Source organism: Amycolatopsis sp. NPDC051903 (genome assembly GCF_044452505.1).
In the GTDB taxonomy this organism is placed as follows: domain Bacteria; phylum Actinomycetota; class Actinomycetes; order Mycobacteriales; family Pseudonocardiaceae; genus Amycolatopsis.
Genome location: NZ_JBITBT010000001.1, coordinates 294,763 through 408,181, shown reverse-complemented (window position 1 = coordinate 408,181; position 113,419 = coordinate 294,763). Strand labels below are relative to the sequence as shown.

Sequence of the window (113,419 nt, the reverse complement as noted above, 5' to 3'; positions counted from 1 at the left end):
ACGACAGTGGCCGAGCTGTTGCGGAAACTCTCCGCGATCTCGGCGACGGCCGCCACCTTGTCGGGCTTCGCCATGGTCGCCTCCTCTCTTGGCTAGTGTTTCCACTGGTCCTTCGAGAGCCCCCTGAGACGGAAAAACGCCCACGCGCAGCAGCACGGGGCGTTCGATGCGGCACAAGCGTGCCGAGCCTCGTTCCTCCTGCGCGGGCCGCCCGCCGTTTCGCGGGACCTTCGTTCCGGGCACTCAGCGAGCACTCGGAAAACCAGCGGTCTTCGGTAGAACCGTCAGCCAGTCTACGTGACGGTTCCGGCGGTCGCGCCGGGGCCCCTCCCTGACCAGCGACAAGCCGCCCGGACTCGGGGATCGGCTCGCGAGCGGGCATCATTGGTGACGTGGCGGAGCAGCGTGATCACGGACAGCCCGACAAGCCGACCGATCCTGCCGAAAGCACGCAACCGGTTTCGGACTGGCTGCCGCAGCCGACCGGGCAGCCGCCGGCCACGAACGGCACGCAGCCACCCGCCGACGCCGCACCGGGGGCGAACCTGCCCGCACTACCGCAGTCCGGCGCGCAACCGCCCGCCCCGCAGCAAGCCGGCACCGCGGCCCAGCCACCGATCGACCCGGCCGAACTCGAGCAGTTCCGCCAGTTCCAGCAGTTCCAGGACTACCTCCGCTTCACCCAGGCCCAGCAGGGCACCCACCCCGCCCCACCCCCCGACGCCGGCCTCGTCCCCGCGGGCCCGCGCCACCCCCAGACCCAGCAGGGCGGCTGGCAGCCCCCCGCACCCCCGAACCACCCCGGCGCGCTCGCCCCGTACGACGAGCCGCCCCGCCGGCGCCGTCCGGTGCCGCGCTGGCTGAAGCGGCTCGGCGGGAAGGTCCTGGGGTGGATCATCGTGCTCGTGATCCTCGGGATCGCCGCCACGTGGGCGTACCGCCACTTCTTCCCCAGTGACGAAGGGAAGTCCTCCGCGCAGATCGCGGCCGAAGGCGGCGGGACCTACCACACGAACCACATCTTCTCGACGAACCCGTACGAGGCCGTGCGGTTCGTCTACCACAACGTCGCGCAGGGCCGGGTCCAGGACGCGTGCGGGCGCTTCCGCGAGGACGTCCAGACCAAGTTCGCCCAAGACGTCGGCCAGCCTGATTGCCAGGTGGCCGTGCAAAAGCTCCACGCGCAGGTCACCAACCAGAACGACTACGCCGAATCGCTCCCCTCGTACGTCTCCGGCCCGCCGCCCGAGGGGGTGGTCACCATCGACTCGTGCACCTTCACCGTCCAAGGTGGACCGGCGCTCGGCGTGTTCACGGTGACCCAAGTGGACAAAGGCCAGTGGCTGATCACCGGTCACGCACCGGGTCCGGAGAAGTGCGGGCCGCCGAGCGCGTCGAACTCCACTCCCCCAACGACTTGACGAGGTCCGGCAGCCGCGCCGCGACCACTTCGGACGGTGCCGCCGGCGCCACCGCCGCACGACCCGGCCCGACTCGTCAACCGGGACGGCCGCGGCCATCGTCTCCATGACGTGGCCGGAGTCGACGACCGCGTAGCCCCGGGTGCGGATCTCCGCGGTCTCCGCGAGCAGCTCGACCGCGGCCCGCGTGTCCGAGCCGAACTCGTGCGCCACGACCACTCGCCGATCCGCTTCGGGCAGCGACGCGAGCAACACGCGACCCGCCGCCGTGCGCGGGAGGGCGGAGCGCAGTGAGCGCGTAGTCGAAGGGCTCGTCGGTGCCGGCCCAGTCGACGTACACGGCGCTGTCGCCCACCTGCACCGCGAGCAACGCCGCGCAGCCCGCGGCCTCGCTCAGCGAAACCAGCGACGCGTGCGACACGGACCGCACCGGCACGCGCCCCGACCGCACCGTGAGCACGCGCGGCGCCGGGCCCAGCACGAACCGCCGGTCCTGCTCGTCGAGGTAACCGACGGCGGCGAGCCCGTTCACCAGCTTCTGCACCGACGACACCGGCGCGTCGAGCCGCGCCGCGAGCTGCGTGAGCGTGAGGCCCGCCGCGCTGTTCGCGACCCCTTCCAGGATCGCCGCCACGCGGTCGACGGTCGGGTGGTGACTGCAACGCGCAGGGCTTCCGCACCGATTCGGACCGCGCCGGCCTCGCCGCGTACGACGAGATCGTGCAGGCGTCGTCGGGCATGGCCGATCTGATGCGCCGCGCGACCGGCACCCCCACGTACGCGCCGACGATCCTCGCCGACAAGCTGTGCGCGCTCACCATCGTCTACTCGGTGCTCGCCGCCGTGGTCCACCAGCGCACGACCGGCCGCGGCCAGCGCGTGGAGGTCCCGATGGCCGACACGGTGCTGGCGTTCAACCTCGTCGAGCACCTCGCGGGCCACACGTTCGAACCGCCGGTGGGGCCGATGGGCTTCAACCGTTCGACGACCGCAGGCCACCAGGCGGTGCGGACGGCCGACGGCTGGGCCTGCATCCTGCCCTACACCGAGAAGAACATCGCCGACTTCTTCCGCGCCGCCGGCCGCGACGACCTCGCCGCCGACCCGCGCTTCGGCGACCCCGCCAGCCGCGCGAAGCACTACAGCGAGCTGTACGACGAGATCGGGAAGATCGCCCTGGAGAAGTCCACGGACCAGTGGCAGAAGATCTGCGCGGAGCTGTCCATCCCGTTCGCGCCGGTGCTCGAGCTGGAGGACGCCGAAACCGACCCGTACTACACGGGCAGCGGGCTCGTCTCGCTCGCCGAACACCCCACGGAGGGCACGTACCGGCAGGTCGGGCCGCCGATGATCCTCTCGGCCACCCCGGCGGCGGTCCGCCGGCACCCGCCCGCCCGCGGTGAGCACACGAGCGAGCTGATCGGTTACGCGGGTGAGGAGATCGCGAACCTCGTCTCCCCCGTGTCGGAGTAGGCGAAGAAGTCCGCGAGGGCCCGGGCGAACGCCGGGTCCGCGACGGCGGTCATGTGGTCGCCCGGGACGCGGACGAGGCGGGCGCCCATGATGGCCACCGCGAGGCGCTCGGGCTGGGTGGCGAGGTGGTCGCGTTCGCCGGCGAGGACGAGGGTGGGCGCGGTGATCGCGGTGAGGGCGATGGGGGCGTGGTGCGAGGCGCGCAGCACGGCGGCCAGCGCGGCCACGTCGGCGCCCGTGCGGCGGGCCAAGCGGCGGAAGGGGCGGACCTCGGCCGGCACGTCGGCGTGGTTCTCGGCCAGCAGGCCGTCCGCGAGCTGCTCCGGGTTGACCACGCGCGTGTCCACGCCGCCGAAGTCGATGACGCCCGCGCCGACGCCGCCGACCGCCAGGCAGCGCACGCGCTTGTCCGTGGTGGCGACGATCAACGCGACGATCGCGCCCATCGAGTAACCCGCCAGCGACACCTCGTCGAGGCCGAGCTCGTCGAGCAAGGCGGAGACGTCGCGGGCCATCGCGTCGTGGCCGTAGCAGGTGGCGTCGTGCGGTTTGTCCGAAGCGCCGTGGCCGCGGGCGTCGAGGCCGATCACCGTGAAACCGGCCTCGACCAGGGTGCGGACGACGCCGGTGCCGACCCAGTTGACCTGGGCGTCCGCGGCGAACCCGTGGTGGAGCACCACAGGACGGGAATGCCGGCCGTCGCCCTCCCACACCGTGTAGCTCAGGCGGAGCCCGTCGGGGGCGGTGAACTTCGTCGTCGGCATAGGTCCATGAGACACGAAAAAAGGGCGGCCACGCGTAATGCGTGACCGCCCTTTCGCGTGATGTGCGACTCAGACAGCCGCTTCCTCGCTCAGGAGGTTGCGGGTCCGCAGCGGGTCGACCGGGATGCCCGGGCCCATCGTCGTGGTGAAGGTGACCTTCTTGACGTAGCGGCCCTTCGCCGACGACGGCTTGGCGCGCAGGATCTCGTCGAGCGCGGCGGCGTAGTTCTCCACCAGCTTCTCGGTGTCGAACGAGGCCTTGCCGATGACCAGGTGCAGGTTGGCCTGCTTGTCGACGCGGAAGTTGATCTTACCGCCCTTGATGTCCTTCACGGCCTTCTCGACCGCGGGGGTCACCGTGCCGGTCTTCGGGTTCGGCATGAGGCCGCGCGGGCCGAGGATGCGGGCGATGCGGCCCACCTTCGCCATCTGGTCCGGCGTCGCGATCGCGGCGTCGAAGTCGAGCCAGCCACCCTGGATGCGCTCGATCAGCTCGTCGGTGCCGACCGCGTCGGCGCCGGCGGCTTCGGCCTCGGCGGCCTTGTCGCCGACGGCGAAGACGATGACGCGGGCGGTCTTACCGGTACCGTGCGGCAGGTTCACGGTGCCGCGGACCATCTGGTCGGCCTTGCGCGGGTCCACGCCGAGACGCATCGCGACCTCGACGGTCGCGTCCATCTTGGTCTTGGACGTCTCCTTCGCCAGCTTCGCGGCCTCGAGGGGCGCGTACAGGCGCTCCTTGTCGATCAGCTCCACGGCCTGGCGGTAGGCCTTGCTGTGCTTGGTCATGCTTCTGTCCTTAAGTCAGTGGATCAGTGTGGTGGCGAGCCAGCACTGGCTCTCCCACGGTGGTGCTACGAACTCAGCCCTCGACCGTGATGCCCATGGAGCGGGCGGTGCCGGCGATGATCTTCGCGGCCTGGTCGATGTCGTGCGCGTTGAGGTCGGTCTCCTTGGTCTTGGCGATCTCGCGGACCTGGTCCCAGGTGACCTTGGCGACCTTGGTCTTGTGCGGCTCGCCGGAGCCCTTCTCCACGCCCGCGGCCTTGAGCAGCAGCTTGGCGGCCGGCGGCGTCTTCAGCTTGAAGTCGAACGACCGGTCTTCGTACACGGAGATCTCGACCGGGACGACGTCCCCGCGCTGCGACTCGGTCGCGGCGTTGTAGGCCTTGCAGAACTCCATGATGTTGACGCCGTGCTGGCCCAGCGCCGGGCCGACCGGCGGGGCCGGGTTGGCCTGGCCCGCCTTGATCTGCAGCTTGATGATCGCCGCAAGCTTCTTCTTCTTGGGTGGCATTACCTTGTGTCCTTCTTGCTGACGTGAGTCCCCCGCACACCTGCCAGTACGCGGGGACTGCCGGTGGGTATTCCCCGACCGGTCAGATCTTGGAGACCTGGTTGAACGAGAGCTCGACCGGAGTTTCCCGGCCGAAGATCGACACCAGGACCTTCAGCTTCTGTCCGTCGACGTTGACCTCGGAGATCGTCGCGGGCAGCGTGGCGAACGGGCCGTCCATGACGGTGACCGACTCGCCGACCTCGAAGTCGACCTCGACCGCGGCGGCACCCGACGGCGCCGACGCCGCGGCGGCCTCGCCCTTGCCGGCCTTCGCCGGGGCTTCCTTCTCGACCTGCGGCGCGAGGAACTTCAGCACCTCGTCCACGGTGAGCGGCGACGGGCGCGAGGTCGCGCCGACGAACCCGGTGACGCCCGGCGTGTTGCGCACCGCGCTCCACGACGCGTCGTTCAGGTCCATCCGCACCAGGATGTAGCCGGGCAGCACCTTGCGCTGCACCTGCTTGCGCTGGCCGTTCTTGATCTCGGTGACCTCTTCGGTCGGCACCTCGATCTGGAAGATGTAGTCCTCGACGTCCAGCGTCTGGGTGCGGGTCTCGAGGTTGGTCTTGACCTTGTTCTCATACCCGGCGTACGAGTGCACGACGTACCACTCGCCCGGCGCGGCCATCAGGTCGGCGCGCAGCGCGGCGACGGGGTCGTCGGACTCGGCGGCGGGTTCGGCCTCGGCGAGTTCGGCCTCGGCGGGTTCGGCCTCGGCGAGTTCGGACTCGACGGGCGCGGCTTCCTCGGCCGCTTCGGGCTCGTCGCTGCCGGTTTCACCGCTGTCTTCGGCGGCTGCGTCGACCTCTTCGCCGGCGTCGGGCACCTCGACGGGCTCGAGGTGGGCGGAGTCCTCGTCGCCGAGTGCCTCGTGCACCTGCTCGTCGGAAAGCTCGGTCAGGTCGCGACCGGCTTCTGTGCCGTTGTCGGAGGTCACGTTCCGTCCTCTCAGTTGATCACTTGCCGGGCTCGGGCAGGCCGGCCCGCGCGGCGCACGGTGGCGCGCCTCTTCGGCGTCAGCCGAAGACCAGCCCGATGACCTGCTTGAAGGCCAGGTCGAGGCCGCTCACGAGGGCCACCATGAACACCACGAACACCAGCACGACCGCGGTGTAGGTGACCATCTGCTTGCGGTTGGGCCAGATGACCTTGCGCAGTTCCGCCCAGACCTCGCGGATGAACCGCATGATCCGCGCGAAGACCGACGCCTTCTTCGGCTTCTGGTCCCGCTTCGGGGTCGGCGCACCCTTGGCGTCGGCGGGCTTCGCGACCTTGTCGCCCGCCTTGCCGGACGGCCGCGTGCCGCCCGAACGCGCTTCGGACTTGCCGGACGGGCGGGCGGAAGCGCGGCGCTCGCGCCGAGCCGCGGCGGTCACCGGGCGGGACTCGACCCCGGGCTGCTTGCCCGACTCGTCCTGCCCGTGCTCGCCGCTGGCGTCGCTGTCGCTCACGACCACTCCTCCGCTCCACCAGTTCCCGTACGCAGGGGTGACAGGACTTGAACCTGCAACCTGCGGTTTTGGAGACCGCTGCTCTGCCAATTGAGCTACACCCCTGTGGAACCCGGTTGCCCGGGCTCCGGAGGACGCATTCCATCGTCCCCACCATCCAGCGGGGACGACCGTAGTGCGTTCCGAGTTCCGAAGTCTACGGCAAGCCGGATCGAGCCCCGCAACCGCGCCCCCCTCGATGGTCGGGCGCCGCCGCGGGCACCCCCTCGACGGGCCGGCGGAGCCCACCCGGGACGCGCGCGGCACCAGTGGCCCGGCCGTGCCAGGATGGCCCCGTGCGCCCCTTCGCGATTAATCGGGAAACCGGTTCCGGCTGCGTGCTCGACGCCGATTCCGCCCGGTCCGCGGCCGGTGCGCGGGCACTGGGGAACGCCTTGCCGCACCGGGGAAATCCCCGCGCGTTCCCGCGGATCCCCCTGAGCCACCGCGAGGTCCGGCCCGGCGCACGCGATCTTCGTTGTCACGCAAGGAAAACCGTCTTCGAGGAGGCCCCGTGACCGCGTTGCGACTCGGACTCGCCCTGCCGCAGTACGGCAAGCTCGCCGACCCCACCGCCGTCGCCGGCTTCGCGGCCGCCGCCGAGGAGCTCGGTTACGCGTCGCTGTGGGTCGGCGATCGCGTGCTCACGCCGCTCGAGCCCTCCGACCTGTACCCGGGAGGCGGCACCCCGGAGCAGCCCTACCCGCCGGAGTTCGTCCACTTCGTCGACCCGTTCGTCGCACTGACGGCCGCGGCGAGCGCCACCCGGACCACCCGGCTCGGCACGAGCACGCTGTCCGCACCCGTGTACGCGCCCGTGCTGCTCGCGCGCACGCTCACGTCGCTCGACCTGCTCTCGGGCGGCCGCGTGGACGCCGGGTTCGGCCTCGGCTGGCTGCGGGACGAGTACACCGCCGCCGGCGTGCCGTGGGCCGGCCGCGGTGCGCGCCTCGGCGAGCTGATCGAGGTCTTGCGCACGCTCTGGACCGCCGACCCGGCCGGCCACGACGGCGAGCGCTGGCGGATCCCCGACTCGCACGTCGGCCTGCGGCCGGTGCAGGACCCGCACCCACCCGTGCTGCTGGGCGGGATGTCGGAGCGCGCGCTGCGCCGCGTGGGCGCGGTCGCCGACGGCTGGCTCCCGGCGCTGCTGCCGAGGGAGTACCTGCGCCGGATGTGGTCCGTGATCACCGCGGCCGCGACGGACGCCGGCCGCGACCCGGCTTCGCTGCGGCGCGTGCTGCGGATCAACCCGCGCGAGGGCACGCCCGTCGTGACCGTGACCGATCTCGCGGCGAGCCTCAAGACGGTCGCGGACGAGGGCTACACCGAGGCGTTCGTGGACCTGCACTACGTCGCGAACGACGTGGCGCACGCACTGGACCTGGCCGCGGAACTGCGCACGGCCGTCGACGCTGTCGTCGCCTAGGGCCGCGGGAATTCGTGATCACCCGGATACCCGTCGTCGTGCCGGGTGCGGACCGGTAGAAACGATCAGGTGGCGGGGAAGAAGCGCGGCGGCTGCGGGCTGCTGGTCCTGGTGGTCGTGGTCGCGCTGCTGGGCGTGGGCTACTACAAGGCGAAGCACGGGTCGTCGACCGAGCCGCCGTCGGGCGCGGACACCGGCGGTGGCAGCGGGCGCTACGTCGCGCTCGCGGACTCGTACACGTCCGCGCCGCGGACCGGGCACGCGGCCGGCTCCCCGGCGGGCTGCGACCGCTCGGACAACAACTACCCGCACCTGGTCGCCGCGAAGCTCAAGCCCGCGCAGTTCGCGGACGTCAGCTGCAGCGGCGCCACGACGGCGGATCTCACGGGCTCCCAGTCGACCCACAACGGCACGAACCCGCCGCAGCTGGACGCCGTCGCAGCGGCCACCACGCTGGTGACCCTGGGCATCGGCGGCAACGACGTCGGGTTCATCGCACTGGCGCCCAGCTGCGTCACCTCGCACCGCGACGCCGCGCCGTGCCACGACCGCCTCACCACCGGCGGCCACGACCAGCTCGCCGACCGCATCGACGCCGTGGCGGGCAAGGTCGGCGCCGTCCTCGACCGGATCCACGCGAAGGCGCCCAAGGCCCGCGTCGTGGTCGTGGGCTACCCGACGGTGCTCCCCGACGGCGACGGCTGCTGGCCCGCGCTGCCCGTCGGCTCCGGCGACGTCGCGTACCTGCGCGACGCGCTGAAGCACCTCGACGACGTGCTCCAGGAAAAGGCCAAATCACACAGCGCGGGCTACGCCGACACCGCCGGCCCCAGCAAGGGCCACGACGTCTGCACGGGGTCGGACACGCGCTGGATCGAGGGCCTGGTGCCGACGTCGGCGGCCGCCCCGCTGCACCCCAACGCGCGGGGCGAAGCGGGGATGGCGACCGCCGTCGAGTCGGTCGTGAGCTAGGCCCGCACCAGCGCCTGCGGCTTGCCGAGCACGGTCTTGCCGTCGAACTTGACGACGAGGTCCACGCGGGCGACGCCGTCGTCCGAGATGGCGCCGACCTTGCCGGTCATCGCCACGAGGGCGCCCTCGGCGTCGTCGGGGACGACCACGGGGCGCGTGAAGCGGGCGCTGAAGTCCACCAGGCGGGTGGGGTCGCCGAGCCAGTCGCTGACGATGCGGCCGGCGAGCGCCATGGTGAGCATGCCGTGGGCGATCACGTCGGGCAGGCCGACTTCCTTGGCGAAGCGCTCGTTCCAGTGGATCGGGTTGAAGTCCAGCGCGGCGCCCGCGTAGCGGACCAGCTGCTCGCGCGTGACGCGGACCTCCAGCGGGGGCAGTTCGTCGCCGACGTTCACGCGTCCTCCCCTCGCACCACGAGCTGCGCCCGGGTGGTGCAGACCAGCCTGCCCTCGGCGTCGGTGATCGCCGCGCTGACGTTGATGAAGTCGTTGCCGGCCCGCGCCATGATGTTCTCGATGGTCGCCGAGATCTCCAGCGTGTCGCCCGCGTGCACCGGGCGCTCGTAGCTGAAGCCCTGGTCGCCGTGGACCATGCGCGAGTAGTCGAGCCCGAGTTCCGGGTCGGCGACGATCCGGTTGACCTTGGGCAGGTTCAGGATCGTGAGGAACGTCGGCGGCGCGACGACGTCCGGGTGGCCGGCCGCGCGGGCCGCCTCGGGGTCGCGGTAGATCGGGTTGGGGTCACCGATCGCGTCGGCGAACTCCCGGATCTTCTCCCGGCTCACTTCGTACAAGCTGTCAGGCGGATAGCTCCGCCCGATGAACGACTGGTCCAAAGGCACCCGCAGAGGCTAGCCGACCAGCGCCGCGCCGCCGTCCGCCAGTCGGCCGCTTGCGACACCGGTCACGGACGTCCCGAACCGGCCCTGGACAGCGAAAAGCCGCCCCGGCACAGTGCCGGAGCGGCTTCTCGAAGCTGGGAGAACCGCCTACGTCAGCGGGTCTCTTTGTGAGTCCGGTGCGTACCGCAGTTCGGGCAGAACTTCTTCATCTCCAAGCGGTCCGGGTCGTTGCGCCGGTTCTTCTTGGTGATGTAGTTGCGGTGCTTGCACTCTTCGCACGCCAGCGTGATCTTGGGTCGCACGTCGGTGGCAGCCACAGCGTTTCCTTCTCTCTCAGATCCGGGGGCCAGCCCCGTCGTTACCGCGTAGCGGTGGCCGGACTTGAACCGGCGACACAGCGATTATGAGCCGCTTGCTCTGCCAACTGAGCTACACCGCCATAACCAACGCCCACCCTGCCAGCGCAACCCCGCGTGGGGTCCAGGGGGCGAAGCCCCTTGGCGGGGGTCTGGGGGTTCGACCCCCAGATGGACGCCGCGAAGCGAGCTAGACTTGCGCTTTCCGCAAGCATAGCTCGCCCACTCGCGAGCCCCTTTACGGAATCGAACCGTAGACCTTCTCCTTACCATGGAGACGCTCTGCCGACTGAGCTAAAGGGGCTTGCCTCTCGCGAGGACTTGGAAAGATTAGCAAGTGCCTTCACCCGTGTGTGCAACCGGGGTCGGATTGCTGCAAAACCTCAGGTCAGCAAGGTCAGCACCGTCTCCGAGTGCCGGCCCGGCGAGCGCGCCGTACGGGCCTGCAGCCAGGCCTCCAGGCGGTCCTCGGGCAGGGGCCGCGAGATCAGGTACCCCTGGGCGACGTCACAGCCCATCGCCTCGAGCTGGTCGCGGGCGACGTCCTCCTCGACGCCCTCCGCGACGACCGTGAGGCCCAGCGAGTGCCCCAGCTCGACGATCGAGCGCACCACCGCGAGGTCGCCGAGGTCGGTGCCCATGCCGAGCACGAAGCTCTTGTCGATCTTGACCTGGTCCACCGGCAGCTGGCGCAGGTACGCGAGCGACGAGTAACCCGTGCCGAAGTCGTCGACCGCGAGCACGATGCCGAGCGAGTGCAGTTCCCGCAGGATCGGCAGGGCCTTCTGCGGGTCGGACATCACGCCGGACTCCGTGAGCTCGAACGTCAGCAGTTCGGGCGGCACGTCGTAGCGCTCCAGCTCGCGCTGCACCTTCGCCGGGAAGTCCTCGTCCGCCAGGTTGCGCACGGACAGGTTCACGGCCGCGGAGATGCGCAGGCCCTCGTCGAGCCACTTGCGCACGCGCTTGAGCGAGGCCTCCAGCACGAAGGACGTCAGCACGCCGATCAGGCCGGCCGCCTCGATGGCGGGCACGAACTCGTCGGGGCCGAGGCGGCCGAACTCCGGGTGCACCCAGCGCACGAGCGCCTCGACGCCCTGCACCTGGCGGTTGGGCAGCGTGATCTTCGGCTGGTAGTGGACGGTGACGTGCCCGTCCTCGAGCGACTGGCGGAACTGCGTCACCATCTGGAACCGGCGCAGGAAGATCTGGCCCATGCTCGGCACGTAGCCGCGCACCTCTTCGCCGCCGCGGGTGGCGCGGACGGCGACGTCGGCGCGCTGCAGCAGGCCGTCGACGTCGACCGCGTCGCCGTCTTCGGCCGAGGTGGTGGCGTAGCCGATCATCGCGTTGGCCTCGACCGAGAGCCGGTCGACGGGGTAGGGCGCCGAGAGCTGCGTGCGCAGGTGCTCGGCCGCGGCGTGGGCGTTCTCGGGCGTGCAGCCCACGAGCAGGGCGGCGAAGGACGCGCCCTCCAGCCGGGCGAGCGGCACGTCGGGACCCAGCGCGTCGCGGATGCGGCGGCCGGCGGCGATCACCATCCGGTCGGCCCAGGAGTAGCCCAGTGCGTCGCTGACGGTCGAGAAGACGTCGAGGTCGATGCGCAGCACCACCGCGTTGGCGAAGTCGCGCAGCGGTTCCTTGGCGACCTGCTGGAACCCCGGCCGGTTGAGGTGGCCGGTGAGCGGGTCGTGGTACGCGTCGTGGCGCAGGGTCGCGAGCAGGCGCCGGTTGTCCAGCGACGTCGCGAGGTGGCTGGCCATGGTGCCGAGCAGCTGCACGTCGTACTTGCCGAACCCGCGCCAGCGCGAGAGCCGGTCGTGGGCCTCGACGACCCCCAGCAGCTGGTTCGCGCTGCGCAGCGGCACCACGAGCGCTTCCTGCGCGCCGCGGTTGAGCAGCGCCGCGCGGACGTCGGGATTGGCCTCGGTGATGCGGAAGTGGCGCACGTGCGCGCCGGGCAGGCGCTGCAACGGGTCGTCGGCGCCGGGGTCGACGGGCGGCAGCTCGTCGCCGGCCACCACGACGCGCATGGTGTCCTTCGCCTCCAGGCGCAGCCGCAGCACGACGCGCCCGGCCGCCAGCTGGTCCTTGATCCGCTCGGCGATGGTGGCCCACTCGCGCACGTCGACGCCGCCCACGAGCTCGTCGGCGCGGCTCGCCGGGCGCGCGGCGGCCTGCTGGCCCGAGCGCGCCACCATGAGGCTCACGTCCGACAGCGCCTCCATGTCCCGTTGCTCGCGCAGCAGGTCGGAGTAGGCCCAGTACAGCGCGGTCAGGCCGAGGAACACGGCCAGCACCAACGGCCACGCCTGCGGGGTGTTCGCGATCACGAGGTAGCCCGACAGGCCGACCGACGCGTTCACGAACCCGACCACGAGGATGCGGCCGGTGAGCCGGATCGCGGTGCTCACGCGCATGCGGCGGCGCAGCACGCGCACGGCGGCCAGCGCCAGCAGCGTGCTGACCAGCGGCGCGGTGAGCGTGCCCGCCAGCGCGGCGACCCACGGCATGGTTTCGCCGCCGCCGACGGCCTGCTTCACCAGCCCCGCGACGGCGAACGCGCCGGTGATCTCGAGCAGGAACGCGCCCGCGTTGTAGAGGACGCGCCCGGCCACCTTGCGGGCCAGCAGCGTGCCGATGCCCGCGACCAGGTGCGCGGCCAGCACGACCTCGAAGGGCGCGACGAAGAAACCGATTACCAGCGGAATTTCTGTGAACGAGATCGTCCACGAAATGCCGCTGCGGACGTCGACGTTGATGCCCAGCTGTTCGGCGAGCAGAAACGCGAGCGCAAGCACTGGTCCGATCCACCAGAGCTTCGCCGAACCGTGGAAGGGCAACCACGAACCGACCGCGAAGGCGGTGATCAGGCCGAGACCGAGGACTGCGAAGGTGTAGACCCGAAACCTGCGTTCGTCCGTGCGGGCCTCGGTGAAGGTCCCGGAAACGGCGGCGCCCCCCTTGCCCTGTTTCGCCCCTGGGGCGGCATCAGGCCTGCCGTTGCTGTCCGGCATCCGACCTTCCTTCCCGGCTGCCCACCGGTCGCGCTCGTCCGTGACGTCAGGTGTGGACAAGGGCCATACCGTACCCCGGAGGGCGTACCCGTGTCCCTTTCGAGACAGTAGGAGATCACCCCAGGGTTAACAATGGGCTTGTGGCGCTGACCTGCGTGGACCAAGGAGTGAAACTCCCCGTTCGTGCCTGATCCGGCGCTGTGGGGTGTGTCCAGGGGTTCGGCTGGGTAATGCGGGGCGACAATGAAGTACATGCACAACGACGTGACAGCCACCGGGCACGCGGCGCGGATCGCCACGGTGGACGCGCTGCTTCCCGCGCCACTCCCCTTCGAGGTCCACGGGGACACCGTCCTCCTGTCGGCGCAGGTCGGGGACACGACGGCCGCCGGACTGGCCACCAGCACCGAGCTGGGCCCGGACAGCCCCCAGTCGATCTGGCGAGCGCTGGCCGAGCACAGGCTGGAAGTCCAGCTCGCCGGCCCCGACCCCGCCGCCGGCCTGGGCGCGTTGCTCACTCGATGGGATGAACACCTGGCGACCATCGCCCGGCCGGGGGATCTCGAGTGCGCCGCGGTGCTCTCGCGCCCGAGCCGCGACACCGCCGGCACCACCGAACTGCTCCGCCACGGCTTCGCGCCCGTCGGCGTGATCGCCGTCCGCCCGGCCCAGCGCATGGCCGCACCCGGCCCTGCGACGACCCCGGGCGTCTGCATCCGCCACGCGACGCCGGACGACCTCGGCACCGCCATGCGCCTCATGCTGGAACTGCAGCGCTACGACTCGCAGTTCGGCAAGGTGACCGTGCGCCCGGGCATCGAGGAGCTCGTGAGCAAGGAGCTGCAGCGCCAGCTCGAACGCCCGGAGTCCCAGGTGTGGATCGCGGAGCTGTACGGCAAGGCGCTCGGCATGGTCGTGCTGCAGATGCCCGACGAAACGACGTGGATCAAGCACCGCGTGGCCGCCGAGCGCATCGGCTACCTGTCGTCGCTGGCCGTCGCCGAGGCCGCCCGCTCGGCCGGTGTCGGCACTGCCCTGGCCGCCCACGCGCACCAGGTCTTCGACGAGGCCGGCGCCGACGTCGTGCTGCTGCACACCGCGGTGCCCAACCCGCGGTCGACGCCGTTCTGGTACGCGCAGGGCTACCGGCCACTGTGGACCGGCTGGCAGCGACGGCCTGCGGTGCGGTGAGGTTTCCGCTCGGCGGGGCGCTGAGTTTCCGGCTGGCCTGGGGTTGAGTTTCCGGCTGGCCCGGGGTTGAGTCCGGCTGGCCCGGGGTTGATTTTCCCGCCTGGCTGGGCGCCGAGTTTCCCGGCGGCGATGCGCTGAGCTCTGCCCGGTGGTGCGCTGAGCTTCGGCCGGCGATGCGCTGAGATTTCCGCCCGGCCGGGGGCTGAGTTCTGCCCAGCGATGCGCTGAGACTCCCCGGCCGGCGGTGCCCCGAGTTCTCCGCCCGGCCTGGCACTGAGTTTCCGGCCGGCGCTGCGCCGAGATTCCCGCCCGGCCAAACGCTGAGTTCCGCCGGGATCGGTCGGCGTGTGTGCCGGCGGGTGCGCCGCGAGGTGGAGTAGTCCACAACACAGCCCAGTTGTGGATAACCAGCCCATGACCAGCGCATTTCGGCGGTTTTGTCGGTGGTGGCCGATAGAATGGACATGGGGACGCCCCCCTCGGGAGGGCGGGGGCTGTCCTCGGGAGGGCGGGGGCTGTCCTCAGGAGGGCCGGGCTGTGTCCCGCCCGTCTGCCCCACCAGTCTGCCCCGCCCGTCTACCCCGAGCGCAGCCTCGGTGTTCCTCCAAGGCGCCCGCCAGGCGTCCCAGCCGCGTTCGTTTGCGGCCGGCACTGAGTTCTCCGTCTCCGCGGATCGCGCCGGCGGGTGTGCTCGCTAGGCTGGGCCACCGACGACGAGGGGAGACCCGACGTGAGCGATCAGCCGGCGTCCGCGCCGAAGGCGCCCGAAGGCGTCGACACCGAGAAACCCTCGGCGGCGCGGATCTACGACTGGTACCTCGGCGGCACCCAGAACTGGGCCGTCGACCGCGAATTCGGCCGGCGCGTCGAGCAGCAGTGGCCCCTGGTGCGGCCGGGCGCGAAGCAGAACCGCGAGTTCATGAACCGCGCGGTGCGCGGCGCGCTGGCCGCGGGAATCCGGCAGTTCGTGGACCTCGGCTCGGGCGTGCCGACGGCGGGCAACGTCCACGAGGTCATCGAGGCCGAGCTCGATGACGAAGACCGCGCGACCGTCCTGTACGTGGACTACGAGCCCGTGGCCGTGGCCCACGCGACGCTGATCCTCGAAGAGGGCGCGGCCACCGACTGGGCCGGCATCCTGCAGGCGGACCTGCGGGACCCGAGGTCCGTGCTGCGCGCGCCGACCACGCGCGAGTACATCGACTTCAGCCGCCCCGTGTGCCTGCTGATGATGGCCGTGCTGCACTTCGTCGGCCCGGACGACGATCCGGAAGGTCTGGTCAAGGCGTACCGCGACTCGCTCGCGCCCGGCAGCTGGCTCGCGATCTCGCAGATGAGCGAGGGCGACGGCAGCGGCCCCGCGCTCGAGGGCCTGCGCTGGTTCGTGGAGCAGTACCGCAAGACGAGCAACCCCGTCTGGATGCGCGACCGCGACGAGATCGTGCCGTTCTTCGGTGGCTGGCCGCTGCTCGAACCCGGCATCGTGCACCTGCCCGACTGGCGGCCCCAGCGCGAGCTCAACGCCGTTGAGGCCGAGGCCCGGCCGTTCGCGTGGTGCGGCGTCGCTCAGAAGCCGTCCGAGTGAGCGCGCCGGAAGCGCCCGCGGGCGTGGACGTCGAGAAGCCGTCCGCGGCGCGCGTCTACGACTGGTACTTGGGCGGCGATCAGAACTGGGCCGTCGACCGCGAATTCGGCCGGCGCGTGGAGAAGGTGTGGCCGCTGATCCGGCCGATCTCGCGACAGAACCGCGCGTTCATGAACCGCGTGGTGCACGCGGCGCTCGACGCGGGAATTCGGCAGTTCGTGGACCTCGGCTCGGGCGTGCCGACGGCGGGCAACGTGCACGAGATCGTGCGCGAGCGGCTGCCGGAGGACGAACGCGCGACCGTCGTGTACGTGGACTACGAGCCGGTGGCGGCCGCGCATTCGCGCCTGATCCTCGAACGCGAAGGCGCCGACGAGTGGGCGGGCCTGGTGCAGCGCGACATCCGGGACCCGAAGGCGCTCTTCGCCGACGAGACGACGCAGCGGCTCGTCGACTGGTCCGAACCCGTGTGCCTGCTGATGATCACCGTGCTGCACTTCATCGGGCCGGACGACGACCCCGACGGGCTCATGGCGACCTACCGCTCGAAACTCGCTCCGGGTTCGTGGCTCGCCGTGACGCACGGCACGTGCCGCGACGACGCGCCGCCGGAACGCGCGGCCGAGGTGAAGGCGTTCATCGAGGCGTACAAGGACACGAGCAACCCCGCGTACCTGCGCTCGGACGCGGAGATCCTGCCGTGGTTCGGCGGCTGGCCCCTGCTGGAACCGGGGATGTCGGCGCTGCCGGACTGGCGGCCGGAGCAGCCGGTGTCGGTGCTGGAGGCCGAGACGCGGCCGTTCGCGTGGTGCGCGGTGGCCGAGCGGCCCTGACGTGGCGCGCGCCTCAGCGCGGAGCCCGTTTCCCAGGTCGGCGGCACGTCCGCTGCCAGCGAACACTCCCCGGGAAACAAACCCGCCCCGGAGATAGTTGAGCACAGCAGACTCAACTATCCGAGGAGTGCACATGTCTGATCCCCGCCTCCTGCCCGTGCTCCCGCTCGATGACGACGTCGTGCTGCCGGGCATGGTGGTCCCGCTCGACTTCACCGATGTCGAGATCCGGGGCGCGGTGGAGTCCGCCCAGGCCAAGACGCCCGCGACGGCGTCGTTCCCCGGCATCCGCTCCGGCGCGGCCACCAAGGCCGAAGTGCTGATCGTCCCCCGGGTCCACGGCGAGTACGCCGAACTCGGCACGGTAGCGACCGTCGAGCGCATCGGCCGGGTTCCCGGCGGCAAGGCCGCCGTGCTCCTGCGCGGCACCGGCCGCGCCGTGGTGGGCCGCATCGCGGACGGTCCCGGCGCCGCGCGCTGGGTCCACGCCGACGAGGCAACCGAATTCACCGACGACCGCTCCGCGCAGCTCGCGACGGAGTACAAAGCCGTGGTCATCTCGCTGCTCCAGCAGCGCGGTGGCTGGCAGATGATCGACGCCGTCCAGCAGGTCGAGGACCCCTCAGCGGTGGCCGACCTGTCCGGCAACGCGCCGTACCTCAAGACCGAGCAGAAGATCGAGCTGCTGACCACGCTCGACGTGAGCGCGCGGCTCGAGAAGGCCATGGAGTGGAGCAAGGAGTACCTCGCCGAGCTCGAGGTGACCGACACCATCCGCAAGGACGTCCAGGAGGGCATGGACAAGCAGCAGAAGGAATTCCTGCTGCGCCGCCAGCTCGAGGCGATCCGCAAGGAGCTCGGTGAGCTCGACGGTAGTGACTCCGACGACGACTACCGCGCCCGCGTCGAAGCCGCCGAACTGCCCGACAACGTGAAGAAGGCCGCGCTGGCCGAGGTCGACAAGCTGGAGCGCACCTCCGAGCAGTCGCCCGAGGGCGGCTGGATCCGGACCTGGCTCGACACGGTGCTGGAGCTGCCGTGGAACGAGCGGACCGAAGACGTCTACGACATCGCCGCCGCGCGCGCCGTGCTCGACGCGGACCACGCGGGCCTCGACGACGTCAAGGAGCGGATCATCGAGTACCTGGCCGTGCGCAAGCGTCGCGCGGAGTCGGGTCTCGGCCCGATCGGCGGCCGTCGTTCGGGTGCGGTGCTGGCGCTCGCCGGTCCTCCCGGGGTCGGCAAGACGTCGCTCGGCGAGTCGGTCGCGAAGGCGATGGGCCGCAAGTTCGTCCGCGTCGCCCTCGGTGGCGTCCGGGACGAGGCGGAGATCCGCGGGCACCGGCGCACGTACGTCGGCGCGCTGCCGGGCCGCGTCGTACGGGCCATCAAGGAGGCCGGTTCGATGAACCCGGTCGTGCTGCTCGACGAGATCGACAAGGTCGGCGCCGACTACCGCGGCGACCCGACGGCCGCCCTGCTGGAGGTGCTGGACCCGGAGCAGAACCACACGTTCCGCGACCACTACCTCGAGGTGGAGCTGGACCTGTCCGACGTCGTGTTCCTCGCGACGGCCAACGCGCTGGAGACCATCCCCGGCCCGCTGCTCGACCGCATGGAGCTCGTCACGCTCGACGGGTACACCGAGCACGAGAAGGTGACGATCGCCCGTGACCACCTGCTCCCGCGCGAGCTGGAGCGCGCCGGCCTCGCGTCCGGCGACGTGGTGATCGCCGACGAGGCGTTCAGCCGGATCGCCGCCGAGTACACCCGCGAGGCGGGCGTGCGCGACGCGAACCGCACGATCGCCAAGCTGCTGCGGAAGATCGCGACGAAGGTGGCGCTGGACGAGGTTTCGCTGCCCGTTTCCCTGGGTGCCGACGACCTGGAGAAGTACCTGGGCCGCCCGCGGCACGTGCCGGAGTCGTCGCTGCCGACCTCGACCCAGCGCACGTCGATCCCCGGCGTGGCAACGGGTCTGGCCGTGACGGGCGCGGGCGGTGACGTCCTGTACATCGAGGCGTCGCTGAACGACCCCGAGAGCGGCTCGACGGGCCTGCAGCTCACCGGCCAGCTCGGTGACGTGATGAAGGAGTCCGTGCAGATCGCGCTGTCCTACCTGCGTTCGCACGGCGCGGAGCTCGAGCTGCCCGTCAGCGATCTGAAGGACCGCGGCATCCACGTCCACGTCCCCGCGGGCGCGGTGCCGAAGGACGGCCCTTCGGCCGGCGTCACCATGACGACGGCTCTCGCCTCGCTGCTCTCGGGCCGCGTGGTGCGGGCGGACGTCGCGATGACCGGCGAGGTGTCCCTGACCGGCCGCGTGCTGCCGATCGGTGGCGTGAAGCAGAAGCTGCTGGCGGCGCACCGGGCCGGGATGAAGACCGTGATCATCCCGCAGCGCAACGAGCCGGACCTGGACGACGTGCCGGCGGAGGTGTTGTCGCAGCTGGATGTGCACGCCGTGGCGAACGTCCGTGAGGTTCTGGAGCTGGCTTTGACGCCTGCTTCTTCGGAGGTTCCCGCCGCCGCTTGAGTCGGTTGTGGATAGTCGAAAGGCCCCCGTTTCCCTTGGGAGACGGGGGCCTTTCAGTTCTCGAAAGCCTCCACCACGACCTCCCCTGCGGCGAAGTAGGCCGCGCGCCGCTCGATGTCGGCCAGCTGCGCCGCGGCGCGCGAACACGGAAACCCGAACCGCTCCCGCACCCGCTCCGACGCGACCGTCAACGCCACCCGGCTGCGCGCGACGAACTCTGCGACCGCGTACCCCTCCCCCGCGACGACGTGCTCCTCGACCACAGTGGACGGTGAGTAGCACCGCTGCACCGAGGCATCCGGCCACCGCACTCGGAACACGACTTCGGGCATGGTGCCTCCTCGCTGCTCGCGCTGTGCGCCTGAGTGGACACCACGCGCGTTTCCCGGACGTTGCGCGAGCCGGGGATGTGAGCAGTGCCACTCAGAGGTGCCGGGCCCGGGTCGCGGCGGACAGCCGGCGTTCGGTGAAGCGGTGCCGCCCGAGGCCGGCAGCGTCCGCCATCGCGGGGCAGCTTTGGGGACTCAGGCCGTCACAAGTCGAGCTCGCGCCACTCGAAGCTCTGAGGCCACGACGGGTCGCCGGTGGCGAAACCGGTGAAGGCCGTGATGACGTCGTCGAGGGAGCGGACGTCGGTGCGGTAGTGGCGGTCCGGGGAGCCGTCGCGGTGTTCGAGGGCGTAGTGGCGGGCCGGGGCGCCCGCGGACTTGCCCTGACCGACCTGGACGTAGGAGTCGCCGCGTTCGAGGACGGCGTACCAGTTGGTGCGGGACAGGCGCTGCAGTGCGCGGCGAATGGCTGCGGCGTCCGGGTTTTCGGCGCGGGAGCCGTCGCAGGACGTGAGGGTGAGAACCCCGGGGTGGTGGACGGCGCCGGACTGCGGGTCGTAGGTCTCGAGGCCGTGGCGCCCGGCCAGGGCGAGCACGAAGCGCTGCACGGCCTCCGCGTGCGACCTCGCGATGGGCAGCACGACGGCGTCGGCGTACTGGCTGAGGCCGGCGTTCCACGGCGACCGCTCGGGGTCGTCGGCGTCGACCAGTTCCGGGTGGTGGGCCGTGAGGCCGCGGTAGAACGCGGCGACCTGCGGGTCCCTGATGCCCTCGGGTTCGGTGTCGCCGAGCCCGTCGTACCGGGCCTTCGGCTGCGTGTCGGCAGCGGACCACACGACGAGATCGAAACTCACGCGAACCCTCCCCCAGGCGACGAGACCGCCAGCTTACGGGGCGGCCGCCTCGATGCAGCCCAGCATGGTGAGGGCGTAGTGGATGTCGATGTCGACCACGACCTGCCGGTGGCAGCCGAGGGTGTCCGGCAGGCGGGCGAGGAGCGCAGGCGGCGGGCGGGGTCGAGGAGCAGCTCATCGAGGGCGCCGGCCTGGGCCCGGTGGCAGCCCGGCGGCGCGGGGAAGCTGCTGCGGAACGGGTGGAACCCGATGACCTCGCCCAGGGGTGCGCCTGCCATCCGAGTGGGAGCGAATCCGCAGGTCGAGAGTTTGATCACCTAAAATTGTCGGACCCTCGCCCTACCCTCACGACGACACTGGGAAAGGGATCACCGTGGAACTCACGTCACGCCTGCCGGAGGCCGACCGCACCCGCGTCGAGGCCCGGTTGGAGCAGAACCTGATGGCCTGGCTCACCACCGTCCGCCCGGACGGCCAGCCGGTCAGCGTGCCGGTGTGGTTCCTCGCGCGCGAGGACGGCACGTTGCTGCTGTACAGCCGGCCGGCCGGGCAGAAGCTGCGCAACATCGCGGCGAACCCGCGCGTCAGCCTGGGTCTGGACGTCACGGACATCGGCCGCAACGTCGTCCGCATCGAGGGCACCGCCCGCCTCGCGGCCGACGAACCACCGGCCGACCGCAACCCCGCGTACGTCGCGAAGTACTCCGAACGCATCGGCGCGCTGTTCGGCACACCGGAGGAGTTCGCGGCGCTGTTCTCCGTCGCCCTGGTGGTGACCCCGACGAAGCTGCGCGCCGCCTGATACGCGAAAGCCCCCGCGAGTGGATCGCGGGGGCTTTTCGGTGCGGGGACATGTCGATTCCGGCGACGGTCGCCCTGTGGTTCGCCGCCACGCCGAGACCAGCACCGACACGAAGATCGGAGTCGACGGCGTCCGCTTTGGACCGACCTGCACCACCTGGGCCCTGGCCGACAGCCATCGTTCCAAGTTGGTCGCCTCGTCGCAAGAAGGTGAGGCGTTCGACGTCGATGCCGGCATGCCGGCATCGATGCGCCGCGACCCGGTCGAGACGAAGCCGTGGTTCGAGTTCGCCGATATCAAGTGGGACGACTCGTCACCGAAGTACCGCGAGTCGCTGGCCGAATCGCTGATGACGATCACCGTGCCGTTGCTGCACGGGAGCTACTCCGGTGAGCGGGCGGTGCTGCGGAAGGCGCTGAAGATCGCCTTCAACAGGAACGTGCGGGAACGCGACCTGACAGCAGAAGTGCAGCACGCCATCAGCTTCGCGCGGCAAGCGAGCAGGAACGTCGGGGACCTCGCCGATCCGGAAGTGCTTCGCGCTGTGCTGCGTGCTCTGGAGCTCAAGCTCGACGGCGGGCGCGCGGCGACCAACACCGTCCGAATCAGGCGCACCAAGCTCGGGAATGCGATCACGTATGCCGTGGCGGAAAGGAAGCTGTTGACCTCGAACCCGCTTCACGCGGTGAAGGCGACGAAGCGCAAGTTCGTGCTGCACGAAGTCGATCCCCGCTCGGATCGAAGAGTCGTGGACCGACAGCGGGCAGGCGTCGAAGAGGGCCGCTGAAGCACCGCAACGAAGAAGAAGGGAGGAAAGTGCCGTGCACTCCTGAGCTGACAGCCATCCTGCATGACCACCTGTTTCGGTTCGGCACGGCGCGAGACGGCCGGCTGTTCCGCGGCGCCAGGGACGGCGGTCGAGTCGGCAGCACCGTCTACGGTCGTGTGGGCGCGCGCGGACTGAGGTGTTCACCGCTGAGGTGGCCGCCAGCCCGCTCGGCAAGCGCCCGTATGACCTCCGCCACGCCGCAGTGTCCACATGGCTCAACGGCGGCGTGGAGCCGACGCGCGTGGCGAAGTGGGCAGGGCACAGCCTTTCGGTGCTGCTGCGCGTCTACGCGAAGTGCCTCGACGGAGGCGAGCAGACAGCGCGGGACCGCGTGGCGAGGGCGCTGGGCGGCCTGTGAGCCCCGAATCCCGCGGGCGTGGTGCGGGCGCGTATGTGGGGCGGACAGCCGGAAACGGCCGCACACGCCCGCACACAGCCACACAACACAAGATCACCCCCATGACCTGTTGACGCTGGTCACGGGGGTGATTTGGCTGGTGTGGCAGGTGAGGGATTCGAACCCCCGAAGGCTGAGCCGTCTGATTTACAGACGAGAGGCCGCACTCCCTCTGACCTGCACCGGAGCAGTTTTTCGGCCTAGCTTGGGATGAAATAGGGCGCGTGGGCGGCTCAGAACCAGCCTGTTTCGCGGTTGAGTTCCGAGGTGGGTACCTCCTCCACGTAGCCGTTCGCGAACTCGACGGTGGCGAAGTCGCCGCCGAAGAGTCCGGATCGCGTGCCCGTTACGCGCCCTTCGGTACCGGCCGGAACGTGGGAGAACACCGCGCCGCCGACCGCGGACCGGCTGGTCACGCGGTCGCCGCGATCGAGTCGCACTGGCTGGTCTTCTGTCCACCATCGTGACCGAGGCCGACCGGTGGGCGGCTGGCCTGGCGGTTCCCGGTCGACCGTGTGCGTCCGGCCGGCATTCTCGTCCTCCGACGGTCGATAGAGCGCCGTGCTCTCGAATCCGACCGCGTAACTTGCTGGCGCTTCGCCCCTGGTGGTCGGATCGCCGGGCCGCCACGGCGTGAACTCCTGCCATGCGTCCCGGTCGTAGTCATCCGGCCCCCGGTCGTTGTAGCCGCCGGAGGTGCCCTCTGGTCGCCCCGCCATCCTCGAATCCCTCCCCAACCTGTGCGAACTCGTCTAATGTGCAACTTGGGCTTGTACTCGTGCAAGAGGGGAAACACGAAATGTTCCGTCGACCAACCGAATACGTCGTTGTCGAGCAAGTTCGACCACGCCGCCGCTGGATACTCCCACTGCTGTGTGCGCTGGCTGCGTTTGTCGTGGGTATGAGCGTCGGTTGGGGTTTTGGCCCTAGTGTCCTAGTCGCGCTCGGAACGGCAATCGTGGTGACGCTGCTCCGTCCGCGCCGGTTTTAGGAATGACCGCTATTTTTCCACCAAGCTCCGCCGATGGTTTCCTTTGCTGCCGGGCCAACATGCACAGTCTTGCTTGGTGAAAGGTTGGACAGGTCGCCTGTGGGTTTCAATCCGACGGCTCGAATGGCCTCGATTCGCTGTAGTGCAATTCGGCGGCCGTCGCTGCTGCGTTCCCTCCATGTTGCGCTCTTCGAGGTCTGCCGGTCATGTACGCGGTATAGCCAGGTCACGGCGCTTTCGTTGTAGCCATTGACCACTTCGGATAGTGCGGCAAACATGATGATGTCATCGTCAACCGGGGCACCGCCCCAGCCGCCGAAAGCACGGACCAGCTCGGTCCTCAGGTACAGCCCGGCGCAGTGGATCGGCCAGTTCCCCTCGTGGTCGATCGCCCAGGTATTGACCAAGCCAGCGGGCACCTCGCCGAATGCGATAGCCGATTCGTAGCCTCGCCGCTCGCCGTTAGACAGCAGGTCATCGGCCTGGCCGACCGCCCAGTGCACATCTGGCCGCTCGAAGTGCGGGAGCATCCGCAGCCATGCGTCGGGCAAGAGGACGTCATCATGGTCTAGCACCTGCACGACGTCGCCGGTAGCCCTGGTCAGCGCGAGATTACGAGTTGCTGCAATGCCGGTGTGCGCCCGGTTTGGCGCATATCGAACGTTCGGCAGGGCGGCCACCTTGCTTGAGAGTCCGGGCGATTCGCCGTCCTCCTGAATCAGCCATTCAAATTCCCACCCTTCTGGGAGATCCTGGCTCATTACACTTCGAATTGTTTCATCGAAGTATTCGGACAGCGGGGCGTATGCGGCAGTGATGATAGAAAGTCGCTTCGTCATTACTTGTCGTCCCATCGCTTAAGCGGTGTGCGGAAGGTCAGCATGGTTCGATCGGCGGGGTACTGAGCGTCGCTTACTTCGACAACTCGACCATTTGTGTCGATTGATATCCGGCGGACCAGCAGGAGCGGTGTTCCCTCGACTAGATTCCACTCCTCCATTTCCACGGTCGTCGGCATCGTGGAAGTCACGTGGTCCACTACTTCGTCAATCTCGATTCCGACTGTGTAGAGCTGATGCATGGTTCCGCCCGGCCATTTGGCTTCTTTGAGGTCGGCGATTTTCGGATTCGCGTCGATAACTTCTTTCAAGAGCCAAGACAGCGACTTGGCCTCAAGTGCGCCGGTCTTTCGGTCTCGGTGAATGTATTCGCGTCGCAGGAGGGTTGTGCCCTCCGGGACGCCGAATGCATCGGCCAGGTCGAGGTCTGCGGGTACGAGCGAGTAGTTGGGGATGAAGTCGTATCGGTCGATCGACTCGCCCATGTCATCCTCGGCCAGGCCGTGGCCAGCGCGGACGTCTTCCGGCTGCCGAACCATGTCCTTCTCCGCCTGGTGGCGGTCCGAGCTTCGCTCAACCCTCTTGGGCTTCGGCCGCACCTTCGGCGGGGTGCCGCGCTTCACCACAACAAGCCCCTGCTGCTTGAGCAGGGTGATTGCGTTGCGCGCCGACGTCTGCGATGCGTCGTACTCCTCCATGAGCTGGTGGAGCGGGGGCAGCGAGTCCCCTGCTCGGAGTTCGCCCAGCTCAATCTTGATCCGCAGGTCGTCGGCGATCCGAAGCGCGATCGTCTGCCGCGCGGGGGTCCGCTGTGTCTCCATGCCGCCGATCGTAGGCGTTTGAGGGTTTGTACACAAACCCCCTTGCGCTCCGCCCGCGCCGTCGGCTACGTTCATCCATGTCAGCAGGTTTGAGTACAAACTCTCAAACCGACAAACGCTCGAACTAGGAGGACGACATGGCCAAGCAGACGCTTCCGAAGGGCTTCAAGCTCGGCGGCGGCTCGGGCGTTGTGGGGAAGCTGTTCGGCTTCGCGCTGATCGCGTTCGTGCTGTTCATGGTCGTCACCGCACCGCTGGAGTCGGCGCACTTCGTGGGCCACGTGATCGGAAGCGTCACGACGTTCATCAAGTCGCTCTGAGTCCCCTGACCTGCTCTTTTTCGTTGATTGGAGATCCGATGAGGTCCGCTTTCACCAGCCGCCGCGCCGCCGAAGCCGCGTACGACGGCATGGACGAGAACTACGACGTTCTCGCTGCTCAGGAACGGTCTGCATTCGAGTTCGACCCGTTCGACCAGCTCGACGCTGCGGCCGAAGAGACCGAGCTGTTCCTGTCCGCGGCTGAGCTGGCCGCGATGCACGACTACCTGCACGACTTCCGCGACCAGCGCGGCGCAGGTCGCCGCCAGCGTCGTGCCAGCCGGTCCGTTCTCCGCGCCCTGCCGACCACTGCGCAGCCCGCAGCCGCGGAGATCGAGAGCGAGGCCGCGTGATGTGCGCCCGGCTGAACTTCCACCCCGACGCGGCGGCTCATCCCGCCAAGAACGCGCACGCCGCGCCGGGTCCCCACGTCCAGCCGCATGACCGTACGAGGGAGATTCAGATGGTAGAACCCGCTGACCGCGGCGCACAGCCGCCAGACGGCGGCGCGGCCGCCGTTCTGTTCACCGGCGACATCGCGACGGAGTTCGCGCAGCTGGCTGACACCTACGGTCCCGCGCTCCGCGAGATGGCCGGTCTTCTCGACCGCACCACCGCCCGGACCGGACTGGAGCGGATCGCGGACATGCTCGCCGATCCGGCCACCGCGCGAGACCTGACCTTCTTCGCCGCGACCGTGCACCTGGTCATCCTGCCGCGCTCGATCCCCGGATATCCGCTGTACCGGAAGGTGTTCGCTGCGTTCGCTGAACGGGCCGACGAGCTGTCGTTCCGCGCCCACTGCGCCGCGGTCGACAGCGGCCAGGTCAGTGCCGCGCTGCGCATCCTCGCTGTGCGTGCCCCGGCCGCCTATTCGGCCCTGGTCGACGCCCTTGCTGCGGACCCGTCGGTGGAGGTGACGGCGCGATGAACCCGCGCAACCGCCGCCAGGAAGTGACCCGCGTGTTCGACGGCCGCACCCACCACATCGCGCTCTGCCGCGGTTTCCGAGACGGGCTGCCGGTGTTCGGCTGGGGCGAAGCCCCCTCGACCCTGCTCACCCGCTCGCAGCTGCGCGACGCCGGGCTCCGGCCTAACGGCCAAGACCCCTTGGCGTTGTTGGTTTTCCGCCACCGCAAGCCCTATGCCCGCGAAACCGTCGCCGAACTGTTCTCGGTCGAGCTGGCCGCGCCGAAGCGGCAGGCCGCGCCGGGACAGATGGACCACGCGATGGAAGCCCGCCGCACCTGTGTCGACTGCACCCGGGTCCAGGGCTACTGCGTCCCGACCAGCACCCGCCAGTGCTGGGAGTGCTTCGACGACGAGCAGGCCGACCGAATCGAGGCCGCCGCATGAACCCGACCCCGGAAGACCCGTGGGAGCTGCACGACCACGTGACCCGCGAGAACGAACGCATCGCCCGCGAACGCCAGGAGGCGAACCGATGACCGACTACCTGAAGCTTGTGCCCGTCAACGTCACGCCTCGTGGAGCGGTCGTCGGTGTCGGCTGCGCGGTCGAGGTGGACGGCCTCACCGTCGAGGTGCCGCGTCCCTTCGTCATGATCGACGGCCGTCTTGCCGTAGGTCCGGTCATCGAAGCCGCGGACGGCAGCGTGAAGTTGCGGCTGGACCTGTGGAACCCGATGTGGCTCACCGCGCAAGGCTCGCGTGTTCTCCCGCTGAGCGTCCGGGGCCAGGGCCGCGCCGTTGCCGCTGCTCGCGCGTTCGACGCTGATCCCGAGATCGACTGGACATCGCCGGATGAGGACGTCCTCGCGTGGTGCCACCGCTGGGTTGCCCGGGGCACCGGGGGTGACCAGTCGTGAGCACGTTCGAGGTTCTGTCCCGGTTCGGGACGGCGGCGCTCATCCGGCACGCGGTCACCGTCCTGTTGTTCCTGGTCCTGCACCTGATCCGCATTCCGATCGTGCTGGTGGCGCGGGTTCTGGAGGGCGTGATGGGCGAACTCGACCGTTACGCCACCGCACAGGCCAGCCGCGAGCCGCGCGGGCCGATCAACCAGTTCTTTCCCCGCGAGAGCACGCAGGAGGCCCGGCATGCGTAGGCGCGTTGACCAGCGGATGTGGCTGACCTGGCAGGAGGCGTACTGCGAGGCCGTGGCGCACGACATGAGCGCGAATCTGCGCGGGGCGGTGCTGTTTCTCGGTGTGCTGATCACCCTGGTCGTCGCGTTCCCGACGACATGGGTGGTGCTGCCCGCCGGTGTCGCTGGCGCTGTCGTCGCCTGCCGGGCCGTGCGCTGGTCCCTTCTGCTTGCCGCGGCCCGTGCGGGCCGCCTGACCCCGCCCCGCTGACCGGAGGTGAACGTCATGACCGCTCGACACACCTGCACCCGCACCGACCAGGCGATCCAGTGGGTGGTGTGGCACTTCGCCGAACTGCTCGCCGTGGCCGCGCCACTCGTACTCGCCGCCCTGTTCACCGGCTGGCTCGCCCTCGGGTCCGTCCTGGCCGGAGGCGCGTGGGCCGGTCATGAGATCGCCGTTCGTCGCCGCGACCGCGCACCGGAAACCGGCGCACCGCAACAGATCACCAGCGACACCGACACCACTCCGTTCCCGGCGCTGACCGCCGCCACCCGCGAACTGAAGGAGGGCGCGTAATGAACAGCCCGACGGACGCGCGGCACGTGCCGCTCACGGACGCGGACAAGCTCGCGCAGGACGCCGCGACCGCGGCGCAGGTGCGGCGGCTGGCGAACCACCCGGACGTGGTCGCGCTGCGGGTGGAGAAGGTCCGCACCCAGGTGGACGCGGTGATCTGGCTGGGGATCTTCCTGGGCCTGGCGTTCACGATGGTCAACGTTCAGCAGTTCGCCGCCGCCGGTGCGCCGGTGTGGTCGCTGGGCTGGTTCGCGGGCTGGCTGCTGGACCCGATGGTGTCCCTCGTCCTGGTGGCGGTGTTGCGGGCTGAGCAGATCACCGCCCGCTACCAGGTGTCGACCGGGGTGTGGGCGCACCGGACGAAGTGGTTCGCGTTCCTGGCCACCTACGTCATGAACACCTGGGAGTCCTGGACCCGGTTCGACGTCGCCGGGGTGGCGCTGCACTCGGTGCCGCCGGTGCTGGTGTTCCTCGCCGCGGAAACCGCTCCGGTGCTGCGCGACAAGCTCACCGAAGCCGTCCTCGCTGCCGCCGGTCACGCCCATGCCGGCATTGCCGTTGCGGACGTCGACCAGCCCGCCCCGGTCGAGGCGACGACCCCGGTCGAGGCAGCGCCGGAGCCCGCCGACGCTGAGCCGGTCGAGGTGAAACCGGCCCAGCCGCGCAAGCCCGCCCGCAAGACGACCAAGGCCAAGCCTGCGGCCCGCAAGCTCCTGGCCGACTACGTGGCCGACGCCCGCGCCGCGTGGACGCCCGGAACCGAGATCACCCCGGCCTGGGTCCGCAGCGTCACCGACTGCGCCCGCGGCACCTCGTCCAACGTCGCCGCCGCCCTGGCCGCCGAACTCGCCGACACCGACACGGCCCCGGCCGACCCGGAGCCCACCGCCCTGAGGGAGGTCGCGTGATGTCCACCACCGCCGATCGCGAACACCACGGAGAGCAGCCCGTGAACACCCCCGTCGAACCATCCGTGAACACCCCGGCCGAGGCGTCCGCGAACGCGTCCGTGAACACCACCGCCGGTGAACTCGCGACCGTTCACCGCCTGCCCGCCCGCGAACACAACGGCCCCGTGCTCGAAGCCGACGAAGTGCTCTCGGCCGAAGAGTACGAACGGCGCAAGTCGCAGAAGGAACAGGCGCTCGCTCGGTGGGCTGGCTACCGCAATGACGCGGTAGTGGTCGTGCGCACCGCGAAGAAGGTCGCCAAGCACGACCGCACCAAGGCCGCGTTCCGCCATGTCGTCGCCTACCCGACTTCCGGCGTGAAAGTCGTGGTTCGCCGGTGGCGGGATGCGCACGGCGCGAACCGGTACGAACGCCAGATGCGCGCCGCCGAAGCCGCGGGCGACCAGGACGCGTTGCGGTACTGGCAGGAAGCCGACGTGGCGGAGAAGCAGCGCCGCCACGATCGGGTTCAGGACTGGATTTCCGCGCCCGGCAAGGTCATCAAGGCCACCGTCGTGGGGCTGCTCGGGCTGGCCGGTCTGCTGCTCGGGATCGGCATGATCCTGGCAGTCAAGAACGGCGACATCAGCGAAGTTCTCGCGCCGATCGGCGCGGTGCTCGACGCGATCGCATTCACGGTGTGGTTCCTGACCAGCTACGGCGTGTTCCTCCTGGTCGGGGGCACCGTGCTGGGGCTGGGCTACCTGTACCAGACCGGCCGCACCCACGGCGACACCCCGCAGTGGCTCGCCCCGAAGGTCGAGGGCGACGCGATGGACGAGCTGCCCGACGAGAACACCATCCTGAACGCGTTGAAGAACCTGAACATCCCGGGATTCAACCGCGCGGTCAAGGAAGGGTGGCGGATCAAGTTCATCACCCCGCCGCACAAGGACGGCAAGGGCTGGCGCGCGCAGGTCGCGCTGCCCCCGGCGTGCCCGGTGGAGGAGATCGTCAAGCGCAAGACCACCTTGGCGCACAACCTGGTCCGGTACCCGCGCGAGGTGTGGCCGACCGAACCGAAGCCGAGCATGTTGGACCTGTGGGTGGCCAAACCCGGTGCGTTGTCCGGGCCGGTGGACCCGTGGCCGCTGCTCGAAGACCTCGACAACGCGCAGGCCGACTACTTCGCCGGGGTCCCGGTCGGGGTGACGCTCAAGGGCGACGTGGTGAACGGGCGGCTGTTCGAGGCGAACTACGTGTTCGGCGGCATGATGGGCTCGGGCAAGTCCACTCTGGCGATCAACCTGGTGCTCGGCGCGATGCTCGACCCGCTGACCGTGATCGATGTCGTGGTCATGGCCGAGAATGCCGACTACGACCCGATGAAACCGCGGCTGAACTCGCTGACCACCGGTGCCGGTGAGGACACCGTGGACAAGTGCCTGAATCTGCTGTGCGAGCTGTACGACGACTTGACCGTGCGCGGGCAGGCCATCAAGGAGCACGCCGTTTCCCGCTCGGTCACCCGGGAACTGGCCGAAAAGGACAGTCGACTCCGTCCGCGCGTCGTGGTGATCGATGAGTGCCAGAACCTGTTTATGGGCAAGGACGGCAAGACCGCGATCGAGGTCGCGTCCAAGCTGATGTCCACCGCGCGGAAGTACGCGATCACCCTGATTTTCCTGACGCCGGAACCGTCCAAGGACGCGTTGCCGCGCAAGATCACGTCGGTGGCCAGCAACAAGGCGTGCTTCGCGATCGGCGACCAGATGGCCAATGACGCGGTGCTGGGCACCGGTTCCTACAAGGCAGGAATCTCCGCAGTCGGACTCGTGCCCAAGACCGACGAAGGCCCCGGCGACGTCGGCACCTGCATGGCCCGCGGCTTCACCGCGCAACCCGGTCTGCTGCGCAGCTTCTACAACGGCGAGAAGGACGCCGCCCGAGTCACCAAACGCGCCATGGAACTGGCGGAGCAGACCGCGCTGCCCGCCGCGACGACCGAAGTCCGCGCCGAACGAGTCGACCACCTCGCCGACATCGCGAAGGTCATCGGCACCGAAGCCCGGATGCGCACGCAGGAAGTCTTGCAGGGCCTCGCGAATCTCGACCGCGGCACCTACGGCGGCTGGACATTCAGCGACCTGCAGAAGGCGCTGCCCGACTCGGCCAAGCCCTACAAGTCCGGCGGGGTCAAGCAGATCAGCGCCGCCCGCGTCCGCGAAGCCATTGCGGAGCGTGACGACGAAGCCGAGTTCGACGCAGACGAGGACGAGGGAACCGACTAAGGGAGGCCGCGGAATCCGGGGAGTTCTCCCTCACCGCCTCCCCGGACCCGCCTCCCCCTGCTGACCAGCTACGACCCCGACCAGGGAGGCGAGGGACCCCCACTCGCCACCCGCCGATCACGCTCGAAAACCGTACCTGCGCACCCCGTCACGCGACTCCCTCCCCGGGACATCGCGCCAGCCGAGCCATGCCGAAAACAGGCACACACCGTAACCGACAGAAGGAGAGCTGCGATGGACGCTCACGAGCACGGCAACCACGAACTGGCCCACCTCACCGCGGACGTCGCCGCGTTCGCCTACGAAGAAGGCGCGTGGCACGTTCTGCTGATCCGTCGCCGCTGGGAGCCCTTCACGGGCTTGTGGGCGCTGCCCGGCGGTCACGTCGACGTCGAGGAAACCTTTCCCGAAGCCGGAATGCGGGAACTGGCCGAGGAAACCGGCGTCACCGCCGATGCCCTGTACCAGGTCGGGATCTACGACCACCCGGGACGCGATCCGCGCGGGCGCTACGTGAACGTCGCGTACGTCGCCGTTCTGCCGAGCGCGACGCCGCCGCGCGCCGGGGACGACGCCGCCACCGCCGAATGGGTCCCGCTCGACACCGCCCTGTCCGCGCGCCTCGCGTTCGACCACGCCGACATTCTCGCCGACGCTGCCGCCGTCCTGGTCGCCCTCATCTCGCGGGAGGCCAAGTGAGCGCCGAGATCTACCACTTCGTCGCGAAAACCTCGTGGTGGCACGGAACCTTCACCACCTACTGCGGAATCACCTGCCCTAGCAAGGGTTCTCGGTCCCCGTGGTTCCCCGCGACGAAGAAGAAGTGCCCAGCCTGCCTCGCCGTCTACGCCGCCAACGGAGGTAAGTGACCATGGACGCCAACGAAGTGCGCGTGTTCGACCTGTACTCGATCCTCGCCGTCACGCACGGCCTGCCCTCCACTCCCCAGCAGTATCGGGAAATCGTCGGATTCCTCATCGGACGCACCGCCCCGTCTGCCGGGATGACCGCGATCGCCTACGGCCAGCAGTGCAAGGCGTGGCTGTTCGAGCAACACCCGCAGCTGCGCACCGTGCCCGCCCGGCCGGACTTCGCCGAAGACGACGAAGCCGCCATGGACGCGTGGGCCGCGCAGCAAGCCAAGCGGCTGGGAGCCGACCGGCTGCCGGTGCGGCGCATCCCGGACGAGATCGCCCCCGGCGACCCGCTGACCGAGTTCGCCGACCGGACACCGGACCCGTGGAAGGTCTACAACGTCGATCCGGACGCACCCGACTGCGACCCCAATGCGGGGTGGTCCGAGTGACTACGCCTCACGGCGCGCACACTCTGGAGTGGGCGTTGTACCTCGCAGGTTCGGGCTGGCCGGTGTTCCCGCTTGTGCCCGGTCGCAAGCGGCCAGCAGTCCGAGAGTGGGAAGCGCGCGCCACCACCGACCCCGCCCGTATCCGCCGATGCTGGAGCGCGGACACCTGGAACGTAGCCGTCGCAACAGGTCCGGCGCGGCTCGTGGTCATCGACTTGGACCAGCCGAAGCCCGGCCAGTCCGGTGCGGACGGAGCCGCCGCGCTCGCTGAGCTTGCGGAGCGGCGAGGTGGTCCGATCCCGGCGACCTACACCGTCACCACGCCGTCCGGCGGGCGGCACCTCTACTACCGCGCCCCGGCAGGGACGCACCTCCGGAGCAGTGCAGGTCAGCTGGCTCCGCGTGTCGACGTTCGGGCGAACGGCGGGTACGTCGTGGGACCCGGGTCAACCGCCGCAGCGGGCGGTTGGGAGCTGGCGGATGAGACCGATCCCGTCGAGCTGCCGGGGTGGTTAGTCCAGGCGTGCGCCGAACGTGCGTCTACGGCCAGCTCAGCGCCGCGTGAGATCCGCGCTGCCGACCCCGATCGCTACGGGTCTGCTGCACTCGCGGGTGAGTGCGAACGCATCCGTACGGCCCCGCCAGAGCAGCACAACGCGGTGCTGTCGTCCGCGGCTTACACGATCGGCCGGAAGGTCGGTGCGGAGCTAGTCGACTACGACACCGCGCGCGCCGACCTGATAGCGGCGGCCGGACACATGATCTCCGCTCCCTGCGACTGCACGGCCCGTGAGGTCGAGCGCGTCGTTGACGCCGGTCTTGACGCCGGTTCCCGCAACCCTGTAGCCCGCCGAGGAAAGGCAGCCTAATGACCAATGTGGACAGCACCGTGTCCGCCATCGATGCGGCGATCGGTGCCCCCGGCGCTGCCGACGGTGGTGGCGCGTGCTGTCAGTGCGGTCGCCCGTTGGACGGATCGCCGTCGGACGACTTCTGCACCGAGGATTGCCAAGCGGCCTGGCGCGCGGCCAACGTGCCGGTCGCGCCGGGGCACGAGGTGCTGAACAACGTGCGGGACTTCGTGTTGCGGTTCAACGCGTTCCCGTCGGAGCACTGTGCACCGATGCTCGCGCTTTGGTACGCGCACACCCACGCCGTTGACCACTTCTACGTCACGCCGCGGCTGATCCTGTCGAGCGTGGAGCCGGGCAGCGGAAAGACCCGGGTGCTTGAGGTGGCTCAGCACCTCGTGAGGGCACCGGAGATGACCATCTCGGCCACCACGGCCGCACTGTTCCGCATGGTCAACGACGGGCCGATCACCATCCTGTTCGACGAGGTAGACACGATCTTCAACCCGAAGAGCGGCGGCAACAACGAAGATCTGCGCGGGCTGCTCAACGCGGGATACAAGCGGTCGGCCACCATCGCGCGCTGCGTCGGTGACGCTCGCGCCATGAAGGTCCAGCGGTTCCCGGTCTACGCGCCCGCTGCCCTTGCCGGCATTGCCGGGAACATGCCCGACACCATCACCACTCGTGCCATCACCATCCACATGCAACGCCGCCGCGAAGACGAGGAAGTCGAGGAATTTTGGGAGGAGGACGTAGAGGTCGAAGCCACCCCGCTTCGTGAGCAGTTGGCCGCCTGGATCGGCACCGTGACCGACAAAATCAGCCGTGGCCGACCGGAAATGCCGGATGGAGTGCGAGACAGGTCAGCCGAGATCTGGCGACCGTTGATCGCAATCGCGGATGCCGCCGGGGATCACTGGCCGGAGACCGCGCGGGCAGCGTGCTCCCACTTCGTAGCCGCCGCCAACGTGGACCGGAAGGGCGGCGGGCTGCGCATCCGGTTGCTCTCCGACTTGCGAGACCTGTTCACCAGCCGCGGCGTGACCGAGATGCCGACTGCGGAGATCATCGCTGCTCTATGCGATATCGAAGAGGCACCGTGGGGTGACCTCGACGGCCACGGCAAAACGCTCGACTCTCGCCGCCTGGCAAAGGAACTTGAGCCGTACGGCGTGAAGTCGAAGAACGTCCGCATGCCGGGCGGCAAGGTCCCGAAGGGCTACCGGATCGAAGGCGAAGGCGGCCTCGCGGACGCCTGGAGCCGCTACCTGCCCACATCCGCTACATCCGCTACAAGCGCTACATCGCAGGTCACGGGCGTAGCGGACGCTGGGCCTGTAGCGGATACGAGCGCTACACCCGCTACCGGCGAGCCGCCGCCCGCCGGACCGGTGTAGCGGATACGAGCGCTACACCCCACGTATCCGCTACGCCTCTGACCAGGCATGTAGCGCTTGTAGCGGATGTAGCGGACAAGTCCAGCCAGCCCCGTAGCGGTCGTCCGCTACGCCTAGCCAAGGAGATCCCCATGTTCGTCGCGCCCCGGATCACTGCCACCGCTGCGCGAGGAGTCGTAAGACAATGGCTGCCCTTCGTCAAAGCCTCACCGTCGACGCCGTTTGCGACGAGCTGAGCATTTCCCGCCGAACCTTCTACGAATGGCGCGCTAAAGGACGTGCGCCGAAATGCATCAAACTGCCGAACGGATCGCTTCGCGTTCGGCGGATGGACCTAGAGAACTGGCTTGACGGATGCGAGGAGGCGGCGGCCTGATGGAGACCACATACAAGGTAAAGGTCTGGTCGATCGAGACCCGCAAGGGAAAGCGGAGGACCACCTATCGCGTTCGATGGGTCGTCGCAGAAAAGCGATGTGATGACACGTTTGACACGTTCCCGCTGGCGAACAACTTCCGCTCAGCACTGCTGACGGCGGTGAGTAAGGGTGAAGCGTTCGACATCGAGACAGGCTGGCCGCTGTCGATGCTGAGGGCGCGCCGGAAGATGACATTCTTCGAATGTGCGTGCGCGTACGTGGACATGAAGTGGAAAGACGCTTCACCGAAATACCGCTCTTCGTTGGTGGAGTCGATGGTTTCCGCCACTATTCCGATGCTGAAAGGGAAGTACCAGGGGGAGGAGGTCGCGCTCCGGAAGGCCCTGAAAGTCGCGTACAACAAGAAGACGCGGGAACGTGAGCACTCACCGGAGATTCAACACGCTATCAGCTTCGTCCAGAAGGCGAGCCGTGACGTGGCTGAGCTGGGAAAGCCGGAGATCTTCCGGGGTGTCTTGGATGCTCTGGACCTCAAGTTGGATGGCGGGCAAGCCGCCCGCAACACGGTTCGTATTCGGCGCACGGCGCTGGGGGAGTTGATCGAATACGCACGGGTTGAGCTTAAGGCTATCTCGGCAAATCCGATGGATGGTGTAAAGCTGAAGAAGCAAAAGTTTGTGCTCGCAGAAGTCGACCCGAAGGCGGTCGTAAACCCGATCCAGGGTCGCATGTTGATCGACGCTGCACCTCCGCGGTTGAAGGCGTTTTTCGGTCTCATGTACTACGCCGCTCTCCGGCCGGAGGAAGCGGCAAATCTAGGGAAGGCCGACTTGGCGATTCCTGAGTCGGGCTGGGGTGATATCCACCTGCAAGGTGCCCGACCCGAAGTGAATGGGGTCTGGACCGATAGCGGCGAGGCGTCCGAAGTCGGCCCGCTCAAGCATCGTCCTGCCGGTCACGGGCGCTCAGTGCCATGCGTCCCCGCGCTCACGGAGCTGCTGCACAACCACGTGAACACCTTCGGCACCGCACCCGACGGGCGGCTGTTCCGCGGTGAGCGCGACGGCGGACGGATCGGCAGCACGGTCTACGGGCGAGCATGGGCAGCCTGCCGGAAGGCGGTATTCACCGCTGAGGTGCAGGCCGGACCGTTAGCCAAGAGGCCGTATGACCTGCGCCACGCCGCTGTCTCGACTTGGCTCGCGGCGGGCATCGAGCCGACCCGGGTCGCGAAGTGGGCAGGGCACAGTTTGGCGGTCCTGCTTCGCGTCTACGCGAAGTGCCTCGACGGGGGCGAGCAAACGGCCCGGGACCGCATGGGGGACGCGTTGGGCGACTCCTGAGCCCCGCAAAACTCGGGGGCGAATAGGGGGCGACCAGTCGCAGCGAGCCCGTGCGCAGCCGCATACAACTGCACAACACAAGATCACCCCCGTGACCGGTTCGTGCTGGTCACGGGGGTGATTTGGCTGGTGTGGCAGGTGAGGGATTCGAACCCCCGAAGGCTGAGCCGTCTGATTTACAGTCAGATCCCTTTGGCCGCTTGGGTAACCTGCCATGGCCGGGTGACCGGCCGCGTAGAAGGATACCCAACGGCCCGACCCGCGGATCAACCGGGTGGCAGGGGCTAGGCTGGTGGCCCCTGACGAGCGAGTACGAGGTGTGAGGACACGTGGCGGATCCCTCTTTCGACGTGGTGAGCAAGGTCGACCGCCAGGAGGTGGACAACGCCCTGAACCAGGCGAGCAAGGAGCTGGGCACCCGGTTCGACTTCCGGGGCACCGGCACGACCATCAGCTGGGCGGGCGAGGAAGCCCTCACCGTCGAGTCGGAGACCGAGGAGCGGGCGCTCGCCGCCGTGGAGGTCTTCAAGGAGAAGCTGATCAAGCGGAACATCTCGCTCAAGGCGTTCGAAGCCGGCGAGCCCGCGATCTCCGGCAAGACCTACAAGATCGGCGGCAAGATCCTCCAGGGCATCGCGTCCGACAAGGCGAAGCAGATCGCCAAGTTCATCCGCGACGAAGGCCCGAAGGGCGTCCAGGCCCAGATCCAGGGCGACCAGCTGCGGGTGTCGGGCAAGAAGAAGGACCAGCTGCAGGACGTGATCGCGTTGCTGAAGGGCAAGGACTTCGAGATCGCGTTGCAGTTCACCAACTACCGGTGACGCACGGTCGTTGACCTGCGGGTATCCGTTATCGGGTGCCCGTGGGTCCAACACTCGGCCAGGCCGCCGGGGAACCGGAGCACTGAGTGGACTCATCGGCCGGGTCCTGGACGGTGCCGTGCGGAGCGACCGGCTTCCGGGACGCCGGGTCAAGCCCGTTGCCCACCACCGACCGGAAGGCCTTCGCGGCGGTCAGCCACGACGCGGCCCGGCGGCTCGGCGCCACGGTGGAGCAGATCACCGCACCCGAGCTGTACAGCACGTTCCACACGGCGACGCTCACCCGTCGAGGACAGCGGCGGTTCGCGATCCTGTGCCACCGGCACGTCCCCGTGATCGCCCTCGCCGAGCCCCTCACGGGCTGGGGTCCGGTCACCGTCATCGAGGACCCGGTCAGCCAAGCCGCGCTCGCGACTCAGACGTCGTTCCGGCTCCTCACCGCCGACGAGCTCAGCACCCCGCTGAACCGCGCCGACCTGTCCGCTCTGGCCAAGGCCGAACTACGCCAGATCGCGCACTGGAAACCACGCACCGTCAGCGAACTGCTGTTCAACCACTGGGACTGAGCACCGTCGGAGTTGAACCGTCCACAGGGGACGGTGGTTGTGCGGTCCACTTTGGCGAACGCGGGTCACTGCGGAGTGAGCGTCCACTGGCCGTCCCCCGCCTCCACCTGTATGTACGTCGGGCCGGGGACCGGGAACGAACCGGTGTAGGCGCCGATCTGGTTCACCACCAGGGCCATCGTGGCGCCGCCCTGGACCCAGACGGCGGTGTTGCCGCGGTTCTTCGCGGTGAAGGACGCGAGCGAGACGTCCGGCGGGATGGCCACGACGGCGTCGCCCTTGCCCGCGTACGGTTTGCCGGCCGGGGCGGTCGGGAGGGAGCGGTGGTCGGCGATCGTGGCGGTCCACGCGGAGTCCGCGGAGATGCTGAGGGTGTGGGAGGGCTTGGCGGCTTCGCGGACGTTGAACCAGACCGTGCCGTGGTAGGCACCGATGGCGTTGACGAGCAGGCCTTCGTCGCCGTCGGTGTGGACGACGACGTTGGAGTCGCAGCGGGGGCAGTCGAAGGTCAGGAAGCCGCGGACGTCGCCGGGCCAGGTGAGGGTGACGGTGCCGTTGCCCTTGCCGGAGTGGGTTTCCGTCGGGGCTTCCAGCCGGCGGGGCGGCGGAGCCGGTGACGACGACGGGGACGAGTGGACCTCCGGCGACCCCAGGAGCACGCCGCGCCCGGAGGGCTGCACGCTGCACGAGGCCGTGACCAGCGCGATCAGCACCAGAGCGGCAACACGCCCGGAGATGCGCGTCATTTCCCATTCCCCCTCGTGAGCCACCGCGTGGCCCTCCGCTGATCTTTCGTCACCCTTTGACGATCCGTTACCTCCCCCTGACACCCGATCGGACAGCCCAAACCCCACGACCGGGTGGATTCTGCGCGCTGACCTGCGGAAGTGCCGCAAAACGGCCCGGGGCGGGGCCGGTTGCGTGGTGTAATCGCGCGGCCACCCGTGAGAGAGGTTCAGGATGCGCCGTTGGACACCAGTGATCGCCCTCCTCACCTCGCTGGTGGTGATCGCCGCCGGGCTCACGCCCGCGTCCGCCGTGGTCGACAAGCAGCAGCTGGTGCCGGGGTACGGCTCGTACGCGCGGCTGATCCGGCTGCAGTACTCGCCGTTCGGGCGCGGCCACATCCTGGCGTCGCTCACGAGTGAGGACGCCGGCGGCAAGTTCACGCCCATCATGGAGAGCACCGACGAAGGCGCGTCGTTCCACGAGATCGGCGAGATCCGCGACCCCGACGCCAAACTCGGCGAGTGCTGCGGCACCCTCTACGAGCTGCCGCAACGCGTCGGGCGGCTGCGCGCGGGCACCGTGCTGTGGGCGGCGAGCTACCGGCAGGACGCGGGCGCGCAGCGGCGCATCGGGATCAAGGTCTGGGCCAGCATCGACGGCGGGAAGCACTGGTCGTTCCTGGCGGAGGCCGCGCGGTCGCACAACCACGACGGCATCTGGGAACCGGAGTTCACCGTCGACGCCGGCGGCACGCTCTGGCTCCACTACGCCGACGAGACCCAGGCCCCGAAGTACGCGCAGGTGCTCAACCGCGTCGCCACGACCGACGGCGTCCACTGGGGCACGAAGCAGCTCACGATGGCCATCCCGCCGGACCGCGTCCGCCCGGGCATGCCGATCATCCGCCGGCTGCCCGACGGGCGGTACTGGTTCAGCTACGAGATCTGCAACTACGGCGACCGCTACTGCGACCCGTACTACAAGATCTCGGCCGACGGCGCGAACTGGGGCGATCCCGCCGACCCGGGCACGCGCGTGATGACCGCGAACGGCGACTACTTCCAGCACGCGCAGACCGTCACGCTCTTCCCCGGCGGGCCCCACGGCGTGCGGCTGGTGATGGTCGGGCAGATCTTCACCAACGCGAAGGGCGTGCCGCAGCCGGGCAACGGCCAGGTGCTGCTCGCGAACGACAACCTCGGCCAGGGCAACTGGTACCCGCTGCCGGCGCCGATCGCCATCAGCGGCATCTACAACAACTTCTGCCCCAACTACTCGTCGACGCTGCTGCCCGTCGACGGCGGCAAGAGCGTGCTGGAGATCGCGACCGAGTACAACCTCGGCTGCAAGGCCTACTTCGGCAAGGGCCCGATGGGCTGAGACACTCACTCGGTCCGGTGACCATCGCGAGTGAGGAGTGGGATGAAGGGCATCGTGCTGGCGGGCGGCAGCGGGACGCGGCTGCACCCGATCACGCAGGCCGTGTCGAAGCAACTGCTGCCGGTCTACGACAAGCCGATGATCTACTACCCGATCTCGGTGCTGATGCTGGCCGGAATCAGGGACATCCTCGTGATCTCCACGCCGGACGACCTGCCGAACTTCCGCCGGCTGCTCGGTGACGGCAGCCAGTTCGGGCTGTCGTTCTCCTTCGCCGAGCAACCCAGCCCCAACGGCCTGGCCGAGGCCTTCGTCATCGGCGCCGACTTCGTGGGCGACGACCCCGTCGCCCTCGTCCTGGGCGACAACATCTTCTACGGCCAGGGCTTCTCGCGGACGCTCCAGACCGCCTCCACCGACCTCGACGGCTGCGTGCTGTTCGGGTACCCGGTGAAGGACCCCGAGCGCTACGGCGTCGGCGAGATCGACGCGACCGGGAAGCTCGTCACCATCGAGGAGAAGCCGGTTTCGCCGCGCTCCAACAACGCCATCACCGGGCTGTACTTCTACGACAACGAGGTCGTCGACATCTCGCGCGCACTGCAGCCCTCGCGGCGCGGCGAACTCGAGATCACGGACGTCAACCTCACCTACCTGCGCGCCGGCCGCGCCACCCTCATCGAACTCGGCCGCGGCTTCGCCTGGCTCGACACGGGCACCCACGACTCCCTGCTCGAGGCCGGGCAGTTCGTGCAGGTGCTGGAACACCGGACGGGCGTGCGGATCGCCTGCCTGGAGGAAATCGCGCTGCGAATGGGCTTCATCAGCGCGGACGAGTGCTTCGCGCTGGGGGCGAAGCTCGCGAAGAGCGGGTATGGGGAGTACGTGATGAACGTCGCGAAGTCTTCTGGGGCGGCTGGCTGAGGGTCCTGGGGTTGCGGGTTTGTGTGGGGTGCGGGCTGCGCGGTGTGGGTGAGGGGCCGGTCGGTCGGTTTCGGTGCAGCGCGAGTGGACCGGTCTCGCAGCGCGGCAGGTGCGAACGGACTCAGTCGGTTCTCGCAGCACCGCGAGGGGACCAGCCGCGCCGAGGCAAGGGCGCACCGAGTGGACCGTTCAAGCACCCGGAGCGCGCAAGTGGATCAGTCGGTCGGCGGCAGCGCTGCCAGCGGACCCTTCGTGCCGCGACACGGACAGTGCTAACGGACCCCTCAAGCCACCACGGAGGTCGCGGGCGAACCGCGCGCGACGCGAACGCACCGAGCGGATAGGCCGGTCAGCGACAGTGCTGCGAGTGGAGCTTTCGCGTTGTGGCACGCGCGGAGTCGGCAAACCTCCAAAGCCCAGGGGACGGCGCGGGCGGACCGGTCGCGCAACACGAGCGCGTGAACAGACGGGTCGGGAAGCGCGGGCATCACGACCGGACCGGTCGATCGGCGACAGCGCGACGAGTGGACCCGTCGTGGCGGGCGCCGGCGGTGTGAACAGGCAGTCGGTCGCGGCAATGCCGCGAGTTGGACCGGTCGCGCAGCGGCACGGACGGACCGCTCAAGCCACCCGGGAAGCGCGGGTGGACCGATCGACCAACGCCGTCGCAACGACCGGACCGGTCGGGCCACGCCGACCGCGCGAACGGACCGGTCGCGTGACGCCGCCGCAGCGAGTGGACCTGTCGCGCCGCGGCACGGGTAGCGAGCGGTCCGTTCAAGCCATGCGGACGGCGCGAGCAGACCGGTCGCGCGATGCTGCCGCAGCGAGTGGACCTGCCGCGCCGCACCGACGGTGCGAACGGACCGATCGTGCAACGCCGCCGAAACGACCGGACCGGTCGGGCCACGCCGACCGCGCGAACGGACCGGTCGCGTAACGCCGCCGCAGCGAGTGGACCTGCCGCGCCGCACCGACGGTGCGAACGGACCGGTCGCGTAGCGCCGTCGCAGCGAGTGGACCTGTCGCGCCGCGCCGATGCCGCGAATGGACCGTTCGCGCGGCACCGGCGTAGCGAGCGGACCGATCGCGCCGAGGTACGGACGGCGTGAGTGGGCCGGTCAGGCCGCGCCGACGTGCGAGCGGTCCGTTCAAGCCACGCGGACTGCGCAAGTGGACCGGTCGAGCAATGCCGCCACAGCGAGCGGACCGGTCGGGCCGCCACGGACAGAGCAAATGGACCGATCGTGCAACGTCGCCACAGCGAATGGACCGGTCGAGCCGCCACGGACAGAGCGAGTGGACCGATCGTGCGATGCCGCCGCCGCGAATGGACCGGTCGAGCCGCCACGGACAGAGCGAGTGGACCGATCGTGCAAAGCCGCTGCGGTGAGCGAGCCGGTCGCGCAAAAAAGGGAGTGGCGAGGGGCCCGCAGGGGTCAGAAGCCGCGGGCTAGTTGTTCCAGGCGGTGGATGCGGTCGTCGATCGGGGGGTGGGTGGAGAACAGCTTCGACAAGCCCGCGCCGGGGCGGAAGGGGTTGGCGATCATCAGGTGGGACTGCGACACCACGGCCGGCTCGGGGGCGAGGGGGGCGGCGCGCGTGCCGCGGTCCAGTTTGCGCAGGGCGGAGGCCAGGGCGAGCGGGTCGCCGGTGAGCTGGGCGCCCGAGGCGTCCGCTTGGTACTCGCGGGAGCGGCTGACGGCGAGCTTGATGACCGACGCGGCGATGGGGCCGACCAGGATGATGAGCAGTGAGGCGAACGGGTTGCCGTTGCGGTCGTTGCCGCCGAAGAAGAAGGCGATGTTGGCGAGGAAGCTGACGACGCTGGCGAGCGCGCCGGCCACGCAGGAGATCAGGATGTCCCGGTTGTACACGTGCGACAGCTCGTGGCCGAGGACCGCGCGCAGCTCGCGTTCGTTCAGCAGGTCGAGGATGCCCGCGGTGCAGCAGACGGCCGCGTGCTGCGGGCTGCGGCCGGTGGCGAACGCGTTGGGCGCGACCGTCGGGCTGATGTAGAGCGCCGGCATCGGCTGGCGGGCGGTGGTGGCCAGCTCGCGGACGATGCGGTACATCGCGGGCTGCTCGACCTCGGAGACGGGTCGCGCGCGCATGGCCCGCAGGGCCAGCTTCTCGGAGTTGAAGTAGGCGTACGCGTTGACCCCGAGCGCCACGACGAGGCCGATGATCAGGGCACCCCGGCCGAACAGGCTGCTGATCCCGATGATGATCGCCGACAGCAAGCCGAGCAGCAACGCCGTCTTCAGCCCGTTCTGGTGCTTGTGCACGCGGCTCGCCTCCGTCCGCAGTCAGGGGTGGTTACTCACCGGAAACAACGCGATCGGGCGACCCGAAGTTCCTTCACGTGATCCACTCGCGAGTTAGGGTCGATCGATCTCCCCGACCGAGGAGGTGGGTGATGCGGGGTCCGGAACTGAGCAGGCGGGGTCTGTTCGCCCTGGCCACGGCGGGTGCGGCCACAGCCGTGCTGGCCGGCCCGGCGCGGGCGGAACAGGTGAGCGTGGTCGACGTCGGCGGGGCGCTCACGGCCGTCGCCGTGAATCCGGTCACCGGGCTCGTGTACGTCACCGACGCCAACTCGGGCACGGTGGCCGTGCTCGACCCGAACGCGGGGCGCGTGATCACGCTCATCAACGTCGGCGGCAAGCCCAGCGACGTCGCCGTCGACTCCGCGGCCAACCGCGTGTACGTGACCAACCCGCCCGGCGGCACCGTCATCGCGCTCGACGCGCTGAGCCACCAGACGGTCAGCGTCGTCGGCGCAGGTGCCGGGGCGTCGTCGCTCGCCGTGGACCCGGCGGCGAACAAGGTCTACGCGGTGAGCGGCTCGACCGGCACGCTCGCGATCCTCGACACGCTCAGCCTCACGACCCAGCGGATCGTGCCCGCGCCGAAGCCCGGCCTGGCCGGCGTCGCGCTCGACACCGGGCAGCGGCTCGTCTACTGCACGAGCCCGACGACGGATTCCCTCGAGATCTTCGACCTCGACGCCGGGAAGTTCACCGGCAGCACCGGCGTCGGAGCCTCCCCCACGGGCGTCGCCGTGCACCAGGCGAGCGGCACGGTGTTCGTCGCGAACTCGGCGATCCACCACATGTCCATTGTGGATCCGGTGTCGCGCACGCAGAGCAAGACCGTGCTGCTGCGCAGCGAAGCGTCGGCGATCGCGGTGAACCAGGGCACCGAGACCGTGTACACCAACGGCGGCCAGAACGGGCTGTCCCGCGTGGACGGAAAGGCCGGCGTGCTCACCGGCGAGCTGAGCCTCGGCGTGAACCCCGGCGACCTCGCCGTCGACCAGCGGACACGCGCTGTTTACGTAACAGATCCCTTGCACGGCACCGTTTCCGTCGTCCGCAACTTTTGACCACGCAGGTGGTGTAACTCCAGGTATACCGTCGATCGCATGAAACTCGGACTGCAGATCCCCAACTTCACCTGGGCGGGCGGGCCGGCGAAGCTCGGCTCCGACCTCGCCGCCGTCGCGCGCACGGCCGACCAGGCCGGTTTCGACTACGTCGGCGTGATGGACCACTTCTTCCAGATCCGCGGCGTCGGGCCGAGCGAGAACGACATGCTCGAGGCGTACACGACGCTCGGCTTCCTCGCGGCGCACACCGAGCGCGCCAAGCTCCTCACCGTGATCACCGGCGTCCTCTACCGGCACCCGGGCCTGCTGGCGAAGGCGATCACCACGCTCGACGTGCTCTCCGGCGGTCGCGCGGTGCTCGGCATCGGCGCCGGCTGGAACGAGGAGGAGTCGAAGGGCCTCGGCTTCCCGTTCCCGCCGACCGCGGAGCGCTTCGAACTGCTCGAGGAGAACCTCCAGTACATCCTGCAGATGTGGGGCGACGGCGACGCCGCGTTCTCGAGCAAGCACTTCGACGCCGAGCGCCTGCTGAACTCGCCGCAGGCCCTCTCGCGCCCGCACCCGCCGATCATGATCGGCGGCGGCGGCGAGAAGAAGACGCTGCGCTTCGTCGCCAAGTACGGCGACGCGTGCAACATCTTCAACACCCCCGACGTGGAGCACAAGCTCGACGTGCTCAAGCAGCACTGCGAGAACGAGGGCCGCGACTACAACGAGATCACCAAAACCGCCTACCACACCCTCGACATCGGCGAGAAGGGCGAAAAGACGGGCGAACTCCTGGCCGACCTGGAGCGCCTCCACACCCTCGGCTTCGACGCGGCGATCGGCAGCGTCCCCGGCGTGCCCGACGTGTCCCTGCTGGAGAAGTTCGCCACCGACGTCATCCCGGCCGCTGAAAAACTCGGCTGAGAACGCGAGATCGCGCCGTTTTTCCTACCGGTAGGTGTGCTCGGCCCGTCGGGCCGAGCACACCGGGAGGGAAGAAACCGGGTCTAAGCGATCTCGCCACCTCGTCGAAGTCGACGCACAAGCCGCCGGAGCACGCCGCGGAAACTCCCCGACGACCTCAGTCACCCTGCCGAACCACTCCGCGAGATCGCGCCGGTTTCTGGACTGAGCGATGTGCGCGGCCCCTCGGGCCGAGCACATCGGGAGGGAAGAAACCGGGTTTCAGCGATCTCGCCGCCTCGGCGAAGCCGAGGCAGACAACACAGTCACACTTTTGCTTCGGGGTGCGCAAAAAACCCACCCGCCGCGCAGCGGCGTTACTCTCCGCGCACACCGCGGCCAGCGTGAACAACCAGCAGCTATCAGACAAACAGCCTACGAGCACATCTCATTTCGAACTCGGTGCTCCACCCCTCGCGCGCTCCCTGTAACGACCATCCGCTGGTCATCGACGTGTCTAGCACGCAAGCCGCGAGCCGAGGAGCCCGTTGATGACCACATGCCGACTCTGCGGTTCGACAGCTCTGGTGAGTGTCGTCGATCTCGGGGCGACCCCGCCGTGTGAGCGGTTCCTGACCGCGCAGCAGCTGGCCGAGCCCGAGACCACTTATCCGCTGCACCTGCAGGTCTGCACGGAGTGCTGGCTGGCGCAGATCCCGCCGCTGATCACGCCCGAGGACACGTTCACCGACTACGCGTACTTCTCGTCGTTCTCCACCTCGTGGGTGGAGCACGCCCGCGAGTACGTCGACGCGTCGGTGGAGCGGCTCGGGCTGGGGCCGGACTCGTTCGTGGTGGAGGTGGCCAGCAACGACGGCTACCTGCTGCAACACGTGGTGGCGCGGGGTATCCGCTGCCTCGGCGTGGAGCCGTCGGTGAACGTCGGGCAGGCCGCGCGCGACAAGGGCGTGCCGACGAAAACCGCGTTCCTCAGCCCCGAGACCGGACGCGACGTGCGTGAGGAGCACGGGCCCGCCGACCTCGTCGCCGCCAACAACGTGTACGCGCACATCCCCGACATCATCGGCTTCACCCACGGCCTGCGGGCGCTGGTGGCCGACGACGGCTGGGTCTCCATCGAGGTGCAGCACCTGCTCACCCTGATCAGCGAGAACCAGTACGACACGATCTACCACGAACACTTCCAGTACTACACGGTGGAATCCGCGCGGCGCGCGCTCGCGGTCGGCGGACTGTCCGTTGTGGACGTCGAACTCCTGCCGACGCACGGTGGCTCGATCCGGCTGTGGGCGCGGCCCACCGAGGTCGCCGGGGAGCCGAGCGCGCGGATGGTCGACGTGCTGGAGCGGGAGAAGGCCGCGGGCCTGCACGAGCTGTCCGGCTACACCGAGTTCGCCGAACGCGTCACGCGCGTGCGGCTCGACCTGCTGGAGTTCCTGGTCAAGGCGGCCAAGGAGGGCAAGACCGTGGTGGGCTACGGCGCCCCCGGCAAGGGCAACACCCTGCTGAACCACTGCGGCATCCGGCCCGACCTGCTCACCTACACCGTGGACCGCAACCCGTACAAGCACGGCCGGTTCACCCCGGGCACCCGCGTGCCGGTCCTCGAACCCGAGCGCATCGCGGCCGACAAACCCGACTACGTCCTCGTCCTTCCCTGGAACCTGCGGAAGGAACTCACCGAGCAACTGTCCTATGTAGACGACTGGGGCGGGCGGCTCGTGTTCCCGATCCCCCGTCTGGAGATCGTCGAGGTGAAGCAGTGAAGGTTGTCCTCTTCTGCGGCGGCTACGGCATGCGCATGCGCAACGGCGACGCGTCCGACGTGCCGAAGCCGATGGCCATGGTGGGCCCGAGACCCCTGATCTGGCACGTGATGCGCTACTACGCGCACTTCGGCCACACCGAGTTCGTGCTGTGCCTGGGCTACGGTGCCCACCACATCAAGGAGTTCTTCCTCAACTACCGGGAAACGACGTCCAACGACTTCGTGCTCCGCGACGGCAAGCCGGAGCTGCTGTCCACCGACATCTCCGACTGGACGATCTCGTTCGTGCAGACCGGCATCGAGTCGCCGATCGGCGAACGCCTGCGCCGCGTGCGCGAGCACCTCGACAGCGACGAGATGTTCCTCGCCAACTACGCCGACGTGCTCACCGACGCGCCGCTGGACAAGATGGTGGAGCGCTTCTCCGAGACCGAGGCCGGCGCGTCGATGATGGTCGTGCCGCCGCAGTCGTCGTTCCACTGCGTGGAGATGGACGAGGGCGGGCGCATCGGCGCGATCACGCCGGTCAGCGACATGCCGCTGTGGGAGAACGGCGGGTACTTCGTGCTGCGCCAGGAGATCTTCGACCACATCCCGGAGAACGGCGACCTGGTCGCCGACGGCTGCGGCGAACTCGCCAAGCGCGGCCGGCTGCTGGCCTACCCGTACCGCGGGTTCTGGAAGCCGACCGACACGGTCAAGGAGCGCTACGCGCTCGACGCCGCCTACACCCACGGCGACCGGCCCTGGGCCCTGTGGGAACGGGACAAGGTGCACGCGTGATCAAGCTCGGCGCACAACGGCTCGACCGCGTCGTCGCACTGGGTGCCCACTGCGACGACATAGCGATCGGCGCCGGCGGAACGCTGCTCACGATCTGCGGCGAAAAGCCCGGCGTCCGGATCGACGCCCTGGTGCTGTCGGGCGGTGGCACCGAACGCGAGGACGAGGAACGGGCGGCGCTGGCGGCGTTCTGCCCGGGCGCGGACCTCGACGTCACGGTGCTGAAGCTCCCCGACGGCCGGCTCCCCGCCCACTGGGACGAAGCCAAGAACGCGCTGGAAGAACTCCGGCAGCGCACCGACCCGGACGTGGTCCTCGCGCCGCGCACGGTCGACGCGCACCAGGACCACCGTGGCCTGGCCACGCTGGTGCCCACGGTCTACCGCGGGTACCTGACGCTGGGCTACGAAATCGTGAAGTGGGACGGAGATCTCGGCCGCCTGCCGGCGTACGTGCCGCTCACGAGCGAGCTGGCCGAGCAGAAAGTGCGGCTGCTGCAGGAGCACTACGCCTCCCAGCGGCACCGCCCCTGGTACGACCGCGAGGCCTTCCTCGGCCTCGCCAGGATCCGCGGCATCGAGTGCCAGGAGCGGTACGCGGAGGCCTTCGAACTGAACAAACTCGTTCTCGACCTGAGGGGCTGACTGAAATGCTGGTGTTGCTGACCGGGCACACGGGTTATCTGGGCACGGTGATGGCGCCAGTGCTCGCGGAAGCCGGGCACGACGTCACCGGCCTCGACTCCGGGCTGTTCGCGGGGTGCCTGCTGGGCCCGGCGCCGAAGGACCCGCCGTCGATCGACGTGGACCTGCGTGACCTGCGCCCCGAGCACCTCGAGGGCTACGACGCGGTGATCCACCTGGCCGCGCTGTCCAACGACCCGCTGGGCTCGCTGGCGCCGGAGCTCACCTACGACATCAACCACCACGCGTCGGTGCGGCTGGCCGAGCTGGCCAAAGACGCCGGCGTCGGCCGGTACCTGTACGCGTCGACGTGCTCGGTCTACGGCGCTTCGGGCGGCGGCGGGCTCGTCGACGAGGACGCGCCGCTGCGGCCGGTAACGCCGTACGCCGAGTCGAAGGTGCGCGTGGAGGACGAGGTGTCGAAGCTCGCCGACGACGCCTTCACGCCCGTGTACATGCGCAACGCCACCGCGTTCGGCTTCTCGCCGCGGCTGCGCGCCGACATCGTGCTGAACAACCTCGTCGGCCACGCCTACCTCTCCGGCGAGGTGCTGGTGCTCTCGGACGGCACGCCGTGGCGGCCGCTCGTGCACGCCAAGGACATCGCCCGCGCCTTCACCGCCGCGCTCGAGGCGCCGCGCGAGGCCGTGCACAACCGGGCGTTCAACATCGGCACCGAGCGCAACAACGTGACCGTCGCGGAGATCGCGCAGGAGGTCGTCGACGCCGTGCCCGGCTCGAAGCTGCGCATCACCGGCGAAGCCGGCGCGGACCCGCGCTCGTACCGCGTGGACTTCTCCCGGTTCCGCGAGGCGATCCCGGGCTTCGACTGCGAGTGGGGCGTGAAGGACGGCGCGCTGCAGCTGATCGACGCCTACCGCGACTACGAGCTCACCAAGGAGCAGTTCGAGCGCCGCTTCACGCGGCTCAACTGGCTGTCCGACCGCCGGGCCGACGGCTCCGTCGACGAGACGCTGCGGCACCGCTGATGCTCACGGGGGGCGAGATGCACGCGCTGGTGGAGCGGATGTACCCGCTCTGCCGGAGCATCACGGGGGACGGGGTCCGGGCCACGCTCGCGATCGTCGGCGAGCACCTCGCGCTGCGGCAGCACGAGGTGCCGACCGGCACGCAGGTGCTGGACTGGACCGTGCCGCAGGAGTGGAACGTCCGCGACGCGTACGTCGCGGACGCCGCCGGCCGGCGCGTGATCGACTTCCGGGAGTCGAACCTGCACCTGGTCGGCTACTCCGTGCCGGTCGACGAGACGATGAGCCTCACCGAGCTGCGGGGGCACCTGCACACGCTGCCGGAAAGCCCGTCGTGGATCCCGTACCGCACCAGCTACTACTCGCCCACCTGGGGTTTCTGCCTCGCGCAGGACGCGCTCGACGCCCTGCCCGAGGGCGATTACCACGTGAAGATCGACTCGACGCTGGCCGACGGTTCGCTCACCTACGCCGAGCACGTGGTGCCCGGTGAGGTGAGCGACGAGGTCATCGTGTCGTGCCACGTGTGCCACCCGTCGCTGGCCAACGACAACCTCGCCGGCATCGCCGTGGCCGTGTCGCTCGCGCAGGCGCTGGCCGAGAACACCTCCGGCAAGCCGCACTACACGTACCGGTTCCTCTTCATGCCCGGCACGATCGGTGCGATCACCTGGCTCGCGCGCAACGCGGAGCACGTCGACCGCGTGAAGCACGGCGTGGTGCTCGCGTGCGCCGGCGACCGCGGTTCGCTGACGTACAAGCGCAGCCGCCGCGGCGACGCCGACATCGACCGGGTGATGGCTCACGTGCTGAAGGACAAACCGCACGAGATCCGCGAGTTCTCGCCCTACGGCTACGACGAGCGGCAGTTCTGCTCCCCCGGGTTCAACCTCGGCGTCGGCTCGCTCACGCGCACGCCGTACGCGGGCTACCCGGAGTACCACACGTCGGCGGACAACCCGGACTTCGTTTCACCCGAGGCCATGGAGGACACGCTCGCCACGCTGCGCACCGCGTTCTCCGTGCTCGACCGCAACCGCCGATACGTGAACCTCAGCCCGTACGGCGAACCGCAGCTGGGCAAGCGTGGCCTGTACGACTCGCTCGGCGGACGCAGCGACGCCAAGGCAGCACAGATGGCGATGCTGTGGGTGCTCAGCTACTCCGACGGCGAGCACAGCCTGCTCGACATCGCCGAGCGCGCGGACCTCCCCTTCGAGGCCGTGGTCACCGCGGCCCGGGCCCTGCAGGTCGCGGGCCTGCTCAAGGAGTGAGTCCGGTGCCCGCGATCCTGCGCTCGCGGGCCGTCCGCGCGATGGCGGGACGGTTGAGCTGGGGCCTGGGCGACCAGGCCGTGTCGAGCCTGACCAACTTCGTGGTCGGCCTCTACGTCGCGCGCTCGCTGGGCGCGACGGCGTTCGGCCTGTTCAGCATCGCGTGGGTGACCTACGGGGTCATCCTCAACGTCTCGCGCGGCGTCGCGACCGACCCGCTGATGGTGCGCTTCTCCGGCGTTACGAGGGCGCGCTGGCGCGAGGCCCTCGGCCGGGCCGTGGGCACGGCGCTGGCGGTGGGCGTCGCGACCGGGCTCGTGTGTGTCCTCTTCGGACTCGCCGTGGGTGGCTCGCTGGGTGACGCGTTCCTCGCGCTGGGTGTGGTGCTGCCGTTCCTGCTGGTCCAGGACGCGTGGCGGTTCGGCTTCTTCGCCGCGGGCACCGGGCAGAAGGCGTTCGTGAACGACGGGATCCAGGCCGTGGCACTGTTCCCGGCGCTGGTGCTGGGCGCGCGGTACGGCACGGTCGTCGCGTTCCTGCTGGCGTGGGGCTGCTCCGCGGGGGTCGCGGCGCTGTTCGGCTGGGTGCAGACGAGCGTGCTGCCGAAGCTGGGCGGCGTGCGCTCGTGGGTTCGCGACCACCGCGAGCTGGGCGTGCGCTACCTCGTGGAGAACGTGAGCAACAGCGGGTCTTCGCAGCTGCGCGCGTACGGGCTGGGTGCGGTCGCCGGACTGGCCGCGGTGGGCACGGTGCGCGGCGCGGAGCAGCTGCTCGGGCCGTTCCTGGCGCTGCTGATGGGGCTTTCGCTGGTCACGGTGGCCGAGGGCGCGCGCGTGCTGCAGCGGTCCCCGCACCGGCTGTGGCACTTCTGCGTGGTGCTGGGCGGTGCGCAGGCGGCGGCCGCGCTCGCGTGGGGCCTCGGGCTGCTGCTGTTCGTGCCGGATTCGGCCGGGCGGTTCGTGCTCGGTTCGCTGTGGGACAGCTCGTCGCTGCTGATCCTGCCGGTGACGTTCGCGGTGGTGGGCGCGAGCTTCACGACGGGCGCGACGGCGGGGCTGCGCGCGCTGGGCATGGCGAAGCGGAGCCTGCGCTCGCAGCTGATCGCTTCGGTGTTCTACGTCGTCTTCGGCCTGATCGGTGCCGCGCTGGGCGGTGCCGCGGGGTCGGAGTGGGGCGTCGCGATCGCGACGATCACCGGTTCGGCCGTGTGGTGGTGGCAGCTGCGGATCGCGTTGCGCGAGTACTTCGCCGGCCGCGCCGCCGCCGCGGATCTTCCAGAACTCCCGCCGGCGCCCGAAGCACCGGCACCCCGCACACCGGAGGACTCGATGGAGTTCCGCCCGGTGTCGGGTTCGTTCAGCCACGAAGAGCTCGATGCTGCCTCGGACGGCATGACAGAAATGAGAACGGGATGAGCGCGGTTCCCCGGCTGACCATCGGTCTGCCCGTGTACAACGGCGAGGAGTTCCTGGGCGAAGCGCTCGACGCGCTGCTCGGCCAGACCTACGAGGACTTCGAGCTGATCATCTCCGACAACGCTTCGGCCGACGCGACCGAGGAGATCTGCCGCCAGTACGCGGGCAAGGACGCGCGGATCCGCTACGTGCGCCAGGCGCGCAACATCGGCGCGACGCCCAACCACAACGTCCTGCTCGACCTGGCGCGCGGCGAGCTGTTCAAGTGGGCCTCGCACGACGACCTCTACGGGCGCGAGCTGATCGCCAAGTGCGTGGAGGCGCTCGACGAGCGGCCCGACGTGATCGTGGCGCACTCGCACCAGGCCATCATCGACGGCGACGGCGCGGTGACCGTGCCGCTCGAGTACGTGCACAAGACCGACTCGCCGCGGCCGTCGGTGCGGTTCAAGAGCCTGCTGTTCGAACCCGGCGGCGACGACTTCTACGGCGTGATGCGCACCGATGTGCTGCGCCGCGTCACGCCGATGGACAGCTACCACCACGCGGACCGCACGTACGTCGCCGAGCTGGCGCTGCACGGGCCGTTCCACCAGGTGCCGGAGCTGCTGTACTTCCGCCGCGACCACCCGGACCGCGCCGAGCGCGCGAACCCGAGCAAACGGTCGCGGTGCGCGAACCTCGACCCCAAGCGCGGCAACCCGATCACGAACCCGACGGTGCGGCTGCTGGCCGAGTACGTGTGGGGTTTCGTGCACGGGATCCGCACCGCACCGCTGTCCTCGCCCGAGCGCCGGGCCTGCTACCTGGCGCTGGTGGAGTGGTTCACGAGCCGGGCGCGGCCGGGCGGTGCGGGCGAGCGCGTGGAGGACCGCGCGCCCGTCGACGCCGCGGAACTGTCGCTGACCGTCGACCTGGTCGTCGCCGGCCGCGAGCGGCGGGTTTCGTGACGACACGGGTCGGGGTGTTCGGGTTGCTCGGTTCGGGCAACCTCGGCAACGACGGTTCGCTGGAAGCGGTGCTCGGGTTCCTGCGAGCCGAGCACCCCGACGCCGCGGTGACCGCGTTCTGCGGCGGCCCGGACGTGGTCCGCGCCCGCTACGGGATCCCGGCGACGCGGCTGAACTGGAACAGCGACGAGTACCGCACGGCGTCCGGGGTGCGGTCGATCGCCACCAAGGCGCTCGGGAAGCTCGTCGATGTGGTGCGGACGGCGTCGTGGGTGCGCCGTCAGCACGTGGTGATCGTGCCGGGCATGGGTGTGCTCGAAGCGACGCTTCCGTTGCGGCCGTGGGGTTTCCCGTACGCGCTGTGTCTGCTTTCGCTGCTGGGCCGCCTGTTCGGCACGAAGGTGGCGCTGGTCAGCGTGGGAGCCGACCGGATCAGCGTGCCGGCCACCCGGCTGCTGGTGCGGCTGGCCGCCCGGCTGGCGGCGTACCGGTCCTACCGCGACGAGCTGTCGCGCTCGGCCATGGCGGACATGGGCGTGCGCACGGCCGGCGACGGGGTGTACCCGGACCTGGCGTTCGCGCTGCCGACCCCGGAGGCGAACGAGGATCCGCGCACGGTCGGGGTCGGCGTGATGGCCTACTACGGCAGCAACGACGACCGCGCGCGCGGCGACGAGATCCACCGGTCCTACGTGGACTCGATGACGGAGTTCGTGCGCCACCTCGTCGACCACGATCGGCCGGTGCGCCTGTTCATCGGCGACCAGGCCGACCTCGCGGTGGTGGACGAGATCGTGGCCGCGGTGGCTTCGCCGCTGATCACGGCGGAGCCACCGGGTGACCTCGATTCGCTGATGCGCGCGATGGCGGGCGTCGGCTCGGTCGTCGCGACGCGCTACCACAACGTGCTGTGCTCGTTGAAGGTCGGGAAACCGACGCTGGCCATCGGGTACGCGAAGAAGAACGACGTGCTGATGACCGAACTGGGACTCGGCGAGTTCTGCCAGGAAGCGCGGGCGATCGACGTGCCGCGGCTGATCGCGCAGTTCGAGGAACTGGAACGGCGCGGCCCCGAACTGAAGGCCACCCTGGCCGAGCGCAACGACGAGCACAGACAGCAGTTGAAATCGCAGTTCAGCCTTCTTTCGGCGACCCTCTTCCCCCCGGAGTTCTCCTCGGAGGTCCGATGAAAGCCATTCCCGTACCGGCCATCTCCGGTCTGTACCTGTTCCAGCCCACCCCGCACCGAGACGAGCGCGGGTTCTTCTCGCGCACGTTCGACGCCGAGGTCGCGCGGTCCGTCGGCATCGATCCGGACGCGTTCGTGCAGGACAGCGTTTCGCGTTCGGTGCGCGGGGTGCTGCGCGGGCTGCACCTGCGTTCCGGTGCGGGTGAAGCGAAACTCGTGCGCTGCTCGTTCGGGGAGGTGTTCGACGTGGTCGTGGACCTCCGCCGGGATTCGCCGACGTTCCGGGCCGTGGAAACGTTCCGGCTTTCCGGCGACACCCAGGTCAGCATTTACCTTCCCGCGGGCTGCGCGCACGGATTTCAAGCACTTTCCGATATCGCTGACGTCTCGTATCGCATCGACCGGGTGCACAATCCGGACGAAGACGTCACAATCGCCTACAACGACCCCGAACTCGCGATTCCGTGGCCACTGACGCCCACGCTGCTGTCCGAACGCGACAAGACCGCGCCCTCGCTCGCCGAGGCACTGCCGACCTAGAAGGTGACCACAATGGACCTGCCGCGATCCCGAGCCGCGAACGAGCGCCTGCACCGGGTGATCCCCGGTGGCGCGCACACCTACGCGAAGGGTGAGGACCAGTACCCGAAGGACCTCGCGCCGGTGATCTCCCACGGGCGCGGCGCGCACGTGTGGGACGTCGACGGCAACGAGTACCTCGAGTACGGCTCGGGGTTGCGGGCGGTGAGCCTCGGGCACGCGCACCCGCGCGTGGTCGAGGCGGTGCGGCGGGAGATCGAGCGGGGCAGCAACTTCGCGCGTCCGTCCATTCTGGAAGCCGAAGCGGCGGAACGGTTCCTCGAAACCGTGCCGACGGCCGAGATGGTGAAGTTCACGAAGAACGGCTCCGACGCGACGACGGCCGCCGTGCGGCTCGCGCGCGCCGTCACGGGCCGGCCACTGGTCGCGCTGTGCGCCGACCACGCGTTCTTCTCGACGGACGACTGGTTCATCGGCACCACCGCCATGGCGGCGGGCATCCCGGGGCAGATCACGGACCTGACCGTGCGCTTCCCCTACGGCGACCTCGCGGCCACCGAAGCGCTGCTGCAGCGCCACGACGGGCAGATCGCCTGCCTGATCCTGGAAGCGGCGACGCAGCAGGACCCCCCGGTGGGCTACCTCGCCGGGCTGTGCGACCTCGCCCACCGCTACGGCGCGCTGCTGGTGTTCGACGAGATGATCACCGGCTTCCGCTTCTCCGAGCACGGCGCGCAGGGCCTGTTCGGCGTCACGCCGGACCTTTCGACGTTCGGCAAGGCCCTCGGCAACGGCTTCGCCGTCTCGGCGCTGGCCGGCAAGCGCGAGTACATGGAGCTCGGCGGCCTGCGCGACACCCGCGACCGCGTCTTCCTGCTCTCGACCACGCACGGCGCCGAAACCCACGCGCTGGCCGCGGCGATGGCGGTCATGGACACCTACGAGGCCGAGGACGTCACGGCCCGGCTGCACTCGCTGGGCGCACGCTTGGCCGAGGGCGTGCGCGAAGTCGCCGCGTCGCACGACGTGGCCGATCACATCGTCGTCCGGGGCCGCGACAGCAACCTGGTGTTCGGCACGCTGGACGAATCGGGCCGGCCGTCGCAGGAGTACCGGACGCTGTTCCTGCGCCAGCTCGTGACGGGCGGGGTGCTGGGCCCGTCGTTCGTGGTCAGCGCCGCGCTGTCCGAGGACGACATCGACCGCACGGTGGAGGTCGTCGCACAGGCCTGCGTGGTCTACCGCAAGGCGCTGCACGCGGGCGACCCGTCGCCGTGGCTCGGCGGTCGGCCGGTGAAGCCGGTGTTCCGCCGCAAGGCCTGAACCCGGCCACTGGCCCCGTGCTGACCCACACCGCGAGATCGCGCCGGTTTCTGGACTGAGCGATGTGCTCGGCCCCTCGGGCCGAGCACATCGGGAGGGAAGAAACCGGGTTTCAGCGATCTCGCCGCCTCGGCGAAGCCGGGGCCGAAGATACGAGCACGAGGTAGGCGAACCCGAGCACACCCCGGTACGCGGTGACGTACTCGCGCTCGCGGGTGTCGAGCCAGTCGCGCGTTTCCGCCGCGCGCGGGTCGGCGGGGTTGGCGAGCAGCCAGTTCAGCCGGCCGGCGCGGGAGGTCGATTCGAAGTCGTCCCACTCGCACTGGTCGGCCGTGCTGAGGTGCAGCACGCGCCAGCCGGTTTCGCGGCACGCTTCGAGCAGGTCGGGTAACGCGAGGACCTCGTCGCCGAAGATCGCCTCCGCGGCGGGCGTGGGTTCGCCCGTCCAGCACCCGTCGCCGTAGAGCAGCCGGTCGGTGACGCCGGCGAGCGCGGCGAGGGCCTGGCGCGTGCCGCCGAAGGCGTGGGACGCGCCGATGCAGATCGCGCGGTCGGCGGGACCGAGCCAGCTCGCGGCGTCCTGTTCGATGAACTCGACGGCCGCGCCGCGTTCGCGCGCCGCCCGTCGCCCGCGCTCCAGCGCCACCTCGTCGGTGTCGACGGCGATGCCCCGCGCCGGCGTGCCCTCGACCGCGCGGATCAGCAGCTCACCCCATCCGGAGCCGAGATCGGCGACGGTGCCGCCGGTGACGTCGAGGCGGTCGAGCAGCAGCGCCGCGTGCCGCTCGTCGAGCGGGGCGTTCCAGCGCATGGCGGACCGGCGGGCGAGGGTGAAGTCGTCGGGCACGGCGACAGCCTCGCGTTCCGGCCACCGGCTGTCACGCGGTTTTCTCACGTGATCAACATCTCTCCGGCGAACACGGGGTGAACCCCCGGTGCGCCTGGCATCGTGTGGAATCCATGACCAATCCGTTGATCGCCCCGGCCGAGGACTCGACCAAGTCCTACTCCGGGATCACGCTCCTCGAAGACGCCAACGACGTGAAGACGGCGATCGAGACCGGCGACTGGGCGTCGGTCGCGATGGGCGCGGTGGGCACCGCGCTCGACGCGTTGTCGATGGCGATGGACCCGTTCGGCGCGATCCTCGCGGCCGGGGTCGGGTGGTTGATGGAGCACGTGGGGCCGCTGAAGGAAGCGCTCAACGGGCTCACCGGCAACGCCGACCAGATCAAGGCGCAGTCGGAGACCTGGTCGAACGTCGCCAAGGAACTCGAGTCCATCGGGTCCGACCTGCAGGACATGGTCAACGCCGACCTGCAGTCGTGGACCGGGCAGGCGGCCGACGCGTACCGCAAGCGCGCCCAGGACTTCACACAGCTGCTCGGCAGCGCGCAGAAGGGCAGCGAGGGCGCGGCGAGCGGCGTGAAGACCGCGGGTGAGGTCGTGGCCGCCGTGCGCGCGCTGGTGCGCGACATCATCGCCGACCTCGTCGGGCACCTGATCAGCTGGGCGTTGCAGGTGATCGCGACGCTCGGGATCGGGTTGAGCTGGGTCATCCCGCAGGTCGCCGAGGCCGTGGCGAAGACGGCTTCGAAGATCACGCAGATCACCACCAAGCTGATCAAGGCGATCAAGGCGCTCATCCCGCTGCTCAAGAAAACCGGGACGGTGCTGGAAGACGCCGCCAAGGCGCTGAAGAACATCAAGGGCGGCAAGGTCGACGCGGCGCCGACGCCCAAGAGCATCGGGCCGACGCCGAAGGGGATGGACGTGCCACCGGCCAAGGGCGGTGGGGGCGCCACGACGCCGTCGGCGGACACCCCGCCGCCGCCTCCGCGCGACACGCCGCCGCCGGCCAAGGGCGACTCGGCCGACACCCCGCCGCCGCGCGACACCACGGACACGCCGCCGCCGAAGTCCGACCCGCCGCCGCTGAAGACGGACGACTCGACCACCGCGTCGTCGGCGGACACTCCCCCGCCGGCGCGCGACACCCCGCCGCCGGCACCGAAGGACACGCCGCAGCCCAAGGCCGACGACACCACGACGACGTCGAGCGCCGGTGACACCCCGCCGCCGCCCAGGAGCGACCCGCCACCGCCGCCCAAGGCCGACGCGGCGCCGCCGAAGAGCGACCCGCCGCCGTTCGATCCCCCGCCGTTCGACCCGCCGAAGAGCGACCGCGGGCTGTCCGGGGGCGGGGGCAAGGACAAGACGTCCGCGCAGAGCACCACGATCAAGGACGCCAACACCACCCCGCGCGCCAACGACACCCCGTCGGCCGACCGGCTCGCGTGTGGCGACCCGATCGACGTGTCGACCGGGCGCGTCATGCTCACGCAGGAGGACGTCCGGCTCGCGGCGGCGCTGCCGCTCGTGCTCACGCGCACGCACTTGTCGTCGTACCGGATCGGCCGGGGCTTCGGTTCGTCGTGGGCTTCGACGCTCGACCAGCGCGTGGAGGCCGACGCCGACGGCGTGCGCTTCGCGGCCGAAGACGGCACCTTCCTCGAGTACCCGGCCCCGGTCGTCGGCGCGGACGTGCTGCCGGTGACCGGCCCGGCGTGGCCGCTGACCCGCGGCGCCGACGGGTCGTACGTGCTCACCCAGCCGGACCTCGGCCGCGCCCTGCTGTTCTCCGGCGTCACCGGGCAGCTGGTGACGGTCAGCGATCCGGTGGGGCAGCAGCACTTCCGCCTCGACTACGACGAGGCCGGCGCGCTGACCGACGTCGTCCACTCCGCCGGCCACCACGTCGGCGTGACCACCGCCGACGGCCGCGTCACGGAGCTGACCCTGCTCAGCGGCGGCGCACCGGTCGTGCTCGTGCGCTACGGCTACGACGAACGCGACGGCCTCGCCGAGGTCCGCAACTCCTCGGACCTGGCGCTGCGCTTCGGCTACGACGCCGAAGGCCGGCTCGCGCGCTGGGAAGACCGCAACGGCATGTGGTACCGCTACGAGTACGACGCGCAGGGCCGCTGCGTGCGCGCCGAAGGCCGCGACGGCGCGCTGCGCTATGCACTCACCTACGAACCGCGCCGCACCACGGCCGTCGATTCGCTGGGTGCCACGAGCGTGTTCGACCTCAACGACGCGTTCCAGGTCGTCGCGGTCACCGATCCGCTCGGCGCCACCACGCGGCTCGAGTGGGACGACCGCGACCAATTGCTCTCGCGCACGGACGCGCTGGGCGCCACGACCCGCTACGACTACGACGAAGCGGGCGACCTGGTCGGGGTCGAGAACCCCGACGGCACCCGCAGCAGCGCCGAGTACGACGAGGAGCACCGGCCGGTCCGGGTCGTCGAGGCCGACGGCGCCGTGTGGCTGCGTGAGTACACAGAGGACGGTGACATCGCGGCGCGCGTCGACCCGCTCGGCGCCCGCACGACGTTCACGTACGCGCGGCCCGGCCTGCTCACCGCCGTGACCGGCCCGCTCGGCGAGGTGACCCGCTACGAGTACGACGCCGCGGGGCTCCCGGTCGCCGTGACCGACCCGGTCGGCGCGACGGAGCGGACCGCGTTCGACCGCTTCGGCCGGCCCAGCGCCTCGACCGCCGCGCTCGGCGCCACCACCCGCACCGCGTGGACCGTCGAGGGCGAACCGCTCAGCGTCACGCGGCCGGACGGCACCAGCGTGTCCTTCAGCCACGACGGCGAAGGCAACCTCCGCGAAACCCGCGACGGCACCGCCGTCACGCGCACCGCGTACGCCGGGTTCGACCGGCCCGTCGCGATCACCGCGGCCGACGGCTCGCGCGTGGAACTGAGCTACGACACGGAAAACCGCGTCACGGCCGTGCGCAACGAGCAGGGCCTGCGCTGGCGCTACGAGTACGACGCCGCCGGCCGGCTCGCCGCGGACACCGACTACGACGGCCGCCGCCGCGCTTTCCGGTACGACGCGGCGGGCCGGTTGATCGAGCAGACGTCGGCGAGCGGCCACGTCCTGCGCTTCGGGTACGACGCCGCGGGCCGCATCACGCGGCTGGACGCCGACGGTGCCGTGGCGACGTACGAGTACGACCGCGCCGGACGGCTCGTCCGGGCCGTCAACGACGACGCCGACGTGCGCCGCGCGTACGACGCGGCTGGCCGGCTGGTCGAGGAGACGGTGAACGGCCGCGCGCTCACGACCGCGTTCGACGCTTCGGGCCGGCGCACCGCGCGCACCACCCCGACGGGTGCCCACGCCGAATGGCGCTACGACGCCGCAGGCCGGCCGCTCGCGCTGGGCACCGCGGGCCGCGAGCTCACGTTCGTGCGCGACCTCGAAGGCCGCGAAGTCGAGCGGCGGCTGGGAACCACGCAGCTGCGCCAGGGCTGGGACGCGCGCGACCGGCTCGTGACGCAGACGCTGACCACCGCGGCCGGCCCGGTGCAGCAACGCGCGCTGCACTACCGGCACGACGACGCCGTGACCGCGGTCGAGGACACCCTCACGGGGCCGCGGCAGCTGCGGCTGGACCCGGTCGGCCGTCCGCTGGCCGTCGAAGGTCCCGCCGCGCACGAGACCTACGGCTACGACGCGGCGGGCAACCTCGTGCAGCCCGGCAACCGCGTTTACGCCGGCAGCGTGCTGCGGCGCGACGACACCGCCGAGTACGAGTACGACCCCGACGGCAAGCTCCTGCTGCGCCGGACCGCCGACGGCGGCGAATGGCGCTACGAGTGGGACGGTCACGAGCGCCTCGTCGCCGTGCGCACGCCCGCGAGGCACCACTGGCGCTACCGCTACGACGCGCTCGGCCGGCGCGTCGCCAAGGAACTGCGCGACGCCGCGGGCACCCTGCGCACCCGCACCGAGTTCACGTGGGACGGTCAGCAGCTCGCCGAGCAGGTCACCGACGGCGTGCGCGCGCTGGTCTGGCACCGCGAACCCGGGAGCGGCCGCGTGCTCACGCAGACCGAGCGCGTGCTGCACCAGGCGAGCGGCGAGTGGCACGACCACGCCCTGCGCGGGATCGTCACCGACCTCGCGGGCGCCCCGACGGAACTCGTCGACGCCGACCAGGGCCTGGTCTGGCACGGCCGCCTCACCACGTGGGGCGCGGCCACCGGCCCGATGCCCACGTCGCTGCGGTTCGCCGGCCAGTACCACGATGACGAAACCGGGCTGCACTACAACGTCCACCGCTACTACGACCCGCAGACGGCGCGTTACCTCAGCCCCGACCCGTCGGGCCTCGAGCCGGCGACGAACCCGTACGCGTACGTCGCGGACCCCGTCGGCTGGACGGACCCGCTGGGGCTGGCGCCGTGCAAGCTCTCCTACGACCAGGCGCACAGCACCCCGGACGGGCCTTCGCTGGAGCTGCGCGGGCCGCGCAAGTCCGGCAAGGCGGGCCGCACGCCGAACAAGATCCGCGACGAGCAGGAGTTCAACAACGTCGCGCAGAGCGTCGGGGTGCCCAACCCGCACAAGCAGCGCCTGTCCTTCAACGAAGACGCCCAGACCCTCGGGGACTACCACGGCAAGGCGTTCGGCGACGCGATGCACAAGAAGGCCTTCGACGAGGGCAAGATCCAGTTCGGGGACAAGAACAGCGCGGCGATCGAAGCGCTCGGCCGGAACGATCCGAACACCAAGGATTTCTGGCAGATGCAGGACCGCCGCGACCAGCACACGGCGAACCAGGTGGTCGACAACAACAAGCAGGACCACCGCGACTACGACCGCGACGACGACGTGGACGCGCGGCTGCGGCCCGTCATGGACAAGACGGAAGGCACGCAGTCGCTGCTGAGCCAGTACGACGGCGTGGTCGTGGGCGGCTCGCACGGCCCGGGCCACCCGGGTCTGCAGATGATGCGCGACAACATGGGCGACCTGAAGAACAGCGGCGTCAACAAGGTCTACCTGGAAAGCCTGCGCGACGACGCGCACAACCAGCACGTGCAGGACTACCTCAAGGCGCCGGCGGGGACGCCGATGCACCCGGACCTGCAGACGTTCCTCAACAAGAGCCCGAACAACCAGATGGTGGGCCAGGTCATCGAGTCGGCGAAGACCCACGGCGTGGACGTGGTCGGCATCGGGGGCAACCCCGCGCGGATGGGAGCCACCGGTTCCGGCGGCAACTTCCAGCGGCACGCGATGTTCAACTCCTACGGCGCGGAAGCGGTCCAGCACCACCAAGCGGCGAACCCGGGCAAGTACGTGATGGAGGTCGGTGAGGAACACGCCCGGCCGCACACCTGGACCGGCGCGAACCCGGTCAACGCCGGCGGGGTCGACCTCCCCGGCAGGTCTGCCGGGATCGGCGACCTGCTCGGCGTGCCCCAGGTGAAGTCGGGCACCGGGGGCTCGCTCACCCGGATCGACGGGGTGACGGACCTGCACTGAGCCCGGTCCGTCCACTTCGGAAAAGAGCCACGAAGTGCGCTGGTCCGGGGAAATGTGTTGTCGGGGAAGGGAAGTTCACCCGTCGGGGCGCGGGCCGGACCCCATCGGGGAAGTTACGCGGGCGCGGGTGGCTCGTAGCGTTCGAGCCATGGGGAGATCCGGGGCCGTCGTGGCTGTGCTGGTGCTGCTGGCGAGCGGTGTGGTCGAGGCGCAGGCCGCGGCGGCGCCCGCGGGCGTGTGCGGCAAGGCGGTGACGGAGTACCCATCGGTGCCGACGGGCGCCGTGGTGGTGGACCCGGCGCGCGACGGCGATCTGGCGGCGTTGACGCAGGCCAGCCCGGCCGGCACGACGTTCTGGCTCGCGCCGGGCACGCACACGCTCGGCACCGACGCGTTCGGCCAGGTCCAGCCCAAGGACGGCGACACCTACCTCGGCGCGCCCGGCGCGGTGCTGGACGGCCGGAACGTGAACCAGGCCGCGTTCACCGGGCCGGCGAAGGACGTGACGATCCGCGGCCTGACGATCCGGCACTTCGCCGCGCCGCAGGACCAGGGCGTGGTGAACCACGATTCGGGCACCCACTGGGTCGTCGAGGACACGACGATCCGGGACAACCGCGGCGCGGCGCTCATGGCCGGTGACCGGCAGGAGGTGCGGCGCAGCTGCCTGGCGGACAACGGGCGGTACGGCCTGAACGCCTACCGCGCCGGCGACGGCATCACCGGGCTCGTGCTGGCGGACAACGAGATCACGGGCAACAACACCGACGACTGGGAGACGAAGTCGCCGGGCTGCGGGTGCAGCGGCGGCGTGAAGTTCTGGGCGGTGAACGGCGCCGACGTCACCGGCAACTGGGTCCACGGCAACCACGGGCCCGGCCTGTGGGCCGACACGAACGACAACGACTTCCTCGTGCGGGACAACGTCATCGAGGACAACGACGCCGAAGGCCTGTTCTACGAGATCAGCCACAACCTCACCGTGCGCGGCAACGTGTTCCGCCGCAACGGGATCGTCGCCGGCAAGAAGCGCGCCGCGGCGGGTGACGACTTCCCCGTCGCCACGATCTACGTCTCGGAATCCGGCGGCGAACCGCGGTTGAGCGCGCGCACGCCCCTGATCGACATCGGCGGCAACACCTTCGAGGACAACTGGGGCGGCGTGGCGCTGTGGGAGAACGCCGACCGCTTCTGCAACAGCCCGGCCAACACGTCGACGGGGTACTGCACACCGTTCGCGACGAAGGCCCAGTGCACCGCACCCGGCATCACCCGGCGGCCGCTCTACGACGACTGCCGGTGGAAGACCCAGCACGTCACGGTGCACGACAACACGTTCACCTTCGACCCGGCCCACCTCGGCTGCACGCGGTTCTGCGGCCGCACGGCGGTGCTGTCGAACTACGGCAGCTACCCCGACTGGTCCCCGTACCGGGGCGACGTGGTCCAGCAGGCCGTGACCTTCGACCAGGACAACCACTTCACCGGCAACACCTACTCGGGCCCGTGGACCTTCGTCGCCCACGACACCAGCCGGGTCCTCACGCCGCAGCAGTGGCAGGCGGGGCCGTACGGCCAGGACGCGGGCAGCACGTTCTAGCCCACACTGGCTCCATGCAGCCACCCGAACCCGGGCCGTGGGACGCGCAGCTGGTGGAGCTGGCCCACCGCACGCGAGCGGCCCTGCTCGACCTCCGCGACACCGACCCCGCGGCCGACGCGGCGGCCGCCAGCGCGCTCGCCGACGCGGGGTTCCCTCGCGAACACGCCGGCTGGGTGGTCGAGGCACTGCTGCACTACGTGCTCGGCCACACGATCGACGAACGGGCCGGTGCGCTCGAACCGGCCGCCCAGGCGCGGTTCGCGTTCGGCTTGGAGCTGTTCGTCGACGGCGTCCGCGTGCGGCTGCGCTAGAGCCGGTCGGCGACGCGGTCCACGGCGAACGCGGTCGCGGGGATGACCGCGAGCGCCGTGGCGAAGCCGCCGATGGTGTCGGTCGGGTAGTGGGCGCCGAGGCCGACTTCGGTCCAGGCCATCAGCGCGCCGGACGCGAGGGCGAGCGCTGCGGTGACCGTGAGCGCCGCGGCGCGGCCCAGGCGGTCGGCCAGCACGAACGCGCCGATGAGCGCCAGCGCGGTCGCGAACGCCGTGTGGCCGCTCGGGTAGGAGAGGTAACCGCCGTGGATGGTGCGGCCGGTGACGGGTTTGAGCAGCGACGTCACGGCGATCGTCAGCCCGCAGCCGACGAGGACGAGCAGGGCCGTCCGCACCCGCCGCGCCAACAGCGCCACCCCGACGAACAGCACGATCACGATCGCCGACCCCACCGGCTCGCCGACGAAGTCCACGACGGTGGCGACGTACCACCACGGGTCCGGCAGCAGGTCGGGTCCGGGCAGCAGCGGCGCGTCGAACGCGCTCGCCACCGAGTCCCCGGCGAAGCGCAAGCCCAGCGCCACCACCACGACGAGCCCGGCCACCGCCGACACCAGCAACGGCGTGCGCACCACCGCGGGCAGCGCCGCCGGCGCCGTGCGGACGGCGGTTCTCATCGCCCGGATCTCAGCCGCGCGGCAGCCGCGGGCACCGTGGCCCGCGGCACGGGAGTGAGCGGCGCGGCGACCGGAGTCCTCCGGACTTTCGCGGGCGCGGAGAGCGCCAGACCGGAGCCCGCCCGCGCCGACGCCGGCACCGAACCAGACGCCGGCACCGAACCAGACGCCACGGAGGACACCGAGGCGAAAACCGGCGACACCGAACCCAGCGGCGCGGAACCCAGCGGCGCGGGTCCCGGCAGCGAGGGACCTGGCAGCGAGGAGCCCGGCAGCGAGGAGCCCGCCTGCGCCGACGCCGACGCCGGCGCCGAACCGGGCACTACGGAGGTCACCGAGGTGAAACCCGGCAACACCGAAGCCCGCGACGCGGAACCCAGCAGCGCGGGACGCGGCAGCGAAGAGCCCGCCTGCGCCGACGTCGGCACCGAACCAGACGCCACGGAGGACACCGAGGCGAAAACCGGCGACACCGAAGCCCGCGGCGCGGAACCCAGCAGAGAAGAGCCCGCCTGCGCCGGCACCGAACCAGGCGCCACGGAGGTCACCGGTGCGAAACCCGGCAACACCGAAGCCAGCGGCGCCGAAGCGCGCACCGCGGCGGTCAGCAGTGCGGGACCCGGCAGCGAAGAGCCCACCCGCGCCGAAGCCGACGCCGGCATCGAACCAGGCGCCACGGAGGTCACCGAGGTGAAAGCTGGCGACACCGAACCCAGCGGCGCGGAACCCAGCGGCGCCGAGGCGCGCGGCACCAGGTTCTCCGGCGGGAAACCCGGCCGCGCGGAGGTCGTCAGCGTGGAGTTCTTCATCGAGCCGAACGCCCTCTCACCCGCGGAATCCAGCGAACCCGGCTTGCCCGTCGCAGCGATCGAGGCGGCCGCGGCCGGTGGGTCCATCGAACCCGAAGCGCCGTCATTTCGGTGTCAAACGGAGCCGGGTAAAGCGGAGCCGTGGGAAGCGATGGCGGCTTCGTACCCCTCGATGAGGCGGCGGAACCCGACCTCCGGCGTGAAGTCGTCGTCGTAGCGGTGGCGGGCGGCTTCGCCCATCTTGCGGTTGCGGTCGGGGTCCGAGACGACGTCGCGCAGGGCGCCGGCCAGCGCCGGCGCGGAACCGGGCGCGTGCAGGACACCCGTGACGCCGTCGGAGATCAGCTCGGGGAACGCGCCGTGCGCGGGCGCGACCGTCGGCACGCCCGCGGCCATCGCTTCGACCACCACGAGCCCGAAGGCCTCCAGCCAGGCCGACGGCGCGACCACCGCCGCCGCGGACGCGGTCAGCGCGCGGCACGAGTCCTTGTCCCGCAGGCCCACGTACGACACGTCCGGCCGCGAAGAAGCCCAGGCCGAAACCTCGTCCGAAAGCGGCCCGGTTCCGGCGATCACCAGCGGCAGCCCGAGTTCGCCGCCCAGGAGGTCCCACGCCGCCATCAGCAGCGGCACGCCCTTCTCCGGCGTCAGGCGGCCGAGGAACAGCACGTGCTCACCGGCACCGGTCCGCCGCACGCCGGGGTCGGTCACGAAGTTGTGCTTCACGGTCATCCGGGCAGCCGGCATCCCCGCGTCCACGAGCACGCGGCGCTGGGCGGCGGAGATGCAGAAGAACCGCGTGACGCCGCTGCGCCACCGCGCGCGGTTCACCAGGAGGTTCGCCGCCATCGGCAGCGTCGCCACGGCCGATTCGCGGTAACACCCGTGCCGCACGGCGGGCAGGGGCGGGCCGCCGACGCAGTCGGTGCAGATCCGCCCGTCGCGGTAGAGCGTGCCGGGCGGGCAGACCAGGCCGTAGTTGTGCAGCGTCGCCACCACGGGCACGCGCGCGTCGGCGCACGCCGCCAGCACCGAGGGCGACAGCAGCGGGAACGTGTTGTGGACGTGCACCACGTCCGGCCGCTCCGCCCGCAGCCGGGCCGCGAGGTCGGCGCGCGCCCACCGGTTCCACGGCACCTGCAGCGGCACGAACGCCTTGCGCGGCAAGGACATCGCCGCGATGTCGTCGCTGCGCCGCTCGAACCGCCCCACCTGCACGCCGCCCGCCGACAACAGCTCGACCTCCGCGTCGACCACGTTGTTCTCCCCGCTCGGCTGCTCCGAGCGGTACCGGTTGTGGACCACGAGCACCTTCATACGGGCTGCCCCTTCGGGATGAACTCGTCCTCGGCCGAGGCGGCGCCCACCGTGCCCTGCGCGAGCAGCGACGCGGCCAGCGCCAGGTGCAGCAGGTACGGCGACGCGTCCCCCAGCCCGGCCTCGGTGTAGGAAGCGGAGATGCAGTAGGTGATCAGGAAGATCGCGCACGCCCGCGCCAGCGACGGCGGCCGCAGCACCGCAACGGCCACCAGCACCAGCAGGAACGCCGCGACGATGGCGATGCCGGTGAACCCCTGCTCGTGGTACACGGCGAGCCAGCTGTTGTCGATCGGCAGGCCGTCGTAGGACTTGTCCGTGAGCCCGACGCCGAAGATGTACTCGTTGACCGTGCGCGGCGCCGCCAGCAGCGCGTCCCACACCTTCGCACGGCCGGTGAGGCTCGAGAAGTTCTCCTCGCTCTGCCCGCGCAGGAACCACGCTTGCAGCAGCCCGGCGAGCGCGACGGCGGCGAAACCCGCCACCAGCACGAACGTGGTGAACACCTTGCGCGCGCGGGCGTTCGTGGCCGCCAGCGACAGCAGAGCCACCACGAGCCCGGCGACGAGCCCGAGCGTGGCCGTGCGGGTGTGCGTGAGCAGCAGCAACCCGAGTGAGGGCACGATGATGACCAGCGCGCTCACCGCCGTCGTCCGCTTGCCGAGCCACAGCAACGCCGCGAGCCCGGCGATCACGGCCGCGTACTGCCCGACCTGCGGCGGCGTCAGCGGCCAGACCGCGCCCGAGAGCCGGCCGCCGTAGACGTCCGGCATCGCCTTGCCCGGCGCGATCACCAGCCCGATCGCCACCGACACCAGCACCGCGTAGAACATCCGGATGTGGTGGCGCACGAACGTGAACGAGCCGTTCCACCAGCGCGTGAGCAGCCACAGCGTCGCGATGAACACGGCGAAGCGGAAGCAGCGGAACAGCGAACCGAACCCGGCTTCCAGGTGCAGGCTCGCCACGGTGCTCGTGACCAGCAGCAGGGTCAGCAGCAGCAGGTACGCGCTCGGGCGCAGCTTCAGCCGCGGGTTGAGCGCCAGCGCGATCACGAACGCCAGCATCAGCGCGCCCATGGTCACGAGCTGGCTCACCGCGCGCGGCAGCGGGATCACGGTCTGCGCACCGGTCGACCCGAGCGTGTTGAGGATCAGCAGCGCCCACGCCGCGCCGGCGAGCTTCGGCGTCCGTTCACCGGTTTCGGCGGCCGTGGGCTGCCGGATCCCGCTCAGCAGAGCCATGTCAGCCTCCCCCGCCGCGCTGGTACGTGGTGCGCGCGTCCTGCTTGTACGGCGCGCCCTCCCACTCCCCGATGCCGAGGACGTGGCTCATGTCGGTGGCGATGAACGTCCACGGGCCCACGTAGGCGTTGTCGTGCCAGGTGTTGTCCTGCTTGAAGGTGATCGCCTGCTGCACCGCGTCGCCCTTGTACGGCGACCAATCCGGGTAGGTCCCGAAGTTGGACAGCAGCCCCATGCGCCCGCACGTCTCCTGGCAGTCGATCGCCGAGGGCTGCAGGATGAACCGGTTGTTGTGCACGTCCACGCGCTGGGTCTTCCACCGGCAGTCGTCCAGCAGCGGTTTCTTCGCGATCGCCGGCGCGGCGCACTTGTCGACGTCGGGCACGAGCTTCGTGCAGACGCCGCTGGACGTGTTGGCCGGGCTGTTGCAGAACCGGTCGGCGTTCTCCCACAGGGTGAGGCCGTTCCAGTTGTTCTCGAAGACGTTGCCGTAGATCTCGAGCTTCGACGTGCGGGCCTTCACGCGCGGTTCGCCGCCGGACTCCGAAACGTAGATCGTGGCGACCGGGAACGTGTCGCCGCGGTCGGTGTAGTCGCGGCCGTCGACGAGGTTGTTGCGCCGGATCGTGTTGTTGCGGATCACGGCGTTGTAGCTGGTCTCGTAGGTGATGGCCGAGCTGTCGTTGTTCTCGATGAGGTTGCCCTCGATGAGGAAGTCGTTGTTGTTCGTGTCGGCCCACAGGCCGGTGCCGCGGTTGTCGTGCACCCAGTTGCCGATCACGTCGGCGCCGTTGACGGCCCAGAACTTGATGCCGCCGGTGCAGCCGCAGCCGTCGATCTTCTTCTCCCAGTCACCGGTGTTGTTGCCGGTGATCTCGTTGCCGCGCACCACGAGCCCGGTGATGTCGTCGCCTTCGGCGAACGCGTTCATGCCGTACTGGCCGTTGCGGCGCAGGCAGCTGTCGAGCACCTGCTGCTTGGCGCCCGCCATGAGGCCGGCGCCGTCGTTGTCCTGGATGGTCGCGTGCTGGATCACCCAGCCGTCGCCGGAGTCGTGGTTGACCACGCCCTCGTCGCGCGGCGCGGTGAAGTTCTGCACGGTGAGGTTGGTGATCCTGACGTTCTTCGCATGCCCGGTGAAGGCGTACTGGTTGAGCTTGCGCCCGTCGAGCACGGCGCCGGGCGCGCCGACGAAGACGTCGCCGTCCTTGGGCTCGACCTGGTCGAACCGGTCGTTGCCGAGGTGGTGGCTGCCCGGGGCGAGCCAGAACGTGGTGCGCGCCGCGGCGCCCCGCACCTTCGCCGCGAGGTCGTCGGCCCCCGTCACGGTCACGGCCCCGGCGGGCGCGGTGGCCGGCCCGGGCGGCATCTTGTCGCACACGGCCGCGATCGGGCCGGACGGCGCCGCCGACGTCGCCGCGACCTGGCTGGACGAGACGTCGTTGTCGTCGGACGACCCGGTGCACCCCGAGAGGACGAGCGGGCACAGCAAGCCCAGGAACAGCACCAGCCTGCTGGTCGAACGCACCGGGTCGGTCCTTTCGGGTCAGAAACGCAAGGTCGTGGTGAAGGCCGGCGCGGCGGGTCCCGAGCCGACGAGGGTGGTCGCCGGTTCGCGGCGGCCGAAGCCCGCCGAGTACCAGCCGAGCGGTGGGTTCGTCTCGCCGCGGTGCGCCGTCCACTCCAGCTCGGCCGGCAGGTCCAGCGTCGCCGTGTGGCCGGGCCAGCTCAGCCGCGCCGTGCTGCCCTCGAGCGTCACCTCGACGAGCGGGCCGAGGTGGAACGCGAGCTTCGCCGGCAGGGCGAGGTCGCCCTCGACCTCGTCGACGATCCGCAGCGCCCGGTCGGCGAGCTCCACGCAGCGTCGGTGCACGGCCGGGGCGTAGCCGTCGTGCTCGGCGCGCCAGCGCACCGGGCCGACGGCGAGCGTGCGGGTGCGCGCGTGCCGCGTCCACAGGAACGGCCCGCCGGAAGCAGACTGGTCGGCGCCGCCGAGTTGCAGCGTGTTGTGGCCGAGCGTGGAGCGGAAGTACGAGCGCCACTCGGGTTCGCCGTGGTAGCAGTAGGTGCCCGGGTCGGCGAGGATGTCGACGCCGTCGTGGCGGACCTCCAGCGACAGCGCGTCGGCGTGCGCGTGGGCGGCGATGGCGAGGAACCCGTGGGGCCCGCCGTCGCAACGGCACCAGATCTCCTCGGGTTCGCCGGCCGGCGTCCGCAGGATCGTCATGCCCGCGTCGAAGAGGTCGTCGACCCGCCGAGGGGGTCGCGGGTCGGTGAGCTCCGGGGTACCGCCGAGCGAGGCGAACAGCACGGTGCGGACGTCGCCGCCCGGCACCTTCGGCCACCACTCCTGGCGGCCGAACAGCGCGTCGCCCGTCGCGAGCAGGGACGCCCAGCGGCTCGTGCCGGTGCCGTCGACGATCAGCCCGTAACCGTCGTCGGCGTCGCCCTGGCGCGGCGGCCGCAGCTTCGAGTCCACAACGGACGCGAGAGCGTCGGTCATCCGGCGCAGCACGAGCCAGGTCGACTCGGGCACGAGCGGGCCCGCCTCCAGCGCGGCCGCGAGGCCCAGCTCCAGCACGAGGCCGTGGTACTCGGTGGCGAGCTCCCGGTTGAGCCCGGACGCGAACGTGTTGGCCTGCAGCTGCGTGTCGAGCGAGCGCAGCGCCGCGTCGCGCCAGCCCGGCGACTCCGGGAACCAGCCGAACGCGCACGCGGCCGCGAGTTGCCCGGCGTCCTCGGCGATCACGTGGTTGTTGGCCGACGAACCGCGGCTCGGGAACGCCGCGAGCCAGCGCTGGTGGTGCCAGATCTGGTGCAGGGCCTCGGGGTTGTCCTCGAACAGGCCGGACGCGCCGGACCAGCCGTCGAGCAGGCGGCGCACCCACACCCACGACAGCAGCCGGAGGCCGAGTTCGATGCCGCTCACCCAGTGCACGCCGCGCATCGGCGGGTTGGCCGCCCACCAGGATTTCAGGTGGTCGGCCACGCGGTGGGCGAAGCGGTCCTCACCCGTCAGCGCGTAGGCGGCGGCCAGCACGGTGAGGTGCTGGTGGCGCGAGGGCTCCCAGATCTGCTTGATGTCGCCGACCGTGTCCTCGCTGCGGTAGGCGATGTCGAACGAATACGCGTCGGCGGGTGCGCGCAGGCCCGTCTTCGGGTCGAACGACCAGTCGGGCGCCACGAGGTCGCCGCGCTCGACCCCGAAGTACTCGGTGTACCCGTCCACCAGCCGTTCGGCGGTGGCCAGCAGCTCGGCCCGGGCTTCGGCCGACACACCGTCGACGCTCGCCGGACGGGCGAACGCGCGGTGCGGCAACCAGGTCGCCTTCTGCTTCGCGACGCCGCGCCACTGCTGCTTGCGCAGCACGTCCGTCGCGCGGCCCGCGACTTCGGCCGGGCTCATGGCCGAGAGTCTTCGCAGGTACCAGGCGGGATCCATCAGCCGAGCACCTCCTTCGGCTCCAGCCGCACCGGCGCGCCCGTTTCGAGGCTGCGGTTCACGGCCAGCGTGGCCAGCGTGGTGGTCACGAGCGATTCGACGCTGATCGGCATCGCGACGCCGGTGGTCAGCGCGGTCACGAACGCCTCGACCTCGGCCTTCTGGCCCTTGTCGCGGCCCTTCGGGATGCGCGAGCTGGCCCAGCGCTTCTTGCCGTACACGCTCGCGCGGGCGAAGTCGTCGAACTTCAGCACCTTGCCGTCGGCCAGGACTTCCAGCGTCTCCTTCTGGAACGACGTCGAACCGCTGGTGACGTAGCTGATGGCGGCGGTCGAGCCGTCGGCGTAGCGCAGCAGCACCTGCAGGTCGTCGTTGCCGGGGGTCGCGGTGGCGTAGACGGAAACCGGGTCGCTGCCAAGGAACCAGCTCACCGTGTCGATGAAGTGCCCGCCCTCGCCGACGAAGCGGGAGCCCTCGGAGTCGGCCTGGTTGTACCAGCTGTTCGACTCCAGGCGGCCCGCGTTCACGAGGTAGCGCACGGACGCCGGGCCCAGGCGCGGCCCGAACTGGATCCGGGCCTCGTTGAGCAACGGCGCGAACCGGCGGTTGAAGCCGACCTGCAGGCGGTCGTTGCCCGACTCCTCGATCGCCTCGACGATCCCGCGCAGCTCCTTCTCCGACAACGCCAGCGGCTTCTCCACGAACACGGCCTTGCCCGCGAGCAGCGCCCGGCGGGTGAGCTCGGCGTGGGAACTGTGGCGCGTCACCACGAACACGGTGTCGACGGAGTCGTTCGCCAGCAGCGCGTCGAGGTCCGTGGTAGCCCTGGCGAAGCCGAACTTGCGCTTGGCGTTGGCCCCCGAGAGCGCCGACGTGGTGACCACTTCGGACAGTGCCACGCGCTCCTGCTCCACCAGGTGCGGCAGCAGCATCGACGACGCGTAGTTGCCGGCCCCGACGAACCCGATGCGCGGCCGGCTGCGCGGGGTGGCCCGCGTGCCCGTCGCGGCGGGCGCCGCCACCGCCGACACCACGGTCTGCGGCTCGGGTTCGGGGCCGCCGGGGTAGCGGAAGAGCACCGCGACGGCCTTGAGCTCACCGTCCTGCAGCGATTTGTACGTCTCGACGGCGGTCGAGAAGTCGGCGACGTGCGTGATCAGCGGTTCGACGTCGAGCTTGTCGCGCGCGGCCAGGTCGAGGAAGCACTCGATGTTGCGGCGCTCGGTCCAGCGGACGTAGCCGATCGGGTAGTCGCGGCCCTCGAGCTCGTACTCGGGGTCGTAGCGGCCGGGCCCGTACGAGCGCGAGAACCGGACGTCCAGTTCCTTTTCGTAGTAGGCGTTCCACGGCAGGTTGAGCGAGATCTTGCCGATGTCGACCACCCGGCCGCGGTCGCGCGCGAGCTTCGCGGCCAGCTCCACCGGATCGTTCGAGGCGCCGCCCGCGGCGAGGTAGACCTGGTCCACGCCGTGACCACCCGACAGCTCCGCGACGGCGTTGTCGACCACTCCCGACCCGGGGTGCGCGCACGCCAGCGCGCCGAGCTGTTCGGCCAGTTCGCAGCGCGAAGGGTCCGGGTCCACGCCCACGACGCGGACGCCCGAGGCGACCAGCAGCTGCACCACGAGCTGCCCGATCAGGCCGAGCCCGATCACCAGCGCGAGGTCACCGAGCTGCGGTTCACCGCGGCGCACGCCCTGCATCGCGATCGACCCGACCGTGCCGAACGCCGCGAACCGCGGGTCGAGGCCGGCGGGCACGCGAGCGTAGAGGTTCTTGGGCACCCAGTTCAGCTCGGAGTGCAGCGCGTGCTCGTTGCCGGCGCACGCGACGACGTCGCCCACCGCCACGTCGTCGATCCCCGCCCCGACCTCCACGACCACGCCGGCCAGCGAGTAGCCGAGCGGGGTGTAGGAGTCGAGCTTGCTCGTCACCTTGCGGTAGGTCGCCGCGAGCCCGTTGGTGGCGACGCTCTGCATGACCTTCGCGACCTGGTCCGGGCGCGAGCGCGCCTTGCCGATCATCGACATGCTCGCCTCGGACACCTTCATCATCTCGGTGCCCGTGGAGATCAGCGAGTACCCGGTGCGCACGAGCACGCCGCCCGGCTTGCACGCGGGGACGGGCACGTCGAGGAGCGCCAGCTCCCCGCTCTTGTAGTTCTGCACTACCTGCTTCACAGCACTCCTAGCTGCCAGAGAGCGCGCCGGACCGGGCGCCGCGGTACCAGTACTCGAGGGTCAAGACGTGCCAGAGGTGCTTCGCCCGGTCCTGCTGACCGGCGGCGTCCTCGGCCACGAGCTTGCGCAGCGCGTCGCGCCGCAGGAAGCCGGACTCGACGAGGACACCTTCGTTGACCACTTCCTCCACGAGCGGCGCGAGGTCGCGGCTCATCCACGCCCGCAGCGGCGCGCTGAAAAGACCCTTGGGGCGGTAGACGATCTCCTTCGGCAGGATGGCCGTCGCCGCTTCCTTGAGCGCCGCTTTGCCCTGGCGGCCGACGATCTTCTTGGTCCCCGGCACCCGGAACGCCGCCTTCACCACCTCGACGTCGACGAACGGCGTGCGCACCTCGGTGGAGGCGGCCATCGTCGAGCGGTCGGTGTAGGTGAGGTTCAGGCCGGGCAGGAACATCCGCGTATCGGCCAGGCACATGCGGTTGACGTAGTCGGACAGCACCTGGTCGTGGTAGGTGTCGGCGTGTTCGGTCAGCACGTCGTCGACCGCGACGGCGAAGTCGGGGTTCACGAGGCCCAGCAGCTCGCCGCGGTCGTACATCGTGTAGCTGCGCCGGAACGCCGTCTCCTCCGGCAGCTCCGCGAACGACAGGAACCGCTTGGCGAAGCGCACCGTGCGGTAGCCGCGGCTCGCCGACGCGACCGGCAGCCGGTCCACGACGGTCCCGATCGGCTTGCGCACCACGCCCGGCACGCGTTGGTAGCGCAGCGCGAGCTGGTTCGCGTAGTGCTTGCGGTAGCCGGCGAACAGCTCGTCGGCGCCCATGCCGGACAGCAGCACCTTCACGCCGGCCTCGCGCGCGGCCGAGCAGATGAGGAACGAGTTGATGGCCGCGGGATCGCCGATGGGCTCGTCGAGGTGGTAGGTCATGCGCGGCAGGAGGTCGAGCACCTGCGGCGCGATCTCGATCTCGTGCAGGTCCACGCCGAACCGCCGGGCCACGATCCGGGCGTACTCGAGGTCGTCCGGCATCGCCTCGAACTTGGCGTCCTCGGCGCGGAAACCGATGGTGTAAGCGGAGATCCCGGGCTGCTGCCGCGCGGCGAGCGCGGTCAGGTAGCTCGAATCGAGGCCACCGGAGAGGAACGTGGCGACGGGGACGTCGGCGAGCAGGTGCTTGCTCGTCGAATCGGCGATGACCTCGTGCAGGTCGACGTCGCCCCGGTGGTGGCGGCTGTACTCCTCGCCTTCCTCGGCGACCTGGCGCAGCGACCAGTACGCGCCGCGCTCGGCCGGAGCGCCGGGCCGGAAGCGGATCCACGTGCCGGGCTGCAGCTTTTCGACCTCGCGGTAGGCGCAGCGGCTGTCGGGCACCCAGTAGTAGAGCAGCGACGCGATCAGCGCACCCTCGTCGACCTCCAGCGTGCCGCCGAGCTCCGTGGCCAGCGCCTTGAGCTCGGAGGAGAACGCGACACCGCCGCTGCGCTGGACGAAGAACAGCGGTTTGATGCCCAGCTGGTCGCGCACCAGCACCAGTTCGCCGGTGCGTTCGTCGAAGATCCCGAACGCGAACATCCCGCGCAGCCGCGGCAGGCAGTCGACGCCCCATTCGCGCCACGCGCGCAGCAGCACCTCGGTGTCGGACGTGCCCCGGAAGCGCACGCCCTTGCCCTCGAGTTCGGCCCGCAGCTCCGGCGCGTTGTAGAGCTCGCCGTTGTAGGTCAGCGCGAGCCCCTCGGCCACCATCGGCTGCGCACCCGTCTCCGACAGGTCGACGATCGAGAGCCTGCGGTGTCCGAAGTGGACTTCGCCGGCGCCGGCGCGGTGGTCGTAGCGGCCCGAGCCGTCCGGCCCGCGGTGCGCGAGGCACTTCGTGAGCCGATCGGTGAGCGGGCCGCCGTCCGGCCAGTGGTAGGCACCTGCGATGCCGCACATGTGCGTTCGCCCTCTCTAGCTTTCCGGACCGGACTGGACGGGCGCGAACTTCCTCGTCGGCAATTCCGAGTTGGCGGCCTGCTCCGGCTGACGCTGCTCCGGCTTGCGCGGCTCCGGGGTCGGGGTGCGCTCTTCGGGCTTGCGCGGCACCGGGCTCAGCCGGCGAGTCGGCGCCTCGTGGTGGTGACGCTTCGGCTCGACCGGCTTGACCGGCTCGGCCGGCTCGGCCGGTGTGATGACGGAGCTCTCGATCGTCTGCTCGCTGTCCTGCTCCACCGGCCAGTCGATGGGTTTCTCGGGCTCCTGCGCCACGAACTTCCGCGGCGGCACGGGAGCCTTGTCGCCCGCGGTGCCGGCGGGTTTCTCGTCGGCGAGCCGTATGGCCGGCTTCTCCGCCTGTTTCGCCGCGACCACGCTCGCCCGGCCGCGCAGCGCGGTGTGCAGGCCGTCCCACAGCGTGCCGTCGGTGTGGTCCTTCGGGTCCGGGTCCACGAGCACCACGCCGAGCACCGGGATGCCGCAGTCGGCGAGCTGGCGCGCGACCGTGTGCAGCCACAGCGTGTTCGCGTGGCCCGAGCGCACCACCAGCACCGTTTCCCGGCCGAGGTACTCCAGGTCCGTCCACGCGGTGCCCGGCGCGACCGAGCCGACGCCGATCAGGTGCGCCGCGCGTTTCGCCGCCGGGTCGCCGGCTTCGACGACCTTCACGTCGCCGGCCGCGGGCAGCTTCGCCGCGTCGCGGTGCGGCAGGTCGTCGACGACCACCACGGGACCGTCCTCGGCCAGCTCCTGCGCGATGTCCAGGGCAAGCCCCGCGGCCACGCCCGGCGCGCCGAGTTCCAGCAGCGACAACGGACCGCGTTCGGAGCGCGCCGCGCGCACCAGCGTCACGGCCACGCGCTTGCGATCCGCCACCGGCCGCGACCGGGCCCACAGCCGGGCCGGACCCCGCCCCTTCGACCGCAGCTGCGCGATCACCGAAGCACCGAGGTGCTCGGAAACCTCTCGCCGCAGCACCGGCCGGTCGCGCACGAGCGCCGTCACCATCGCCAGGCCGAGCCCGAGGGCGAGCCCCAGCGCCAGGCCGATCGCACCGTTGGTGGCGACGGTCTTGAGGAACGACACCTTCACGATCGCCGGCGCGTCGACGATCTGCGTGCCCGCGGCCACCTGCGGCGTGCCGATGCCCGCCTGCTGGGCCTGGTTCTGCAGGTCGGCGATCTTCGACGTCAGGTCGGCGCGCTGCGAGTAGAGCTGCTCCAGCGTGCCGGCGTTGGCCCGGCTGCCCTTGTCCGCCTCGGCCGCGGCCTGCGCATCGATCTGCGAGAGCTGTTGCTGCGCCTGGGTTCGCTGGTCGAGCAGCGCCTTCGCCTGCGCGGTCGCGGCGGCCTGGTTGCGCTGCACGTGGTCGGCGATGAAGACGTCGGCCAGCGCCTGCGCCTTGGCCAGCGCCTCGGTCGGCGTCTTCGCCTTCACCGTCACCTGCAGGACGTTGTTGGTGAGGCCGAGCCCGGCGTAGTCCTTCAGGAAGTCTTCGGTCGATTCGGTGCTGCCGGTCTTCTTCAGCGCCGCCGAAGCGATCTTCGCGGTCTGCAGCACGGCGACGTCGGTGCGCATGAGCGTGCCGCTGTCGGTCGGCGAGTCGTCCGGGTGGATCACGATGACCTTCGTGACGGCGGTCGGCGGAGCCGGCAGCAGCACGGCGACCGCGCCGCCGACGACGAGCCCCAGCAGCGCGAAGGTCAGCCACAGCCGGCGTTGCCGGCGCACGGCGACGACGAGCCGCTGCAGATCGATCAAGGGCGGCGAGGAATTCCTGTCTGTGGTCACGGCGAACCTGCCATCACGTCGCGGTCCACCGGGACCTGGGGTGGACCCGCCGCGGCGGGTGCTCTGCGCGGTTTTCCGGTGACGCGGACCTGGCGGGTCAGCACCGCACCCAGCACTTCGTGCCCGGCGTCGGCGCAAGCCTCCGCGACCGCCACGAGCTCCCACGCGCTGCGCGTGCCGAGCGAGAGGACCACGAGCACGCCGTCGGTGCCGTCGGGCACGGTCGGCTGCACGCCGGCGGCCACCACGACCTCGGTGACGGTGAGCTGCACCCGCACGCGTTCGGAGTGGGCGACCTTCGCGAACTGCTCGGCGGCCCGCCGCGCGGCACCGTCGCCGGCGGCGACGAGCACGAGCAGCCGCAGCACGCCATCGCGGTCGGCGCCGAGGCGCGCGAACACGCGGCGGTAGCGCAGTTCGCGGCTCGCGTCGTCGGCCGACACGGGCACTTCCGGCAGGTTCCACGGTCTGTCGCTGCCGGTGATCCGGCGCAGCACCCCGCGGACGCCGGCGGCCGGCTCGCGCTCGCCGGACTCCGGCACGTCGACGCTCGCCAGCACGGGCGCGCCCAGCGCGGCACCGATCTCGGTTTCGCTGCGCAGCCGGCGGTCGGTGCGCGAACCGAACAGGTAGCCGAGGACCCCGATGAGGAAGAACAGGATCGCCCCACCGCCGGCGAGCTGGGGCAGGGTCGGTGCGGCGGCCGACGTCGGTTTCTCCGACGGCCCCATCACGACCATGTTCCCGGCGCCCGTGGCCGCGTCGGCGGCGTTGAGGTTGTTCATGGCCTGCTCGAGCGAGGTCCGCAGCCCCTGCAACTCGGTGCGGACCTGCACGCCCTCAACCGTCTGCCCGTCCTGCACCGAACGGGACAGGTCGAGGATGCGCTGGTTGGTCTGCGCCACCTGCTGGCGCAGCGCTTCCCGCTGCTCCTGGGCCAGCTGCGCCGACGTGTCGGCCGAGTTGGCGAGCAGCTGCGTGGAGTACTTCACGAACTCGTTCGCGACTTGGTCGGCGAGCTGCTGCGCGTTTTGCGGGCTGTCGCCGTCGGCGGTGATCGCGACGACGTTGCCCTGCGCCACCGAGGCGCTCACCTTCTTCTGCAGGTCCGTGCCGGTCTCGCGCAGCCCCAGCGCCGCGCCGGCGCGGTCGAGCACCACGGAGCTGGTGGCCACCTGGGCCTGGGTGAGCAGTTCGTCGGCCTGGCGCGGGCCCTGCAGCAGCACGCTGGCCGTGGTCTCGTAGCCGGGCGAGAGCACCAGCGACGCCCCCGCGCCCACCCCCGCTCCCACGACGACCAGGATCAGCAGCGCCCGCCAGCGCCTCCGCAGGACCTGCCCCACTGTGGAGAGTCGTACCGCGTCGTCACTCAAGATCGGGGTCCCCCTCCCGCATCGGGCAGTTGAAGTGGCGTACCGGTTACTGACCCCGTCGTCAGGCCCGACGCGTTGGTTACACCGAACGCAGGAAGCTTGTTCAATTCGCGATCAACCGTGCGGCTCAGCGAATCGCGCGAACGTACGCGGCGAGCAGCGCCTGCTGTGAGTTCTCCCAGGCCAGCGGGCCGCTGACGCGCGCCTTCCCCAGCGCCCCCATGCGGGCGCGCTCCTGCGGGTCGTCGAGCAGCACGGCCACGAGCTTGGCGAACTCGGTGACGTCGTTGGCCGGCGCGTAGAGCGCCGCGTCGCCCGCGGAAACCCGCGCTTCACGAAGCTCGAACGAGACGATCGGTTTGCTCATGGCCATGTACTCCATGACCTTGTTCATCGTCGACACGTCGTTGAGCGGGTTGAGCGGGTCGGGCGACAGGCACACATCGGCCGCGGACAAGTAGCGCAGCAGGTCGGCGTCGGACACGCGGCCGGTGAACTCGACCTGGTTCGCCAGGCCCAGTTCCTTCGACAGCGCGACCATGTCGTCGAACGTGTCGCCCGCGCCGACGAACACCGCGTGCCAGTCGGTGCGGCCGATCTCGTCGCGCAGGGAAGTCAGCGCGCGCAACGCGTAGTCCACCCCGTCCTGCGGCCCCATCACGCCGAGGTAGCAGAGCAGGTGGGGTTTGCCGCGTTTGAGCTCGGGTTCCACGGGCACCTCGTGGAACCGCTCGACCACGGGCGCGCTGCGGACCACGAACACGTCCTCGGGCCGCTTGCCGCCGCGGATGAGCGCGACCTGGCGGTAGCTCTCGTTGGTGGCGATCACGACGTCGGCCGCGCGGTAGGTCGAGCGCTCCAGGGCGCAGACGCCGCGGTAGAGCAGGTCCTGGCCGCGGTCGAAGCGGGAGAGGTAGAGCTCCGGCACGAGGTCGTGCTGGTCGAAGATGAACTTCGCACCCTGGCGCTTGAGCCTGCGCGCGACGAGGAACAGCAGGTCCGGGGGGTTGCAGGCGTGCACGACGTCGACCGGGCCGACCTTGCGGGCTGCCCGGATCGTGTGCCACAGCGCCGAGCCGTACTCCTGCAGGTACCCCGCGGGGCCACCGGTCGCCGCCTTCAGCGGGTACCGGTGGATGTGCACCTCGTCGACCACGGCCTCGGGTTCGGTGTCGCGTTTCGTGCCCTGCGGGCAGATCACGTGCACCTCCCAGCCGGCGTCGCGCAGCGTCTGGCACTCCTGCCACACGCGGCGGTCGAACGGCACCGAGAGGTTCTCGACCAGGATCAGCGCTTTCTTCTTGTCACCAGGCAAGGCCGACGTATCCCTCTTCGGCCCGGCGCACCTCGGCGTCGGGGAGGCGGACGAGGTCGACGAGCGTCTGCTCGCCGCCGTGGGGCAGGGCCGCGAGCACGGCCGGGTCGGCGGTGCCGACGAGGCACACGTCGGCGTGCGCCAGCACCTCCTCCACCGACCCCGCGAGCAGCTGGCCCAAGTGCGGCAGCCGGGCATCGATGTACTCGCGGTTGGCGCCCATCAGACGCGACAGGCTCACGTTCGCGTCGTAGATCTTGAGGTCGTAACCCTTGCCCAGCAGGCGTTCGGCGAGTTCGACGAGCGGGCTCTCGCGCAGGTCGTCGGTGCCCGGTTTGAACGACAGGCCGAACAGGCCGACCTTGCGCTTGCCGGTGCGCGCGACGAGGTCGAAGGCGCGCTGCAGGTGGTCGGAGTTCGAGGGCAGCACGTGCGCGAGGATCGGCACCGACACGTCGGCGCGGCGCGCGGCGTAGACCAGCCCGCGCAGGTCCTTCGGCAGGCACGAACCGCCGAACGCGAAGCCCGGGCGCAGGTACGCGGGGCTCACGTTGAGCTTGCGGTCGGCGAGGAAGACGTCCATCACCTGGTGCGAGTCGAGCCCCAGCGCGCGGCAGATGGCGCCGAGTTCGTTGGCGAAGCCGATCTTCAAGCCGTGGAAGGCGTTGTCGGCGTACTTGGTCATCTCCGCGACCGGGATCGGCACGCGGAAGACGTCGCCGGGCAGCCCCTCGTACAGCGCCGCGACGATGTCGCCACTGGCCGCGTCGAGTTCGCCGATGACGGTCTTCGGCGGGTCGAAGAAGTCCCGCACACTGGTGCCCTCGCGCAGGAACTCCGGGTTCACCGCGACGCCGAAGTCGACGCCCGCGGTGCGGCCGCCGGCCTTCTCCAGGATCGGCACGAGGAGGTCGAGGCACGTGCCCGGCAGCATCGTGCTGCGGAACACCACCGTGTGGCGAGTTTCCTTGTGCGCCAAGGCTTCGCCGATCTGCTCGGCGACGCGCTCGAGGTACTCGGTGGACAGGCTGCCGTTGGGCGCCGAAGGCGTGCCCACGCACACCAGCGACACGTCGGTCGCCGCCACCGCCTCGGCCACGCCGGTGGTCGCGCGCAGCGCCCCCGACGCCACCACCTCGGCCGTCAGTTCACCGATGCGCTCCTCGACCACCGGCGCGTTGCCGCGCGTCACCAGGTCGACCTTCACCGGGTTCACGTCGACCCCGACGACCTCGTGCCCGCGCCCCGCCAGACAAGCCGCGGACACGCACCCCACGTACCCCAGCCCGAAGACACTGATCCTCACGCTTGAACCTCCGCCCGCATTCGCTGACCGGTTGGTCGGCACGCGGCGGCCGTTCGTTACCCGTTCAGGCCATTCGGTGAATGGCAACCGGATTCACGTATCGATTTCGCGCTGTTTCGGCTTCTTGTTGGTCCGGTGACAGCTTTTTCCGTTGCGGTAGCGGCATTTCGGCCAAGAAGCGACGAAGCGCCGGGGAAGCGTGCGAATGCTTCCCCGGCGCCGCGGGTCGTTTGCCGATGGCTGATTTCAGTTGTTGCTCACGAACTGGTTCGCGAGGTTCTGCCCCGTGCTGTTCGCCGAACCGTGGTTCTCGATCGGCGAAACCTTGGAGTTCTTGAAGCAGAGGTAGGTCACGCCGGAGTCCGTACCGCCGTTCGAGGGATCCGGATTGATGCCGAGGTCCTTGGCCGTCGCGTACGACGCTTCGCCGATGATCCCCGTCGGCCCGGTGTCGCCGATCACGGTGTACTCGACTTTGCCGTTGTAGATCACCGCGCAGCTGCCGCCACCCTTGAGCCCGGACGACCCGTAGTTCCACGTGCTGCTCGAACTCGGCACCACGATGTAGGGCAACGCCGCGGCGTTCAGCGGCTGCCCGTCGCTCTGGTGGAACGCCGTGTCGTCCTGGAAGCAGCAGTCGGTGTCCTCGTTGCACTGCGACGTCCGCTGCCCGTCGCAATCGATGTCCATGTCGGCCTTCCAGAACACCGCCCCGTTCGCGTCGCACACCGCGACGGTCGTCGAGCCGGCGTCCTCGTCGGTCTTGTACTTGCCGTTCGAGATCTGCTTGCAGCTGTTCATCTTGGCCAGTAGCTGCGCTGCGGAGGGGCCGGCTGCGGGTTGTGCTTGGGCTGTGGTCTGGGCCGGGTTCCCGGCTGCCGGTGCTGCCGATGCCGACGCCACCGCTGTGGGCAGGACCGTGGCGGCGATCGCCATGGTCGCGAACAGGATCAGCTTCCTCATCGAGGCTCCCTGTTAGTTAGGAAAGTTTCCTTACAGTTGCGGCGTAGCGCACAGGATGCACCTCGATGCGGTGCGTGACAACCCTTCTTGGGTGAGTGGTTTTCCGACTGGGCGGGGAGGTTTGTCGAAGTCGCAGCTAGTTCGGGGAAGTGGTCACGAAAGGTGGGAATTGAGGTACCGGGGAGTGGGACATTGGTGGGGTTTTGGGGGTGGTGTTGTGTTGTGCGTGGGGATGCGGTCCTGCGCGGGGGCGGCGGTTGCGTTGTGGGTTGATGCGGTCCTGCGCGGGGGCGTGTTGCGTGGCGTAGGCACCCTGAAGCTCGAGTGTGACTACGGCCGCTGACCCCGTGTCAAGGCGGGAAAGCGTGCCTTGACACGGGGTCGGCGGCCGTAGAGGAGCTTCGGATCGAGGTGCCGGGCAGGGGCTGGGCGCATCCTCAGCTGGGTAGTCGGGCGGCGGTGTCGTATGCGTGGTGCGTCGCCGTTACGAAGTGGCGGCCAGCGGCAGGGCACATCCTCGGTGGATCTGCCGGGCGGCAGATTCGTATGCGCGCGGTGCGTCGCCGTTCGAGGCGCCGGGCAGGGGCTGGGCGCAGGACTTGCTGCGTAGTTCGGCGGCGGTGTCGTAGGTGGGGGTGCGGTCGCCTTGGGTGGGTCTAGAAGCTCGAGAACTTGCCCAGGAACCAGCGTCGCCGGGTTTGGGCGAGGGCGTCTTCGGCCCAGGCCTGGTCGAAGTCGTGGCGCACCTCCACGCGGTGCTGCAGCCACTCGCCGCCGCGGGTGGGGCGGCGGTCGCCGGCGTACACCCGCGTGGCGCCGGCCGCCTTCAAGTGGCCGAGCACGCGGCGATCCACCCGTCCCTGCGGTAGCGCGTAGCGGCACACCGGGCGACCGCTCAGCTCCCCCAGTACGCGCGGCGCGACGTCCAGCTCGCGGCGCAGCACTCGCTCTTCGAAGAACCGCTCGGCTCCGAACCGGTCCCAGCCGTGGGAGCCGACGTCCATGCCGGCCGCCACGAGGTCGCGGAGGCCGGAGCGGTCGACGAAGCCGCGCGAGCCGACGCGGCCGGCCAGGGGGAAGAACTCGCCGCGCAGGCCGCGGGCCACCAGGCGCGGCAGGGCGACTTCGACGTCGGAGACGTTGCCGTCGTCGAAGGTCAGGCGGACGTCCGGCCGGGTGCCCACCAGGTCGAGCAGGGTGTCGAACTGGTCGACGGTGATCCAGCGTTCGTCCTCCCCCGGGTCGAGTGCACGCTGGGGTCTGCCGATGCCGTGCACCGCGAAGTTGACCATCACACCTCGTCCCGGTCGGACCGCTGGACCTCCTGTGTTCCGCTTAATCGATGGAGCAAATGGAGTAGTTACACTATCTACACAAAGTTATTTCCGGATCGCCAAAGTGCAGCACTTCGGGCCGCCGCCGGCCTTCCGCAATTCGGAAACGTCCAGGTAGACGGGTTCGTAGCCGCGGGCCTCCAGCTGCGCGCCGAGCCCGGTGGCCTCCAGCGGCAGCACGACGTTGCGCCCGTCGGACACCCCGTTCAGCCCGAAGCACTCCGCGTCGGCAGCCGTGGCGATCACGGCGTCGGGGAACAGCCGGCGCAGCACGCGCCGCGAGCCGGGCGAGAAGGCGTCCGGGTAGTACGCGATCTGGGCCGGCACGCTGTCCGTGCCAGTGTCCGCCTCGGTGAGCACGAACAGCGCCGTGTCGAGGTGGTAGTAGCGCGGGTCGACGAGGTTCAGCGACACCACGGGCACGCCGAGCACCTCCTGCGCCTCCCCGTGCGCGGCGGGGTCGGTGCGGAAACCGGTACCGGCGAGCAGCAGCTTGCCCGTCCAGGCGAAGTCGCCCTCGGCTTCGTTGATCCGCTCCGGCATCGTGAGGTCGCGGTAGCCGTGCTCGACGAACCAGCGGCGGAAGTGCTCGGCCTCGGCCGCGCGCTGCGGCGCCCGGAAGCGCGAGCCGAGCACGCGCCCGTCGACGACGGTGCCCGAGTTCGCGGCGAACACCATGTCCGGCAGCCCCGGCTGCGGCTCGATCTCCTCGACGGTGTGGCCGAGGCGGCGGTAGGTGTCGCGCAGCTCCGTCCACTGGGCCACGGCGACGTCGGCGCTGACCGGCTGCGTCGGGTCCATCCAGGGGTTGATCACGTAGTCCACCGCGAAGAACCGCGGCGGGCACATCAGGTAACGGCGGGTGGTGGGCACGCGCTGCACAGACTCTGCCTGCATAACTGCAGAGTAAGGTCGGCCAAATTCGCAATCAATCGCTGTTCGCTGCGCACATACCTGCTAAACATTGCGTGTGAACACCATCGACCAGCGAATCGTTTCCTGCCTCGTGGCGAACGCGCGCTCCAGCTACGCGGAGATCGGGAAGGTTGTCGGACTGTCCGCTCCGGCGGTCAAGCGCCGCGTCGACCGCCTGTTGGAAACGGGCGTACTGCGCGGCTTCACGGCCGTCGTCGATCCCGAAGCGCTCGGCTGGGGCACCGAGGCGTTCGTGGAGGTCCACTGCCAGGGCAACGTGGCGCCCGGGCGGATCCGCGCGCGGCTTGAACCACTGCCGGAGGTCGTCGCCGCCTACACGGTCTCCGGCGCGGCGGACGCGATCGTCCACCTCCGTGCCGCCGACATCCACCACCTCGAGACGGCGCTCGAGCGGCTGCGCGGGCTCGAGATCGTCGACCGGACCGTGTCGACGGTCGTACTGTCCCGCCTGTTGGAACGGCCACCGAATCCGCAGTCCTGAACCGATGCCCTGGCGGTCATCGGAAACCGCGATCGGCCGGGTTCACCTTCGAATTCTTCCCACATCCCGGGAAATTTGTGCCGCGCCGGGCCATCCGGTGTGCTGTGCGCAGCCGATCCGGGACCCGACCCGGCCGGTTTGCACCAACAGTGGGAGACGCGCGTCACTCCGGTTCGCCTGGAAATACCGTTACCATCGGTTACAGGTAACACAAACCGCCCCGTCCGCTACCGCGCCGAGCAGGTTCGAAGTCCGGGTACCCCACACTTCGGGAACTCCCGAGTCCCCGACGAGTAACCTCGGGAGTGGCCTGGTGATCCAGCCGACATCGCCGGGCGGGCGTTTTCCCCGGGGGCCGACCCGGGGGTCGCAGCACGTCGGGAGAGAGGGATTCCCTGACCAATGAGCACGAGTGCGAACGGCGGTCCTGGGGGCGCAGAGGCCGGCAACGGCCACGCCGCCTTGACCAACTCGAGGTCCACCGAAGTCAGCAAACTGGACCGGGTGGTCATCCGGTTCGCCGGTGACTCTGGCGACGGTATGCAGCTGACCGGCGACCGGTTCACCTCGGAGGCCGCGGCCTTCGGCAACGACCTGTCGACGATGCCGAACTTCCCCGCCGAGATCCGGGCCCCGCAAGGCACGATCCCCGGCGTCTCGTCGTTCCAGGTGCACTTCGCGGACTACGACATCCTCACGCCGGGCGACCGGCCGGACGTCCTGGTGGCGATGAACCCCGCCGCGCTCAAGGCGAACCTGCGCGACGTTCCGCACGGCGGCACGATCATCCTCAACACCGACGAGTTCACCAAGCGCAACCTCGTGAAGGTCGGGTACGACAACGACCCGCTCGACGACGACACGCTCTCGGCGTTCCAGATCCACCGCGTCGCCATGTCGACACTGACGCAGGGCGCTCTGGCCGACACCGGCCTCGGCAAGAAGGACGCCGAGCGGTGCAAGAACATGTTCGCGCTGGGGCTGCTGTCGTGGATGTACCACCGGCCGACCGAGGGCACCGAGCGGTTCCTCAAGGAGAAGTTCGCGAAGAAGCCGGACATCGCCGAGGCCAACATCCTGGCCTTCCGCGCCGGCTGGAACTACGGCGAGACCACCGAATCGTTCGCGACGACGTTCGAGGTCGCCCCCGCGAAGCTCGACAAGGGCACCTACCGGCAGATCACCGGCAACACCGCGCTCGCGTACGGGATCGTCGCGGCCGGCCAGCAGTCCGGGCTCCAGATCCTGCTCGGCACCTACCCGATCACGCCGGCGTCGGACATCCTCCACGAGCTGTCCAAGCACAAGAACTACGGCATCATCACCTTCCAGGCCGAGGACGAGATCGCCGGCATCGGCGCGGCGCTGGGCGCGTCCTACGGCGGCGCGCTGGGCGTCACCTCGACCTCGGGCCCGGGCATCGCGCTCAAGTCGGAGACCATCGGCCTCGGCGTGATGACGGAGCTGCCGCTCGTCGTGATCGACGTGCAGCGCGGCGGCCCGTCGACGGGCCTGCCGACCAAGACGGAGCAGGCCGACCTGCTGCAGGCGATGTTCGGCCGCAACGGCGAATCGCCCGTGCCGATCATCGCGCCGCTCTCGCCGGCCGACTGCTTCGACGCGGCGCTGGAGGCCACGCGGATCGCGCTGAAGTACCGCACGCCGGTGCTGCTGCTGTCCGACGGCGCGATCGCCAACGGCTCCGAGCCGTGGCTGGTCCCGGACGTCGCGAACCTGCCCGACCTGCGCGTCGAGTTCGCGAAGGAACCCAATTCCGACGGTGCTTCGGCCGGCTCCGGCGAGTTCTGGCCATACGTGCGCGACCCCGAGACGCTGGCGCGCGAGTGGGCCGTGCCGGGCACGCCCGGGCTGCAGCACCGCATCGGCGGGCTCGAGAAGGCCGACCGGACCGGCCACATCTCCTACGACCCCGACAACCACGACAAGATGGTGCGGCTGCGCCAGGCGAAGATCGACGGCATCGACGTGCCCGACCTGGTGGTCGACGACCCGTCCGGCGGCAAGGCCCGCGTCCTGGCGCTGGGCTGGGGCTCGTCGTACGGCCCGATCGGCGCGGCGTGCCGGCGCGTGCGGAAGCTCGGCATGCCGATCGCGCAGGCGCACCTGCGGCACCTGAACCCGCTGCCGCGCAACCTCGGTGACGTGCTCCGGTCCTACGACAAGGTCGTGGTCCCGGAGATGAACCTGGGCCAGCTCGCGCTGCTGCTGCGGGCAAAGTTCCTGGTGGACGTGCACTCGTACACCAAGGTCGCGGGGCTGCCGTTCAAGGCCGAGGAGCTGCAGAACGTGTTCGCCGACATCATCACCAGCACCGTCCCGGAGGGCGTCAAGTGACCGCCATCGACCTCGGACTGCCACAGCTCGGCGGTCTGGACCTGGTCCCCACCACCGACGAACCGCAGAAGGCCAAGGACTACAAGTCCGACCAGGAAGTGCGCTGGTGCCCCGGCTGCGGCGACTACGTGGTGCTCAACGCCGTGCAGTCGTTCCTGCCGACGCTGGGCCTCAAGCGCGAGAACATCGTGTTCATCTCGGGCATCGGCTGCTCGTCGCGCTTCCCGTACTACCTCAACACCTACGGCATGCACTCGATCCACGGCCGCGCGCCGTCGATCGCGACCGGTCTCGCGACCACGCGCCCGGACCTGTCGGTGTGGGTCGTCACCGGCGACGGCGACGCGCTGTCCATCGGCGGCAACCACCTGATCCACGCGCTGCGCCGCAACGTGAACATCAAGATCCTGCTGTTCAACAACCGGATCTACGGCCTCACGAAGGGCCAGTACTCGCCGACGTCGGGCCAGGGCATGGTCACCAAGTCGACCCCGATGGGTTCGGTGGACACGCCGTTCAACCCGCTGTCGCTGGCCATCGGCGCCGAGGCGTCGTTCGTGGGCCGCGCGCTGGACTCCGACCGCAAGGGCCTCACCGAGGTGCTCGAGGCGGCGGCCCGCCACCGTGGCTCCGCCGTCGTCGAGATCTACCAGAACTGCCCCATCTTCAACGACGGCGCGTTCGACGTGCTGAAGGACAAGGACGAGGCCGCCACGCGCCTCATCCCGCTGCGCTCCGGCGAGCCCATCCGCTTCGGCCCGGAGGGCGAACTCGGCGTCACCCGCAGCGGCTGGGGCGGCCTGGAGGTCGCCAAGGTCACCGACATCGGCGAGGACAACCTCGTCGTCCACGACCCGTCGATCCCCGACACGGCCTACGCCTTCGCGCTCTCCCGCCTCGGCGACCAGAACCTCAACCACGTCCCCACGGGCATCCTGCGCTCCGTCGAACGCCCCACCTACGACGACGCCGCCCGCGCCCAGGTGGACGAAGCCCGCGCCGCCCGCACCCCCGACCTCCAGGGCCTCCTTCGCGGCAAGGACACCTGGACCGTCGTTTAAAGCCCCGCCAAGAATGGGCCTCCTCGCTCCCGCGAGGAGGCCCTTCTGCAATTGCGACTTCGACTCCAACGACCGGCAACCGACCGGTTGCGCGCCCGAACGACAGTCGGCAGATCCTCCCACTCGGACAACAAACTCCAGCCGGTCAACCCGAGTTCCGACGCGCTGCAGCGCCCGACCTATCCACTATGGATAGTCCACTCCACACCGAGGCAACCACACCGCGAGATCGCGCCGCCCCGGCGAAGCCGGGGCCAAAATTACAGCGGCCGGAAGCCTACGCGTTCCGCATCGGCCGAGGTGCGGAACCAGACTTCGGCCACCATGCGCGGGAATTGGGGCGATTCGTCGGTGCAGTAGCGCAGCGCGGTGACGCTCGCTTTGATCGTGAAGGCTTCGGAGGGGCGGCCGCCGCCCGGGCGGGGCATCGCGGAGCCCGGGCCGAACGGGCCGGGCGGCACGGAGTCCTCCGGGGTCTCGCGGGCCGGCGGGGGTTCGGGCGCCGCCATGGCGGCGGCGACCTGGTTGGGCTGCACCGACGGTTCGAACAGCGAGCCGCTCTGGGCGCCCGTGAGCTCGGGTTCCCGGCGTTCGACCGAGCGCATCGACGGCTCGATCGGCCGCGGCGGCTCGAACCCGCCGCGGGGGGATTCGCGCGGCTGGCGCTTCGGCAGGGCGCCCGGCTCCAGCGCGTCCTCGACAGCGTCCTCTGTGGACCCCGCAGATTCCACAGAGGACTCCACTGGCTCCACCGGCTCTGGCGCGGGTTCCGCGACGGCGCCCGGTGCCGGGGCGGGCGTGAGGTGCTCGGTGGCCTCGTGTTCTTCGAGGTAGCTGCTGCCGGTTTCTTCGTGGTCGCCGGGCTCTTCGAAGGGTGAGCGTTCCTGGGTGAACCAGTCCGATTCGGCCGTTTCCGGGGCGGGCGCGGGCTGCTGGAACAGCGACACCGATTCGTCGGGAGCGCCGAAGGAAGATCCGGGCTCGAGCTTGCTCTCGATCGACGCCGGCTCCGGCGCGCGGTGGTAGCCGCTGCCGTGGTCCTCTTCGTCCGCTTCGAACGCCGGCTCCGGCGCCGCGTGGTAACCGCTGCCGGCATCTCGGGAGACGGGGTTCAGGTATTCGGTCGCGGCTGCGCGGTACGCGGCGCCACTGTCCACGGAGGACGGCGCGGGGGCCGGCTCGAAGTCGTCGGCGACGGACTCCGGGTCCGGCGCCGTCCGGTACTCCGCCTCGTACTCGGCCTCGGGCTCGAACCCGGCCGACGGCGTCGCGCTGATCAGCTCGGTCGGGGCGTGCTCACGCTCGTCGCGGGCCCACGACGGCGTGAGGTCCGGCTCGGCGAAGTCGTGATCGTCGTCCGAATACTCCGAGGGCAGCGAGGACAGCGAAGACCGGGAGGACATCGACGACATCGACGACATCGCGGGCGCCGAAGACTCCGGGAACTCCGGCGCGACCGGCGCCAGCACCGCGGTGCCGGTCGCGGCCAGGGCCGCCGCGTTGGCCGGCGTGCGCGCGTTCTCGGCGTGCGCCGCGGCCAGTGCTTCCTCCAGCTCGCGGACCCGCTTGCGCGCCGGCAACACGAGGACCAACCAGGCCACGAGAGCGCCGACGAAGAACGCCAGCAGGCTCCACAACCAGACCTGTCCGAAAATGGACATCTTCCCTGCCCCTTTTAGTGCGTTCGCGCGACCAGGTAGTCGGCGACCGACTCGCAGGCATCGCGCGCAGGGGAAGCGGGCAGCGCTGTGAGCTCGGCACGTGCTCGCGAAGCGTAGTCGGAAAGGGTGACGCGCGCGCGTTCGAGTCCGTGAGAACTTCGCAAGAGCTCGAGGGCCTCCTCGACCAGCGCGTCCTCGGTGATGGGGCCGGCGAGCAGCTCCACGAGCCGCGGATCGGTGGCCGGGTCGGCCAGCGCGTACAGCATGGGCAGCGTACGGACGCCTTCGCGCAGGTCAGTGCCCTGCACCTTGCCGAGTTCGTCGGACGGCGACGCGATGTCGATGATGTCGTCCGAGATCTGGAACGCGGTGCCGATGATCTCCCCGAACCGGCACAGCGCCTGGATGTACTCCTCGGGCGCCCCGGACATCATGCCGCCGAAGCGCCCGGACGTCGCGATCAGCGAGCCGGTCTTCTGCGCGATGACCGTGAGGTAGTGCTCGACGGGGTCGTCGCCGGGGCCCGGGCCGACCGTCTCGCGCATCTGGCCGGTCACGAGCTCGCCGAACGTTTCGGCGATGATGCGCGCCGCGTCGGTGCCGAGGTCCGCGACCAGGCGAGAGGCGTGGGCGAAGAGGAAGTCGCCGGTCAGGATCGCGACGGTGTTGTCCCAGCGCGCGTTGACGCTCTCCGCGCCGCGCCGCATGGTCGCCTCGTCCATCACGTCGTCGTGGTACAGCGTCGCCAGGTGCACCAGCTCCACCGCGGCGGCCGCGATGAGCACGTGCTCACCCTGCTTGGGCCCGAACTGCGCCGACAGCAGCGTGAACAGGGGACGGAAACGTTTGCCCCCCGCCTCGACCAGGTGCAACGCCGCGTCGTGCACCGCCTGCACGTCGCTCTTCACGACGTCGCGCAGCATCGCCTCGACGTCGGCCAGTCCCCCGGCGACCGCCCTCAGCAGGTCCTCGTCCTCGATCTGCAGCCCGACGGTCGCGCGCAGGTCCTCGACAGCGCCATCCCGCGCAGCGGCGGCTCCCGCCCCCGGGGGTGGTGAAGACACAGACACGTCGGCTCCGCTCTCTCATGCGCCGGCAGGTTTCCGGCCTTCAGAGTAGTGGCTACCCCAGGCCCGCCGTTTACCCGCTGTCCAGGGGAAACGGTGACGAACATGACATCGGGGGCCGATGGCCGTTCTCCCACCGAGCCGGACACCTCGTGAACCACGAACGGGTTGAACCACCCGCACGGACGGGTGATCAACGCTCTGCAGCGCAACGGGCGAAACGGGCGCGCGGATATTCACTCAGTGGGAGATCACCGGCGCGCTCCGGACAGCGGGGAGAGCGGCCCGGTCGACAGAACGGCACAGCGGAGGACAAGCATGCGCGGGAACAGCAGGCGAGCGGGGCTCGTCGCGGCGGTTGTGGTGGCCGGGGGCGTGGTCACGGGCGGGATGGCGCACGCGGACACGCCCGCCGGGGTGGCGGACCTCGGTGAAGCGAGCTTCACCAAGGGCGCGACCACGGTGACGGTGCCGGCGCTGGCGCCGTGCGCGGTGGAGGGGCCGACGAGCGCGTCGGCGGGCGCCGTGAGCAAGCCGGGGATCACGTTCGGGGGCGGGACGTCCTCGTGCACGACCACCGTCGTGGACCCGGACAACGACACGACCAGCACCAAATCGACGGCCACGGGGAAGAACTTCGAGCTCTCCGCACTCGTGAGCGCCGGCGGGCCGCGCATCCGGCTCGCGAGCTACACCGTCACGTGCGACGCGGTGCAGCGGCAGACGAACGCGAACTGGACGTTCAGCGGTCTCGCGGGCATCACCGGCCTCCCGTCGCCGATCCCGGCGGGCTACACCAAGCCCATCACCAAGTCGAACGGCACCGTGCTGGCCAACGCGGTCTTCAACACCCAGACCCTCCCCGGCGACGGCAGCATCAGCCTCACCATGCTGCGCATCGACTTCGCGCCCGCCTCGGGCATCACTGGCTCTCTTAGCGTCGGTCGCACTTCGTGCTCACCGACTGTGTAAATTGCCTCGGCTTCGCCGAGGCGGCGAGATCGCCTTTGAGCCGGCTTCTTCCTCATGATGTGCTCGGCCCTGGGGGGCCGAACACATCATGAGGAAAAAACCGGCGCGATCTCGCGGTGTGGTTGAGTTCCTTTCCCTCACCAGGGCGATGCGCAGTAGCTGATCGTGAAGCACCGCCGCCAGTGCCGCCCGAGGGGTCGCGCGGCCGGGCCTCCCCGCGAGCACCGCGGGGAGGTTTCACGTCAGCAGGGCGGTGCGCAGGGCCGGGTCTTGGAGCAGGGGGACGAGGTCTGGGCTCAGGACGCGGGCGGCGCCCGGCAGGGAGGCCTGGCGCAGCATGGCGTGCAGGACGTCGGCGTGCGGTTGGTCCTGCAGGGTCCAGACGGCGCGGCGGCGGACGTCCTCCGAGCCGACCCACCAGTGCGTCACGAGGGCGGCCACCTGCTCCACGGCGGCGGCGCGGCCGCGTTCCAGCAGGGGGCGGTTCAGGCCGCACACGTCGATCGTCGCGCGGCCCTTGTCGGTGAGGGCGCGGTAGGTCCCGATGGACAGCACCAGGAAGAGGTGGTCCAGCGGGTCGTCGACGGTGGGGTCGATCAGCAGCGGCTCCCCCGCCGGGTCGACGGGAAACCGGTCGCGTTTGTGGTGGCTGTTGCAGAATTCGCACGCCAGCAGGTGGTTCAGCCAGTCGAACGCGCGACGCGGAGCGCGGGCGACCGGTTCGAAGTGGTCCACAGTGGACCCGAGGCCGTCGCCGCAGTACATGCAGTAGCCGCGGCCCGAGGCCATCGCGGCGAGCTGGGCGCGGATCGCCCGCCGGGCCCCGCGGGCGGAAGTCCACAAGCGACGCGCGGTTTTCGTGTCCCCGTGCGGAATCCGCGCCGTCAACCGCAAGAGCTCCGAAGACACCGCGGCCGGCAGCGCCACCCGGCGCAGCGCGATCACCGTTCGTCGAAGTTCCGCGTCACGTCCTCGACCCGGCTGGGTGGCGAACTGCTCAGCCGCCGGCGCAGCTGCTCCCACTCCCGCACGCCGGCGGCGTCCGCCTGGCCCGTCGCCACGAGCAGCTCCAGCTCCGCCAGGTGCTCGCGCAGCTCGACGGCCCGCGGCGAGTACGGGGTGTCGAGCCCGAACAGGTCCGACAGCACGGCGTCGTCGCCGCTGCCGTAGACCACGCGCTGGTACAGCTCGTCGGACACCACGCGCGGCGGCTCCTGCTCGTCCGGCCCCGGCAGCCGGATCAGCCCGCCCGGATCGGCCGCCTGGCACACGTACGGGCTGTGCGTGCTCACCACGAACTGGATCCGCGGGAAGTGCGCCTTGAGCCACGGCCCGATCCGCTTCTGCCACGACACGTGCAGGTGCGCGTCGACCTCGTCGATCAGCACCACACCCGGCGCGTCCACCCCGAGTCCGGCCTCCGCGAGCTGGCGCACCAGGTCGACGACCAGCGCCGTGACCGTGCGGTACCCGTCGCTCATCTCGCGCAGCGGGAAGCGGTCGCCGCGGTAGGACACCCACAGGCCGTCGGAATCGACGTCGTGCACGCGGTAGCCGTCGGGCAGCAGGCCGTCGCCCAGCAGCCCCAGCACGGCGTCCTTCAGCTCCCGCGCGCCCGCCTTGCCCTCCAGCGCGCGCAGGTGCTGGTTGATCAGCCACGCGACACCCTCGGCCAGCGACGCGTCCTCGCTGAACAGGCTCGCCACGCGCGCGAACTCGCCCCGCATCAGCGACTGCGCCTCCGGCGCGCCCCCGGCCAGCCGCCGGAACGGCCCGTAGCCGGCGCAGAACGCGGGCCCCTCGCCCACCACCTCGACGTCGATCGAGCTGCCCTCACCGACCAGCCCTTCGGCGAACGGCGGCTGCACGATCGCCTGCGCCAGCGCGCGCAGGAACGTCGTCTTGCCCGACCCGTTGCGCCCGGCGAGCACGATCCAGCCCGGTCCGGGCAGCCGCAGGTCCACCGTGCGGGCACCGCGGAACCCCAGCACATCCGTGATCCGCACCCGATCGATCACCATGTGAGGAAGCTTATCGGCCGGACATGACAAAGGCCGCCACGGAAAGCTCCGCGACGGCCTCCCCCACCTACTGAACCACACCGCGAGATCGCGCCGGTTTTTTCCTCACGATGTGTTCGGCCCCCCGGGGCCGAGCACATCGTGAGGAAGAAGCCGGCTCAACGGCGATCTCGCCGCCTCGGCGAAGCCGAGGCCAAAAACACAGAAGCCGAGGCCAATTACCCAGCGAAGCCGCCTGAAGCCGCCCAGTTCAAGGCGAAGGTCGGCACCAGGCCGAGCACCAGCGTGACCACCACACCGAGCGTGATGGCCGCCGTGGTGAAGCCGCCCGGGATGGCGACCGTCGGGCCGTCGGCGGCGGGTTCGGAGAAGTACATCAGCACGATCACGCGCAGGTAGAAGAACGCCGCCACCGCGCTGAAGACCAGTGCGACGACCACCAGCGGGGCCATGCCGTCGGACAGCGCCGCGGAGAACACCACGAACTTGCCCACGAAGCCGCTCGTCAGCGGAATGCCGGCGAGGGCCAGCAGCAGGAACGTGAACACGCCCGCCAGCACCGGCGAGCGCTTCGCGAGCCCCGCCCAGGCCGACAGGTGCGTGGCCTCCCCGCTGCCGTCGCGCACCAGGCTGATCACGCCGAACGCCGCCAGCGTGGTGAAGCCGTAGGCGAGCAGGTAGAACAGCGTGCTCGACAGGCCGTCCTCGGTCATCGCGATGGCGCCGACGAGCAGGAAGCCCGCGTGGGCGATCGAGGAGTACGCGATCATGCGCTTCACATCGGTCTGCGTGAGGCCGAGGATCGCGCCGATCGCCATCGAGATGATCGCGACGGCCCACAGCACGCCGCGCCACTCCCAGCTGGTCGAGGAGAACGCGACCGACAGCACGCGCAGGATCGCGCCGAACGCGGCGACCTTCGTGCACGCGGCCATGAAGCCCGTGACCGGCGTCGGGGCGCCCTGGTAGACGTCCGGCGTCCAGGTGTGGAACGGGCCGACCGAACCCTTGAACAGCAGGCCCACCACGAGCAGGCCGAGGCCGGCGAACAGCAGCGTGTCCGAGCGGTCCGAGCCGGCGGCGGCGTTGGCGATGTCGGCGAGCTTCACGGAGTTCGCGTAGCCGTAGAGCAGCGCGAGGCCGTAGAGGAAGAACGCCGAGGAGAACGCACCCAGCAGGAAGTACTTCACCGCCGACTCCTGCGAGATGAGCCTGCGCCGCCGGGCCAGGCCGCACATCAGGTACAGCGGCAGGCTCAGCACCTCGAGGGCGATGAACATCGTCAGCAGGTCGTTGGCCGCGGTGAAGGCCATCATGCCGCCGAGCGCGAACAGCGTCAGCGGGAACACTTCGGTCTGCGACCTCGTCGCCTGCGCGACCTGCGCGCGGTCCTGCACCGTGCCGGGGCTGATCGCGGCCTGCGCCACGAACGCGCCGCCCGGCTCGACCTTGCGGTCGGCGATGAGGAACACCGCGCCGAGCGCCAGCAGGAGCAGCGTGCCCCAGAGGAACAGCGACGGCCGGTCCACCGAGATGGCACCCGAGAAGGTGGTCACGCCCCCCTTCGGCGAGGTGCGCGTCGCGTAGAGCACCAGCGAGACGCCAGCCGCGACGATCGCGAGCAGGCTCACGAAGACCTGGATGCCGTAGCGCGTGGACTTCGGCGCGAACGCCTCCACCAGCACGCTGACGCACGCCACGCCGAAGATGATCAGCAGCGGCAGGACTGCGGCGTAGTCGACCGACGGCGTCGGCAGCTGCGCCGGCGCTTGGGTCAGGAACATGTCGAGCACGGGTTACTTGCCTCCCTGCACGGCAGACAGCGTCGCCTGCACCGACGGGGTGATCGTGTCGAGCAGCGGCTTGGGGTAGAAGCCCAGGCCGATGATGAGGAAAACCAGCGGCGCGAGGATCGCGATCTCCTTGACGCCGAGGTCCTTGATGGCCTTCTTGGCGCCGAGTTCCGGCGCCATCGCGGTGCCCGGGCCGCCGCCGACGCCGACGAGCGCGTCACCGCGCACCGGCCCCTGCATGATCCGCTGGTAGAGCCACAGCACGTAGGCCGCGGCGAGCACCATGCCGACCGTCGCGATGATCGTGTACACCGGCTGCGTCACGAAGGAACCCAGCAGCACCAGGAACTCGCTGATGAACGAGTTGGTGCCCGGCAGCGACAGCGCCGAGAGGCCGGCGATCAGCAACATCCCGCCGAGCAGCGGGGTCACCTTCGCCATGCCGCCGTAGTCGGAGATCCGCGTGGACCCGCCGCGCATCACGATCAGGCCGATCACCACGATCAGCATCCCGGTCGAGAGGCTGTGGTTCAGCATGTACGACACCGAACCGACCATGGCCTGCTCGTTGAAGGTGAAGATGCCGAGCGCGATGAACCCGAAGTGGGCGATCGAGACGTAGGCGATGAACCGCTTCATGTCCGACTGCCCCGCGGCGAGGATCGAGCCGTAGATGACGCCGATCACCGACAGGACCAGCACCAGCGGCGCCAGCGCCTTGCTCGCCTCGGGGAACATCGGCAGGCAGTAGCGCAGGAAGCCGAACGTGCCGACCTTGTCGAGCACACCGACCAGCAGCACCGCGACGCCGATCGGGGCCTGGCCCGCGGCGTCCGGGAGCCAGGTGTGGAACGGCACCAGCGGCGCCTTGATCGCGAACGCGAGGAAGAAGCCGAGGAACAGCCAGATCTGCGTGCTCGTCGGCGCGTCCCGCACCACGGTGACCAGGGTGGCCCAGTCGAACGTGCCGTGGCCCAGCTTGTCCGCCGACAGCGAGTACGCGCCGATCGCCGAGGCCAGCATGATCAGGCCGCCGAGGAACGAGTACAGGAAGAACTTCACCGCCGCGTACTGCCGGTTCGCGCCGCCGTAGCCGCCGATCAGGAAGTACATCGGGATCAGCATGATCTCGAACAGCACGTAGAAGAGGAACACGTCGGTCGCCGCGAAGACGCCGATCGTGATCGCCTCCTGCAGCAGGATCAGCGACAGGAACCCGCCGGCGCTGCGGCCGGCCGGGAGCTTGTCGGTGAGTCCGAGCGCGCCCACCACGATCGGCACGAGCAGGGCGATCACCGCGATCATGATCAGCGAGATGCCGTCGGTGCCGAACGAGATGTGGATGCCGAAGGTGGGGATCCAGTCCATCGAGGTGGCCTGCTGGATCCGCGCGCCCGAAGGCGAGTAGCTCGCCCAGAACGGGATGATCAGCAGGAATTCCACAATGGACACGACCAGCGCGGTCGCGATCGCGGCCCGGTCGTTCCCCTTCAGGAACGCCAGCACCAGCGAGCCGACCAGCGGCAGCAGGATGAGCGCCAGGAGCCAAGTCATGTCAGGAGAACCTCACCAGCAGAAGGGCCGCCAGAAGCAGGAACGTGCCGCCGAGCATGGACAGCGCGTACGACCGGACGAACCCGGTCTGCATGCGCCGGAGCCGGCCGGACCCGCCGCCGAGGGCCGCAGCGAGGCCGTTGACCGCCCCGTCGACCCCGCGGTTGTCGACGTACACCAGCGCCCGAGCGAGCCAGGTGCCCGGGCGGGCGACGAGCGTTTCGTTCAGGGCGTTGCCGTACAGGTCCTTGCGCGCCGCCCGGACGATCCAGGAGACGTTTTGCGGGCGCTCGACCGGGATGTCGCGCGAGGGGCGGAAGACCAGCACTGCCACCAGAACACCGATCGCGGCCAGCACGAGGGTGAGCACCGGCACCGTCCACGACGGGATCGGCGTGTGCTCGGCCTCGTGGTACGCGCCGACGGTCGGGGCGAGCCAGTTCTCGAACCGATCGCGGGTCGCGAAGAACGCGCCGGAGCCGACCGAGCCGATCGCCAGGATCACCATGGGAACCCACATGATCGGCTTGGACTCGTGCGGGTGGAAGTCGCGCCCGTCGGTGCTCTTGATCTCCTTCCAGCGCGACTTGCCGAAGAAGGTCATCATCATCAGGCGCGTCATGTAGAACGCGGTGAGCCCGGCGCCGATGATGCCCGCGAGGCCGAACACCCAGCCACGCCAGCCCTCCTGGCCGAACGCGGCCTCGATGATCGCGTCCTTCGTGTAGTAGCCCGCGAGGAACGGGAAACCGATCAGCGCGAGGTAACCGAGGCCGAAGGTGACGAACGTGATCGGCATCTTCTTGGCCAGGCCGCCGAACTTGCGCATGTCGACCTCGTCGTTCATGCCATGCATGACCGAACCGGCCCCGAGGAACAGCCCGGCCTTGAAGAAGCCGTGGGCCACGAGGTGCATGATGCCGAGCGCGTAGATGCCCGGCCCGAGGCCGACCGCCAGCATCATGTAGCCGATCTGGCTGACGGTGGAGTACGCGAGCACCTTCTTGATGTCGTCGTACGCGCACCCGACGATGCACCCGATCAGCAGCGTCACCGCGCCGACGAGCGTCACGATCAGGCGGCCGTCCGGCGTGGCGCTGTAGATGACGTTGGAGCGGGCGACCAGGTAAACGCCCGCCGTGACCATTGTTGCGGCGTGGATCAGGGCCGACACGGGGGTCGGGCCTTCCATCGCGTCCGGCAGCCACGCCTGCAGCGGGAACTGGCCGGACTTGCCGCACGCGCCGAGCAGCAGCAGGATGCCGATCGCGGTGATCGCCGCCGGCGGGATCTGCCCGTTGGTCAGGCCCGCGAAGACCTGGGTGTACCCGGTGGAGCCGGTGTACTTGAACATCAGGAAGATCGCCAGCGCCAGCCCGACGTCACCGACGCGGTTCATCAGGAACGCCTTCTTCGCGGCGGTCGCCGCGGACGGGCGGTTCTGGTACCAGCCGATGAGCAGGTACGACGCGAGACCCACGCCTTCCCAGCCGAGGTACAGCGTCACGAAGCTGTTGCCCAGCACCAGGATCAGCATCGAGGCGACGAAGAGGTTGAGGTACGCGAAGAAGCGGTACCGGCCCTCGTCCTCGGCCATGTAGCCGATCGAGTAGAAGTGGATCAGCATGCCGACGCCGGTGATCAGCAGGACGAACGTCAGCGACAGCGCGTCGATGCGCAGCCCGAAGTCCACCTGCAGCTGGCCGACCGGGATCCACGAGTACAGGTTGACGTTCTCGGTCGCGGCGCCGTCCGTCGAGAAGAACAGGATCACGCCGTAGACGAAGGCCAGGAGAACGGTGGCGGTGCCGAGCAGGTGCCCCCACGCCCTCGCCCGTTTCCCGGCAAGAAGCAGGATCAGGGCGCCGAGGGCGGGAAGGGCCACCAGCAGCCACGATGATGCGGTCACTCGGTCTTCCCCTTCAGTACTTCAGCAGGTTCGTGTCGTCGACCGAGGCCGAGCGCCGGGTGCGGAAGATCGACATGATGATCGCCAGGCCCACCACGACTTCGGCGGCGGCCACGACCATCACGAAGAACGCCATCACCTGGCCGTCGAGCCCGCCGTTGATGCGGGCGAACGTGACCAGGGTGAGGTTCACCGCGTTCAGCATCAGCTCGATGCACATGAACACGACGATCGCGTTGCGGCGCACCAGGACGCCCACGGCGCCGATGGAAAACAGCAACGCCGACAACAGGAGGTAGTAGCTCGGGGTCACTTTCCTTCCCCTTCTTCGTCAGCGCCGGCCGCGGCGGAGCCGTTCTCCGACGGCTTCCCGCCGACCAGCGCGTGCGCGTCGGGCTTGGGGCCCTCGTCCGCGATGAGCTTGCGCTCGCGCATGAGCTCGAGCGCCGAGGTGGACTCGATGATCGCCGAGAGCGATTCCGGCGCGATGGATCCGTCGGGCAGCAGCGCCGGGACGGCGACCGAGTTGGCCGTGGCGAACACACCCGGGCCGGGCAGCGGCGACGGGCGGTCGTGCTCGCCGCGGAAGCGCAGCTTGACCAGTTCGCGCTGCGGCAGCTTGCCGCCGCGCTTGCCGCGGTCGGTGAACGCCAGCACCATCGCGCCGAGCGCGGCGGTGATGAGCAGCGCCGACGTGAGCTCGAACGGGAACAGGTACTGCGTGAAGATGATCCGCCCGAGGCCACCCGCGCCACCGCCGGTGGCGGCGTACGGGTCGAGCGCCGGGGCCGGTGTCACGTTCACCAGCGAGCGGAAGACACCGGCGGCGATCAGGGCGGCGAGCCCGATGCCGAGCACCGTCGCCGCGAGCCGCTGCCCGCGCAGCACCTCGACCACGGAGTCGGAGCTCTCGCGGCCGACCAGCATCAGCACGAACAGGAACAGCATCATGATCGCGCCGGTGTAGACGATGACCTGTGTGAACCCGAGGAACGGCGCCGACTGCGTCATGTACAGCGCGCCCAGGCTCAGCATCGTCAGGACGAGCCACAGCGCCGAGTGCACGGCGTTGCGGGAGAAGATCATCCCCAGCGCGCCCAGCAGGGAGAGCGGGCCGAGGATCCAGAACGCGATGGCCTCGCCGACCGACACCGAGGACGACGCGGCGGCGGGCGCCTGCGCGAGCAGCTGCGCGATCATCACTGCGCCTCCTGCTGCTGCGCCTTGGCCAGTTCAGGACCGTTCACGTAGTAGTCCTGCTCGTTGTCGCCCAGGCGCATCGGGTGCGGCGGCTGCTCCATGCCGGGCAGCAGCGGGGCGAGCAGGTCTTCCTTCGTGTAGATGAGCCGCTGGCGGTCGTCGTCGGCGAGCTCGTAGAAGTTGATCATCGTCAGGGACCGCGTGGGGCAGGCCTCGATGCACAACCCGCAGCCGATGCAGCGCAGGTAGTTGATCTGGTAGTCCTTGCCGTAGCGCTCACCCGGCGAGTACCGCGCCTCTTCGGTGTTGTCGCCACCTTCGACGAAGATCGCGTCGGCCGGGCAGGCCCAGGCGCACAGCTCGCACCCGACGCACTTCTCGAGCCCGTCCGGGTGGCGGTTGAGCTGGTGGCGACCGTGGTACCGCGGCGCGGCCGGGGCGCCGGCCTCCGGGTACTCCTCGGTGGCGACCTTCTTGAACATCATCCCGAAGGTGACGCCGAAACCCTTGATGGGGTTGAGGAAGTCAGTTGCCCCCATTGTCTGCCCCTTCCTGTGCTGGCGAAGCGGTGACGCCCGCGGGTTTGCGCCGCGCCGCCCTCGCCTCCGCCTTGGCCAGCGCCTTCTGGCGCGGAGTGCTCTCGGGGACCTGCAGGTCCAGCGGGGGCACCGGGAAGCCGCCGCCCGTGAGGTCGACGTAGTCGCCTTCCTCCACCTTCTTGTTCGGCACCGCGAGGCTGATCAGCACCAGCACCACCAGGACGACACCGACGCCGACGAGGATCTGCGGCCAGCTCCACTGGATCGTCCTGATGGCCACGACCACGAGGATCCAGACCAGGTTGATCGGCACCAGGACCTTCCAGCCCAGGCGCATGAACTGGTCGTAGCGCAGCCGCGGCAGCGTGCCGCGCAGCCAGATGAAGCAGAACAGCAGGATGAAGGTCTTGGCGAAGAACCAGAGCATCGGCCACCAGTTCTGGTTCAGCGGCGAGTCGTCGCCGACGAACGGGAACCGCCAGCCGCCGAGGAACAGCGTGGTGCAGAACGCCGAGACGATGACCATGTTCACGTACTCGGCGAGGAAGAACATCGCGAACTTCATCGAGCTGTACTCGGTGTGGAACCCGCCGACCAGCTCCGATTCGGCCTCCGGGAGGTCGAACGGCGCGCGGTTCGTCTCGCCGACCATCGAGATCAGGTAGATCACGAAGCTCGGGATCAGCATGTAGAAGTACCAGCCGTGGGCTTGCGCCTCGACGATCTCCGACGTCTGCAGGGAACCCGAGTAGAGGATCACCGCGACGATCGAGAGGCCCATCGCGATCTCGTAGGAGATCACCTGCGCCGCCGAGCGGAGTCCGCCGAGCAGCGGGTACGGCGAGCCCGACGACCAGCCGGCGAGCACGATGCCGTACACCCCGATCGACGAGCAGGCCAGGATCACCAGCACGCCGACCGGGAGGTCGACCAGCTGCAGCGTGGTCGTCTCACCGAAGATCGACACGACCGGGCCGAACGGGATCGCCGAGAGCGCGATGAGCGCGGGGATCGCGGCGAGCACCGGGGCGAGGAAGTAGACCTTGCGGTCGGCGGTGTCCGGGATGACCTGCTCCTTGAACGGGAGCTTGATCGCGTCGGCCAGCGACTGCAGGTACCCGTTCGGGCCCACGCGGTTGGGGCCGGGCCGGTTCTGCATCCGGCCGACCGCCTTGCGCTCCCACACGATCAGGAAGATCGTGAGGATCGGGCCGATCAGCAGGATGACGACCGCCTTGATCAGGACCAGCCACCACGGGTCGTCCGCGAGCAGACGCGCACGCTCGGCGGCGTCCGGCATCTGCGCCAGGAACGGCGTGAGCTGCGGGCTCACTGTTCACCTCCGGAGATCTGCACCAGCGCGCCGTGGCCCGCGGCCAGTGCGGCGCGGACGGCGGAACCGTCGGAGTTGCCCGGGAGCCACACGACCCCGTCGGGCAGGTCGGCGACCTCGACGGGCAGCGTGATCGAGCCGCGCTCGGTGGCGACGCGGACCGCGGCGCCGAGGCCTTCGGCGGTCTTCGCCGACAGGCGCGCCACGGGCTTGCGCTGCGTGCCCTTGAGGTGCGGTTCGCCGTCCTGCAGCGAACCGTTGTCGATCAGCTGGCGCCAGGTGGCGAGCACGGCCTGGCCGGTACCCGGCACCGGCGCGGGCTGCGCCCCGGTGACGATGTGGCCCCAGCTCGTGGTGCCCTGGCCGAGCTTCGCGAAGTCGCCCGCCGCGGCGGCCGGCGTCTGCGTGAACAGGTCCACGTCCATCTCGACGGCGAGGGTGTCGAGCACCCGGCCGTCGGTCAGGGCGCCGGTGCCCTCGAGCGTGATGTCGAAGTCGCGGCGGCGGCCCTCCCAGTTGAGGTAGCTGCCCGCCTTCTCGACCGACGGTGCGACCGGCAGGACCACGTCGGCCCGCTCCGTGACCTCGCTCGCCCGCAGCTCGAGGCTGACGATGAAGCCGGCGTTGTCGAGCGCGCGGCGGGCCAAGTCCGGGTCAGGCAGGTCGTTCGGGTCGATGCCGCCGACGACCAGGCCGTCGAGCTCACCGCCGGAGGCGGCCTGCAGGATGCCCGTGGTGTCGCGGCCCTCCGCGGCCGGAAGTTCGGCGCCCCAGTGCTTTTCGACCTCGGTGCGAGCGGCGTCGTCGGAGACCGGCCGGCCGCCCGGCAGGAGCGTCGGCGCGCAACCGGTGGCCAGCGCGCCGCGTTCGCCCGCCCGCCGCGGGATCCACGCGAGCCGTGCGCCCGTGCGCTCGGTCAGCGCCCGCAGCGAGGAGAACAGCCCAGGGATCTCGGCGGCGCGTTCGCCGACGAGGACCACCGCGCCGCCGGCGCTCAGCGCCTCGTCGAGGTCGGCCGCGTGCTGCGCGATGCCGTCGACCGCCGCGGCCTCGCCACCCGGCACGCACGCCAGCAGCTCGCCGAAGGTCTTGCGCACCGACGAGGTCGTCCACTGTCCCAAGTGGACCACGCGGGTGCGGTTCTTGCGGGCCGCCTTGCGCAGCCGCAGGAACACGATCGGCGCCTCGTCCTCCGGTTCGAAGGCGACGCACAGGACCGTGCGGGCCTGCTCGAGCTCACCGAAGGTCACGCCGGTCTCCGGCGTCGTGGCGACGACCGACGAGGTGAGGAACGCGAGTTCCTCGGCCGAGTGCGCGCGGGCGCGGAAGTCGATGTCGTTGGTGCGCAGGGCGAGCCGGGCGAACTTCGAATACGCGTACGCATCCTCGACCGTCAGCCGGCCGCCGGTGAGCACGCCGACGCCCTTGCCGTCACGGGCCTTTTCGAGGCCGGCGGCCGCGGCGCGCAGCGCGTCGGTCCAGGAGGCCTCCTCCAGCACGCCGTCCTCGTTGCGCACCAGCGGGCGGCGGATGCGGTCGTCGGCCTGGACGTAGCGGAAGGCGAACCGGCCCTTGTCGCAGAGCCACTCCTCGTTGACCTCCGGGTCCTCGCCCGCGAGCTTGCGCTGCACCTTGCCGCGGCGGAAGTCCGTGCGCTCGGCGCAGCCCGACGAGCAGTGCTCGCACACGCTCGGCGCCGACACCAGGTCGAACGGGCGCGACCGGAACCGGTACGCGGCGCTCGTGAGCGCGCCCACCGGGCAGATCTGGATGACGTTGCCGGAGAAGTAGCTCTGGAACGGCTCACCCGAAGTCGTGCGCGAAGCCAGGTCCAGCACGTCGGCCGTCTCGGCGGTGCCGATCTGCTGGTGCGCGCCGCGCTCGAGCAGCTCGATGAACGGGTCGCCGGCGACCTGCGCCGAGAACCGCGTGCAGCGCTGGCAGAGCACGCAGCGCTCGCGGTCCAGCAGCACCTGCGCCGAGATCGGCAGCGGCTTCGGGAACGTGCGCTTGGTGTCCACGAACCGCGATTCGGTGCGGCCGTGGGCCAGCGCCTGGTTCTGCAGCGGGCACTCGCCGCCCTTGTCGCAGATCGGGCAGTCGAGCGGGTGGTTGATGAGCAGCAGCTCCATCACGCCCTGCTGCGCCTTGTCGGCGACGGGCGAGGTGAGCTGCGTCTTCACGACCATGCCGTCGGCGACCGTCATCGTGCACGACGCCTGCGGCTTCGGCATCGGCCTGCCGCCCATCTCCACCTCGACCAGGCACTGGCGGCACGCGCCGGCCGGGTCGAGCAGCGGGTGGTCGCAGAAGCGCGGGATGACCGTGCCGAGCCGCTCGGCGGTGCGGATCAGCAGCTCGCCCTTGGGCGCGATGACCTCTTCGCCGTCGATGGTCAGCTTCACGTGGCCCTCGGGGACCGGGGTCTCCTCGGTGGCCGGCTTGTCGGGCGCGATCGTCATGCCTGGGCTCCCACCAGTTCGGGCTGGGCGGCCTTGTTCTTCTCGCACAGGTCGAGGAACTCCTGGCGGAAGTACTTGATCCCGCTCTGGATCGGCGACACGGCGCCGTCACCCAGCGCGCAGAACGAGCGGCCGAGGATGTTGTCGCAGACGTCCAGCAGCGTGTCGATGTCCTCGGCGGTGCCGTGGCCCTCGACCATGCGCTCCAGGATCTGCGCGAGCCAGTACGTGCCCTCGCGGCACGGCGTGCACTTGCCGCAGGACTCGTGCTCGTAGAACTCCGTCCACTTCATCACGGCCCACGGCACGGACACGGTCTCGTTGAAGACCTGCACCGCGGTGGTGCCGAGCATCGAGCCGGCCTCGGCCGCGCCCTCGAAGTCGAGCGGGACGTCGAGGTGCTCGGCGGTGAACATCGGCGTGGACGAGCCACCCGGCGTCCAGAACTTGAGCGGGATCCCGTCCTTCATGCCGCCGGCGAGCTCGAGCAGCTCGCGCAGCGTGGTGCCGAGCGGGCACTCGTACTGGCCGGGCTTCTCGACGTGGCCGGAGATCGAGTAGATCTTCGGGCCGGGCGACTTCTCGCGGCCCATCTCGCGGAACCAGTCCGAACCGGCGTTGACGATGAACGGCGCGCTCGCGATGGTCTCGACGTTGTTCACCGTGGTCGGCGCGGCGTAGAGGCCGGCGGCCGCGGGGAACGGCGGCTTGAGGCGCGGCTGGCCGCGGCGGCCCTCGAGCGAGTCGAGCAGCGCCGTCTCCTCGCCGCAGATGTACGCGCCGGCGCCGGCGTGCACGGTCAGCTCGAGGTCGAAGCCGCTGCCGAAGATGTTCTTGCCGAGGTAGCCCTTCGCGTACGCCTCGCGCGTGGCCGCGTTGAGCCGGCGGATGCAGTGCAGGGCCTCACCGCGCACGTAGATGAAGCAGTGGTTCGACCGCATCGCGTACGAGGCGATGATGCAGCCCTCGATGAGCGAGTGCGGGTCGGCCATCATCAGCGGGATGTCCTTGCAGGTCCCCGGTTCGCCCTCGTCGGCGTTGATCACCAGGTAGTGCGGCTTGTCGAAGTTCGGCGGCATGAACGACCACTTCACGCCGGCCGGGAAGCCCGCGCCGCCGCGGCCGCGCAGGCCGGAGGCCTTCACCAGCTGCACCAGCTGCTCGGGGGTGCCGGCGAGCGCCTTGCGCGCGGCGGTGTAGCCCTCGAGCTGCTCGTAGGTCTCGATGCGCCAGGAGTTCGGCGACAGCCAGCGCTTCGTGAGGACCGGAGTGATGGGATCAGGCATCTACTTCTTCTCCAGTTCTGGCAGCGGAACGTCCTGCGTCGCCGGGGCGGTCCACCCGCGGTCGGCCGCGAGCTGCGCGCCCCGCAGGGTTTCGACGGCCTGCGACGGCCCGTCGACGTCGCCGCGGTAGATCTGCTCGTCCTCCGGGAAGAACCCGGCCAGCTGCAGCTCCGCGCCCTTGAAGTCCGTCAGCGGCGCGCCGCGCGTCGGGGCCGGCTTCTTGCCCGCCTGCAGCGCGTCGACCAGCGCGACGGCCATCTCCGGCGTCTGGTTGTCGAAGTACTCGTAGTTGACCTGGATGACCGGCGCGAGGTCGCAGGCCGCGAGGCACTCGGCGTGCTCGAGGGTGATCGAGCCCGGCTCGTTCGGCGTGCCCGCCGTCTCCTCGTGGCCCAGCGGCGCGTCCTCGGAGCCGAGGTGCGTCTGCAGCTTCTGGTAGATCGCCTCGCCGCCCATCGCCGCGCACAGCGTGTTGGTGCAGACGCTCACCAGGTGCTCGCCGCACGGACGGCGCTTGTACATGGTGTAGAACGTTACGACCGCACTGACCTCGGCATCGGTGAGGTCGAGGTGCTGGGCGCAGAAGGCGATGCCCTCCTGGCTCACGAACCCCTGCACCGACTGCACGAGGTGCAGCATCGGCAGCAGCGCCGAGCGCGCCACGGGGTAGCGCGCGATGATCTCGTCGGCCTTCGTGTGGATGTCCTCGTCGAAGATGTCCACCGGCGGGTTGTCGGCGAGGATGCCCGCCGCCGCTGCCGGGTCCGGCGCGATGGCGACGACGTCCGTGTCGCCACCCGCGGCGGCGTGCGTCTCCTTGGCGTGCCGCGGCCCGGGCTCGGGTGTCGCAGTCGAGTACGTCATCGGTCCACTCCCCCCATCACCGGGTCGATCGAGGCGACCGCGGCGATCACGTCGGCCACCAGCCCGCCTTCGGCCATCGCGGGCATCGACTGCAGGTTCACGAAACTGGGCTCGCGCATGTGCACCCGCAGCGGCCGCGTGCCGCCGTCGGACACCAGGTGCGCGCCGATCTCGCCGCGCGGCGACTCGACCGGCGAGTAGACCTGGCCCGCCGGCACGCGGAAGCCCTCGGTGACGAGCTTGAAGTGGTGGATCAGCGATTCCATCGACTGGCCCATGATCTTCTTCACGTGCTCGAGCGAGTTGCCCATGCCGTCGCTGCCGATGGACAGCTGCGCGGGCCACGCGATCTTCTTGTCCTCGACCATGACCGGGCCCGGTTCGAGCTTCTTCAGGACCTGCTTGATGATCCGCAGGCTCTGGTGCATCTCCTCGACGCGGATGAGGTAGCGCGCCCAGCAGTCGGCGTCGGTCGAGGTCGGGATGTCGAACTCGAACTCGTCGTAGCGCGAGTAGGGCTCCGTCTTGCGCAGGTCCCACGGCAGGCCCGCGGAGCGCAGGATCGGGCCGGTGACGCCGAGCGCGAGGCACGCGTCCACCGGCAGCACGCCCACGCCCTTGAGGCGGTTGCGCCAGATCGGCTGGCCGGTGAACAGCTTGTCGTACAAGGGAAGGCGCTTGTCCATCACCTTGACGAACTCGGTGACCTTCTCCTCGAAGCCCTCCGGCATGTCCTGCGCGAGGCCGCCGGGGCGGATGAACGCGTGGTTCATGCGCAGGCCGGTGAGGAACTCGAGCAGGTGCAGCACCTCTTCGCGCTCGCGGAAGCCGAGCGTCATCGCCGTGGTGGCGCCGAGCTCCATGCCGCCGGTGGCGATGTAGACGAGGTGCGAGCCGATGCGGTTGATCTCCAGCAGCAGCACGCGCAGCAGCTCCGCGCGCGGCGGGGCCTGCACGCCCAGCAGCTTCTCCACACCGAGGCAGTAGGCCATCTCCGTGGACAGCGGCGCGAGGTAGTCCATGCGCGTCACGAACGTGACGCCCTGGGTCCAGGTGCGGAACTCGCAGTTCTTCTCGATGCCGGTGTGCAGGTAGCCGATGACCGACCGCAGCTGCGTGACGGTCTCGCCCTCCATCTCCAGCACGAGCCGGAGCACGCCGTGCGTCGACGGGTGCTGCGGGCCCATGTTGATGACCATGCGCTCGTCGTGCTGGGCGTCGGAGACGACGTCGTCCCAGTCGCCGCCGGACACGGTGTAGACGCGGCCCTCGGTGGTGTCGCGCGAATCGGCGTACCCGAAGGCTGCTTCTTCGCCGTCGATGGTCTCGGGAGCGGTGTTGATCTCGGACATGTTCTCGGTGCTCACGAGTAAGACCTCCGCTGGTCGGGCGGGGGGATCTCCGCGCCCTTGTATTCGACCGGGATCCCGCCGAGCGGGTAGTCCTTGCGCTGGGGGAAGCCGTCCCAGTCGTCCGGCATGAGGATCCGCGTCAGCGCCGGGTGGCCGTCGTAGACGATGCCGAACATGTCGTAGGTCTCGCGCTCCTGCCAGTCGGCCGTCGGGTAGAGCCCGACGAGCGAGGGCAGGTGCGGGTCCTCGACGTCGAGGTTGACTTCCAGCCGGATGCGGCGCCGGTACGTCATCGACGTGAAGTGGTAGACGGAGTGCAGCCGCTGCGGCACGTCCACGCCGTAGTCCACTCCGGACACCGACGACAGCAGCTCGAACCTCAGGCCGGCGTCGTCGCGCAGCACGCGGGCGACGTCGACGAGGTGGTCGCGGTCGACGTAGAACGTGATCTCGCCGTGGTGGACCGTGGTCTGCAGGATCGCCGACGCCGGGATCTTGTTGTCCGCGAGCGCCGCGAAGAACTCGTCGGCGAACTCGTCGAACCAGCCGCCGTACGGGCGCTCCGCCGGCGCGGGGCTGTAGGCCGGCAGCCGCACGCCGCCGTAGCCGGAGGTGTCACCGCTGCCGGTGACGCCGAACATGCCCTTGCGGGCGCGGCCCGCGACAACGGGTTCCACCGGCGCGGCGGGATCGGTGCCGCGCGGTTCGAGGCCGCCCTCGGGCCGTTCGGCGCTGGACTGCTCGCCGCCGGTCTGGGGCTTGCCGTTGGTTTCGGGGTTCTCGGGGTTCTCGGCCACCGGGCTCACTTCTTCGCGTACTTGATCGACGACGGGATCAGCTCGGTGCGCGCGCCGCTGGCCGCGCGGATGGCGGCGCGGCGGGCGTTGATCGGCTCGTCCTGGATCTTCGCGTGCAGCTTGAGGATCGCGTCGAGCAGCATCTCCGGGCGCGGCGGGCAGCCGGGGAGGTACATGTCGACCGGCACCACGTGGTCGACACCCTGCACCACGGCGTAGTTGTTGAACATGCCGCCTGAGGAGGCGCACACGCCCATCGCGAGCACCCAGCGCGGCTCGGCCATCTGGTCGTAGATCTGGCGCAGGACGGGAGCCATCTTCTGCGTCACGCGGCCGGCCACGATCATCAGGTCGGCCTGCCTCGGGGTCGCGCTGAAGCGCTCCATGCCGAAGCGGGCGATGTCGTAGCGGGAACCGCCGACCGTCATCATCTCGATCGCGCAGCACGCGAGGCCGAACGTGGCGGGCCACAGCGAGTTCTTGCGCGCCCAGTTGACCAGGCCCTCGAGGCTGGCCAGCAGGATGCCGTTGGGGAGTTTCTCTTCGAGGCCCATGGCTTCAGTTCCAATCCAGGCCGCCGCGCCGCCACACGTAGGCGTACGCGAACCCGACCGTAACGATGAACAGCACGATCTCCACCAGGCCGAACACACCGAGCGCGTTCGCGTTCACGGCGAACGGGTAGAGGAACACCATCTCGATGTCGAACAGGATGAAGAGCATGGCCGTGATGTAGTACGCCACCGGCATGCGACCGCCACCGACGAGCGGCTGCGGCGAAGGCTCGATCCCGCATTCGTAGGCCGAGAGCTTGGCCTTGTTGTACCGGCTCGGGCCGACGAGCGGCCCCAGCAGCACGGACAACGTGGCGAAGCCGGCCGCCAGCACGAACAACAGGACGAGCGGCAGGTACACCTTCAGGCCGGGCGCGGCCGCAGCTCCACTGGGGTCGGCCTGCGCCAGCACGGGCAACATCAGCACGGGGTCTTCGCCATCCTTTCCGCGCCGCTGCGGGTTGCTTCTCGGGTGGTGGTCCGCTTCCTCGTCGGCACCCTAAGGGAGCTGGGTCACACCGCCGAGGGTCAGGGCACCCTTACGGCCCGTGGCCGGGCCGCGGGTAGCTTGTGAAATAGTTCACAAGCCACTCGTCGTGGATGTGAAGCGATTCACAAGCATGGGGGGAGTGTAGGACGCGACTCACACGGCCGTCTCTAGGGGCCGTGGTATAAGGCTTACCTAACTTGACCGACCGGTCAGGACGGAGCAATGCCGGCCGCAGTCGCGGGACCAGCGGTAAAGGGTTCGTCAGGTGGGCCGGTGGCGGACAATCCGGACGTGATCTTGTGACGTATCCCACCTGACCGGCCGGGCAACCATTGCTCCAGCCGGGTAATCCGGCACCGCCTCGCGGGGCGGTTCGGCAGTGCTCCTCGGGTGCGGCGCGGCCTCAGCGGGGGCTGGGCGTGGCGCGCGAAAGAGCCGCGATGAGGCGGTCGACGCCGTCGCCGCCCTTGGCGTCGTAGCAGCCGGAAAGACCCTTGTACACCAACGGAAGGATCTTGTTGATCCGCAACCCGTACTTGGTGCAGGCGTGCATGACTTTCGGCATGCCGATGAGCTTCGCGAAGACGTTGCCGAGGCGGTAGTAGCCGCCCATCAGCTCGCCGACGGCGCGCGGGTAGCCCTCGAGCGCGCGCTCGCGCGACGGGCCTTCACGGCGGGCCAGCGCCTGCACCACGACCTCCGCCGCGAGCTGCGCGGACTCCATGGCCGCGGAGATGCCTTCGCCGTTGAACGGGCTGACCATGCCGCCCGCGTCGCCGAGCAGCAGCAGGCCGTCGCGGTAGTGCGGGGTGCGGTTGAAGCCCATGGGCAGGCCGGCGCCGCCGACCTTGCCGATGGCGTTCTCCTCGCGGTAGCCCCATTCCTCGGGCGTGCCGTCGAGCCACTGGCGCAGCAGCGCGCGGTAGTCGGTGTTGCGGAACGAGGCGGAGGTGGACAGCATGCCGAGCCCGACGTTGACGGTGCCGTCGCCGAGCGGGAACGCCCAGCCGTAACCGGGCAGTAGCTTGGGGTCGCGCGGGTCCGAGCGGTCCCACAGCTCGAGGTGGCCCTCGATGAACGGCTCGTCGTGACGCGGGCTCTTGTAGTACCGCCGCACGGCGACGCCCATCGGGCGCTTCTCGTTCTTCTCGATCCCGACGCTCAGCGCGAGCCGCGCGGACACCCCGTCGCACGCCAGCACGAGCGGTGCGCGGTAGCTGACGGGCGTCTTGTCGGGGCCGACCTTGGCTTCCACGCCGATGACGCGACCGGCGGAGTTGGTGACGGCACCGGTGACGGTGGTGCGCTCGTACAGGCGCGCCCCCGCCTTGACCGCGGTTTTGGCGAGCAGGTCGTCGAAGTCCTGGCGCGTGCGGGCGACGCCGTAGGGCGGGTAGCTGGTGAGGTCGGGCCAGTCGAGTTCGAGCGTGAGGTCGCCCGTGATGATGCGCAGGCCGCGGTTGTGGACCCAGCCCGCGTCCTCGCTCGTGTCGAGACCGAGGTCGATGAGCTGCTTGACGCCGCGGGGCGTGAGGCCGTCGCCGCAGACCTTCTCGCGGGGGAACTCGGTCTTCTCCAGCAGCAGCACGTCGACACCCGCGCGCGCGAGGTAGGTGGCCGCGGTGGAGCCGGCCGGTCCGGCGCCGACCACGATGACGTCGGCGTCGTGGTCGGGGTTGCGGCGGGTGATCGTCATGCTTTCAAAAATACAGCGTGGCTGAGCTACTCCGTTGAGGGCGGCGGCGGGGAGGCCGGCTTCTTCGCCCGGTGGATGGCGACGACCCCGAAGGTGAGGTTCAGCCATTCCACCTCCGTCCAGCCGGCGCTCGCGATGATCTCGCCCAGCGCCCGCTGGTCGGGCCACGCGAGCATCGATTCGGCCAGGTAGGAGTACGCCTCGGGGTTGGTCGAGGACCGGCTGCCCACCCACGTGAGCAGCTTGAGGATGAAGCGCCGGTAGACGAACCGGATGGGCGCGAACGTGGGCGTCGACACCTCGCAGATGACCAGCCGGCCACCCGGCTTGACCACCCGCAGTATTTCGGCGAGGGCCGCTTTGGTGTCGACGAAGTTGCGCAACGCGAGCGAAATCGTGACCGCATCGAACGAGTCGTCCTTGAACGGCAGGCGCAGCGCGTCGGCGGCCACCATCGGCAGCTTCCGCCGCAGGCCCGCCCTGAGCATCCCGAGCGAAAAGTCGGCCGCGACGCAGTACGCGCCGTTGCGGGCGTACTCGACCGTCGACACCCCCGTCCCGGCCGCCAGGTCGAGCACCGTTTCGCCCGGCTTGGCGTCCAGCACGCGCGCCGTGGTGGTCCTCCACCGCCGGTCGAACCCGAACGTCATGAACGAATTCGCCCGGTCGTACCCGGACGCCACACCATCGAACATGGCGGCGACTTCGTGCGGATCCTTGTCCAGGCTGGCGCGGGGCATGCGTCGAATCTAGACACCTCGGGCGGGGGTTGCGTTCGAGGGTCGCCGGGGTGCAGGTCAGGTGGGGTGTTGCGGGTGCCTGGCTGGGGTGTTCTGTGCGTGGGTGTGCGGGAGTGGTCCCTCGGTGGCTTCATCGGTGTGATCGGTCCCTTGGCGCACGGGTGGCGCGACCGGTCCAGTCGCGCATTGGGT

Annotated in this window: 103 protein-coding genes, 4 tRNA genes and 2 pseudogenes (1 of these 109 cut by a window edge); 51 read left to right on the top strand and 58 right to left on the bottom strand. The window is 70.0% G+C overall.

Going from position 1 to position 113,419, the window contains the following annotated elements; genetic code table 11:
• On the bottom strand, positions 1-74 hold the 5' end (the start) of the coding sequence (rplJ, locus tag ACIA77_RS02100; protein WP_395883898.1) for a 50S ribosomal protein L10. It extends 481 nt beyond the left edge of the window; only the first 74 of its 555 coding nucleotides appear in the window; it begins with the start codon at positions 72-74; its stop codon lies off the left edge, out of view.
• A 318-nt stretch (positions 75-392) separates the two neighbouring features.
• Between rplJ and ACIA77_RS02095 the strand changes: the two genes are divergently transcribed.
• Positions 393-1,421 carry a hypothetical protein gene (locus ACIA77_RS02095; RefSeq protein WP_395883897.1) on the top strand — a complete coding sequence of 343 codons (1,029 nt, stop codon included), beginning with the start codon at positions 393-395 and terminating at the stop codon, positions 1,419-1,421.
• A gap of 120 nt (positions 1,422-1,541) precedes the next feature.
• Here the strand turns inward: ACIA77_RS02095 and ACIA77_RS02090 are convergent.
• Both ACIA77_RS02090 and ACIA77_RS02085 read right to left on the bottom strand, forming a co-directional pair.
• A pseudogene (locus tag ACIA77_RS02090) lies at positions 1,542-1,676 on the bottom strand (hypothetical protein); the annotation flags it as partial.
• A gap of 253 nt (positions 1,677-1,929) precedes the next feature.
• A pseudogene (locus tag ACIA77_RS02085) lies at positions 1,930-2,055 on the bottom strand (helix-turn-helix domain-containing protein); the annotation flags it as partial.
• A gap of 83 nt (positions 2,056-2,138) precedes the next feature.
• Between ACIA77_RS02085 and ACIA77_RS02080 the strand changes: the two are divergent.
• On the top strand, positions 2,139-2,894 hold the full coding sequence (locus tag ACIA77_RS02080; RefSeq protein ID WP_395884315.1) for a CaiB/BaiF CoA transferase family protein: 756 nt from the start codon (positions 2,139-2,141) through the stop codon (positions 2,892-2,894).
• Here ACIA77_RS02080 and ACIA77_RS02075 read toward each other — a convergent pair.
• From ACIA77_RS02075 to ACIA77_RS02050, 6 genes are all read right to left on the bottom strand, one after another.
• Complete coding sequence (locus ACIA77_RS02075; protein WP_395883896.1) at positions 2,846-3,658, bottom strand: alpha/beta fold hydrolase; 813 nt, start codon at positions 3,656-3,658, stop codon at positions 2,846-2,848. The two genes, ACIA77_RS02080 and ACIA77_RS02075, sit on opposite strands and share 49 nt — an antisense overlap.
• Before the next feature lie 69 nt (positions 3,659-3,727).
• Positions 3,728-4,447, bottom strand: a complete 720-nt coding sequence (rplA, locus tag ACIA77_RS02070; RefSeq protein WP_395883895.1) for a 50S ribosomal protein L1 — start codon at positions 4,445-4,447, stop codon at positions 3,728-3,730.
• A 73-nt stretch (positions 4,448-4,520) separates the two neighbouring features.
• The gene (rplK, locus tag ACIA77_RS02065) at positions 4,521-4,955 is read right to left on the bottom strand and encodes a 50S ribosomal protein L11 (protein WP_204091731.1); all 435 of its coding nucleotides are present in this window, start codon (positions 4,953-4,955) and stop codon (positions 4,521-4,523) included.
• An 82-nt stretch (positions 4,956-5,037) separates the two neighbouring features.
• Positions 5,038-5,934, bottom strand: coding sequence for a transcription termination/antitermination protein NusG (gene nusG, locus ACIA77_RS02060; protein ID WP_395883894.1), 897 nt, complete (start codon positions 5,932-5,934; stop codon positions 5,038-5,040).
• A 79-nt stretch (positions 5,935-6,013) separates the two neighbouring features.
• Positions 6,014-6,448, bottom strand: a complete 435-nt coding sequence (gene secE / locus ACIA77_RS02055) for a preprotein translocase subunit SecE (RefSeq protein ID WP_395883893.1) — start codon at positions 6,446-6,448, stop codon at positions 6,014-6,016.
• 32 nt (positions 6,449-6,480) lie between these two features.
• A tRNA-Trp gene (locus ACIA77_RS02050) sits at positions 6,481-6,553 on the bottom strand.
• A 448-nt stretch (positions 6,554-7,001) separates the two neighbouring features.
• On the opposite strand from ACIA77_RS02050, the gene ACIA77_RS02045 reads away from it, so the two are divergent.
• Positions 7,002-7,916: a TIGR03619 family F420-dependent LLM class oxidoreductase gene (locus ACIA77_RS02045; RefSeq protein ID WP_395883892.1), complete on the top strand. Its 915-nt coding sequence runs from the start codon at positions 7,002-7,004 to the stop codon at positions 7,914-7,916.
• A gap of 69 nt (positions 7,917-7,985) precedes the next feature.
• A complete protein-coding gene (locus ACIA77_RS02040; protein ID WP_395883891.1) occupies positions 7,986-8,888 on the top strand; it encodes an SGNH/GDSL hydrolase family protein in 903 nt (300 codons plus the stop codon).
• On the opposite strand, the gene ACIA77_RS02035 is transcribed toward ACIA77_RS02040, so the two are convergent.
• The 6 genes from ACIA77_RS02035 to ACIA77_RS02010 form a co-directional block, all read right to left on the bottom strand.
• Complete coding sequence (locus tag ACIA77_RS02035; RefSeq protein ID WP_395883890.1) at positions 8,885-9,283, bottom strand: MaoC family dehydratase; 399 nt, start codon at positions 9,281-9,283, stop codon at positions 8,885-8,887. The two genes, ACIA77_RS02040 and ACIA77_RS02035, sit on opposite strands and share 4 nt — an antisense overlap.
• Positions 9,280-9,729 (bottom strand): MaoC family dehydratase N-terminal domain-containing protein, encoded by a 450-nt coding sequence (locus tag ACIA77_RS02030; RefSeq protein ID WP_395883889.1) that lies wholly within the window; start codon positions 9,727-9,729, stop codon positions 9,280-9,282. The genes ACIA77_RS02035 and ACIA77_RS02030 overlap by 4 nt, the downstream gene beginning before the upstream one ends.
• 152 nt (positions 9,730-9,881) lie before the next feature.
• Positions 9,882-10,046, bottom strand: a complete 165-nt coding sequence (gene rpmG / locus ACIA77_RS02025; RefSeq protein WP_020668467.1) for a 50S ribosomal protein L33 — start codon at positions 10,044-10,046, stop codon at positions 9,882-9,884.
• 49 nt (positions 10,047-10,095) lie between these two features.
• A tRNA-Met gene (locus ACIA77_RS02020) sits at positions 10,096-10,168 on the bottom strand.
• A 148-nt stretch (positions 10,169-10,316) separates the two neighbouring features.
• Positions 10,317-10,389 (bottom strand) — tRNA-Thr (locus tag ACIA77_RS02015).
• 79 nt (positions 10,390-10,468) lie between these two features.
• A complete protein-coding gene (locus ACIA77_RS02010; protein ID WP_395883888.1) occupies positions 10,469-13,102 on the bottom strand; it encodes a putative bifunctional diguanylate cyclase/phosphodiesterase in 2,634 nt (877 codons plus the stop codon).
• Positions 13,103-13,354: 252 nt separating this feature from the next.
• Here ACIA77_RS02010 and ACIA77_RS02005 point away from each other — a divergent pair, with 252 nt between their 5' ends.
• From ACIA77_RS02005 to lon, 4 genes are all read left to right on the top strand, one after another.
• Complete coding sequence (locus ACIA77_RS02005; RefSeq protein WP_395883887.1) at positions 13,355-14,293, top strand: GNAT family N-acetyltransferase; 939 nt, start codon at positions 13,355-13,357, stop codon at positions 14,291-14,293.
• Between the two features lie 730 nt (positions 14,294-15,023).
• Positions 15,024-15,878, top strand: a complete 855-nt coding sequence (locus tag ACIA77_RS02000; RefSeq protein WP_395883886.1) for an SAM-dependent methyltransferase — start codon at positions 15,024-15,026, stop codon at positions 15,876-15,878.
• Positions 15,875-16,711 carry an SAM-dependent methyltransferase gene (locus ACIA77_RS01995; RefSeq protein WP_395883885.1) on the top strand — a complete coding sequence of 279 codons (837 nt, stop codon included), beginning with the start codon at positions 15,875-15,877 and terminating at the stop codon, positions 16,709-16,711. The genes ACIA77_RS02000 and ACIA77_RS01995 overlap by 4 nt, the downstream gene beginning before the upstream one ends.
• Before the next feature lie 133 nt (positions 16,712-16,844).
• Positions 16,845-19,247, top strand: coding sequence for an endopeptidase La (gene lon, locus ACIA77_RS01990; protein ID WP_395883884.1), 2,403 nt, complete (start codon positions 16,845-16,847; stop codon positions 19,245-19,247).
• A gap of 53 nt (positions 19,248-19,300) precedes the next feature.
• Here the strand turns inward: lon and ACIA77_RS01985 are convergent, their stop codons facing one another.
• Both ACIA77_RS01985 and ACIA77_RS01980 read right to left on the bottom strand, forming a co-directional pair.
• Positions 19,301-19,579, bottom strand: a complete 279-nt coding sequence (locus tag ACIA77_RS01985; protein ID WP_395883883.1) for an MSMEG_0570 family nitrogen starvation response protein — start codon at positions 19,577-19,579, stop codon at positions 19,301-19,303.
• A gap of 200 nt (positions 19,580-19,779) precedes the next feature.
• Complete coding sequence (locus tag ACIA77_RS01980; RefSeq protein WP_395883882.1) at positions 19,780-20,430, bottom strand: hypothetical protein; 651 nt, start codon at positions 20,428-20,430, stop codon at positions 19,780-19,782.
• A gap of 373 nt (positions 20,431-20,803) precedes the next feature.
• Between ACIA77_RS01980 and ACIA77_RS01975 the strand changes: the two genes are divergently transcribed.
• From ACIA77_RS01975 to ACIA77_RS01965, 3 genes are all read left to right on the top strand, one after another.
• Positions 20,804-21,232, top strand: a complete 429-nt coding sequence (locus tag ACIA77_RS01975) for a TIGR03667 family PPOX class F420-dependent oxidoreductase (RefSeq protein ID WP_395883881.1) — start codon at positions 20,804-20,806, stop codon at positions 21,230-21,232.
• Positions 21,233-21,308: 76 nt separating this feature from the next.
• Positions 21,309-22,019: a hypothetical protein gene (locus ACIA77_RS01970; RefSeq protein ID WP_395883880.1), complete on the top strand. Its 711-nt coding sequence runs from the start codon at positions 21,309-21,311 to the stop codon at positions 22,017-22,019.
• 178 nt (positions 22,020-22,197) lie between these two features.
• A complete protein-coding gene (locus ACIA77_RS01965; RefSeq protein ID WP_395883879.1) occupies positions 22,198-22,419 on the top strand; it encodes a hypothetical protein in 222 nt (73 codons plus the stop codon).
• Positions 22,420-22,691: 272 nt separating this feature from the next.
• Here the strand turns inward: ACIA77_RS01965 and ACIA77_RS01960 are convergent, their stop codons facing one another.
• From ACIA77_RS01960 to ACIA77_RS01950, 3 genes are all read right to left on the bottom strand, one after another.
• On the bottom strand, positions 22,692-23,177 hold the full coding sequence (locus ACIA77_RS01960) for a hypothetical protein (protein WP_395883878.1): 486 nt from the start codon (positions 23,175-23,177) through the stop codon (positions 22,692-22,694).
• 268 nt (positions 23,178-23,445) lie between these two features.
• Positions 23,446-24,288, bottom strand: coding sequence for a glycosyltransferase family A protein (locus ACIA77_RS01955; protein ID WP_238603419.1), 843 nt, complete (start codon positions 24,286-24,288; stop codon positions 23,446-23,448).
• Complete coding sequence (locus ACIA77_RS01950; RefSeq protein WP_395883877.1) at positions 24,288-25,109, bottom strand: GntR family transcriptional regulator; 822 nt, start codon at positions 25,107-25,109, stop codon at positions 24,288-24,290. The genes ACIA77_RS01955 and ACIA77_RS01950 overlap by 1 nt, the downstream gene beginning before the upstream one ends.
• Before the next feature lie 137 nt (positions 25,110-25,246).
• Here ACIA77_RS01950 and ACIA77_RS01945 point away from each other — a divergent pair, with 137 nt between their 5' ends.
• From ACIA77_RS01945 to xerC, 16 genes are all read left to right on the top strand, one after another.
• Positions 25,247-25,429: a hypothetical protein gene (locus ACIA77_RS01945; RefSeq protein ID WP_395883876.1), complete on the top strand. Its 183-nt coding sequence runs from the start codon at positions 25,247-25,249 to the stop codon at positions 25,427-25,429.
• Positions 25,430-25,467: 38 nt separating this feature from the next.
• Positions 25,468-25,782 (top strand): hypothetical protein, encoded by a 315-nt coding sequence (locus tag ACIA77_RS01940; protein WP_395883875.1) that lies wholly within the window; start codon positions 25,468-25,470, stop codon positions 25,780-25,782.
• The gene (locus tag ACIA77_RS01935) at positions 25,782-26,360 is read left to right on the top strand and encodes a hypothetical protein (RefSeq protein ID WP_395883874.1); all 579 of its coding nucleotides are present in this window, start codon (positions 25,782-25,784) and stop codon (positions 26,358-26,360) included. The genes ACIA77_RS01940 and ACIA77_RS01935 overlap by 1 nt, the downstream gene beginning before the upstream one ends.
• Positions 26,357-26,785: an RRQRL motif-containing zinc-binding protein gene (locus ACIA77_RS01930; RefSeq protein ID WP_395883873.1), complete on the top strand. Its 429-nt coding sequence runs from the start codon at positions 26,357-26,359 to the stop codon at positions 26,783-26,785. The genes ACIA77_RS01935 and ACIA77_RS01930 overlap by 4 nt, the downstream gene beginning before the upstream one ends.
• Before the next feature lie 88 nt (positions 26,786-26,873).
• A complete protein-coding gene (locus tag ACIA77_RS01925) occupies positions 26,874-27,257 on the top strand; it encodes a hypothetical protein (protein ID WP_395883872.1) in 384 nt (127 codons plus the stop codon).
• A complete protein-coding gene (locus tag ACIA77_RS01920; protein WP_395883871.1) occupies positions 27,254-27,496 on the top strand; it encodes a hypothetical protein in 243 nt (80 codons plus the stop codon). The genes ACIA77_RS01925 and ACIA77_RS01920 overlap by 4 nt, the downstream gene beginning before the upstream one ends.
• Positions 27,489-27,746, top strand: a complete 258-nt coding sequence (locus ACIA77_RS01915; protein WP_395883870.1) for a hypothetical protein — start codon at positions 27,489-27,491, stop codon at positions 27,744-27,746. The genes ACIA77_RS01920 and ACIA77_RS01915 overlap by 8 nt, the downstream gene beginning before the upstream one ends.
• A gap of 15 nt (positions 27,747-27,761) precedes the next feature.
• Complete coding sequence (locus ACIA77_RS01910; RefSeq protein WP_395883869.1) at positions 27,762-28,055, top strand: hypothetical protein; 294 nt, start codon at positions 27,762-27,764, stop codon at positions 28,053-28,055.
• Positions 28,055-28,963 carry a hypothetical protein gene (locus ACIA77_RS01905; protein WP_395883868.1) on the top strand — a complete coding sequence of 303 codons (909 nt, stop codon included), beginning with the start codon at positions 28,055-28,057 and terminating at the stop codon, positions 28,961-28,963. Before ACIA77_RS01910 ends, ACIA77_RS01905 begins: the two co-directional genes overlap by 1 nt.
• Positions 28,963-31,236 (top strand): hypothetical protein, encoded by a 2,274-nt coding sequence (locus ACIA77_RS01900; protein WP_395883866.1) that lies wholly within the window; start codon positions 28,963-28,965, stop codon positions 31,234-31,236. Before ACIA77_RS01905 ends, ACIA77_RS01900 begins: the two co-directional genes overlap by 1 nt.
• A 234-nt stretch (positions 31,237-31,470) precedes the next feature.
• Positions 31,471-31,935, top strand: a complete 465-nt coding sequence (locus tag ACIA77_RS01895; protein ID WP_395883865.1) for an NUDIX domain-containing protein — start codon at positions 31,471-31,473, stop codon at positions 31,933-31,935.
• A 172-nt stretch (positions 31,936-32,107) separates the two neighbouring features.
• Positions 32,108-32,542, top strand: a complete 435-nt coding sequence (locus ACIA77_RS01890; protein ID WP_395883864.1) for a hypothetical protein — start codon at positions 32,108-32,110, stop codon at positions 32,540-32,542.
• A complete protein-coding gene (locus tag ACIA77_RS01885) occupies positions 32,476-33,411 on the top strand; it encodes a bifunctional DNA primase/polymerase (RefSeq protein ID WP_395883863.1) in 936 nt (311 codons plus the stop codon). The genes ACIA77_RS01890 and ACIA77_RS01885 overlap by 67 nt, the downstream gene beginning before the upstream one ends.
• Positions 33,411-34,793 carry a DUF3631 domain-containing protein gene (locus tag ACIA77_RS01880; protein ID WP_395883862.1) on the top strand — a complete coding sequence of 461 codons (1,383 nt, stop codon included), beginning with the start codon at positions 33,411-33,413 and terminating at the stop codon, positions 34,791-34,793. Before ACIA77_RS01885 ends, ACIA77_RS01880 begins: the two co-directional genes overlap by 1 nt.
• Before the next feature lie 184 nt (positions 34,794-34,977).
• A complete protein-coding gene (locus ACIA77_RS01875; RefSeq protein WP_081655068.1) occupies positions 34,978-35,169 on the top strand; it encodes an AlpA family transcriptional regulator in 192 nt (63 codons plus the stop codon).
• On the top strand, positions 35,169-36,515 hold the full coding sequence (gene xerC / locus ACIA77_RS01870; RefSeq protein ID WP_395883861.1) for a tyrosine recombinase XerC: 1,347 nt from the start codon (positions 35,169-35,171) through the stop codon (positions 36,513-36,515). The genes ACIA77_RS01875 and xerC overlap by 1 nt, the downstream gene beginning before the upstream one ends.
• 132 nt (positions 36,516-36,647) lie before the next feature.
• On the opposite strand, the gene ACIA77_RS01865 is transcribed toward xerC, so the two are convergent.
• Positions 36,648-36,729, bottom strand: a tRNA-Tyr gene (locus ACIA77_RS01865).
• Positions 36,730-36,844: 115 nt separating this feature from the next.
• On the opposite strand from ACIA77_RS01865, the gene ACIA77_RS01860 reads away from it, so the two are divergent.
• Both ACIA77_RS01860 and ACIA77_RS01855 read left to right on the top strand, forming a co-directional pair.
• On the top strand, positions 36,845-37,336 hold the full coding sequence (locus tag ACIA77_RS01860; RefSeq protein WP_395883860.1) for a YajQ family cyclic di-GMP-binding protein: 492 nt from the start codon (positions 36,845-36,847) through the stop codon (positions 37,334-37,336).
• A 158-nt stretch (positions 37,337-37,494) separates the two neighbouring features.
• Positions 37,495-37,902 carry a hypothetical protein gene (locus tag ACIA77_RS01855; protein ID WP_395883859.1) on the top strand — a complete coding sequence of 136 codons (408 nt, stop codon included), beginning with the start codon at positions 37,495-37,497 and terminating at the stop codon, positions 37,900-37,902.
• 65 nt (positions 37,903-37,967) lie between these two features.
• Here ACIA77_RS01855 and ACIA77_RS01850 read toward each other — a convergent pair whose 3' ends face one another.
• A complete protein-coding gene (locus ACIA77_RS01850) occupies positions 37,968-38,648 on the bottom strand; it encodes a hypothetical protein (protein ID WP_395883858.1) in 681 nt (226 codons plus the stop codon).
• Positions 38,649-38,862: 214 nt separating this feature from the next.
• On the opposite strand from ACIA77_RS01850, the gene ACIA77_RS01845 reads away from it, so the two are divergent.
• Together ACIA77_RS01845 and rfbA are read left to right on the top strand one after the other, a co-directional pair.
• Positions 38,863-40,011 (top strand): exo-alpha-sialidase, encoded by a 1,149-nt coding sequence (locus ACIA77_RS01845; protein ID WP_395883857.1) that lies wholly within the window; start codon positions 38,863-38,865, stop codon positions 40,009-40,011.
• A 42-nt stretch (positions 40,012-40,053) separates the two neighbouring features.
• Positions 40,054-40,935, top strand: a complete 882-nt coding sequence (rfbA, locus tag ACIA77_RS01840; RefSeq protein WP_395883856.1) for a glucose-1-phosphate thymidylyltransferase RfbA — start codon at positions 40,054-40,056, stop codon at positions 40,933-40,935.
• Between the two features lie 1,439 nt (positions 40,936-42,374).
• On the opposite strand, the gene htpX is transcribed toward rfbA, so the two are convergent.
• On the bottom strand, positions 42,375-43,223 hold the full coding sequence (gene htpX, locus ACIA77_RS01835) for a zinc metalloprotease HtpX (protein ID WP_395883855.1): 849 nt from the start codon (positions 43,221-43,223) through the stop codon (positions 42,375-42,377).
• A gap of 131 nt (positions 43,224-43,354) precedes the next feature.
• Here htpX and ACIA77_RS01830 point away from each other — a divergent pair, with 131 nt between their 5' ends.
• The 12 genes from ACIA77_RS01830 (at position 43,355) to ACIA77_RS01775 (ending at position 56,152) form a co-directional block, all read left to right on the top strand.
• Positions 43,355-44,323 (top strand): YncE family protein, encoded by a 969-nt coding sequence (locus tag ACIA77_RS01830; protein WP_395883854.1) that lies wholly within the window; start codon positions 43,355-43,357, stop codon positions 44,321-44,323.
• 39 nt (positions 44,324-44,362) lie between these two features.
• Positions 44,363-45,238 (top strand): LLM class F420-dependent oxidoreductase, encoded by an 876-nt coding sequence (locus ACIA77_RS01825; protein ID WP_395883853.1) that lies wholly within the window; start codon positions 44,363-44,365, stop codon positions 45,236-45,238.
• A gap of 530 nt (positions 45,239-45,768) precedes the next feature.
• A complete protein-coding gene (locus ACIA77_RS01820; protein WP_395883852.1) occupies positions 45,769-47,004 on the top strand; it encodes a methyltransferase domain-containing protein in 1,236 nt (411 codons plus the stop codon).
• Positions 47,001-47,789, top strand: a complete 789-nt coding sequence (locus ACIA77_RS01815) for a sugar phosphate nucleotidyltransferase (protein WP_395883851.1) — start codon at positions 47,001-47,003, stop codon at positions 47,787-47,789. Before ACIA77_RS01820 ends, ACIA77_RS01815 begins: the two co-directional genes overlap by 4 nt.
• On the top strand, positions 47,786-48,433 hold the full coding sequence (locus tag ACIA77_RS01810) for a PIG-L deacetylase family protein (RefSeq protein ID WP_395883850.1): 648 nt from the start codon (positions 47,786-47,788) through the stop codon (positions 48,431-48,433). Before ACIA77_RS01815 ends, ACIA77_RS01810 begins: the two co-directional genes overlap by 4 nt.
• A 5-nt stretch (positions 48,434-48,438) precedes the next feature.
• Positions 48,439-49,461, top strand: a complete 1,023-nt coding sequence (locus ACIA77_RS01805; RefSeq protein WP_395883849.1) for an NAD-dependent epimerase/dehydratase family protein — start codon at positions 48,439-48,441, stop codon at positions 49,459-49,461.
• Entirely contained in the window at positions 49,461-50,735 is a 1,275-nt protein-coding gene (locus ACIA77_RS01800) for a DUF4910 domain-containing protein (RefSeq protein WP_395883848.1), read from the top strand. The genes ACIA77_RS01805 and ACIA77_RS01800 overlap by 1 nt, the downstream gene beginning before the upstream one ends.
• A 41-nt stretch (positions 50,736-50,776) precedes the next feature.
• Positions 50,777-52,150 (top strand): hypothetical protein, encoded by a 1,374-nt coding sequence (locus tag ACIA77_RS01795; RefSeq protein ID WP_395884314.1) that lies wholly within the window; start codon positions 50,777-50,779, stop codon positions 52,148-52,150.
• Complete coding sequence (locus tag ACIA77_RS01790; protein ID WP_395883847.1) at positions 52,147-53,100, top strand: glycosyltransferase family 2 protein; 954 nt, start codon at positions 52,147-52,149, stop codon at positions 53,098-53,100. The genes ACIA77_RS01795 and ACIA77_RS01790 overlap by 4 nt, the downstream gene beginning before the upstream one ends.
• Positions 53,097-54,290 carry a polysaccharide pyruvyl transferase family protein gene (locus ACIA77_RS01785; RefSeq protein ID WP_395883846.1) on the top strand — a complete coding sequence of 398 codons (1,194 nt, stop codon included), beginning with the start codon at positions 53,097-53,099 and terminating at the stop codon, positions 54,288-54,290. The genes ACIA77_RS01790 and ACIA77_RS01785 overlap by 4 nt, the downstream gene beginning before the upstream one ends.
• The gene (gene rfbC, locus ACIA77_RS01780) at positions 54,287-54,829 is read left to right on the top strand and encodes a dTDP-4-dehydrorhamnose 3,5-epimerase (protein WP_395883845.1); all 543 of its coding nucleotides are present in this window, start codon (positions 54,287-54,289) and stop codon (positions 54,827-54,829) included. The genes ACIA77_RS01785 and rfbC overlap by 4 nt, the downstream gene beginning before the upstream one ends.
• A gap of 12 nt (positions 54,830-54,841) precedes the next feature.
• The gene (locus ACIA77_RS01775; RefSeq protein ID WP_395883843.1) at positions 54,842-56,152 is read left to right on the top strand and encodes a glutamate-1-semialdehyde 2,1-aminomutase; all 1,311 of its coding nucleotides are present in this window, start codon (positions 54,842-54,844) and stop codon (positions 56,150-56,152) included.
• Positions 56,153-56,264: 112 nt separating this feature from the next.
• Here the strand turns inward: ACIA77_RS01775 and ACIA77_RS01770 are convergent, their stop codons facing one another.
• A complete protein-coding gene (locus tag ACIA77_RS01770) occupies positions 56,265-57,047 on the bottom strand; it encodes an SAM-dependent methyltransferase (RefSeq protein ID WP_395883842.1) in 783 nt (260 codons plus the stop codon).
• A gap of 65 nt (positions 57,048-57,112) precedes the next feature.
• Between ACIA77_RS01770 and ACIA77_RS01765 the strand changes: the two genes are divergently transcribed.
• The 3 genes from ACIA77_RS01765 to ACIA77_RS01755 all read left to right on the top strand — a co-directional run bounded on the left by ACIA77_RS01765 (position 57,113) and on the right by ACIA77_RS01755 (position 64,420).
• The gene (locus ACIA77_RS01765) at positions 57,113-62,506 is read left to right on the top strand and encodes an RHS repeat-associated core domain-containing protein (protein WP_395883841.1); all 5,394 of its coding nucleotides are present in this window, start codon (positions 57,113-57,115) and stop codon (positions 62,504-62,506) included.
• A gap of 148 nt (positions 62,507-62,654) precedes the next feature.
• On the top strand, positions 62,655-64,106 hold the full coding sequence (locus ACIA77_RS01760) for a right-handed parallel beta-helix repeat-containing protein (RefSeq protein WP_395883840.1): 1,452 nt from the start codon (positions 62,655-62,657) through the stop codon (positions 64,104-64,106).
• Positions 64,107-64,120: 14 nt separating this feature from the next.
• A complete protein-coding gene (locus tag ACIA77_RS01755; protein ID WP_395883839.1) occupies positions 64,121-64,420 on the top strand; it encodes a hypothetical protein in 300 nt (99 codons plus the stop codon).
• Here the strand turns inward: ACIA77_RS01755 and ACIA77_RS01750 are convergent.
• The gene (locus ACIA77_RS01750) at positions 64,417-65,058 is read right to left on the bottom strand and encodes a phosphatase PAP2 family protein (protein ID WP_395883837.1); all 642 of its coding nucleotides are present in this window, start codon (positions 65,056-65,058) and stop codon (positions 64,417-64,419) included. The two genes, ACIA77_RS01755 and ACIA77_RS01750, sit on opposite strands and share 4 nt — an antisense overlap.
• 36 nt (positions 65,059-65,094) lie before the next feature.
• Here ACIA77_RS01750 and ACIA77_RS01745 point away from each other — a divergent pair, with 36 nt between their 5' ends.
• A complete protein-coding gene (locus ACIA77_RS01745; RefSeq protein ID WP_395883836.1) occupies positions 65,095-66,084 on the top strand; it encodes a hypothetical protein in 990 nt (329 codons plus the stop codon).
• Here ACIA77_RS01745 and ACIA77_RS01740 read toward each other — a convergent pair.
• The 13 genes from ACIA77_RS01740 to ddaH form a co-directional block, all read right to left on the bottom strand.
• The gene (locus ACIA77_RS01740; RefSeq protein WP_395883835.1) at positions 65,982-67,184 is read right to left on the bottom strand and encodes a glycosyltransferase; all 1,203 of its coding nucleotides are present in this window, start codon (positions 67,182-67,184) and stop codon (positions 65,982-65,984) included. The two genes, ACIA77_RS01745 and ACIA77_RS01740, sit on opposite strands and share 103 nt — an antisense overlap.
• Positions 67,181-68,428, bottom strand: a complete 1,248-nt coding sequence (locus tag ACIA77_RS01735) for an O-antigen ligase family protein (protein WP_395883834.1) — start codon at positions 68,426-68,428, stop codon at positions 67,181-67,183. The genes ACIA77_RS01740 and ACIA77_RS01735 overlap by 4 nt, the downstream gene beginning before the upstream one ends.
• Before the next feature lies 1 nt (position 68,429).
• Positions 68,430-69,797, bottom strand: a complete 1,368-nt coding sequence (locus ACIA77_RS01730; RefSeq protein WP_395884313.1) for a right-handed parallel beta-helix repeat-containing protein — start codon at positions 69,795-69,797, stop codon at positions 68,430-68,432.
• 177 nt (positions 69,798-69,974) lie between these two features.
• Positions 69,975-71,870, bottom strand: a complete 1,896-nt coding sequence (locus tag ACIA77_RS01725; RefSeq protein WP_395883833.1) for an alginate lyase family protein — start codon at positions 71,868-71,870, stop codon at positions 69,975-69,977.
• Positions 71,870-74,050, bottom strand: coding sequence for a bi-domain-containing oxidoreductase (locus ACIA77_RS01720; RefSeq protein WP_395883832.1), 2,181 nt, complete (start codon positions 74,048-74,050; stop codon positions 71,870-71,872). The genes ACIA77_RS01725 and ACIA77_RS01720 overlap by 1 nt, the downstream gene beginning before the upstream one ends.
• Before the next feature lie 7 nt (positions 74,051-74,057).
• Positions 74,058-75,983, bottom strand: coding sequence for an asparagine synthase (glutamine-hydrolyzing) (gene asnB / locus ACIA77_RS01715; protein ID WP_395883831.1), 1,926 nt, complete (start codon positions 75,981-75,983; stop codon positions 74,058-74,060).
• A gap of 15 nt (positions 75,984-75,998) precedes the next feature.
• A complete protein-coding gene (locus ACIA77_RS01710; protein WP_395883830.1) occupies positions 75,999-77,813 on the bottom strand; it encodes a Wzz/FepE/Etk N-terminal domain-containing protein in 1,815 nt (604 codons plus the stop codon).
• Positions 77,810-79,186, bottom strand: a complete 1,377-nt coding sequence (locus ACIA77_RS01705; RefSeq protein ID WP_395883829.1) for an exopolysaccharide biosynthesis protein — start codon at positions 79,184-79,186, stop codon at positions 77,810-77,812. The genes ACIA77_RS01710 and ACIA77_RS01705 overlap by 4 nt, the downstream gene beginning before the upstream one ends.
• A gap of 127 nt (positions 79,187-79,313) precedes the next feature.
• A complete protein-coding gene (locus tag ACIA77_RS01700; protein WP_395883828.1) occupies positions 79,314-80,501 on the bottom strand; it encodes a glycosyltransferase family 4 protein in 1,188 nt (395 codons plus the stop codon).
• Positions 80,491-81,807, bottom strand: a complete 1,317-nt coding sequence (locus tag ACIA77_RS01695) for a nucleotide sugar dehydrogenase (protein ID WP_395883827.1) — start codon at positions 81,805-81,807, stop codon at positions 80,491-80,493. The genes ACIA77_RS01700 and ACIA77_RS01695 overlap by 11 nt, the downstream gene beginning before the upstream one ends.
• 246 nt (positions 81,808-82,053) lie before the next feature.
• Positions 82,054-82,770 (bottom strand): glycoside hydrolase family 75 protein, encoded by a 717-nt coding sequence (locus tag ACIA77_RS01690; RefSeq protein WP_395883826.1) that lies wholly within the window; start codon positions 82,768-82,770, stop codon positions 82,054-82,056.
• A gap of 656 nt (positions 82,771-83,426) precedes the next feature.
• Positions 83,427-84,062: a polysaccharide deacetylase family protein gene (locus tag ACIA77_RS01685; protein WP_395883825.1), complete on the bottom strand. Its 636-nt coding sequence runs from the start codon at positions 84,060-84,062 to the stop codon at positions 83,427-83,429.
• Between the two features lie 87 nt (positions 84,063-84,149).
• Complete coding sequence (gene ddaH / locus ACIA77_RS01680) at positions 84,150-85,001, bottom strand: dimethylargininase (protein ID WP_395883824.1); 852 nt, start codon at positions 84,999-85,001, stop codon at positions 84,150-84,152.
• A 73-nt stretch (positions 85,002-85,074) separates the two neighbouring features.
• Here ddaH and ACIA77_RS01675 point away from each other — a divergent pair, with 73 nt between their 5' ends.
• The 3 genes from ACIA77_RS01675 to ACIA77_RS01665 all read left to right on the top strand — a co-directional run bounded on the left by ACIA77_RS01675 (position 85,075) and on the right by ACIA77_RS01665 (position 88,937).
• Positions 85,075-85,521 carry an Lrp/AsnC family transcriptional regulator gene (locus tag ACIA77_RS01675; protein ID WP_204091772.1) on the top strand — a complete coding sequence of 149 codons (447 nt, stop codon included), beginning with the start codon at positions 85,075-85,077 and terminating at the stop codon, positions 85,519-85,521.
• Positions 85,522-85,923: 402 nt separating this feature from the next.
• Positions 85,924-87,876, top strand: a complete 1,953-nt coding sequence (locus tag ACIA77_RS01670) for a 2-oxoacid:acceptor oxidoreductase subunit alpha (RefSeq protein ID WP_395883823.1) — start codon at positions 85,924-85,926, stop codon at positions 87,874-87,876.
• On the top strand, positions 87,873-88,937 hold the full coding sequence (locus ACIA77_RS01665) for a 2-oxoacid:ferredoxin oxidoreductase subunit beta (protein WP_395883822.1): 1,065 nt from the start codon (positions 87,873-87,875) through the stop codon (positions 88,935-88,937). The genes ACIA77_RS01670 and ACIA77_RS01665 overlap by 4 nt, the downstream gene beginning before the upstream one ends.
• 260 nt (positions 88,938-89,197) lie before the next feature.
• On the opposite strand, the gene ACIA77_RS01660 is transcribed toward ACIA77_RS01665, so the two are convergent.
• Positions 89,198-90,598 carry a hypothetical protein gene (locus tag ACIA77_RS01660; protein WP_395883821.1) on the bottom strand — a complete coding sequence of 467 codons (1,401 nt, stop codon included), beginning with the start codon at positions 90,596-90,598 and terminating at the stop codon, positions 89,198-89,200.
• Between the two features lie 14 nt (positions 90,599-90,612).
• On the bottom strand, positions 90,613-91,662 hold the full coding sequence (locus ACIA77_RS01655; protein WP_395884312.1) for a polyprenyl synthetase family protein: 1,050 nt from the start codon (positions 91,660-91,662) through the stop codon (positions 90,613-90,615).
• Between the two features lie 321 nt (positions 91,663-91,983).
• Here ACIA77_RS01655 and ACIA77_RS01650 point away from each other — a divergent pair, with 321 nt between their 5' ends.
• On the top strand, positions 91,984-92,637 hold the full coding sequence (locus ACIA77_RS01650; RefSeq protein ID WP_395883820.1) for a hypothetical protein: 654 nt from the start codon (positions 91,984-91,986) through the stop codon (positions 92,635-92,637).
• A 237-nt stretch (positions 92,638-92,874) separates the two neighbouring features.
• On the opposite strand, the gene ACIA77_RS01645 is transcribed toward ACIA77_RS01650, so the two are convergent.
• The 18 genes from ACIA77_RS01645 to ACIA77_RS01560 form a co-directional block, all read right to left on the bottom strand.
• Positions 92,875-93,582 carry an HNH endonuclease gene (locus tag ACIA77_RS01645; RefSeq protein ID WP_395883819.1) on the bottom strand — a complete coding sequence of 236 codons (708 nt, stop codon included), beginning with the start codon at positions 93,580-93,582 and terminating at the stop codon, positions 92,875-92,877.
• Positions 93,579-94,658 (bottom strand): AAA family ATPase, encoded by a 1,080-nt coding sequence (locus ACIA77_RS01640; protein ID WP_395883818.1) that lies wholly within the window; start codon positions 94,656-94,658, stop codon positions 93,579-93,581. Before ACIA77_RS01640 ends, ACIA77_RS01645 begins: the two co-directional genes overlap by 4 nt.
• 218 nt (positions 94,659-94,876) lie before the next feature.
• Positions 94,877-96,442, bottom strand: a complete 1,566-nt coding sequence (gene nuoN / locus ACIA77_RS01635; protein ID WP_395884311.1) for an NADH-quinone oxidoreductase subunit NuoN — start codon at positions 96,440-96,442, stop codon at positions 94,877-94,879.
• A 12-nt stretch (positions 96,443-96,454) separates the two neighbouring features.
• Positions 96,455-98,005, bottom strand: a complete 1,551-nt coding sequence (locus ACIA77_RS01630) for an NADH-quinone oxidoreductase subunit M (RefSeq protein ID WP_395883817.1) — start codon at positions 98,003-98,005, stop codon at positions 96,455-96,457.
• 1 nt (position 98,006) lies between these two features.
• Entirely contained in the window at positions 98,007-99,914 is a 1,908-nt protein-coding gene (nuoL, locus tag ACIA77_RS01625; RefSeq protein ID WP_395883816.1) for an NADH-quinone oxidoreductase subunit L, read from the bottom strand.
• Between the two features lie 13 nt (positions 99,915-99,927).
• Positions 99,928-100,227: an NADH-quinone oxidoreductase subunit NuoK gene (gene nuoK, locus ACIA77_RS01620; RefSeq protein ID WP_204091781.1), complete on the bottom strand. Its 300-nt coding sequence runs from the start codon at positions 100,225-100,227 to the stop codon at positions 99,928-99,930.
• Positions 100,224-101,114 (bottom strand): NADH-quinone oxidoreductase subunit J, encoded by an 891-nt coding sequence (locus ACIA77_RS01615; protein ID WP_395883815.1) that lies wholly within the window; start codon positions 101,112-101,114, stop codon positions 100,224-100,226. The genes nuoK and ACIA77_RS01615 overlap by 4 nt, the downstream gene beginning before the upstream one ends.
• A complete protein-coding gene (gene nuoI, locus ACIA77_RS01610; protein ID WP_395883814.1) occupies positions 101,114-101,653 on the bottom strand; it encodes an NADH-quinone oxidoreductase subunit NuoI in 540 nt (179 codons plus the stop codon). Before nuoI ends, ACIA77_RS01615 begins: the two co-directional genes overlap by 1 nt.
• On the bottom strand, positions 101,640-102,953 hold the full coding sequence (gene nuoH, locus ACIA77_RS01605; RefSeq protein ID WP_395884310.1) for an NADH-quinone oxidoreductase subunit NuoH: 1,314 nt from the start codon (positions 102,951-102,953) through the stop codon (positions 101,640-101,642). Before nuoH ends, nuoI begins: the two co-directional genes overlap by 14 nt.
• Before the next feature lie 29 nt (positions 102,954-102,982).
• Positions 102,983-105,448 carry an NADH-quinone oxidoreductase subunit G gene (locus tag ACIA77_RS01600; protein WP_395883813.1) on the bottom strand — a complete coding sequence of 822 codons (2,466 nt, stop codon included), beginning with the start codon at positions 105,446-105,448 and terminating at the stop codon, positions 102,983-102,985.
• On the bottom strand, positions 105,445-106,734 hold the full coding sequence (nuoF, locus tag ACIA77_RS01595; RefSeq protein ID WP_395883812.1) for an NADH-quinone oxidoreductase subunit NuoF: 1,290 nt from the start codon (positions 106,732-106,734) through the stop codon (positions 105,445-105,447). Before nuoF ends, ACIA77_RS01600 begins: the two co-directional genes overlap by 4 nt.
• The gene (gene nuoE, locus ACIA77_RS01590) at positions 106,735-107,598 is read right to left on the bottom strand and encodes an NADH-quinone oxidoreductase subunit NuoE (protein WP_395883811.1); all 864 of its coding nucleotides are present in this window, start codon (positions 107,596-107,598) and stop codon (positions 106,735-106,737) included. It abuts the gene before it with no gap.
• Positions 107,595-108,950 carry an NADH-quinone oxidoreductase subunit D gene (locus ACIA77_RS01585; RefSeq protein WP_395884309.1) on the bottom strand — a complete coding sequence of 452 codons (1,356 nt, stop codon included), beginning with the start codon at positions 108,948-108,950 and terminating at the stop codon, positions 107,595-107,597. Before ACIA77_RS01585 ends, nuoE begins: the two co-directional genes overlap by 4 nt.
• Before the next feature lie 11 nt (positions 108,951-108,961).
• Positions 108,962-109,756, bottom strand: coding sequence for an NADH-quinone oxidoreductase subunit C (locus tag ACIA77_RS01580; RefSeq protein WP_395883810.1), 795 nt, complete (start codon positions 109,754-109,756; stop codon positions 108,962-108,964).
• A complete protein-coding gene (locus ACIA77_RS01575) occupies positions 109,753-110,301 on the bottom strand; it encodes an NADH-quinone oxidoreductase subunit B family protein (protein WP_204091789.1) in 549 nt (182 codons plus the stop codon). Before ACIA77_RS01575 ends, ACIA77_RS01580 begins: the two co-directional genes overlap by 4 nt.
• 4 nt (positions 110,302-110,305) lie before the next feature.
• Positions 110,306-110,722, bottom strand: coding sequence for an NADH-quinone oxidoreductase subunit A (locus ACIA77_RS01570; RefSeq protein WP_395884308.1), 417 nt, complete (start codon positions 110,720-110,722; stop codon positions 110,306-110,308).
• A 472-nt stretch (positions 110,723-111,194) separates the two neighbouring features.
• Entirely contained in the window at positions 111,195-112,487 is a 1,293-nt protein-coding gene (locus ACIA77_RS01565; RefSeq protein ID WP_395883809.1) for a geranylgeranyl reductase family protein, read from the bottom strand.
• Between the two features lie 26 nt (positions 112,488-112,513).
• The gene (locus ACIA77_RS01560) at positions 112,514-113,227 is read right to left on the bottom strand and encodes a demethylmenaquinone methyltransferase (protein WP_395883808.1); all 714 of its coding nucleotides are present in this window, start codon (positions 113,225-113,227) and stop codon (positions 112,514-112,516) included.
• Between the last annotated feature and the right edge of the window lie 192 nt (positions 113,228-113,419).

Excerpts from the sequence above, each read along its gene's own strand:
- ACIA77_RS01650 (WP_395883820.1), top strand. The coding sequence starts at position 91,984 with ATGCGCGGGAACAGCAGGCGAGCGGGGCTCGTCGCGGCGGTTGTGGTG.
- rplA (WP_395883895.1), bottom strand. The coding sequence starts at position 4,447 with ATGACCAAGCACAGCAAGGCCTACCGCCAGGCCGTGGAGCTGATCGAC.
- ACIA77_RS02005 (WP_395883887.1), top strand. The coding sequence starts at position 13,355 with ATGCACAACGACGTGACAGCCACCGGGCACGCGGCGCGGATCGCCACG.
- ACIA77_RS01940 (WP_395883875.1), top strand. The coding sequence starts at position 25,468 with ATGAGGTCCGCTTTCACCAGCCGCCGCGCCGCCGAAGCCGCGTACGAC.
- ACIA77_RS01750 (WP_395883837.1), bottom strand. The coding sequence starts at position 65,058 with ATGAGAACCGCCGTCCGCACGGCGCCGGCGGCGCTGCCCGCGGTGGTG.
- ACIA77_RS01765 (WP_395883841.1), top strand. The coding sequence starts at position 57,113 with ATGACCAATCCGTTGATCGCCCCGGCCGAGGACTCGACCAAGTCCTAC.
- ACIA77_RS01915 (WP_395883870.1), top strand. The coding sequence starts at position 27,489 with ATGCGTAGGCGCGTTGACCAGCGGATGTGGCTGACCTGGCAGGAGGCG.
- ddaH (WP_395883824.1), bottom strand. The coding sequence starts at position 85,001 with ATGCAGGCAGAGTCTGTGCAGCGCGTGCCCACCACCCGCCGTTACCTG.
- ACIA77_RS01560 (WP_395883808.1), bottom strand. The coding sequence starts at position 113,227 with ATGCCCCGCGCCAGCCTGGACAAGGATCCGCACGAAGTCGCCGCCATG.
- ACIA77_RS01845 (WP_395883857.1), top strand. The coding sequence starts at position 38,863 with ATGCGCCGTTGGACACCAGTGATCGCCCTCCTCACCTCGCTGGTGGTG.
- ACIA77_RS01600 (WP_395883813.1), bottom strand. The coding sequence starts at position 105,448 with ATGACGATCGCGCCCGACAAGCCGGCCACCGAGGAGACCCCGGTCCCC.
- xerC (WP_395883861.1), top strand. The coding sequence starts at position 35,169 with ATGGAGACCACATACAAGGTAAAGGTCTGGTCGATCGAGACCCGCAAG.
- ACIA77_RS01730 (WP_395884313.1), bottom strand. The coding sequence starts at position 69,797 with ATGCCGCCCGGGCCGGCCACCGCGCCCGCCGGGGCCGTGACCGTGACG.
- ACIA77_RS01570 (WP_395884308.1), bottom strand. The coding sequence starts at position 110,722 with ATGTTGCCCGTGCTGGCGCAGGCCGACCCCAGTGGAGCTGCGGCCGCG.
- rplK (WP_204091731.1), bottom strand. The coding sequence starts at position 4,955 with ATGCCACCCAAGAAGAAGAAGCTTGCGGCGATCATCAAGCTGCAGATC.
- ACIA77_RS01755 (WP_395883839.1), top strand. The coding sequence starts at position 64,121 with ATGCAGCCACCCGAACCCGGGCCGTGGGACGCGCAGCTGGTGGAGCTG.
- nuoH (WP_395884310.1), bottom strand. The coding sequence starts at position 102,953 with ATGCCGGACGCCGCCGAGCGTGCGCGTCTGCTCGCGGACGACCCGTGG.
- ACIA77_RS01735 (WP_395883834.1), bottom strand. The coding sequence starts at position 68,428 with ATGGCTCTGCTGAGCGGGATCCGGCAGCCCACGGCCGCCGAAACCGGT.
- nuoI (WP_395883814.1), bottom strand. The coding sequence starts at position 101,653 with ATGGGGGCAACTGACTTCCTCAACCCCATCAAGGGTTTCGGCGTCACC.
- ACIA77_RS01925 (WP_395883872.1), top strand. The coding sequence starts at position 26,874 with ATGACCGACTACCTGAAGCTTGTGCCCGTCAACGTCACGCCTCGTGGA.
- ACIA77_RS01690 (WP_395883826.1), bottom strand. The coding sequence starts at position 82,770 with ATGAGGAAGCTGATCCTGTTCGCGACCATGGCGATCGCCGCCACGGTC.
- ACIA77_RS01950 (WP_395883877.1), bottom strand. The coding sequence starts at position 25,109 with ATGGAGACACAGCGGACCCCCGCGCGGCAGACGATCGCGCTTCGGATC.
- ACIA77_RS01955 (WP_238603419.1), bottom strand. The coding sequence starts at position 24,288 with ATGACGAAGCGACTTTCTATCATCACTGCCGCATACGCCCCGCTGTCC.
- ACIA77_RS01820 (WP_395883852.1), top strand. The coding sequence starts at position 45,769 with ATGACCACATGCCGACTCTGCGGTTCGACAGCTCTGGTGAGTGTCGTC.
- ACIA77_RS01905 (WP_395883868.1), top strand. The coding sequence starts at position 28,055 with ATGAACAGCCCGACGGACGCGCGGCACGTGCCGCTCACGGACGCGGAC.
- lon (WP_395883884.1), top strand. The coding sequence starts at position 16,845 with ATGTCTGATCCCCGCCTCCTGCCCGTGCTCCCGCTCGATGACGACGTC.
- ACIA77_RS01945 (WP_395883876.1), top strand. The coding sequence starts at position 25,247 with ATGGCCAAGCAGACGCTTCCGAAGGGCTTCAAGCTCGGCGGCGGCTCG.
- ACIA77_RS01725 (WP_395883833.1), bottom strand. The coding sequence starts at position 71,870 with ATGGATCCCGCCTGGTACCTGCGAAGACTCTCGGCCATGAGCCCGGCC.
- ACIA77_RS01615 (WP_395883815.1), bottom strand. The coding sequence starts at position 101,114 with ATGATCGCGCAGCTGCTCGCGCAGGCGCCCGCCGCCGCGTCGTCCTCG.
- ACIA77_RS01685 (WP_395883825.1), bottom strand. The coding sequence starts at position 84,062 with ATGGTCAACTTCGCGGTGCACGGCATCGGCAGACCCCAGCGTGCACTC.
- ACIA77_RS01805 (WP_395883849.1), top strand. The coding sequence starts at position 48,439 with ATGCTGGTGTTGCTGACCGGGCACACGGGTTATCTGGGCACGGTGATG.
- ACIA77_RS01565 (WP_395883809.1), bottom strand. The coding sequence starts at position 112,487 with ATGACGATCACCCGCCGCAACCCCGACCACGACGCCGACGTCATCGTG.
- ACIA77_RS01935 (WP_395883874.1), top strand. The coding sequence starts at position 25,782 with ATGTGCGCCCGGCTGAACTTCCACCCCGACGCGGCGGCTCATCCCGCC.
- rfbC (WP_395883845.1), top strand. The coding sequence starts at position 54,287 with ATGAAAGCCATTCCCGTACCGGCCATCTCCGGTCTGTACCTGTTCCAG.
- asnB (WP_395883831.1), bottom strand. The coding sequence starts at position 75,983 with ATGTGCGGCATCGCAGGTGCCTACCACTGGCCGGACGGCGGCCCGCTC.
- ACIA77_RS01640 (WP_395883818.1), bottom strand. The coding sequence starts at position 94,658 with ATGGTGATCGATCGGGTGCGGATCACGGATGTGCTGGGGTTCCGCGGT.
- ACIA77_RS01875 (WP_081655068.1), top strand. The coding sequence starts at position 34,978 with ATGGCTGCCCTTCGTCAAAGCCTCACCGTCGACGCCGTTTGCGACGAG.
- ACIA77_RS01660 (WP_395883821.1), bottom strand. The coding sequence starts at position 90,598 with ATGTCCATTTTCGGACAGGTCTGGTTGTGGAGCCTGCTGGCGTTCTTC.
- ACIA77_RS01910 (WP_395883869.1), top strand. The coding sequence starts at position 27,762 with ATGACCGCTCGACACACCTGCACCCGCACCGACCAGGCGATCCAGTGG.
- rfbA (WP_395883856.1), top strand. The coding sequence starts at position 40,054 with ATGAAGGGCATCGTGCTGGCGGGCGGCAGCGGGACGCGGCTGCACCCG.
- ACIA77_RS01850 (WP_395883858.1), bottom strand. The coding sequence starts at position 38,648 with ATGACGCGCATCTCCGGGCGTGTTGCCGCTCTGGTGCTGATCGCGCTG.
- ACIA77_RS01930 (WP_395883873.1), top strand. The coding sequence starts at position 26,357 with ATGAACCCGCGCAACCGCCGCCAGGAAGTGACCCGCGTGTTCGACGGC.
- ACIA77_RS01795 (WP_395884314.1), top strand. The coding sequence starts at position 50,777 with ATGGCGGGACGGTTGAGCTGGGGCCTGGGCGACCAGGCCGTGTCGAGC.
- nuoN (WP_395884311.1), bottom strand. The coding sequence starts at position 96,442 with ATGTTCCTGACCCAAGCGCCGGCGCAGCTGCCGACGCCGTCGGTCGAC.
- ACIA77_RS01775 (WP_395883843.1), top strand. The coding sequence starts at position 54,842 with ATGGACCTGCCGCGATCCCGAGCCGCGAACGAGCGCCTGCACCGGGTG.
- ACIA77_RS01585 (WP_395884309.1), bottom strand. The coding sequence starts at position 108,950 with ATGTCCGAGATCAACACCGCTCCCGAGACCATCGACGGCGAAGAAGCA.
- ACIA77_RS01740 (WP_395883835.1), bottom strand. The coding sequence starts at position 67,184 with ATGAAGGTGCTCGTGGTCCACAACCGGTACCGCTCGGAGCAGCCGAGC.
- ACIA77_RS01800 (WP_395883848.1), top strand. The coding sequence starts at position 49,461 with ATGCTCACGGGGGGCGAGATGCACGCGCTGGTGGAGCGGATGTACCCG.
- ACIA77_RS01790 (WP_395883847.1), top strand. The coding sequence starts at position 52,147 with ATGAGCGCGGTTCCCCGGCTGACCATCGGTCTGCCCGTGTACAACGGC.
- ACIA77_RS01825 (WP_395883853.1), top strand. The coding sequence starts at position 44,363 with ATGAAACTCGGACTGCAGATCCCCAACTTCACCTGGGCGGGCGGGCCG.
- ACIA77_RS01575 (WP_204091789.1), bottom strand. The coding sequence starts at position 110,301 with ATGGGCCTCGAAGAGAAACTCCCCAACGGCATCCTGCTGGCCAGCCTC.
- ACIA77_RS01880 (WP_395883862.1), top strand. The coding sequence starts at position 33,411 with ATGACCAATGTGGACAGCACCGTGTCCGCCATCGATGCGGCGATCGGT.
- ACIA77_RS01895 (WP_395883865.1), top strand. The coding sequence starts at position 31,471 with ATGGACGCTCACGAGCACGGCAACCACGAACTGGCCCACCTCACCGCG.
- ACIA77_RS01985 (WP_395883883.1), bottom strand. The coding sequence starts at position 19,579 with ATGCCCGAAGTCGTGTTCCGAGTGCGGTGGCCGGATGCCTCGGTGCAG.
- ACIA77_RS01670 (WP_395883823.1), top strand. The coding sequence starts at position 85,924 with ATGAGCACGAGTGCGAACGGCGGTCCTGGGGGCGCAGAGGCCGGCAAC.
- ACIA77_RS01960 (WP_395883878.1), bottom strand. The coding sequence starts at position 23,177 with ATGGCGGGGCGACCAGAGGGCACCTCCGGCGGCTACAACGACCGGGGG.
- ACIA77_RS02075 (WP_395883896.1), bottom strand. The coding sequence starts at position 3,658 with ATGCCGACGACGAAGTTCACCGCCCCCGACGGGCTCCGCCTGAGCTAC.
- nuoF (WP_395883812.1), bottom strand. The coding sequence starts at position 106,734 with ATGCCTGATCCCATCACTCCGGTCCTCACGAAGCGCTGGCTGTCGCCG.
- ACIA77_RS01900 (WP_395883866.1), top strand. The coding sequence starts at position 28,963 with ATGTCCACCACCGCCGATCGCGAACACCACGGAGAGCAGCCCGTGAAC.
- ACIA77_RS01890 (WP_395883864.1), top strand. The coding sequence starts at position 32,108 with ATGGACGCCAACGAAGTGCGCGTGTTCGACCTGTACTCGATCCTCGCC.
- ACIA77_RS02010 (WP_395883888.1), bottom strand. The coding sequence starts at position 13,102 with ATGCCGGACAGCAACGGCAGGCCTGATGCCGCCCCAGGGGCGAAACAG.
- ACIA77_RS01630 (WP_395883817.1), bottom strand. The coding sequence starts at position 98,005 with ATGACTTGGCTCCTGGCGCTCATCCTGCTGCCGCTGGTCGGCTCGCTG.
- ACIA77_RS01830 (WP_395883854.1), top strand. The coding sequence starts at position 43,355 with ATGCGGGGTCCGGAACTGAGCAGGCGGGGTCTGTTCGCCCTGGCCACG.
- nuoE (WP_395883811.1), bottom strand. The coding sequence starts at position 107,598 with ATGACGTACTCGACTGCGACACCCGAGCCCGGGCCGCGGCACGCCAAG.
- ACIA77_RS01760 (WP_395883840.1), top strand. The coding sequence starts at position 62,655 with ATGGGGAGATCCGGGGCCGTCGTGGCTGTGCTGGTGCTGCTGGCGAGC.